The following is a 113,088-nucleotide window of genomic DNA, read 5'->3' as shown; positions in this document are numbered from 1 at the left end:
GACGGCGGCTCAGGGAGAGGGCGACGGGCGTCGGCCCCGGTGTTGTGCAGATGGGCCACGAGGTGCGGGGTGGGCACCTGCGCGCCGAGGAAGTCGACCCGCCAGCCCCGCAGCAGGCTCGTCTCCCCCTCTGTGCGAACGGCCGTTCCGGCCCGGTCGACGACGAGCACGGCGTACGGCGGCCGGCCCCAGTCGGCCGGACCGAACCGCTCCTTCGTGGACGTGCCGGTCTCTGTCTTGGGTGAACCCATGAGCGGGGACCCGCCTGTGGCGAGTCGCACCACCCTTCCGGTCGGAACGAACTGTTTCCCTCGGGGAGGGATCCCGAAGGGGGCCCGAAATATCAACCCGGTCCCGCACGCGTCCACCGTGCGGACCCCCTGGGACACAGGACGATCACGTCACTCTTTCGCTGCCTGCACATCGTCGGCTCAGGCGGCGGACCCGGCCTCCGGTGCGCACGGTTCACCGTCACCGTACTCTCCGGACCGGCTCCCGATGGCCGTCGAGGACCCGGGCGAGGTGGGGTCACCGCTCGGGCACCCCTGGTCGGTGGTTCCGGGGTCGGGGCTCGGGCCGGGGTCCGGGTCCGTCGGGCCGGGGTCGGTCGGGGTGGGGCCGGTCGGAGTGGGGCCGGGGTCGGTGGGACCCGGATCGGTCGGACCGGGGTCGGTGGGGTCAGGGCTGGGGCCGGGGTCCGTGGGGCCGGGGTCCGTGGGGCCGGGGTCCGTGGGGCCGGGGTCGGTCGGGGTCGGGCTCGGCGTGCCTGGTTCGGAGGGGCTCGGGCTCGGGGAGCCGGGCTTCGTGGGGCCGGGCGTGGGCTTGGGGCCGGGCGGGCGTGGGGGCCGCGGGCCGATGACGATGCCGCCGCCCTTTCCGGGCTTATCGGAGGGGCCGAAGCCGACGGGCGCCGTGGGCCGGTCGGTGCCGCCCGGTCCGGGGCTGGTGGGGAGGACCCCCCGGCCGTCGGCCACCGGGTGGGTCCCCTTGCGGTAGAACTCCAGCCACGACAACACCGTACGCAGATAGACGTCGGAGCGGTTGTAGCTGAGGATCGCCCGGTCCAGATCGGCTCGGACGCCCAGGTCACGGCCTCCGGCGCAGAGGTAGTGCCCGGCGGCGAGGGCGGCGTCGTAGATGTTGTCCGGGTCCTTGCGGCCGTCGCCGTTGCCGTCCATGGCCCAGTTCGCCCAGGTGGACGGGATGAACTGCATCGGCCCGACGGCCCGGTCGTACGTACGGTCGCCGTCGTGCACCCCGTTGTCGGTGTCCCGGATCAGCGCGAAGCCCACCCCGTCCAGGGCGGGCCCCAGGATCGGCGTGAGCGTCGTCCCCCGCGCGTCGACCCGGCCGCCCGCGGCCTGCCCTGACTCCACCTTGCCGATCGCCGCGAGCAGTTGCCACGGCAGCCGGCAGCCGGGGTCGCCGCGGCGTAAGGACCTCTCGGCGTTCCGGTACGCGGCGAGCACGGTCGCCGGGATGCCGGCCTCCGACCGGGCCCGGGCGAACAGCGGGAGGGACGGTTCCACCGCGGCCCGCGGCGGCTTCAGCGGCGCGGGCGGCTGCGGGCTCTCCAGCGGCGGCAGTTCGGTGTGGTACGCGTCGTCGCCCTCCACTTCGCTCCACACCACGTCGTCCGTGCCCGACGTGGCCCGCTCCTCGCGCGAGACCGCCACCGCGTCCCCGAAGCCGGGCGCCTGGGACGCGGTGAGCGCGGCCATCGCGGCGACCGCCGTGACCGTGCCGGTGAGCTGACGGCGTACCGTGCCGTTGAACTTCATAGCTGGTCCCCTCTCCCCGGCTGCCCGGGCCTGGCGGTTCAGCGGGTGAACGTGTCGATGGCGGCGATCCGCCAGGTGTCCCCGTGGCGGACGGCGTCCACGGCGAACATGGCCGCCGCGTAGGTGGTCTCCTCGTCCTTGCCGGTACGGGTGTTGCTCTGGTCGGCGAAGATCAACAGCCGGGCACGGTCGCCGTCCAGATACTCCACTCCGCTCGCCGTGACGGTCGTGGTGAGGACGAGCTTCTGCTGCGGCGCCTGTGCCCGTACCTCCGCGAGCATGTCCTTGTGCTGCTGCACGGCCCTGCCGGTCAGATGTGTCTTCGCGGCACGGTCGGAGCGGGTGGGCGAGGCGTAGTCGTACGAGAACACGGCACCGACCGCCTCGCCGATCCGGCCCTTCACCTCGCTGGTACGGGCGATGTCGGTGAGCGCGGTGTTCTGCCGCGCGGGCTCGTCGCGCAGGCTCGCGGCCGAGGTGAACGCCCAGGCGGCGAAGGCCCCGAGGAGAACGGTGAGAGCGCAGAGGAGGGCGGGGAGGCGGGGGCGGAGGCGTCCCCGTGGGGGCGTGGTTACGGCCTCCGATCCGGACCCGGGTTCGGGTTCGGGATCCCGGTCCTGCTCTCGCACCGGTTCCGTTTCCGGCTCCCGCAGGCCCGGTGGCGCGGTGGTCTCCTCCGTGGCCTCCTCATCCGATACCGGGGCCACCGCCGCGCGCGACGGAGAAGTGGCCAGTCTGCGGCGGCGATTGACCAGGTGGCGGGTCGTCGACATGGGGGTCCTCTCGGATACGGGGCGAGGGCGGCGGCAGCGGGTACGGAGCGCGGGTCAGCCGGCCGTGGAGCCGACGGGGGCCTGGCCGAGCGCGCTGAGCTTCCACCCCTCGGAGGTCCGGGTGAGGGTGCCGAGCATCCGGCTCTCCTTCACGGCCGGGTCGCCCTCGGGCGCGGTGACGGTGACCCGCAGCGCCACCATGACCCCGGCCCGGCCCGCCCGTTCGTCGAGTTCGGTCACCGCACCGGAGAGCACCTTCGCCGTGCTGACCGTCTTCGCCGCCACGATCTGCTCGGCGAACGCGTCACGGCCTTCGACGAGTTGGCGGTGCAGGTCGCCGGTGGTGGATTCCTCCCAGCTGTCGAGGCCCTTCTCCAGCGTGCGATGGTCCAGGGTGTTCATGTTCTGGACCGCCTGTTCCCCCGCCGCCAGCGCGTCGTCCCGCGCCTGCGCGTAGGAGGCCGCGTCGTCGTGGGCGGCGTCGTAGCGCTGCCAGCCGCCCCAGCCCGCCGCCCCGGCCGCGACGACTGCGAGCGCCGTCGCCGCGATCACCAGGGGGTTCCTCGTCGTCGCCCGTGCCATGTCGTGCCTCTCCCCTGCCGTCATATGGAGCTGATCTCGACGATCCGCCAGTGTTCGCCCCGCAGTTCGGCGGTGACGGACAGCTGGGCGGAGGCGGTCGTGGCGGGCCGGCCACGGCGTTCGTAGACCTGGTCGAGGAAGACCAGGAGGTGGGCGCCGGAACCGGTCAGCCGGGTCACCCCGGCCCGTACGACGTGGGTGGTCAGCGTCAGCTTCTGGTCGACGGCCTGCTTCTCGACCTGGCCGAACAGTGCGGCGTACTGCTGGAGGGCCTTGCCCGCGAGGACCTCTTGCGCCGCTTCCTTGGCGAGGGCGGTGGCGCCGGGGCCGTACGAGAAGATCCTGCCGAGCGCGTTGCTGACGTCGCCCGTGACCCGGGTGGTGGCCTCGGCGTCCGCGAGCGCGAGGTTGGCGGTGGCCGGGGTGTCGCGCAGTTCCCGCCCTTCGGCGAAGAGGAGCCCGCCGGCCGCGAGCAGGACGACGGCCAGGACGGCGCCGAGGACGCGGGGCAACCGGGAGCGGCGACCGGGCTCATCGGTGCCGTCCGGTTCGGCGTCGTCGATGTACTCCTCGTCCTCGACTGCCGTGCTCACCAACGCTGCTCGCCCGCTCATCCGCCGCCTCCCGCCGCCATCGCCGTGAGCGCCTTGACCTTCCAGCCGCCGCCCGTGCGGGCGAGCGTGGCCGTGAAGCGTTTGCGCTGGGTGCCGGGGGCACCCGTGCGCGGGGTGACCTCGACGTCCACGGTGGCGATCAGCTCCGCCGTGCCGGTGCGGTCGTCCAGGGCGGTGAGCGCCGCCGAGGTCACCTTGCCGTCGGCGGTGTCGCCCGCCGCCGTGAGCGTCTTCGCGTCGGCCGCCGAGGTCCGCTTCAGCTGGTCGTGGAGCGGCCCGGTGGAGGAGTCGCGCCACGCCCGCAGCCCGGCGGAGACGCTGGTGCCGTCCTTGCCGTCGAGGCTGTTCAGCGTGGCGAGGTGCCGCTTGCCCTGGGCCAGGGCCGCGTCGCGGGCCTTGGCGTAGGCGAGGGTGCGGTCGCCGCGCGCCTGGGCGTACGACCAGGTGCCGAGTCCGCAGACGAGGGCGGCGGCCAGCAGGACGGCCCAGCCGCCGAGATGTCGGGGGCGGAGCGTCATGAGCCACCGCCTCCCAGGCCCAGGAGTCCGGCCATGCCGGGGGCGGGAGGCGCGGCACGGGGTGGGGTGCCCAGCGCGCCGGGCAGCCGGTCCTTCGCGTCGGCGTCGGCTCCCTCCCCCAGAAGCATCGAGCCGGGTTTGGCGGGCGCCGGGACCGGGCCCCCCTTCGGGGCGTTGGCGCTGCCCCGGACGTTGGTACCCGTACCGGGAGAAGAGGCGCACCGGGCGGCGGAGTTGAGGGCAGGAGCGGGCGAGGTGTCGAGTCCGTTGCGGTACGTCGTGGCGCCGTACCCGGCGGTGCAGGGCAGCGGCTCGAAGAAGGTGACCGACATGCCGAACCGGGCCCCGTCCTCGTCGACCGCGCTCGCCCCTGCCGCCGCCACCGCGGGCAGCTTCACCAGCAGTTCCTCCAGGCCTCGTTGGCGGGTGACGGCGACCTGCGACGTGGTGAGCAGGTTGGCGACGACGACGCCGAAGGCGGGGTCGAGGTCGCGCAGCAGCCCGCTGATCTGTACGGCCGCGTCCGGGGTGGTCGCGATCAGCCGCCGCAGGTCGCCGTCGGCTCCCTTGAGTTCGGCGGCCAGCTCCTTGGCGCCGGAGGCGAACCCCCTGAGTGCCGCGCCCTGTTCGGCCTGGGTGCGCAGCACGGTCTCGCCGTCGGCCATCAGCCGGGTGGTCGTCGGCAGGGCCCGGTCGGCCGCGTCGATGAACTCGCCGCCGCTGTCCAGCAGCACCTGGAGGTCGTCGCCGCGCCCTTCGAAGGCGGTGCCGAACTCCTCGACGACCGTGCGCAGGTGCTCCAGGTCGACCGAGCTCGCGAAGTCGTTGACGCTGGTGAGGACTTCGGTGGGCGGAGCCGGGAGGGTGGTGTCGGCCGCGTCGATCACCGAACCGTCGCCCAGGTAGGGGCCGTGCGAGCGGGACGGGCGCAGGTCGACGTACTGCTCGCCGACCGCCGAGAGGTTGGCGACGACGGCCTGCAGGCTGTCCGGGATGGGCGGGGCGTCCTTCTCGATCCGCAGCTCGGCCTCCACCCCGTGGTCGGTCAGCTCGATGGGGCCGACCCGGCCGACCGAGACACCCCGGTAGGTGACGTTGGAGTGGGTGTAGAGGCCGCCCGTCTGCGGGAGTTGGACAGTGACCGTGTAGTAGCTGCGCAGCCCGACGTAGTGGCCGAGACCGGCGTACCGCACGCCGAGGTAGCCGAGGACCAGCACGGCGATCACGAGGAAGGCGATGTTCTTGAGCCGGATGGCGGGAGTGATCACGGGGTGCTCCCCTTCTCCGGTGCATCGGGAACCGACGTACGCGAAACCGCCGGCAGCGGGAGCGGCAGCGCGTTCCGGGCCGCCGCCGCGCCCTCCGCGCCCTCGCCGGGCGGCTCGTGCGGCGGCGGGGGCAGGGTCGGGTCGTCCGGGGTGAGCGCCGGGATGATCCGGGTGCCGGGCGCGGCAGTCACGTCCAGGTAGACGTTCAGGTAGTCGCCCTTCACCCCGCGCAGCACCTCGTCCGTGAACGGATAGGTCAGCGAGGCCTGGAGCGCGTCGGGAAGGTCCTTGCCGGAGTCGGCGAGCGCCTTCAGGGTCGGGGCGAGCGCCTTCAGGTCGGCGATCATGTCCGCCTTGCTCCTGTTGATCGTGTCGACGGCCACGGTGGAGAGGGTGTCCAGGGTGCGCAGCATGGTGAGCAGCGAGCCGCGTTGTTTCTCCAGGACCTTCAGTCCGGGGCTGAGCCCGGTGAGGACCGTTCCGACGTCCTGTTTACGGGTGGCAAGCGTGGCGGCGAGCCGGTTGACGCCGTCCAGGGCGCGGGTGATGTCGCCCTTGTTGCTGTCCAGGTTGGTGACGAGGGTGTCGACCCGGTTCAGCATCGAGCGGATCTGCGGTTCCTGGCCGGTGAGCGCCTTGTTCAGCTCGGTGGTGATGGTCTTGAGCTGGTTGATCCCGCCCCCGTTGAGCAGCATCGACAGGGCTCCGAAGACCTCTTCGACCTCCGGGTTGCGGTTCGTCCGGGTGAGCGGGATGCGGCCGCTCTCCGCCAGGGAGCCGCGCGCTGTGCCCTCGGCGGGCGGGGTGAGCTGGATGAACTTCTCGCCCAGGAGGCTGGACTGTTCGAGGCGGGCGTAGGCGTTGGCGGGGAGCTCGATGTCCCCGTTGACCCGCATGGTGACCCTGGCGCTCCAGCCGTCGGCGGCGAGGGCGATGCCGGTGACGCGCCCGACGGAGACGTCGTTGACCTTGACCGAGGACTGCGGTGCCAGGCTGAGGACGTCGCCGAACTCGGCGGTGATCTCGTACGGCTCGTCGCCGAGGTCGGCCCCGCCGGGCAGCGGGATCTGCTCGATGCCGGTAAAGACCGGACCGTCGGTACGGACCACGACCAGGGCGATCAGGGCGCCGGTGGCCAGTAGAGCCACCGCTCCGGTGGCCGCCCGGACGCCGGTGGTGCGCAGGGAACCGCTCATCGTCCCGCCCCCTTCTTGTCGTCCGGTTTCCGCTTCGCCGGCTGTTTCTCCGGGGTCCCGAAGACGGTCCCCACCTCCGGCAGCGGCAGGACGGGCAGCGCCTTCCGGCGGTTCGCGTCGACGGGTGCCAGCCCGGGCGGCGGGCCGGAGGCCGCGTCCGGCTCGACGAGGGGGCCGCCCATGGAGAGCTCGTTGAGATTGGCCCGGCCGTTGAGGGTCCGGTTGGCGGGGTCGTACGCGTTCAGGACGTTGCCCGCCGCCAGCGGCAGGGTGTCCATCGCCTCCGCCAGCGAGGCACGTTGGTCGACCAGGGCCTGGGTGATGGGGACCAGGGCATCCACGTTCTTCTTCAGCGCGCCCCGGTGCTTGGCGATGAACGTCTTCACCTGGCCGAGCGCGGCGCCCAGTTCCTTCAGTGCCGCGCTGAGGTTCTTCTTGTCGTCCGCGAGGAACGAGGTGACCGAGTTGAGCTGCTGCTCGGCGGTGCGGACCTCGCTGTCGTTCTCCTTGAGCATGGTGGTGAAGGACTGGAGGTAGGCGAGGGTGTCGAAGAGGTCGCCGCTGCTCCTGTCCAGGGTCTTGGCGGCCTTGCCGAACTGTTCGACGGAGTCCCCGATGGCCTTTCCGTTGCCGTCCAGGTTCTTCGCCCCGGTCTCCAGCAGCCGGGCCAGCGCCCCGTCGGCGTTGGCGCCGTTCGGGCCGAGGGCCGTGGTGATCTCGGTGATGGAGGCGTAGAGCTGGTCGACCTCCACGGGGGTGGCGTTGCGGGCGGCGGGGAGTTCGGCGCCGTCCGTAAGGAGCGGTCCGCCGTCGTAGGCGGGGGCGAGCTGGATGTACCGGTCGGCGACGAGGCTGGGGGCGACGACGACCGCGTGGGCGTCCTTGGGCACCTTGATGCCCGCGTCCAGGCGGAGGACGACCTCCACCTCCCTCCCCCGGGGGGTGACGGACTCGACCGTGCCGACCGGGACCCCGAGGATGCGCAGGTCGGACCCGGCGTAGACGCCCGTCGCCTGTTCGAAGTAGGCGGTGACGGTGGTCCGGGAGTCCTCCTCCAGGGCGCTGACCCCGGTGGTGGCGGCGACGGCGACGACCGCGAGTCCGGCGCCGATGCCGATGATGCGTGTGCGTCTCATGTCAGCGGCCGCCTTGCTTCGGTGGCATGCAGCCGGTCGCCGGGGGCGTGCCGGCGGGGAGGTAGTTCGGGGGCACGACTCCGCAGGCGTACGTGTCGAACCAGCGGCCGTTGCCCAGGGTGTTGCCGACGAGCCGGCTGTACGAGCCGGTCATGGCGAGCACCTTGTCCAGGCTCTTGCGGTTCTTCGCGAGGACGGCGGTGACCCGGCCGAGGGAGGCCAGGGTCGGCCCGAGCTGCCTGTCGTTGTCCTCGACGAGGCCGGTGAGCTGGGTGCCGAGGCTGCGGGTGCCGGTGAGCAGCAGGTGGATGGCGTCGCGGCGGGCCTGGATCTCGCCGAGCAGCAGGTTGCCGTCCTCCAGGAGGGTCTCGAAGCTGCTCGTCTTCCCCGCGAGGGTCTTCGTGAGGCGCTTGCTGCCCTGGAGCAGCGTTGCCAGCTGGGCGTCGCGCCGGGAGACCGTACGGGAGAGGGCGGAGAGCCCTTCCGCCGCGCTGCGGACGTGGGGCGGGGAGTCCTTGAAGGTGGCGGAGATCGTCTCGAAGCTCTTGGCGAGCTGCTCGGTGTCGATCTCCTCGATGGTCTCGCCGAGCCCGTCGAACGCCTGGGTGACGTCGTACGGGGAGGTCGTGCGGCTCGCGGTGATGCGGGAGCCGGGGTCCTGGGGCGCGTTGCCGAGGGGGTCGACGGCGAGGTACTTCTCGCCGAGGAGGGTCTTGAGGGCGATGCCCACGGTGGAGGCGTTGCCGATCCAGGCGTCCTTGACCTTGAAGTCGACCTTCACGCGGGGCCCGTCGAGGGAGACCCCCGTGACCTCACCGACCTTCACTCCGGCGATGCGCACCTCGTCGCCGTCGGAGAGCCCGGCGGATTCGGTGAAGTCGGCGCTGTACGTCGTACCGCCGCCGATGAAGGGCAGGGAGTCGGCGCGCCAGGCGGCGAGGGCCAGCAGCGTGAGGACGAGGAGTCCGACGAGGGAGACGGCGACCGGGTCGCGTTCCCGGATGGGGGTGAGGCTCATGCCAGGCACCTCGGCTGGGTGATGGCGATGCCGGTGGGGGGCGTGGAGCCGTCGTCGGTGGCCACCCCGCCGACCTTGGCCTCGCAGAGGTAGAGGTTGAGCCAGGAGCCGTAGGAGGTGAGGCGGCTGATCGCCTCCATCTTGGCCGGGGTCTTGTCCAGGAAGTTCTCGATCTGGGGCGTCCCCTTGTCCAACTGGTCGCTCAGTCGCCCCAGTTGGCGGATATTGTCCTTGAGCGGCTTCCGGCCGTCCTGGAAGAGGTCCGCGGTGACCGTGGTCAGGGCGCCCATCGCCGTCACGGCTTCACCGAGCGGTTTGCGGTCGCCGGAGAAGCCGGAGACGAGCTTCTCCAGGGTGACCACGAGGTCGTCGAATCCGGCCTCCCGGTCGTTGACCGTCGTGAGGACCGTGTTGAGATTCTTGATCACCTCGCCGATCACCTTGTCCTTCGCGGCGACGGTGCTGGTGAGGGAGCCCACGTGGCGCAGGATGGAGTCGACGGTGCCGCCCTCGCCCTGGAGGACCTGGACGATGGAGCCGGCGAGCTGGTTGACGTCGGGCGGGGACAACCCCTCGAAGAGTGGCTGGAAGCCGTTGAAGAGCTGGGTGAGGTCGAGGGCCGGGGTGGTGCGGGAGAGCGGGATGGTGGCCCCGGCCGCGAAGGTCCGGCCGACCGGCCCGGCGCCCCGGTCCAGGTCGACATAGCGCTGGCCGACCATGTTGAGGTACTTGATGGACGCCGTCACCGAGGCGGGGAGCGTGCGCCCCTTCCGTACGCCGAAGGTGACCTCGGCGACCCTGCGGTCCGCGACCCGTACGGACTCGACCTGGCCGACCTTCACCCCGGCGACGCGGACGCTGTCGCCGGGGATGAGCCCGGTGGCGTCGGTGAACCGCGCCTTGTACGTGGTGGTGTCGCCGACGCCCGTGTTGGCGATGGAGAGCCCGAGGACGGTGGTGGCGAGGACGGTCACCAGGACGAAGACGAGGGACTTGGTGAGCGATCCCGCGAGGGAGCGGCGTTTCACTTGAGCTTCACCTCCGCACCGCGGAAGGCCGGACCGATGAGCACGCTGCTCCAGTCGGGCAGGGTCTGCGGCTGGACTTTCAGTGAGGGAGCGACCAGCTCGTTGACGAGCTGGGACTCCTGCGGCGAGTTGGGCAGGCCGAGCGCGGTGTCCTGGGCGGCCTGGGGCGGGGCGGTGACGTCGGTGGCCCGGCGGTTGTCGGCGGTCGGAGCGCCGCCCTTGCCGACGTACGGCACCGAGTAGCAGCGCGGGCCGCCGGTGGCGCTGTAGACCGGGGTGTCCTTGCCGGGGACGTACTTCCCTCGCGAGGGAACGGACTTGACCGTCACGTGCAGGCCCGGCTCGTTCGTCCCCTTGCCGAGGGCCTTGTCCATGGCGGGCACGAAGCCGGCGACCGTACGCAGCGTGCAGGGGAACGAGTCGGCGTACTTCGCGAGGAGTTCGAGCGTGGGGCGGCCGGAGGAGGAGAGCCGGATGAGGTTCTCCTTGTTCTCCCGCAGGAAGGAGGCGACATCGCGCGCGGAGGCGGCGGTGGTGCCGTACAAGGCGGCGAGCCGCGCCTCCTGTTCGGCGAGGGTGCCGCTCGTGGTGGTGGCGTCGGTGAGGGCGTCGAGGACGTCCGGCGCCGCTTCGGCGTAGAGCGTGCTCACCTTGACGAGTTGCTTGATGTCCTCGTTGAGCGTGGGGAGTTGGGGGTTGAACTTCTTCAGGTGGGCGTCCAGCGTGGTCAGCGTCTCACCCAGCTTCTCGCCGCGTCCTTCGAGAGCCTGGGAGACGGCGCTCAGGGTGGCGGAGAGCTTCTCCGGCTTCACGGCGGTCAGCAGCGGCAGGACGTTGTCCAGCACCTCCTCCAGCTCGATGGCGTTGCTGGACCGGTCCTGCGGGATCACCGCACCGGCGCTCAGGGTGCGCGTGGAGGGGGTACGGGGCGGGACGAGGGCGACGAACCGCTGGCCGAAGAGGGTGGTGGGCAGCATCTGCGCGGTGACGTCGGCGGGGATCCGGCCCAGCTGGTCCGGGTCGATGGCCAGGGTGAGGCGGGCGCCCTCACCGTCGGTGGCGATGGACCTGACCTGCCCGATGACGACCCCGCGCAGCTTCACATCGGCGTTGTCGTGCATCTCGTTGCCGACCGGGCCGGTGCGGACGGTGACGGTGGCGTCGTCGGTGAAGTCCTTGTCGTACACCGAGACCGAGACCCAGATCAGGAGGGCGGGCACGAGCAGGAAGGCGACTCCCGCGACTCTGCGGCGGACGGTCTTCGCTCCGCGTGGACTCATCAGCCGGCCACCTTCACCGTCGTCGTGGCGCCCCAGATGGCGAGCGAGAGGAAGAAGTCGGTGACGCTGATGAGCACGATCGCGTTGCGCACCGACCGGCCGACGGCCACCCCCACTCCGGCGGGACCGCCGGTGGCGTGGAAGCCGTGGTAGCAGTGGGCGAGGATCACCAGCACGCTGAAGATCAGCACTTTGAGCACCGACAGCAGCACGTCGTCCGGGGAGAGGAAGAGATTGAAGTAGTGGTCGTAGGTGCCCGCCGACTGCCCGTTGAAGAAGATGGTGATGTAGCGGGAGGCGAGGTACGAGGAGAGCAGCCCGATCGCGTACAGCGGGATGATCGCCACGACCCCGGCGATGATCCGGGTGGTGACGAGGTACGGCATCGAGCGCACGCCCATCGCTTCGAGGGCGTCGACCTCCTCGTTGATCCGCATCGCGCCGAGCTGGGCGGTGAAGCCCGCGCCGACGGTGGCGGAGAGGGCGAGCCCGGCGACGAGGGGGGCGATCTCTCGGGTGTTGAAATAGGCGGAGATGAAGCCGGTGAACGCCGAGGTGCCGATCTGGTCGAGGGCCGCGTACCCCTGGAGGCCGACGACCGTGCCGGTGAAGAGGGTCATCGCGACCATCACGCCGATGGTGCCGCCGATGACGCCCAGGCCGCCGCTGCCGAAGGCGACCTCGGCCAGCAGCCGCTGCACCTCCTTGAGGTAGCGGCGCAGGGTGCGTGGGATCCAGATCAGTGCCCGTACGTAGAACGTGAGTTGGTCGCCCGATCGGTCGAGCCAGCTGAGCATCGCCATCGCTCAGCCCCCCTTCGCGGGGACGATCTGGAGATAGATCGCCGTGAGGACCATGTTCACGAAGAACAGGAGCATGAAGGTGATGACGACGGACTGGTTGACCGCGTCGCCGACACCTTTGGGGCCGCCGCGCGGGTTCAGGCCGCGGTGGGCGGCGACGATGCCCGCGATGAAGCCGAAGATCAGGGCCTTGAACTCGCTGACGTACAGGTCGGGCAGCTGGGCGAGGGCGGAGAAGCTCGCGAGGTAGGCACCCGGGGTACCGTCCTGCATGATCACGTTGAAGAAGTAGCCGCCGAGCGTGCCGACCACGGAGATCAGGCCGTTGAGCAGGACGGCGACGAGCATGGTGGCCAGGACGCGGGGGACGACGAGGCGCTGGATGGGCGAGACGCCCATGACCTCCATCGCGTCGAGCTCCTCGCGGATCTTGCGGGAGCCGAGGTCGGCGCAGATCGCGGAGCCCGCGGCGCCGGAGATGAGCAGCGCCACGATGATGGGGCTGGCCTGCTGGATCACGGCGAGGACGCTGGCGCCGCCGGTGAAGGACTGGGCGCCGAGCTGCTGGGTGAGCGAGCCGACCTGGAGGGCGATGACCGCACCGAACGGGATGGAGACGAGCGCGGCGGGCAGGATCGTGACGCTCGCGACGAACCAGAACTGCTCGATGAACTCGCGTAACTGGAAGGGCCTGCGGAAGATGGCGCGGCCCACGGCGATACCGAGCGCGAACAGCTTGCCGGTCTCCCGGAGCGGGGCGAGCAGCCGGCTGGGGCGCCGCCTTACGGGGGGCGGCATTGGGGTCCTGGCGAGGGCCGGCGGCGGGCTCTCGGGCGGCTCGGGCGGCCGCACCGGCATCGGGGCGGTCACGCTCTCGCACCCCCCGCGGCCGGGGCGTAGCTGTTGAGGATGGCCGTACGGGCGGCCTCCGGCAGCTGGCCCATCATCGCCATGACCCGTTCGCGGCGGCGCAGCGCCCCCTGGCGTACGGGCAGTCCGGGCGAGGGCTCCAGCTGCGGGACCACGGTCCGGGGCGCGGCGACCGTACGGGCTCCGCCGAGGGAGTCGCTGAGCTGCTGCTCGGCCGCGAGGGTGGCGGCGTCCTTCTCCTCGGACATCCCGATGGGGCCCTCGCGGCGTCCGGCGAGGAACTGCGAGACGACCGGGGTGTCGCTGGTGAGGAGCACCTCGCGCGGCCCGAAGGTGACGAGGTTGCGGCAGAACAGCATGCCCATGTTGTCGGGGACGGTCGCCGCGATGTCGAGGTTGTGGGTGACGATCAGCATCGTGGCGTCGATCTGCGCGTTGAGGTCGATCAGGAGCTGCGAGAGGTACGCGGTGCGCACCGGGTCGAGTCCGGAGTCCGGTTCGTCGCAGAGGATGATCTGCGGGTCCAGGACGAGGGCGCGGGCGAGGCCGGCGCGTTTGCGCATGCCGCCGGATATCTCGCCGGGGAGCTTCCCCTCGGCGCCGAGCAGTCCGACGATGTCGATCCGCTCCATGACGGTGCGGCGGATCTCGGATTCCTTCTTGCGGGTGTGCTCGCGCAGGGGGAAAGCGATGTTGTCGAAGAGGGACATCGAGCCGAAGAGCGCCCCGTCCTGGAACATGAGGCCGAATAGCTTACGCGTCTCCATGATGTCGCGCTCGGAGCTGTTCACCATGTCCACGCCGTTGATGAGGACGCGGCCCTGTTCCGGCTTCAGCAGTCCGATGATGGATTTCAGGAACACGGTCTTTCCGGTGCCGGAAGGGCCGAGCATGACACTCACTTCACCGGCGGGCAGGGTGAGGCTGACGTCCTGCCAGATGTTCTGCTTGCCGAAGGACTTCGTCAGGCCCTCGACGACTACTTCGATTCCCATCGGCCCTCCTTCGAAGTGGTGGTGACTTTGGTCATCTGTCAGCGCTCCGACTGTCGGAAAAACAAGCAGCTACGGAGGGGTTTCGGGCCGCTCACCCGGGACGCTACGGCTCGGTAACCTTAGTTCGCAATACTGGATACGCAACTTTCTGCGGCGTGATCGCGGCATCCGGATTACTTGTTTCCGAGTGAGTGGTCCGCGTGCCAAACCTGTTAATCGGTGATGAGTTCTCCGCGCGGCGGACGGCATCATTCCGTGCCGAACGGCCCTTTCGGCCGGGCGGCGCCGGAAGGGCTGCGCGGGTCGGTTCAGATCACCGGCGGTACGGTCACCGCTCGGGCTTCGGCACCTTCGGCGGGCAGTCGGGCCCGTCCGGGTTCGTCGCCACGCAGAGCGGGGCCTGCGTCATCTTGGTGTAGTTGTCGGCCTTCTTGCCGACGCTGGAGATGGCCGAGGTGAAGAGCGGGTCGAGGTCCTCGCCGACGCCGCACCCCTTGAACGGCGGGATGTGCGCGTATCCGGTCAGATTCCCGCCGGTCGCCACGAGGTAGCCGGCCGGTGGATAGCTCTGGCCGTACCCCTTGAGGACCTGCTCGAAGGGCCGTTCGGTGCGGCAGTTCGGGCCCACGTCCAGGGGGACGCCGTTCACCTTCACGTCGTACAGGCGCAGGGAGAGCTGCGCGGTGACCGTCGATTCCTCGGGGTAGGTCGGCGTGTTGGTGACCGTGTGTGTCTGGACGACGGCCGGTGGTCCCACCTGCTCCAGGACCATCGTGGCGGTCGTCGGCATGAACCCGTAGCTGAGGAAGGTCGCCTTCGTGGGCGGGAGCTGCCGCTTGCCCTCGTACTCGAACTCCACCTCGGAGGTGACGTCGACGGTCGAGGCGCAGGAGTCGTTGATGTACCGCTTGTTCAGGACGACCTTCATGAACGCGGGCCCGAGCGCAGCCGCCCCGTCCAGCTTCACGGCGTTGGCGTATCCGGCGGCGTACGTCTCCGCGGTGGTCATCACCCACTCGGGCGGGATCTCGATGGGGCAGCTTCCGGGGTCCTCGTCGTCGAGGGCTTCGAGCCGCGCCTCGGTGAGGTCGTCGATCCTGCGGTGGGCGTCCGGATCGAGTCCGGGGGCGGGACGGGCCGGCTTCCCGGGAGGTCCGGCCGCGTCATCCTCCCCGGGCACCGGGTCCTCCGGGCCGGGCGTGGGAGTAGCCGGGCCGGTGCTGTCGCGGACGCTGATCCGGGCGAGCGGGCGCTCCTCGTCGTCGGCGGGCTCGCAGACGACGGTGAGCTCGGAGGGCGTGGTCGGGGTGCCGTCCTCGGTGAAGGAGGCGAGGACGAGGCTGAGCGCGGCCGGCGCGATCGTCGCGCGTCCGGGGCTGCCGAACGCGACCGTGGGGACGTCGCCGGTGGCGGCGAGCACCACGCCGTCCTCGTCCTCACCTTCCGGCGGCAGGGGGACCGCGGGGGCTTCGAGCTGCTGCCAGGAGGCGTCGGCGGTGTGCTCGCCGACGGTGTTGCGTACGGTCAGCCCGGCGACGGCCGACAGGGTGGACGCCTCCAGTGCGGTGAACTGGGTCAGCGCCGATCGCGCCAGGCTCACGTCGACGGAGACGTCACCGGGACGGATCGTTTCCCCCGTCCGGGCCGAGACGGGGAGTACCGCCTTGACCGCGACGTCCGCCTCCTCCGGGCCGGAGGGGAACTGGCAGGTGTAGGGGATGGTGACTTCGGAGGTCTGATCGGCCGCCACCGATTCGACGCTCGGAATGAGCGCGGTGGCGACGACGAGCGCCCCGCCCACGGCGAGATGGAGGGGTCGTCTCGACGCGGCGCGTGCATCGACGGTCATGCGGATGGTGTCCTTCCGGCGCGCGTGGGCCCATCGGTTCGATGGCCGCCGCATGGGGTCCACTTCTCGGCAACGGCCTTTCGGGCGGACGCGGAACGATCCTCCTACCGATCGGTACGCTACGCACTCCTTCGGCCGCCTGGGAAGAGCCGGGAATTCCGAGTTTTCACCCGGCGCGATTCTTGGCAGGCGATGACAATTCCAGCCCGTGGAGTTGTCGGCGAGTGAGTGGAAAAGCGCGTAGGCGCCCGGCCGCCGAGGGCTCACGGCCGGGCACCACGCTCACGTACTGCGCATCAGGGGCGGCGGATCAGCCGCTGATGACCGGGGACTTTCCGGTGGCCGTGTTCTTGATGGTGTAGAGGCCCTGGAAGCTGGCGGTGGTGCCGACGATGCCGCAGCCGCCGCCGACCTTGTTGGCGATGGCCAGGGTGAGACCGCCGCCCGCCGTGTTCAGCGTGCCGTTGCTCCCGCCGGCGCTCGGGTTGTTGTACTTGGCCGCCACCTTGCCGGTGACGTCGAAGGTGCAGGGGCCCAGCAGGCTGCTCCCGGTGACCTTCGCCTTGATCGTCCGGATCTCACCGGTCACCTGGCCGGTGGAGTTGGTACCGGCGCCCGCCGTGTAGTCGAGACCCCAGATCTGCCACGGAGGCGTGGTGGTCACGGTCCACGTCGAGCTGAAGGGCCCGGTGCACGGCGAGTTGAACGAGATCGCCGAGATGGACGCGAGCTGCGCCGGGGAGCCGGCCACCGGGGACGTGGGGGCCGAGCCCGACGCCGCGGAGGTCGCACACTGGATCTTGTTGCCGTTGTTGTCGGTCAGGACGGTCACGCCGGCGCTGCCGGTGAAGGCGCCGGTCGGCGTGATGGTCCAGCTGGTCGGCGCGGCGACGGCCGACGGAACGGCCAGGGCGACGGATGCCACGGCGGCACCTATCGCGGTCAGTACACCGGATCGCTTGATCATGGAATGACTCCCTTTTCTTGTCCCGTTGGGGATACGAGTGGACGCGCTCCCGGGAAATCCGGGCGGCACGCTTCGAACTGGACTGGAGAAGGCGCGGCTCTTTTCTTCGGTCCGCCTTCTGTCAGGAGCGGTCGGGCGGCTGTCGCACCACCTCCTTCTGCCGGGTCCGCAATGCCCTCGGGGGAATGGAGGGCATCGGCCGCTACCGCACCGCGGAGTGCCAGAATTCCGAGAGCTTCTTGCCCTCGTCGGGCGCCAGGCCGGCCGGGTCGTAGGGGCTGCCGAAGTAGGTCGAGGTGTCGTTGAGCTTCACGCCGTTCTTCCCGGCGGCCGACGGCAGACCGGTCTTGAGGTTCACCGCCCAGTCCAGGAGTCCGGCCCCGCATCCGCTCGCCCCCGGGACGGCGAACGTGGCATCGCCCTGGTCGGCGCCGGCGAAGGTGTAACGGCCCATCTCGCCCTCGTCGTCCGGGGTTCCGTCGGCCGCGAACCGCTGGAGCGACAGGGTCGGCGCGTTCAGGTTCTGCGGCTTCAGGAGCACGGGATTCGCGGTGGTGCCGATGAAGCACTTGTCGCCGAGGAACGGGTTCTTGAGGTGGATGCGGACCGGAAGGGTGAGAATGGGCTCACCGGTGGAGAAGGCCGCCACCATGTTGAAGTCCCGCGGCGCACCCGCCGGTTCGATCGTGGCCGTGATCCGGTTGAGGTTGTTGTCCGTCAACTGGCGGCAGATCGCGGAGACGAAGGGGATGGCGCTGGGGCACATCAGCCCGAGCAGCCCGCCGGGGACCACGGCCGGGTCGGCGGTGAGCGCGCCCTCGGGGGGCGCCACCAGGGTGGTGGTGCCGTTGCTGTGCTGGATGACGCCGAGCTGCAGATCGCTGTTGCCGGTGGGGACCTGGCTCTTGCCGAGGGTGATGGAGCCGGTGACCGAGCTCGACGAGATACAGGTGGCGATATTCGTGATGCCGTCCGCCGCGAGCATGGCGGGCGCGTCCACCGGGCAGCGGTCGAACGGTGCCCAGTCGCCGTTGAGCTCGGTCGCCGCGGCGGCCGAGCCGGTGGAGAGCACGGCGCTGAAGGCGGTGAATGCCGCGAGCAGCCCTATGCGGGTGCGGTTGGAAACGGATCTCATGTCGTCCCCTCTTTCGGCCGCCGGTGTGCGGCCTCGTGCGCGAAGTTGACCGGTTCTCCGACGCATGCCCGCACCACGACGGATTCGTCGGCAGTGATGGAGCCGCGGGGTGGACCCGGGGGAGGAAGATCTGAGCGTCAAATTTCGGGCAGATTTCACGTCCGAATTGAACGAAGCGTGATGTTACTCGCGGGAAACACAGCGACACAATCCGTCCGTCCAAGAATTTTTTGGCGGCCCTGTTTTTGATCCGTAAATGAGTAACCGCGGGTCACCCCTTTATCAAGGAATGCGTATCCGGAGGCACCGGAATACCGGCCGGCCACCGGAACCCGGCCTCCCACGCCGGTCAGGAACGGCCCCGGCCGACGCCACGGCCCTGGTCGCGGACCTTGTCACCGAGCGAGCAGGCGGCCGAAATTCATTGTCCGAAAGCGCGCAGTACCGTCCGACCTGCGCGTAAGTCCCACCGCATGGACACGATGCGTGCCCCCTGCACCCCGATCTTGTCCAAGTGGTGTGCAGTGCCTCTTCCGTGGTCTATCTTTCGTCGCGGACTTGGTACACACCTGTCGGTTCGTGGGAGCGCTTTCCCCCACCGTCTCACCCCCACCACCGGGCGCCGAGAGCAGAGGGGACATGGCATGGCACACCTCATACAGCCGTTGGACACCGATGACCCCCTGGGGCCGCTCCCCCAGGAATTCGCCGCGATCATGCGGCCCGAACTCCCCAGCCTCATCAAGGAAATCGGCGTGGAGGTCACCCGCGCCTATCCGGAATACGCCCGTCTGCTGGACGGCCCGAACGGCCAGGCCATCCGGGTGGGCGTCGAGCAGAGCCTCGCCTCATTCGTCGACCTGGTGGCCGACCCCACCACCCCCACCACGCTGCGGGACGACATGTGCCGGCGGTTCGGGCGGTTCGAGGCGTACGAGGGGCGGACCATGGACACCCTCCAGGGCGCCTACCGACTCGGCGCCCGGGTGGCGCTGCGGCGGGCCAAGAAGGTGGGGCAGAGCTACCACCTCTCCCCCACGCTGATGCTCAGCTTCGCCGACGCGCTCTTCGCCTACGTCGACGAACTGGAATCACTGTCCCGCGAGGGTTTCCTGGAGGTCCAGTCGCAGTCCGGGGAGCAGAGCGAGGCGCTGCGCCGGCGCCTGCTCCACCTCATCCTGGCCGGGCGCCCCGCCCCCCGCGGCGCCATCGCCGACCTCTGCGAGCAGACCGGCTGGACGCTGCCCGACGAGGTCACCCTGGTCGCCGTCCGCGCCCCGGCCGCTCTCGACCGGCTCAGCGCCGACCGGGACCTCCTTCTCGATCTCAGCGACCCCCAGCCGCACTTACTCGTCCCCGGCCCGCTGAACGACGCGCGAAGATCCATGCTGGAACAGGCCCTCCCCGCCGGCCACGCGGCGATCGGGCTGACCGTCCCGACGGCCCTGGCCTGCGACTCGATCCGCTGGGCTCGCCGGGTGCTGGAGCTCGTCGACTCCGGCGTGATCGACGACGCCCCGCTGATCCGCTGCGAGGACCACCTCATCACCCTGTGGCTGCTCTCCGACCCCGCCCTGCTCGACCAGCTCGCCCAACGGGAACTGGCCGCCGTGGCGGGAATCAGCAACACCCGCCGTGAGCGGCTGATCGAGACGCTGCGGATCTGGCTCGACACCCGGGGCACGGCGGCCCAGATGGGCGAGCTGCTCGATGTGCACCCGCAGACCGTGCGCTACCGCATGCGCAGCCTGGAGACCATCTTCGGTGATCAACTCGTCGACCCGGAGAGCCGTTTCGCGACCGAGGCCGTGCTGCGTGCGCTGCGGCTGCGCGCCCGCTCGGCCGGCCTGTCCCCCTGATCCGGATCACGTCCGGCGCGACAGGTCAACTTACCCGTGCGTAAGGCGAAATAGACGGTCAGTCCCAAACGGTTGCGACACGGAGACGTATCCGACGAGAAACCCGGAACCGCGTCCCGTACACAAGGAGGAGTCTGCCGCTCATCCGGCGGCAGCACTCATGTACCGCCTCCTGGCCAACCATCCGAGAGGGAAAGCCCCATGACCGCCTCGCACCTCCTCGTCCCCGTGCCGATCCCGGACCGCGTCGCCGCACTGATCGGCTCGTGCATCCCGCCGCACATCCTGGAGGCGGAGTTCGAGGCCGACTGCGCGGCCCGTGAGGTCCGCAGGTTCCGGGGGCCCCGGCTGGGCATCGAGGACCAGGCCGACCGCGAGCAGGCCCTCGCCGAACTGGCCCGCGCCAACAAGGTCCTGGCCGCTCACCACCCCCGGCTGGCGGTGGGCCCCGGCTCGTTCTCGTAGCGCGGCTCCGGCTCTCCGGACCGCTTGCGGCACGCCGCCGATCCCGGCGCCCTACTCCAAAGTAGGTATCCTCTGGAGTAAGGCGCCGGGATCGCCAAGGACCTGTCCGCCCTCGTGGACGCGCGTCGGGGATAGTGAACGTCCGTCCCAGCGCTCACCCCGGAGAAGCCATGACCGCCCCCGCCGACTCCCGCCGTCCCGCCCTCCTCCTCGTCACCGACCTCGCCTACGAGGCGCGCGGGCGGCGCTACTGCGACGAGGACATCTTCCTGGCCGCCCGGCTGCGCGAGGAGTTCGACGTCGCGCTCTGCCACCCCCGGGACGCGGCCGCGCTGCTGGACCGCTTGGACCTCGCCCTCGTACGGAACAGCGGGCCCGTCCTGCACTACCAGGAGGCGTACGACGCGTTCCGCGCGCGGGCGCTGGAGCTGGGGGTGCCGGTCTACAACCCGCTGGACGGGCGGGGGGACATGGCGGGCAAGGGGTATCTGGTGGAGCTGAGCCGGGCCGGGTTCCCGGTGATCCCCACGGTGGACCGGACGGCGGATCTGGGGCTGCTGCCCGAGACCGGGGCGTACGCGGTCAAGCCGAAGCTGGGTGCGGACTCGGTGGGGCTGCGGTTCGTCGGCGGGGCGGAGGTCGCGGGCGAGCTGGAGCGGGAGGGCGAGGGGGTGCTGCTCGTGCAGCCCCGGGTCGACTTCCGCTACGAGGTGTCCTTCTACTTCGTCGACCACGACTTCCAGTACGCGCTGTACGCGCCGGACCCGGAGCGGCGGTGGGTGCTGGAGCCGTACGCGGCCGATGAGGCGGACCTGGCGTTCGCGCGGCGGTTCATCGAGTGGAACGCGCTCGACCACGGCATCCAGCGGGTCGACGCCTGCCGTACGGAGGAGGGCGAGCTGCTGCTCGTGGAGCTGGAGGACCTCAACCCGTACCTCTCGCTGGACCGGGTGGACGAGGACATCCGGGAGGCGTTCGTCGCGCGGCTGAAGAGGTCGCTGACCTCGCTGATCGGCTGACCCCCGTCCGGACTCTCCCCGCATGCGGGCGGTGGGGGCCGGTGTGAGGGTGCAGACGTGACCACTGCCAGCGAGCAAGCCCCCGCCGCGCAGAGTTCCGCCGCGCCGCCGCCCGTCATCGACCGGCGGCGGCGCAACATCATCTTCGCCACCATCGTGCTCGGCATGCTGCTGGCGGCGCTGGACCAGACGATCGTGGGCACGGCCCTGCCGACGATCGTCTCGGACCTGGGCGGTGCCGAGCACATGACGTGGGTGGTCACCGCGTATCTGCTCGCCGAGACGGTCGCCACCGTCCTGGTCGGCAAGTTCGGTGACCTGTTCGGACGGAAGCTGGTCTTCCAGATCTCCACGATCGTCTTCATCACCGGCTCGTTCCTCTGCGGTCTCGCATCGGACATGGTGATGCTGATCATCTGGCGCGGTATGCAGGGCGTCGGCGCGGGCGGCATCATGGTCACGTCTATGGCGCTGATCGCGGATGTGATCCCGCTGCGCGAGCGGGGCAAGTACCAGGGCGCGATCGGGGCGGTCTTCGGCATCTCGACGGTGATCGGACCGCTGCTCGGCGGACTCTTCACCGACCACCTGACCTGGCGCTGGGCGTTCTACGTCAACGTGCCCATCGCGATCGTGGTGGTGATCGCCGCCGCCCGCAACATCCCGTCGGTGAAGGCCGTGGGACGGCCGGTGATCGACTACGCCGGCATCGCGCTGGTCGCCGCCGGGGCGAGCGCGCTGATCCTCGCGACGAGCTGGGGCGGGAACGAGTACGCCTGGGGCTCGCCCGTGATCATCGGGCTGTTCCTCGCCGGGATCGCCGCGCTGGCGCTGTTCCGCCGGGTGGAGATGCGGGCCAAGGAGCCGATGCTGCCCATGCGGCTGTTCCAAAACCCGGTGTTCACCGTCTGCTCGATCCTCAGCTTCATCGTGGGCTTCGCGATGCTGGGCTCGATCATCTTCGTACCGACCTACCTCCAGTACGTGGACGGGGACTCGGCGACGCTCTCCGGCGTGCGGACCCTGCCCCTGGTGGCCGGTCTGCTGGTCGCCTCGATCTTCAGCGGCAACGTGGTCAGCAAGACGGGCCGCTACCGCGTCTTCCCCATCGTCGGGACGCTGGTGATGGCGGCCGGGCTGTTCCTCCTCTCCCGCATGGGGCCGGAGAGCGGGGTGTGGGTGGAGTCGCTCTACATGGTGGTGCTGGGGCTCGGGATCGGCCTCGCCATGCAGGTGCTGACGATCGCGGTGCAGAACACCGTCGACTACGCGGACCTGGGTACGGCGACCTCGGGCGTGACGTTCTTCCGTACGCTCGGCAGCGCCTTCGGCACAGCCGTGTTCGGGACGATCTACGCCAACGCACTGAAGCCGAACCTCACCGACGGGGTCGCCCGGGCGGTGGCGGCCGGCGGTGACCCGGCGGTCCTGGCCCGCGCCTCGGAGAGCCCGCAGGCCCTGCACGCGCTGCCCGCCGCCCAGGTGGCGCCGCTGGCCCAGGCGTACGCGCAGACGCTGCACACCGTGTTCCTCTGGACGGTACCGGTGGCGCTGATCGGCTTCGTCGTCGCGCTGTTCCTCAAGGAGGTGCAGCTGCGGGACTCGGCGCGGCTCGCGTCCACGGACATGGGTGAGGGCTTCGCCCAGCCCGGCAGCGGCGACTCCGAGAAGCTCCTGGAGTTCTCGGTGGCCGCGATCCTGCACGGCGCCGGTCCGGACACGGCCCGCCGGATCGTCACCGAGTCCGACACCCGGCTGGACATGGCGGGTGCCTGGGCGGTGATGCAGGTGGACCTCTTCACCCGGATGGTCGGCCACGCGGGGCTGCGGCTGATCGCGGCCCGGCACCGCCTGCCGCCGGAGGTGCTGGTCCCCGTCTTCGACCGGATGATCGAGGAGGGATACCTCACCGGGGACGGCCGCCTCTTCTCCCATACGGCGGCGGGCCGGCGCGAGGCGGCCGTGATCTCCGACGCCTGGGGCCGTTGGCTCAACGATCGGCTCGCGGAGGACGGGGCCCGGCCCGATGACGCCCAGCTCCGCATCGCCGTGGACATGATCGCGAAGCGGCTCCTGGCGGAGGATCTGGCCCAGGAGCTGTCCCCGGCACCCCATCCGGGCGGCTCCGCACGGGTGGGGGCACCGGCCTGAACCCTCGGGTCAGACGTGGTCCCAGGACCGGGGGCGGGTCTGCGCCTCCCACTCCGTACGGAGCAGGGCGAGGAGCGCGTTGTCGTGGCGGCGGCCCCGGTGCAGGCAGGAGGACCGGCGTACGCCCTCCTGCGTGAACCCCGCCCCCTTCAGGGTGGCGAGGGCCGCCGCGTTCTCGGTGTGGGTGACCGCTTCGAGGCGGTGCAGGGGCAGTTCGCCGAAGGCCAGGTCGGTCAGGGCGGCGAGAGCGGCGGCGGCGTGGCCCTTGCCGCGGTGCTCGGGGGCGAGCAGGAGGAAGGCCTCGGCGGTGCCGTCGGCGAAGTCCTGGCTGTGGAGGGCTGTGTGGCCGATGGGGGTGTCGTCCGCAAGCAGGATGAGGAAGTCGTCGCGGTCCCGGTCCTCGACGTAGGAGACGAGCCGTTCGTGGAGCTCGTGGAGCGGTCCGGGCCACACGCCGATCTCCCGGGCGGCGACCGGGTCGGCGCGCCAGTGCTGGATCAGCTCGGCGTCGCCGGGCTCCATGGAGGTGAAGGCCAGGCTCTCGCCGCGCCAGAATCGTTCCCGCGCGGCGTACGGCGCCGCCTCTTCGTCGTCGTTCATGCGCGGATCGTACGAGGCCTCCCGCCCTGGTGGGAAAGGGTTTACGGGGCCGTACCGCCGGCCCGGTCTCAGTCGACGAAGACCGCCGCCGCGTAGACCCAGGCGCCCTCGTGGCGCACGAAGCGGCTCTGCTCGTGGAGGGAGTCGGGGCGCCCGTCGTCGGCGTAGTGGGCGCGGAAGGTGACGGTTCCCGTGGTGTGGAAGGCGCTGCCCTCGGTGGTCTCCAGGATCTCCAGCGCTGTCCAGCGCATCGCGGGGTCGAAGTCGACGCCCGGCGGCCGGGTCTCGGGGTGCCAGGTGCGCAGCAGGTACGCCGCGTCCTGGACGACGAAGGCCGCGTACCGGGAGCGCATCAGGGTCTCGCAGGTCGGGGCGGCGGCGCTGCCGGAGTGGAAGCGGCCGCAGCACTCCCCGTACGTCGCGGTCAGCCCGCAGGGGCAGGGCGAGGCGGGGGTGATGCGCGGGGCCTGCGGGGCGGCGGGCTGCCGGGGGCGGGAGGTGCGTCGTGACATGGGTCCATTGTCACCCGGCCCGGCTCGGCGTCCCACCTCAGCGCCCCGCCGCGAACCGGCTGCGGTACTCCGTGGGCGTCAGCCCCGTACGGCGGCGCAGTTGCGTACGCAGGTTGGTCGCCGTGCCGAGGCCGCAGGTGCGGGCGATCACGTCGAGGCGGTCCTCGCCGCGCTCCATGAGGCGGCAGGCCAGGGTGGTCCGCTGCTCGGTCAGCCAGGCCAGCGGGGTGGTGCCGAGCTGGGCCCGGAATCGGCGGTGGAGAGTTGCGGGACTGACGGCCGCGCGGGCGGCGAGCGCGGACACGTCCAGGCCCTCGGTCAGGTGCTCGGTGGCCCAGTCCAGGAGCGGGGAGAGCGAGGCGTCGGCCACCTCGGGCAGCGGGTGCTCGATGAACTGGCGCTGGCCGCCGTCCCGGTGCGCCGGGTGGACCAGTCTCCTGCTGACGGCCGCCGCGATCTCGGCCCCGTGGTCGGCGCGGACGAGGTGAAGGGAGGTGTCCAGGGCGGCGGCGCTGCCCGCGGCGGTGATCACCTGCCCGTCGTCGACGAAGAGCACATCGGGCCGGAGGTCCACCTGCGGGTACCGGGCGGTGAACGCCTCCGCCCAGCGCCAGTGCGTGGTGGCGCGCCTGCCGTCCAGGACGCCCGCGGCGGCGAGCGTGAACGTCCCGGTGCAGAAGCTGACCAGCCGGGCGCCCCGCTCGGCGGCGCGCCGGATCGCCGCCAGGACCTCCGGGCCGGGATCCTCCAGCGGGTCGGGCCGGTTGGGGACGATGACGGTGTCGGCGCGGTCCACGGCGTCGAGCCCGCGGACGCCGGAGAGCTGGAAGAACCCCGCGTGCATCCGGACCGTGGGGGTGGGCGAGCAGAGCGCGAAGTCGTACCAGTCGACGGGCAGCTCGGGACGGCGCAGGCCGAAGAGCTCGGTCGCCACTCCCATTTCGAAGGGGTTCGAGCCGGCCGACACGATCATGACGACCCGGTGCGAGGATTCTTTCGCCATATGCGATTCGTAGCACTCACGGGCGCGGCGATCCAGTGTGGACCATGGGCACATGACCACGGACACGGCACGACCTGCCACCGAACCGATCCTGATCGACGATGCCCTCGGCTCCTTCGACGCGCTGTGGAGCCCGCGCGTCATGACCCGCGTCAACGACTACGACGTACGCGTCGCCAAGGTCCACGGCGAGCACGTCTGGCATGTGCACGAGAACACGGACGAGTTCTTCCTGGTGGTGGAGGGCGAGCTGGACATCGCCCTGCGCGAGGGGGACGGGCCGGACGAGCGGACCGTGACGCTCCCCCGGGGCGCGGTCTTCGTCGTGCCGCGCGGCACCTGGCACCGCCCGCACGCGGCGGACGGTGCCTCCCTGCTGCTCTTCGAGCCCTCCGGTACGTCGACGGTGGGCGATGCCCACGACCCCGTACCGGACCACGTGGACGCGACGACGGGCCACGCGCTCGGCCGGTGAGCCCGGTGAGACGGGGCCGGCTCAGGGCTTGCGGGCGACTCCCGCGTAGCCGGGGATCGGCTCGTCACCCGGTACGTCGATGACCTCGCCGAGCTCCGGCCGCCAGTCGGCGGAGAGCGAGACGCCCGGCTCGACGAGCTTCAGGCCGTCGAAGAAAGCGGTGAGCTCGGCGCGCGAGCGGGGGCGCAGGGTCATCCCGCGCTCCTTGTACATGGCCCGTGCCTGCGCGGCGCCCTCCGGGTTGAAGTCGCCGGTGGTGTGCGAGAGCACCAGGTAGCTGCCGGAGGGGAGCTGGTCGACGAGCTTGTCGACCAGCTCGGCCGCGCCGTCCTCGTCGTCGATGAAGTGCAGCAGGGCCAGCAGGGACAGCGCGATCGGCTTCTCGAAGTCCAGGACCTTGCCGGCCGCGGCCAGGATGGTCTCGGGCTTGCGGGCGTCGGCCTGGATGTACTCGGTGGCGCCCTCGGGGGTGGAGCGCAGCAGGGCCGCCGCGTGGGCGAGGACGATCGGGTCGTTGTCGCAGTAGACGATGCGCGCGTCGGGGGCGGCCCGCTGGGCGATCTGGTGGAGGTTCGGCTCGGTGGGTATGCCGGTGCCGATGTCCAGGAACTGGCGTACGCCGTTCTCGGCGAGCCAGCGGGTGGCCCGGTGCATGAAAGCCCGGTTGACCCGGGCCATGTCCCGGCCTCGGGCATCCAGTTGGAGCAGCTGGCGTGCCATCTGTTCGTCGACCGGGTAGTTGTCCTTGCCGCCGAGGAACCAGTCGTACATCCGGGCGGGATGCGGCTTGCTCGTGTCGATCTCGATGGCCTGAGGGTCTTGCCCGGTCATGGCGCACTCCATGGGTGGTGGTCGGCGATCAGGAAGAGGGACGGAACGGTGGTACTGGCTGGGACGAACCCAACTGCTCCGAGAGGCCGGGTCCTTCGGTGCGGGGACAGGATAAGCGGTGGCGCGTCAGGTAAGAAGGAAATCCGCCTGGCCCGCCTTGGCACCCTGGATGAACGCGGCGATCTCGCCGTTGGAGTAGATGAGCGCGGGGCCGTCCGGATCGGCGGACTGGCGCACCGCGACCCGGCCGTCCGCGAGCTTCATGGCCTCGATGCAGTTGCCGCCGTTGCCACCGCTCCAGGGCTTGTACCAGCCTTCGGAGCCGAGGTCGGCGGCCGGCATGCCGTTGTATATGTGGTTCATCACAGCTCCTTGCGGAAGTCCCGGAGGATTTCCTTCGTGCGTTGTGCACTTGCGGCCTGAGCCGCCATACGGTCCATGACTTCGAGGTAGGAGGCCACCTCGGGCCGGGCGTCGAAGTAGACCGCTCCGGTGAGGTACTCGCTGAAGACCATGTCCGGAAGTTCGGGGACGGCGAACCGGAAGAGGACGAACGGCCCGTAGGTGCCCGGGTGGTGGCCGCTCGCGAACTCCGCTATCTGAAGGGTGACATGGGGCAGCTCGGCGGATTCGAGCAGCTTGTCGATCTGGGCGCGCATCACCTGTGCGCCGCCCACCGGCCGCCGCAGGACGGTCTCGTCCATGATCACCCAGAGCCGGGGGGCGTCGTCCTTGGCGAGCAGCGACTGGCGCTCCATGCGCAGGGCCACATGGCGTTCGATGTCCTCGGGCCGGGTCTGACCGACGGCACCTGTGCGCATCACGGAGCGCGCGTAGTCCTCGGTCTGGAGCAGCCCGGGGACGAAGTGCGGCTCGTACATGCGCAGCAGGCTCGCGGCACCCTCCAGGCTGACGTACATGCTGAACCAGTCGGGCAGGACGTCGTGGAACCGCTGCCACCAGCCCGGCTTGTTCGCCTCCTCGGCCAGGTCGACGAAGGCCTCGACCTCGTCGTCGGCGATGCCGTAGGCCTTCAGCAGCAGCTGGACATAGGGGATCTTGAGGCCGACCTCGGCCGTCTCCATCCTGCGTATCGTCGCGGGAGCGACTCTGAGCACCTTCGCCGCCTGGTCACGGGTCAGGCCGACGCGCTCCCGCAGATCCTGCAGGCGCTTGCCGAGCACGACCTGGCCCACGGTCGGGGCGGACCGCGGTTCGCTCACTTCAGACCTCCCCATGCGCTGTTTTGCGAGCAGTGTGCCACGCGTGCGCCCCCAACGACACAGTCACTCTGAAATTTTCAGAGTGCCCCTTGCCAAGTGTTCGCGTCAGGGGGAGAGTTGGGTTTCGAACCAGTTCGCTCAGTCATGACCGCTCCTCTCACACCGGGGAACGAAGCGTGACGCAGCCCCCACTGTGAGGAATCGGTCGTGGCACCTGGCAGTGCGCTCATCCCCCGGCTCATGGACCTCAGCCCCGGGACGGAAGCGCTCCGTTACTGCTTCGCGCTGCCCGCGCACCCCGAGTCGGTGGCCGGTGCGCGGCAGCTGACCCGGGCCCGGCTGGAGAGCTGGAAGCTGAGCGGCGATGTGTACGACGCGGCCGTTCTCATCGTCTCCGAGCTGGTCACCAACGCGGTCGTGCACACCGCGAGCACCCGCGTGGTGTGCGAGCTGCGCTGTCTCGGCAGGCGGCTGCGGATAGCCGTGCAGGACCAGGGGCACCAGTCCGGCGGCCCACGCCTGCGCCGCTGTTCCGACGACGAGCACGGGCGGGGCCTGCTGCTGGTGGACACGATGAGCAGCTCGTGGGGGTCCCACGACGCCGGGGACGACTCGGGCCGCATCGTGTGGGCGGAGCTTGCGCACGGCGTGGAGCAGCCGTGCTGAGGAACGCGCTGTCCCGGCTGCGCGGCACACCGCGCCCGAGGGCCGCCGAGGAATCCCGGGGCGGCCGGGTCCAGTTGTCGCTGCCGCCCTCGATGTCGGCCAGCCTGGGCTGCGACGCGGTCGGCGTGCCCGCGCGGCACGGCTTCCGCCTGATGTCCCATCTCCCGCGCACCGGCTGCGTGTTCGCCGACGCGGACCGCTGGTGGTGGATCGTCCCGGCCGGCTCCGACCTGGATCTGGACTGGCCCGAGCAGGTGACGTACGCCCGGGACGCCGACGTCCCCGCCGTGCGCCCCCGCCTTATCCACTCGCCGGACAGCCTCACCCCGTACACCCCGCCGATCCCGCTCTTCCTCATGGTCTGCCAGGTGGCGGGCGTGGCCCCGAGCTGGGCCAGGAGCGTCGCCTCCGCCCCCTGAGGCTGACCCCTACGGCTTTTCGAGATAGGCGAGTTGCGGGTGGGCCTCGGTGTATCCGTCCACCAGGCGCCGCGCCACCGCGACGGAGTCGACCAGCGGATGCAGCGCGAAGGCCTGCACGGCCGCCGTCCTCGACCCGCTCTCCGCCGCCTCCAGCACCGCGCGCTCCACGGCCTTCACCGCGGTGACGAGACCGACGGCGTGGTACGGGAGCGGCGAAACGGCCACCGGGTGGGCCCCGTTGGCGTCGACGAGGCAGGGCACCTCCACCACGGCATCGGCGTCCAGCACCGAAAGGGCCGTGCGGTTGCGGACGTTGAGGATCAGCGAGGTGCGTTCGTTGCGGGCGACGGCCCGCATCAGCGCGAGAGCCACCTGTTCGTAGCCGCCGGACTCCAGGTCGCTCTCCTCCCGCTCCCCCGCCCCGGCGACGTCCCGGTTCTCCGCCATGTACGTGGCCTCGCGCTCGGCACGGGTGTGGTCCCAGGTGGACAGGGCCGGGGTGCCGGGGTGCCGCATCCGGGCGTAGAAGCGCTCCTGCTGGTCGCGGAGGAAGGCGCCCCGGGTCCGCTCGGCCTCCTGGTAGGAGCGGACGGACTCGCGGTTGAAGTAGTAGTAGTGCAGGTACTCGTTGGGGATCGCGCCCAGCGACCGGAGCAGTTCCGCGCCGAAGAGCCGGCCCTCCTCGAAGGAGCCCAGCAGCGCCGGGTCGGCCAGCAGCCGGGGCAGTTCGTCCCGCCCGTCGACGTACAGCCCCCGCACCCAGCCGAGGTGGTTGAGTCCGGCGTAGTCGATCCAGGCCCGGTCGGGGTCCGCCCCCAGGACCCGGGCGATACGGCGGCCGAGCCCGACCGGGGAGTCGCAGATGCCGATGACGCGGTCGCCGAGGTGGCGGGACATGGCCTCGGTGACCAGCCCGGCGGGGTTGGTGAAGTTGATGGTCCAGGCGTGCGGGGCGAGCCGGGCGATGCGCCGGGCCAGGTCGACGGCGACGGGGACGGTTCGCAGCCCGTACGCGATGCCTCCGGCGCCGACCGTCTCCTGCCCGAGCACGCCGAGGTCGAGGGCGACCCGCTCGTCGGCGGCCCGGCCGGCCAGACCGCCGACGCGGATCGCGGAGAAGACGAAGTCGGCGCCGCGCAAGGCCTGGTCGAGTTCGGTGGTGGCGACGACGGCGGGCGCGTCCGGAACGCCTCGCGCCTGCTCGTCGAGCACCCGGGCGACGGCGGTGAGCCGGTCGGCGTCGGTGTCGTACAGGGTGACCCGCAAGACGCGGCCCTCGGCCTGATCGCCGAGCAGGGCCCCGTACACGAGGGGCACCCGGAATCCGCCACCGCCAAGAATTGTCAGCTTCACGCTGCTCGATGGTACGGGGGTGGCTCGGCGCGGCCGTGGCGGCTCGCGTACGGCGAGGCCCCGGACCCGACGACGTACGGATCCGGGGCCACGGGACGCAGGGTCAGTAGCCGTTCCACCAGCGGGAGACCGCCTGCCAGAGCCGGGCGGGCGCGGCCGGGCGGCGCTGTCCCGGGAACACGGCCGCACCGGCGGCCGGCTCACCGGGCGCCGGGACGGGCGCGGGCACGTCCGAAGGGGCCGGGCGGGGCTGCGGTGCGGCGCCCGGGGCGTGGGCGGGCTGCATCCCCGCGAGGGAGTGCGCGGGCTCGGGGACGGGACGCGCGGGGGAGGAGATCTCCCAGTCACCCGTCGGACGGGCGGCGCGGGCCATCACCGACAGCGGGTCGGAGTCCAGCTTCTGCTGCGGGCTGGGGGCGAACTTCACCGGCAGCTCCACCAGGTGGCGGGACATGATGTTGCCCACCCAGCGCAGCTCGCCCTCCTCGACACCCAGCTCCAGGTCCGGCAGGCGCATCAGGAGGGCGTCGACACCCACGTCCGCGATCGCCCGGCCGATGTCCTGGCCGGGGCACTCGTGCGGGCCGCCACTGAACGCGAGGTGGGCGCGGTTGCCCTCCATGTTGGCGGTGAGGTCCGGGCGGACCGCGGGGTCGGTGTTGGCCGGGGCGATGCCGACGAGCAGGGCGTCGCCCGCCTTGATCTGCTGGCCGCCCAGCTCGGTGTCGCCGACCGCCCAGCGGCCGAAGACGGCGGTGAAGGGCGGCTCGTCCCAGAGGGTCTGCTCCACCGCTTCGGGCACGGTCATGTGGCCGCCGCTGAGCCGGGCGCGGAAGCGCGGGTCGGTGAGGACCATGCGCAGCACGTTGGCGATGAGGTTGGCGGTGGACTCGTACGCCGCGATGAGGATGAGGCGCAGGTGCTCCACGACCTCGATGTCGGTCATCGTGGCGGGGTGCTCGACGAGCCAGCTGGCGAAGTCGGGAGCCGGCTCCGCGCGGCGGCGCTCCACCAGCCGGGTCAGCACACCGACGATGTGGGCGTTGCTGGCCACGGCGGTCTCGGTGCCGCGGGTCATGTCACGGGCCGCCTGGACGAGCCGCTCGTCGTACTCCTCGGGCATCCCGAAGATCGCGCACATCACCATCATCGGCAGATGGTCCGCGAACTGGCTGACCAGGTCGGCGCTGCCCTTCTCGGAGAAGTCGTTGACCAGGCGGTTACTGAAGCGGTTGATGTGGCGGCGCACCCCGCGGGTGTCGATGCGCTCCATGCTGTCGGTGACCGCGCCGCGCTGCCGCTCGTGCTTGGCGCCGTCGGCGAAGACGCAGACGGGCTGCCAGGTGAAGATCGGGGCGAGCGGGTGGTCCGGGGCGACGGTGCCGTCCTGGAGGGCCCGCCAGCGCCGGGAGTCCCGGGAGAACTGGGAGGGGGTCCGGGTGAGGTGGAGGTTCTCGCTGTGGCCGAGGACGAGCCAGGCGGGTACGTCGCCGTGGAGCAGGACCGGGGCGACCGTGCCGTGTTCGGCGCGGAGCTTGGCGTAGAGGCCGGCAGGGTCGTTCTCCGCCTCGGGGCCGTACAGCCGGCGCAGGCCGCCGGGGCCGATGCCGAGGTTGTGGGCCGGGCACCGGGGCGGCGGGGCGGCGCCGGGCTCGTGGTGGAAGGGGGTTGTCACAGTGGCTCCAGGGATCAGGACGGCCAAGGGGCGGGCGCAGGTGGGCAGGGTGTACGAGGGTGGCGCGCGCCGGGGGAACGGCGCGCGCTCCCGGCCTCAAGACGGCCGGGAACCGTCCCGAGGCCGACGGGGCGTCAGGCGAGCGGGACGGCCAGGCTGTGCAGATAGCGCATGAGGGTCATCAGCACATCGCGGCTGGAGGCCCGCAGCCGGGCGTCGCAGTCGATCATCGGGACCTCGTCCGGCAGGTCGAGGGCTCTGCGCAGTGCCTCGACCGGGTGGTGCGGTGCGTCGGGGAAGGTGTTGACGGCCACCACGAACGGCACTCCGCGCTCCTCCAGTCGGCCGATCACGTCGAAGCTGACTTCGAGCCGCCGGGTGTCGATGAGGACGACGGCGCCGAGGGCTCCTTCGAAGAGGCCGTTCCACAGGAACCAGAAGCGTTCCTGGCCGGGGGTGCCGAAGAGGTAGAGGATCAGCTCCTCGCTGAGGCTGATCCGGCCGAAGTCCATGGCGACCGTGGTGGCGGTCTTCGTCTCCACCCCGGCGTTGTCGTCCACGCCGACGCCGGCCTGGGTCATGGTCTCTTCGGTCGTCAGGGGCCGGATCTCGCTGACCGAGCCGACCATGGTCGTCTTGCCGACGCCGAACCCGCCGACGATCACGACCTTCACCGCGGCGGTGGCCGTGGTGGGGAGGACGTCCTCGCTGCGGGGTCCGGTGATCGTGTCAGAGCTTCTGAAGTCCATGCATCACCGCTTCGAGAAGGGACCTGTCGGGGAGTGTGGCGCGGACGATCGGCGCACGCGACTCGATGAGTTCGGTCGCGAGGAGATCGCTCAGGAGCGAGGTGACCACGCTGAACGGCAGGCTGAGGTAGGCGGAGATCTCGGCGACCGATAACGGGGCCTGACAGAGCCGCAGGATCGCGGCCTGCTCCGGCTGGAACGTCGGCGAGGGCTCCGCCTGCGCGACGACCATCGTGACCAGGTCGAGCGCGGCGCGCTCGCTGTCATCGAGATCGCCGGTGATCACGTACAGCCGTTCCGGATCGCTGAGCGCCGGATCGGTCTTGCGGCGTTCTCGTCGGGGTCCGCTCATCCGGACTGCCCGCCGTGGCGGGGCGGACTGGTCAGGTGGGCGCCGATCCGCACGACCATGTCCCGCATCCGGGCGCCGACCAGACCGGCGTCGACGGTCTCGCCCGCCAGCACGGCGAGGTACGCGCCGGTCCCGGCCGCCATCAGGTAGAAGAACCCGCCGGTCACCTCGATGACGACGAGCTTCATCAAGCCGTCGCTGTAGGGGATCTCGGTGGCCACCGCGGCGGCCAGGCTCTGCAGCCCGGCGCAGGCCGCCGCCAGGCGGTCGGCGACATCGGGGTCGCCGCCGTGCATGGCGATGCGCAGCCCGTCCGAGGAGAGAACCACGATCTGGTGGATGCTCGGCACGTCGTCGGCCAGTTCCTTGAGCATCCAGTCCATGTTTCCCCGCTGCTGGATCACTTCAGGTCTCCCTTGTCCCACGCGTCATCGGAGTCTTCGCCGTGCTTCGGTTCCTGCGGTACGCCGTTGACGGCCTTGGTGAAGGCCTCCAGCCAGAGGCCGGGGGGCTTCTCGCCGCCGGACCCGCCCGGTCCGCCGGGTCCGCCGGGTCCGCCGTCCGGGTGTCCGCCCCGGCTGGGCAGGCCCCCGTTGACGAGGGCGGGCGGCGGGGGCTGCTGCGGCAGGTTGTGCGAGCCGAGCGGGGCGCGGCCCCGGCTGCGGCGCTGCGGCAGTCCGTTCTCGGTCCACTCGGTGACCACCGGGACGTCGTCCTCCATGGCCGCGGCGGGCGTGGCCGGACGGGCGGCCGCGGCGGGGGCCGGTGCGAGCACGGAGGGCACCGGTCCGGTGGCGGCGGGCTTGGGCTTGGACTTGCGCTTTCCGGGCGGCGGCACCACGTGCTGCAGCTGCGACATGTCCAGCGAGCTGGTGGGCCGCGAGGTGGCGCCGATGCCGTGGGCGATGCCCGGGGCGGGCCCTGTGGTGATCATGTCGCGCGGCACGATGAGGACCGCGCGGACACCGCCGTACGCCGACTGGCGCAGCGACACCTGGAGCTGGTACATCCGCGAGAGCCGTCCGACGACGGCCATGCCGAGCCGCGGGGTCTCCCCGAGGTCGTTCATGTTGATGCCCGCCTGAGCCTGGGCGAGCATGTTCTCGGCCCGGGCCCGGGCCTCCTCGCTGAGGCTGACGCCGCCGTCCTCGATCTCGATGGCGATGCCGGTCTGCACCTCGACCGCGGTGACGTGCACCCGGGTCTGGGGAGGTGAGTAGCGGGTCGCGTTGTCGAGGAGTTCGGCGCAGGCGTGGATGAGCGGCTCGACCGAGGTGCCGACGATGGCCACCTTGGCGATCGAGTGCAGATCGACGCGCTGGTACTCCAGGATGCGGGACATCGCGCCGCGCAGAACGCTGAACAGCGGCACGGGCTTGGGCCACTGGCGGCTGGGGCGGGCACCGCCGAGGACGGCGATGGAGTCGGCTAGCCGGCCGATCAGCGCGGTGCCGTGGTCGATGCGGAGCAGGTCGTCGAAGACCTCGGGGTTGCGCCCGTAGTGGTCCTCCATCTCCCGCAGCTCACTGGCCTGGCGGTGCACGATGGCCTGGACGCGGCGCGCGACGCTGACGAAGGCGCGCTGCGCGGAGTCACGCCGGGCCTCCTCGTTGTCGATGACTTCGAGGACCTGGTGGATCTGCTCACGCAGCGCCTTGGGCAGATGCCGGTTGGCGGCGTCCGCGTCGACGATGTCGCGCATGACCTCCTCGGGCGAATTGCCCACCCGCAGACGCCGGATGGCGGCGGGCATGACCTCCTTGGTGAGCCGCACGGTCTCGGAGTCGTGGCTGAGGATGCGGTGTTCCAGGTAGGCGATGCGCTGTTCGTACCCCGCGCGCTGGACGGCCATGGCGCGCCTGCGGCGGTGCAGCGCCACGGTGAGCACGGCGACCACGAGCGTGGCGATCGCGCCGCACACGGCGACTGGTATCCGCGCGGCCGGGACCACCAGGGCCGCGCCGACGGCGGTGGCGCCGGCCAGCAGGACCACGGGCGGCAGGACTACGCGGACGACGGGGACTTCTCTGTCGGTCGGCGGTGATTCAACACGGACCATCTAAAACCCTCTGGCGGTTGATTCCGGGATGTATACGCACGTGAGCGGAGACTCATGAACAAGTGCTCGAATTCGCATCAACTCGACTTCACTGCGCGTGAGCTTAGCCAGATCAGAACAGGGGATCGGCATATTCACCCAACCCCCTGCGGGAGCCCGTGAAGAGGAATACACTCGCCAGTTTCGCCACTCACCGCTGTGGAGCGTGCGCAAGGAGTTACGAAGGTTGAAAAGGGGCCGCGCCTCACCACTCATGTCCCGGCTGGCGGGACGAAGTTGAGCCAGGAGTAGGCGATACCCGGTCAATTCGCCTGGCCTATCGTTGATTTCGCCCCGCAGAACAAGACAGAGGCACAAATGACCGAACCGGATCGAAAGGAACAGATTCCTGACCACTCGGCGGGTGACCCGGAAAGTCGCTGTGCTGACGCGTATGCGGCCGCAGATTCCACGGACCCCCCGAGGGCGCCACGCGTGCGGTGCCGCAGCGAGGATCATGGCGGTCGGCACGGCCCCACGGTGGCGTCGGCGGGTACCCGGAGTGACGACAGGGAGCGGGCGGAAGCATGACGGCGACAGGTGACTACACGATCGCTTCGCTGGATACGGGGCTCCGCGCCATGCGGCTCTTCCTCACCCATGACACCCTCACCGTCACCGAGGCCGCCGAGCACCTCCGCGTCGGACGGTCCACCGCGCACCGGGTGCTGAGCACGCTGGAGAGCCGGGGGTTCGCGATCCGGGACACGTCGGGGCGCGGCTACGCGGCGGGCCCGGAGCTGGTGCGGCTGGGCCGGCCCGCCGGGTTCGGCCGCGCGGCCCGCGACCGGCTGGGGCCCGTGCTGGAGGACGCGGCCGGGCGGACCGGCGAGACGGTGTGGAGCGTGGCGCTCATGGGCGACCAGGTCATCGTCACCGACGGGCGTGAGTCGACCCATCCGGTGCGGGTGGCACTGGAGTTGGGGCGGACCGGCCCGGCCCACGCGGGCTCGGGCGGCCTGTTGCTGCTCTCCCGCATGACGGCGGACCAGGTGTGCGCGCTGTACCCGGACGAGGAGCTGGAAACGGTCACCCCGGCCACGCTCACCTCGCGGACGGCTCTGCTGGACGAGCTGGCGCTGATCCGCCGGAGGGGCCACGCGGTCAGCCGGGGGGCGTCCGTTCCGGGCATGACCACGGTCGCCGTCTCGCTGGCCGGGTCCAGCTGGCGGGACCGGCTCGCCCTGGTGGCCGCGGCTCCGGCCGACCGCTCGGGCGACGCCGCACTGGCCGAACGGGCCGAACGGCTGCGGGAGTCGGCCGCGCTGCTGGCACCCGCACCGCCGTCCTGACCCGGCTCGACCATGGACGTTCGAAGCCCTCAGCGTCGCGCTCCGCCGATCCGCCCCTCCAGCTGCACCAGCAACTCGCTTAGCCGGGAGCCGAGTTCACCACGGGCCCCGTCGTCGAGCCCCGAGAGCACCGCCCGCTCGTACGCGAGCTGCTGAGGCAGCAGCCGATCGACCAGGGCGCGGCCCTCGCCGGTGAGGCGGACGTGGGCGACCCGCCGGTCGCGCTCGTCGCCCCGGCGGTCCACCAGGCCGCGTTCCTGGAGGGCCCGCAGCCGCTTGGTGACGGCGGCACCCGAGGAGAAGGTCTCCCGGGCGAGCTCGCCCGGCGTGAGCTCCCGGGCGGTACGGCGTACGGCCCCGAGGAGGTCGAACTCGGGGCGGGTGAGTCCGGCGGAGCGCAGCGGGGCGTCCTCCGCCTGCTGGAGCAGCGCGGCGCAGCGGTTGATCCGGCCGATGATCTCCATCGGGCCGGTGTCGAGCTCGGGATCGACGGCCTGCCACTGCCGCACCACCAAGGCCACGATGTCGTCGGTCACGCCGCTCCGTTCGAAGGGGCAGGGGCCGCCGCACCGCGCCGCGTCTCCGGGGCGCGGTGCTGCGGGCCCTGCCGTTGTGCTGTCGCGGCGAGCGTACGGTGCCCGGCCCGCTCGGCCGCGAGAAGCCGCTGCTCGGGCAGGGCGCGCTGCCACCACTCCCCCGCCGCGATGTCGGCGGCCTCACGCAGTTCGACGAGGCGCGCGGTCAGGGCGCGGCGCGCCCGGTCGAGTCCGGCGGGGCCGGTCCGGGCCCGGTCGGCGTACGCCCTTTCGGCATCGGTCCGGGCCTGGGCGGCGGCTTCCAGGGCACGCTCGACGCGACCCGCCGCCCTCCGGTTGGTGACGAGCGCCGCCGCGAGGAACCCGGCGAGCGCGCCGAGGACGGTGTCCAGCACCCGGTCGCCGACCAGCTCCCCGGCCGGGTGGGTTCCGCCGAACTCCAGGACCAGGAGGGCCATCGGGGTGACAGCGACGGAGCCGAGCCAGTAGTTCCGGGTGATCAGGGCCTCGGCGGCGAAGCTGAAGAAGAGGCAGCACAGGACGAGCGCGAGCGGGCCGGTGCGGGAGAGCGGCAGGACCGCGGCGAAGACGAGGACGCCCAGGAGGTTGCCGAGGGTGCGCTGGAGGGTCCGGTTCCAGGTCAGGGTGGTGTTGGCCTGGTAGAGGGAGGCGGCGGTGACGATGGCCCAGTAGGGGCGGCCGACGCCGAGGGCGGCGCAGAGGTAGCCGGCGAGCGCGCACCCGATCAGCGTACGGGCGGCCACGGGCAGCAGGTGCGATCCGGGGCCGAGGCCGCGCAGCAGCGTGCGGCGGGCGTCACGGCGGCCGTCGGAGGCGCGCAGGGCGGCCCGCTCGGCGTCGATCCCGTACAGCTCGGCGGCCGTGCCGGGCGCGGGCGACGGTTCGGGGACGGGTCCCCGGGCGCGGGTCAGGGCGGCCCAGGCGCGCAGCCGGTCCGGGTCCGGATGCGAGGAGGCGCCGGCCGCCTCGGCTTGCACGACCAGCCGTTCCAGGGAGCGCCGTACGGGGGTGGGCCGGCCGCAGGCGAGCAGGCACTGCCAGGCGCCGTGCACGGCGGCGGCCGCGGTATGGCGCGTACGGGGCCCGGGTTCGGCCACGAGATCGGCGGCGGCTTCGAGGGCGCGGGCGACCGCGCGGCGCTCGGGCCCCTCACGGCGGAACAGCGCGGGCCCCACACAGACGAGCCAGGCCACCGCACCCGCGGCCAGGGTCAGGGCGAGGTGGGCCGGGACCTGGCCGAGGCGCTGCGGGGCGAACAGCGCGGCGGAGCTGACGAAGGCGAGGATCACATGGCCGGGCGGGCCGATCCGGACCGCGTCGCAGGCCACCTTCTGCGCGGCGGCGAGGAGTGCGCCGACCGCGACCAGCACGGCGGTGGAGTGCGTGAGCGAGGCGGTGACCAGCGCGACCGCGAGCCCGGCGGCCATGGAGAGCACGACGCCTGCCATGGTCCGGGCCCGCCGGGCGTACGGCAGGCCGTGGCCGTACAGCGCGCACAGCGAACCGGCCATCGTGTACATCACGAGGTCGAGCCGGCCGAGGGCCAGGAGCGCCAGATGCGGTACGGCGGAGGCGACGACGACGCTCAGCGCGGGTTTGAACCAGGTGTCCGAGGGTCGGCCGAGACGCAGCGGGGCGGCCAGGGCAAGGGGGCGGGCGAACGGCGGCCGGCTCCGGGTGGATGTATCGCTCACCCATATACGTTAACAGGTATTACACCTGTAAAAGATTCATCCTCTGTCGCGCCGCCCCGCCGTCCGGCACACTGTCCCGCGGAATCGGTGACCCATCTTCTTTGAATCTTCATGCACCTACTACGATGACGGGCCATGACCAGGGTGAGCGCTCGGACCGACCGGCAGCGGTGCCGCTCACGCGTGCCCGCCTCGCTGGGCTGGGTGTTCGCCCTGCTGTCCCTGCTCTTCTGCTGCTCGGTCACCACCCCGGCCGCCGCTGCCGTGCCGGTGGCGGTGGAGGCTCCGGGCCCGGCACCCGTACGGACGCTGACGCCGGTGCCCGGCCTGGCCGTCGAGCCGGTCGTCACGGCCGCCCCCGCCGACCGGGGGCTCGGGACCTCGTGCCACGGCGGCTCGACCCACTCGGCAGCCATCGTGCTCCCGGTGTCGTCCGCGCCCGTGGCGCTTCCCTCCCCCGTGGCCTTCGTGCCCGTCGCCCCGCTGAGCGGGGCGGCCGCCATCAGGGGGCCCTCCCACGACGGTGCCCACTCCGTCGATCAGCTGTGTCTTCAGGTCCAACGGATCTAGAGCCGGGTCCGCTCCCCCTCCGCGCCTCGTGCCGGGCCGGGAGCGGCTGCCCGTCCGCCCTGTTTCCCTTTGCTCTCCTGCACGACCGTCTGCATCCCCGCATCCGCTGAACGACGAGGACCTTCCATGGCTGCCGCCAAGAACCAGAACTCCCCCGCCAACGCCCGCCGCGCCAAGCTGGAGGAGGCCCGCCGCAAGGAGCGCGCCCGTGAGCGCCGGGGCCGCCTCATCACCATCGGCGCGTCGGTCGCCGTGGTCCTCGCGCTGGTCGCCGGAGGCGGCTACCTGGTGTACCAGGCGAACGAGAAGGAGAAGAAGGAGGAGCAGGCCAAGTCCTCCCCCGTCACCGGTGAGCGCAGCTGGGACGACCTGGGCCGGGAGCACGTGGCGACGAAGGTCGACTACCCGATGAACCCGCCCGTCGGCGGCGACCACAACCAGGTCTGGATGAACTGCAACGCGGACGTCTACACCGCCGAGATACCGAAGGAGAACGCCGTCCACTCCCTGGAGCACGGCGCCGTCTGGGTCACGTACAACGACGAGGCCCCGGAGGCGGACGTCAAGGCGCTCACGGAGAAGGTCAAGTCCACCCCCTACTCCTTCATCAGCCCGGTCAAGGACCAGAAGGAACCCCTCATGCTCAGCGCGTGGGGCAAGCAGGTGAAGGTCAAGAGCGCCTCCGACGCCCGCGTCGGGCAGTTCTTCACCAAGTACGTGCAGGGCCCGCAGACCCCTGAGCCGGGTGCCGCCTGCACCGGTGGGCTCGACAAGTGACCTCCGCGACGAACCCGCTCTCCTCCACCCGGCGGATGGTGCTCGCGGGCGCGGCCGTACTGCTGCTCGCGGTGGGTCTGGTGGCGATGATGGTGGTACGGCCGTCCGCGGCGTCCCCGTCCGCGAAGGCCGCGCTGTCCGCTCCGGCGGAGGAGTCGGCGGACGCGGGGTTCGCCCGGGACATGGCGATCCACCATCAGCAGGCGGTGGAGATGTCGTTCATCGTGCGGGACCGCACCGATGACGAGGACGTGCGGCGCCTGGCGTACGACATCATCAACACCCAGGCCAACCAGCGCGGCATGATGCTGGGCTGGCTGGAGATGTGGGGCCTGCCCAAGAGTTCGGCGAAGCCGCCGATGGCGTGGATGGGCCACACCGTCAAGCCGTCCGGTGACGGTTCGCTGATGCCGGGCATGGCCACCGACGCCGAGCTGGAGGCGCTGGAGGCCGCCGAGGGCAAGGGGGCCGAGGTGCTGTTCCTGCGGCTGATGACCGTGCACCACCGCGCCGGCGTGGACATGGCGCGGGCGGGGGCCGAAGCGGCGGGTACGGACGTCATCCGGAATCTGGCGCAGGGCATGGTCAGCGGCCAGCAGTCCGAGATCGGGCTGATGACGGACATGCTGAAGGCCCGCGGCGCCAAGCCGTGAGCACGGGCGGCCTCTTCAGGTTCCGGGGAGATCTCGGCACCTGAGGGGGCCGTCCGCCGCACTGCCCACCGTGTCCGGCATCGCATAGGCTCGGCGACGATATGAAGAGCATCCTCACTCCGCTGGGGCCCAAGGCCGACAAGGACACCGTGCGACGGCACAATCTGAGCCTGGTACTGCGAGCCGTGCGGGACGAGGGCGGGGAGGCGACCCGCGCCGGAGTCGCCGCGCGGGTCGGCCTGACCCGGGCCGCGGTCTCCTCGCTCGTCGAGCAGTTGATGGACAGCGGGTTCCTCACCGAGTCGGGCAAGACGTTCAGCGGGCAGGCCGGGCGCCCCGGCACCGCGCTCAAGGTGGCCCGCACCGGTCCCGCCGGGCTCGGTGTGGAGATCAACATCGATTACGTCTCGGTCTGCGTCGTCGACCTCGCGGGCACCGGCCGGGTCCGGCAGACCGAACACCTCGACAACCGGGGTGCGGCCGCCGAGGAGGTCCTCGCCCGCGCGGCCGCGATCGCCGCGCGGACCCTGGACTCGGCGCACGAGCAGGAGCTGCGGCCGGTGGGCGCCACGCTGGCGCTGCCCGGTCTGGTCTCCGGCGGAGCGGTACGCCAGGCCCCGAACCTCGGCTGGAACGAGGTTCCGGCGCAGGACCTGTTCGGCGACGCGCTCACCGCTCTGCGCCCCGGCCGTCCCGTGCTCCCGGTCGCCTCGGAGAACGAGGCCAATCTCGCGGCGCTGGCCGAGCTGTGGTTCGGCGGCCTCGGTGACGTACGCAGCTTCCTGTATCTGACCGGTGAGATCGGGGTCGGTGGCGCGCTGGTCCTGGGCGGCGAACTGCTGCGCGGGGCGCACGGGTTCGCCGGCGAGATCGGGCATGTGGTGGTGGACCCGGACGGGCCGGAGTGCCGGTGCGGGTCCCGCGGCTGCCTGGAGCAGTACGCCGGCCAGACGGCGTTGCTGCGGGCGGCGGGGGTCGAGGGGGCCGGGGGCGGTTCCGGTGTGCGGGAGCTGGAGCGGCGCGCGCGGGCCGGGGACGAGCGGGCGGTGGCGGCGGTCGCCGAGGCGGGGCGGATGCTGGGCCGGGTGGTGTCGGGTGCGGTGAACCTGGTCGACCCGGACGCGGTGGTGCTCGGCGGGATCTACCGGGGCCTGATGCCGTGGCTGTCGCCGCCCGCCGGCGAGGAGCTGACCGGCCGGGTGGTGTCGGGGCTCTGGTCCCCGGGCAGTGGTCGGCTCCGCGCGTCGTCGGTGGCGGGAGACGCGGCGCGGGGCGCGGCGGCGCTGGTGGTGCAGGACGTGCTGGACGACCCGGTGGCGTACGCGGAGCCGTCGGGGGGGTGAGGCGGGTGTGCGCGGGGCCCTCCAAGGGCCCCGCGCACACCCGTACCGTCAGCGCACCGCGAGCAGGTGGTCCATGGCCAGCTGGTCCAGGGCCTCGAAGGCCATGCCGCGTGTCGCGGCGGCGTCCACGTCGAACTCCTCGTACGCCGTGCGGTCGGCGAGCAGCTCCGCGAGGCCCTCGCCCGCGGTCGGGCGTGCCAGTTCGTCCAGGCGGGAGGCGCGCAGCGCCGCCCGTACCTCGGGGTCGGCGCGGAAGGCGGCCGCCCGCTCCTTGAGGATCAGGTAGTTGCGCATGCACCCGGCCGCCGAGGCCCAGACGCCGTCGTAGTCCTCGGTGCGCGGGGGCTTGAAGTCGAAGTGACGCGGGCCCTCGTAGCCGCTCTCCAGCAGGTCGACGAGCCAGAACGCCTGGCGCAGGTCGCCCGCGCCGAAGCGGAGGTCCTGGTCGTACTTGATCCCGGACTGGCCGTTGAGGTCGATGTGGAAGAGCTTGTCGGCCCACATGGCCTGGGCGATGCCGTGCGGGAAGTTGAGCCCGGCCATCTGCTCGTGCCCGGTCTCGGGGTTGACGCCGACCAGCTCGGGGCGCTCCAGGCGTTCGATGAAGGCGAGGGCGTGGCCGATGGTGGGCAGCAGGATGTCGCCGCGCGGCTCGTTCGGCTTGGGCTCGATGGCGAAGCGGAGGTCGTACCCCTGCTCGGTGACGTACTCGCCCAGCAGGTCGAAGGCCTCCTTCATCCGGTGCAGGGCGAGGCGTACGTCCTTGGCTCCGCCGGACTCCGCCCCCTCGCGGCCGCCCCAGGCGACGAAGGTGGTGGCGCCGAGCTCGACGGCGAGGTCGATGTTGCGCAGGGTCTTGCGGAGCGCGTAGCGGCGTACGTCGCGGTCGTTGGCGGTGAACCCGCCGTCCTTGAAGACCGGGTGGGTGAAAAGGTTCGTGGTGACCATGGGCACGACGAGCCCGCCGGCGTCGACGGCCTGCCGGAACCGTTTGACGATCGCCTCGCGCTCGGTGTCCGTGGAGCCGAAGGGGATCAGGTCGTCGTCGTGGAAGGTCACGCCCCAGGCGCCGAGCTCGGCGAGCCGCTGGACGGACTCGACGGGGTCGATGGCCGCGCGGGTGGCATCGCCGAAGGGGTCCCGGCCCTGCCAGCCCACGGTCCACAGGCCGAAGCTGAACTTGTCCTCGGGGGTGGGGGTGAAGCGTTCCGTCATCGTCGTCCGACCGCCTTCGCCTGCCGTCGGGAGCCGGGGTCAAAGACCCGGCGCCCCTATTTGTTCAGTGTCATGACTAATCATGCACGCGGCCTCCGCCCGGCGTAACCCCCTGGTCCATGGCACGTCCTCCGGAGGCCTGTTCGCCGGGCCGCCGATCACGTAATTTGTTCGCGGCAGAACCGAATAGGTGAATCCGCACTCCGAAAGAGGCCGCCCATGTCGTCACGTTCCGTCGTCATCGGCGTGGACAGCTCCACCCAGTCCACCAAGGCCGCCGTGATCGACGCCGTGACCGGCGAGCAGCTCGCGGTGGGACGCGCCCCGCACGTCGTCACCGGGGAGGCCGGCGCCCGGGAGAGCGACCCGGAGGTCTGGTGGCGGGCGCTGGGCGACGCGGTGGCGGCCGGGCTGAAGGAGTCGGGCCTGCCCGCCCGCTCGGTGACCGGGATCGCGGTGGCCGGACAGCAGCACGGGCTCGTCGTGATGGACCGCTCGGGCCGTCCGCTGCGGCCCGCGCTGCTGTGGAACGACACCCGATCCGCCCCGCAGGCCGCCGCCCTGACGGCCGAGCTCGGCGGACCGGACGCGTGGACCGCTCGGACCGGTTCGGTGCCGGTCGCCTCCATCACCGCCTCGAAGTGGCAGTGGCTGCGGGAGAACGACCCCGACGCGGCGAAGGCCGCCGCGGGCGTACGGCTGCCGCACGACTTCCTCACCGAGCGCCTCGCGGGCACCGCCGCGACCGACCCCGGGGACGCCTCCGGCACCGGCTGGTACGCCACCGCGACCGGCGCCTACGACCCGGAGCTGCTGGACCTCCTCGGCCTCGACCCGGCGCTCCTCCCCGAGGTCGCGCCCACCGGGGCCACCAGGATCGGGTCGCTCACCGACGCGGCGGCCGGGGCGCTCGGGCTGCCCGCCGGGATCGCGGTCGCGGCGGGGACCGGCGACAACATGAGCGCGGCCGTGGGCCTCGGGCTCGGTGGCGCCGGGCTGCTGGACCACCCGGCCCTCTCCCTCGGCACCTCGGGCGTCGTCTTCGCCGCCTCCCGCACCCGCTCCACCGCCCCGGCGCTCTCCGGTTTCGCCGCCGCCGACGGTACGTACCTCCCGCTGGCCTGCACCCTCAACTGCACGCTCGCCGTGGACAAGGTCGCCTCCCTGCTCGGCCTGCACCGCGAGGACACGGCCCCCGGTGGTGAAGCCGTACTGCTGCCCTACCTCGACGGCGAACGCACCCCCGACCTGCCCACCGCGTCCGGGCTCCTCACCGGCCTGCGCCACGACACCACCCCGCAGCAACTGCTGGGCGCCGCCTACGAGGGCGCGGCCGTCACCGTCCTGCGGGCCCTGGACACGCTGCTACGGGCCTGCGGCCTGGACCCCGACGCCCCCGAGGTCGCCGCCCGCCCGCTGCGGCTCATCGGCGGCGGCGCGCAGGGGCGGGGCTGGGTGGAGACGGTGCGCCGGCTCTCGGGGCGTCCGGTCGTCATCCCGGCGGGCGGCGAGCTGGTCGCCCTGGGCGCGGCCGCGCTCGCCGCGTCGGCCGCGGGCGGCGGGGACCCGGTGGCGCTGGCGACCTCCTGGGGCGCCGGCGGAACGGGCAGTCAACTCGACGCCGTCGAGCGGGATCTGGAGACCTGGCAGCGGGTCACCTCGGTGCTGGACCGCGCTTCGGAGCCGCTGCTGGGCGGCTGACAGGCAAGCAGGATCCGGTCGCCGACGACCCCGGTTGGGAATACGAACTGATTTTCCATAAGATCCGGCGATGATCACAAGAAATCGGCTGACGACCGGGGTGTGCATAGCGCTCGCCACCCTGGCCGCCGGGCTCGGCTCCGTGCTCCCCGCAGCCGCCGACGAACCACCGGCCACCCCCGCCCCCAAGGTCGAACTCGTCCTCGACGTCAGCGGCTCCATGCGTACCCGCGACATCGACGGCCAGTCCCGGATGAACGCCGCCAAGCAGGCGTTCAACGACGTCCTGGACGCGGTGCCCGAAGAGGTCCACCTCGGCATCCGCACCCTGGGCGCCGACTATCCGGGCGACGACCGCAAGGTCGGCTGCGAGGACACCAAGCAGCTCTACCCGGTCGGCCCGCTGGACCGCACCGAGGCCAAGACCGCCGTCGCCACCCTCGCCCCCACCGGCTGGACCCCGATCGGCCCGGCGCTGCTCGGCGCGGCCGACGACCTCGAAGGCGGCGAGGCCACCCGCCGGATCGTCCTCATCACGGACGGCGAGGACACCTGCGGCCCGCTCGACCCGTGCGAGGTGGCCCGCGAGATCGCCGCGCGGGGCACGCACCTGGTCATCGACACCCTCGGCCTGGTGCCCAACGCCAAGATCCGCCAGCAGCTCACCTGCATCGCCGAGGCCACCGGCGGCACGTACACCGCCGTCCAGCACAAGGACGAACTCTCGCGTCGAGTCAAGCAGTTGGTGGACCGGGCGGCCGAGCCGGTCGTCACCCCGGTGGCCACCGAGGGGGCGGGCAGCTGCTCCGCCGCGCCCAAGCTGGAGCCGGGCCTCTACACCGACCGCGAGAAGATCGGCGAGCACCGCTGGTACCGCGTCGATGTGCTGCCCGGTCAGGAGCTGCGCGCCTCGGTGAGCGTGGCGGCGGACCGCGCCGTCGACAACGACTACGGCCTCCTGCTGCGCGCGGTGACGGAGGCCGGACGCGAGATCGTCCGGGGCTCGGAATCCGGCACCGGACGTACGGACGTGATCTCGTCCGGTCTGCGCTACCCGAAGGCGGAGATCGAGGACGGCGGCGACGGCAGCGGCAAGCCCGCCGCCGAGACCGTCTGCCTCCAGCTCTCCAACGCCTTCTCCGCGCCCGCCTCGGTGAAGACCACGCCCGGTCTGCCGGTCGAGCTGACCGTGGACCTGGTGGCCGGACCCGACCAGGCGTCTGACGTCGCGGCCTTCGGCCTCGGCCGCGGCTGGTGGCTGCTCGGCGTCCTCGTCCTGACCGGACTGGTCGCGGGCCTGCTGACCGGCTGGCTCACGCGCTGGCGCATCGCCGTATGGAGGACCAACTGATGGTGACGACGACTTCCCGCCGCACCCGTGGCGCGCGGCGCGCGTTCGCCGGGTCGCTGCTCGCCGGGCTGACCTTGTTCACCTCGGCGGGCGCGGCCGTGGCCGACGACCCGTCGGCGAGCGCGAGCCCCGGTGACCAGGGCTCAGGCCCCACCGAGGCCGGCACCACCTTCCGCACGGCGACCGCGCTCCAGCAGGGGCAGACCGGCACCGCGCAGGCGTCGGCGGGCGACTATCTGTATTGGGTGTTCCCCGCCGACACCGGCCAGCGCGCCACCGTGAAGGCGACGGTGAAGCTCCCGGAGAGCGAGGCGGGGCGCTCGGGCTCCACCTGGCAGATCGACGTGTACGACGGGCTGCGCCGCCGCCAGGCGTGCCAGTACGGCCACCAGACCCGCAAGGCGGCGGCCGACGCGTCGGCGGTCGAGCTCTCCTGTGTGCTGCGCACCGTACGATCCTGGTCCGAGCCGTGGGCGAACGACCCGCTGCCCGGCAGCTACTACGTGCGGCTGACGGTCGTGAACCTCCCGGCCAACGACCTCGGGCTGCCGTTCGAGGCCGAGGTGCGGGCCGACACGGTGGACCAGGGCGGCGCCCATCACGTGGACGGCGCGCTCGCCGAGCCGCTGGTACCGGGCATCTCGGTGACCGGTGCGTCGGCCGCGCCCAAGACGTCGGCCGGTGAGCCGGAGGACGGCTGGGCCTCGGGCTGGTGGACGACCCGCTGGCTGTGGACGGTCGGCGGCGGCGTGCTCGCCGCGTTCGCGGCCGTGTTCGGCTTCTCGCTGACGCGGGGCCGGGGCCGCCCGGCGCACGTGCCGCACGGCGTCTGAGGGACATACGGCCGGGAGGCAGCCTCCCCGCCCCTCGAAGATCCTGAACGGGACCGCTTCGAGACGGGGAGGCACGGCCGGTGGGGCAGTGCTTCGCGGACAACCCGTGGGTGACCGTGTTCGCGGTGGTCACGCTCGGCGCGGCGATGGCCGGGGCCGTAGTGGCCCTGGCCGTCACGGCGGTCAGCGCTCGGGCGCGGCCCGCCGTTGCATCGACCGACATGACGGGATGGTCACATGAGAAGGAAGATCGACCGTCATCTCCTGTTCGAATCCGGCGGCCGCTGCGACTACGCTCGACAACTCGCGTACTCCACAAGGCTGATGACGGATCCCGTCCACGCCGGTCCGCCGCCCTGGCGGAGTGCCGGCCTCATCACGTTCGATGAGGTGCGAACGATCGCGCGCCGCCCGTGGCGCGCCCCAGGGAGCGGAGTCCTTTCGATGTCCACGCAGACCGGCCCGGCGCTCGGCACCCCGCCTCGCGGCCATGCTCTCGTACCGGGCCCCAAGGGGCTGCCGTTACTCGGGAACCTGCCGCAGTTCGCGAAGAACCCCCTCGCCTTCTTCGAACTCCTGCGGGGCCACGGGGACATGGTGCGGTGGAGGTTCGGGCGCAACCGGTGCGTGTTCATCTCCGACCCGGAGTGCATAGGCGAGCTGCTCACCGGGACCGAGCGCACCTTCGACCAGCCCTCGCTCGGCGTCGCGTTCCGGGCGGTGCTGGGCAACGGGCTCATCGTGGCGCGGGGCCGGGAATGGCGGCGTAAACGGTCGCTGGTGCAGCCCTCGGTACGGCCCAAACAGGTCAGGTCGTACGCGGCCACCATGGCGTCCTGTGCGGTGGAGCTGGCCGACGCCTGGTCGGACGGTGAACGCATCGACATCAAGCGGGAGATGGCGGCCCTGACACAGAAGATCGCGGTGCGCACCATCTTCGGCGTGGACACCCCGGCGGACTCGGAGGCGATGGGCCGGGCGATGGATGTGGCCCAGCTGGAGATCGGCAAGGAGTTCGCCGGGATCGGGGCGCTGCTGCCCGACTGGGTGCCGACGCCCGGCCGGGCGCGGATCAAGAAGGCGGCCGCGGTCATCGACTCCGAGGTGAGGCGGGTGGTGGCCCGGCACCGCGACGGGGGGACCGAACGCCCGGACCTGCTCAGCCGGTTGCTCACCGCGGTCGACGAGAGCGGCGAGCGGCTCAGCGACGAGGAGATCCGCGACGAGACGGTCACCCTGTACATCGGCGGCCATGAGACGACCAGTTCGACCCTGGTGTGGGCCTGGTACCTGCTCTCCCGCGATCCGCGGGTGCGGGCCGCGCTCACCGAGGAACTGGACCGGGTGCTCGGCGACCGGGAGCCGGGTTTCGAGGACTACGCCCAACTCACGTACACCCAGGCCGTGGTGAAGGAGACCCTGCGGCTGTATCCGACGATCTGGCTGATCACGGGCGTCGCGAGGGAGGGGGCCCGGCTCGGCGGTCTGCCGATAGAGGAGGGGACCCGGGTCTGGAGCAGCCAGTGGTCCACGCACCGCGACGCGCGGTGGTTCCCCGAGCCGGAGGAGTTCCGCCCGGAGCGCTGGGACGCGGAGAGCGGGGACGAGATCGCCGAATACGCCTGGTTCCCGTTCGGCGGCGGGCCCCGGGTATGCCTGGGGACCCGGTTCGCGATGGTCGAGTCGGTGCTCATCCTGGCCGTGCTGGCCCGGCGCTTCGAGCTGGACGTCGAGCCGGGCGTCATCGAGCCCGTACCGAGCCTGACGCTCCAGCCGGACCGGGATGTGTCGGCCACGGTGCGGGCACGGTAGGCATACAGCGAGCGGGACGGCTGCCGTGCGGTGCGCACGGCAGCCGTCCGTCCCGTCAGGCCTTCTCCAGCCACTTCTTCCAGACGTCCGGGTGGCGGTCGATCCAGCGCTTCGCCGCCTCCTCCGGGGTGAGCCGCTGCTGGGCGATCATCTCGGAGACCTCGTTCTGGTCCTTCTCCGACCACCGGAACTTCTTCAGGAACGAGGCCGCGTCGCCGCCGCGCTCCACGAAGTCCGCGTTGAGGAACTTCTGCAACGGCGTCGTCGGGTAGGCGCAGTCGATGTCCTCGGGGTCCTTGGCCGCGCACTCCTCGGTGTACTCGGGGAGCTTCACCTCGACCATCGGCACCTCGTTGAACAGCCACTGCGGCTGGTACCAGTAGCTCAAAAAGGGCTTCTGCTCCTTGGCGAACTGCTGGATCTGGGTGATCTGGGCCGCCTCGGAGCCGGCGAAGACCACCTTGTAGTCCAGGTTGAGGTTCTTCACCAGGGCCACGTCGTTGGTGACGTAGGAGGGTGAGCCGTCCATGAGCTGGCCCTTGCCGCCGCTCTCGGCGGTCTTCAGCTCGTCCGCGTACTTGTCGAGGTTCTTCCAGTCGGTGACGTCGGGGTGGTTGTCCGCCCAGTACTTCGGGACGTACCAGCCGATGTGTCCGGTGACCCCGAGGTCGCCGCCGCGGACGATGGTCTTCTTCTCGTCGACGTACAGCTTCTCCTGGTCCGGGTGGCCCCAGTCCTCCAGGATCGCGTCGACGCGGCCCTGGCTGAGGGCGTCCCAGGCGGGGACCTCGTCGGTCTGGACGAGGTCGACACGGTAGCCGAGCTTGTCCTTGAGCAGCTGCTCGGCCACGGCGACGTTCGCCTGGGCGCCGACCCAGGACTGGACGGAGAGGGTGACCGTCTTGACCCCGGCGGGGGCCGCGAACGGGGAGGACTGCTTGGTCATGTCGGCGGCGCCGCAGCCAGCCGTGGTGAGCAGGGCGGTGGCCGAGGCGAGCGCCACGAACAGGCGGGTGCGGGAGCGGTTCATCTCAGCTCTCCTGTCGCTGGCGGCGGGTGGTGGGCTGGGTGACCCGGTCGAGCATCAGGCCGAGGCAGACGATCGCGGCTCCGGCGACGAGCCCGGTGGCCAGGTCGCCCTGGGCGAGGCCGAGGACGACCTCGTAGCCGAGTGCGCCCGATCCGACGAGTCCGCCGATGATGACGACGGCGAGGACCAGGACCACGGCCTGGTTGACCGCGAGCAGCAAGGAGGGCCTGGCCAGGGGAAGCTGAACCTGGCGGAGCTGCTGGCCGGTCGTGGCGCCGAGCGAGCGGGCGCACTCCATCGCGGCCGGGTCGACGCCCCGCAGCCCCTGGGTGGTGATGCGGACCACGGCGGGCAGCGCGTAGACGATCGCCGCCGCTGCGGCGGGGGCGCGGCCGACGCCGAAGAGTGCGACGACGGGGATCAGGTAGACGAACTGCGGCATGGTCTGGAAGACGTCCAGGACCGGTCGCAGCAGCCGTTCCAGGCGTTCGCTGCGGGCCGCTCCGATCGCGATGCCGAAGCCCAGGACCAGGGTGACCGCCACGGCGGCGAGGACCTGGCTGAGGGTGTCCATCGACGGCTCCCACACGCCCAGGACACCGATCGCGGCCATGGCGAGGACGGCGGTGGCGGCGGTACGCCAGGTGCCTATGGTCCAGGCGAGGGCGGCGACGATGAGCAGCACCGACCACCAGGGCAGCCCGGTGAGCCCGCTGCGCAGCGGGTTGAGGACGCCGCTGGTGAAGTGGGAGGCCAGGTCGGCGGTGCCGCCGACGACGGGCACGCCGGTGTAGAGGTGGTCGACCATCCAGTCCTTGGCGGTGTTGACCGGTCCGGCGATCGCCACGGTGACGTCGTCGGGCCAGACCCGGCCGTCGGTGAGCCGTCCGACGAAGGCGACGGCGGCGATGACCACGGCGGCCAGGGTCCAGCCGCGCCGGCCGCGCAGGAGGGCCGGCCCGGCGGGCTCGGCGCCGATGCGGCGGCCCGCGGCCTCCGTCGTACGGTCCAGGACGACGGCCAGCAGCACGATCGGGATGCCGGCGGCGAGGGCGGCGCCCACGTCGACGGAGGACAGCGCCTGGTAGACCCGGTCGCCGAGGCCGCCGGCGCCGATCACCGAGGCGATGACGGCCATGGAGAGCGCCATCATGATGGTCTGGTTGAGCCCGAGGAGCAGCTCCCTGCGGGCCAGCGGCAGCCGGGCCGTGAGCAGCCGCTGCCGTCCGGTCGCACCGAGCGAGGCGACGGCCTCCATGACGCCGCCGTCCGCGCCGCGCAGGCCGAGCGCGGTGAGCCGCGCCATCGGCGGAGCCGCGTAGACGACGGTGGCGAGGACCGCTCCGGGCACGCCGATGCCGAAGACCAGCACCACGGGGAGCAGATACGCGAAGGCGGGCAGCACCTGCATGGTGTCCAGCACCGGGCGCAGCACGCGGAACGTTCGGTCGGAGAGCCCGGCGGCGAGGCCGAGGAGAAGTCCGAGGACGACGGAGGCGAGGACCGCGACGACCATCAGGGCGAGCGTCTGCATGGTCGGCACCCACATGCCGAGCAGCCCGCAGGCCAGGAACGACACGGCCGCGGTCAGCGCGAGTCTGATGCCCGCGGCCCGCCAGGCGACGGCGGCGGCCAGCACGGTGACTCCGGCCCAGCCGAGCGCCAGGAGCACCAGGTAGACGGCGCGTACGGAGAGCACGACGGCGTTGCTGATGTGGCCGAAGAAGTAGAGGAAGAGCGGGTGGTCGTCCCGGTTGGAGACGATCCAGTCGGTGACCTCGCCGAGCGGCGCCGAGAGGTCGGCGGTCAGCGCGTCCGGCCAGATGCCGCCGCCCCAGCGGCTGTGGACGAGGGGGACGAGGATGACGGCGGCGAGCGCGAGGAGCAGGAGCTTCCCGGCGGCCGGGCGTTCGCGGAGGGCGGCCAGCGGCCCCCGGCGCGCGCCCGCTTGGGCGGGGCGGCCGGGGGTGGCCTGGGCGGTGGCCATCAGACGGCCACCTCGCGGGGGCCGTCCGGAGCGTCGGGGGCGGTCGCCTTGTCGGGCCCGGTCGTGCCGGCCACGACATCCAGTAGGCACGCGTGGTCGACGACGCCCACGAGCCGGCCGCCGTCCATCACCCGGGCGATCGGGTCGCCGGAGCGGGAGACCGCCTCGATGGCCTCGTACACGGTGGCCTCGGGGCGCACGGCCGGGCCGCTCTCGCTCTCCCCGGCGAGCGCGGGGCGCATCGCGGTGGTGACGGTGAGGACCTGCTCGCGCGGCACGTCGCGGACGAACTCGGCGACGTAGTCGTCGGCGGGCGAGCCCACGATCTCCTCGGGCGTGCCGAGCTGGACGATCCCGCCGTCGCGCATGAGCGCGATCCGGGTGCCCAGGCGCAGCGCCTCGCTGAGGTCGTGGGTGATGAAGACCATGGTGCGGCCCTCCTCGCGGTGCAGCCGGACCACCTCGTCCTGCATCTCTCGGCGGATCAGCGGGTCCAGGGCGCTGAACGGCTCGTCGAAGAGGAGGACGGAGGGGTCGACGGCGAGCGCACGGGCGAGGCCGACGCGCTGCTGCTGGCCTCCGGAGAGCTGCGAGGGGCGGCGGTCCTCCAGCCCGGCGAGGCCGACCTTCTCCACCAACTCGGCTGCCTTGGCGCGGCGTTCGGCCTTTCCGAGGCCCTGGATCTCCAGGCCGTAGGCCACGTTGTCCAGCACCGTGCGGTGCGGCAGAAGGCCGAAGTGCTGGAAGACCATCGCGGCGCGGTGGCGGCGCAGTTCGCGTAGCCGGGAGCGGTCCATCGCGAGGACGTCCTCGCCGTCGATGGCGAGGGTGCCGCTGGTGGGCTCGATCAGCCGGGTCAGGCAGCGTACGAGGGTCGACTTACCGGAGCCCGACAGCCCCATGACGACGAAGACCTCCCCCTTGCGGACGTCGAAGGAGACATCGCGTACGGCGGCGGTGCAGCCGGTGGCCTCGCGCAGTTCGGCGGGCGGGAGGGAGGCGTGCTCGCTGCCGGGAATGCGGTCGGCCTTGGGGCCGAAGACCTTCCAGAGGTTGCGTACGGAGAACACGGCGTTCTCGTCGGCGACCTCAACTGTGGCCTCGGTGGCCTTGGTCGCGGTCATCGGGCATCACCTCCGGTGCTGGTACCGGTGACCGGGACGGCGTCACGCGCCTGGTCGGCAAGGAGTTCGGCGCACTTCTCGCCGACCATGAGGACTCCGATCATCGGGTTGACGGCGGGCATGGTCGGGAAGACGGACGCGTCGGCGATCCGGATGCCCTGGAGGCCACGGATGCGCAACTGCGGGTCCACGACGGCCTCCTGGTCGTCGGTGGCGCCCATCTTGCAGGTGCCCGCCGGGTGGTAGACGGTGTGGGCGACCTTGCGGGCGTACTCGCTGATCTCCTCGTCCGAGGTGACCTCGGGACCGGGGCAGACCTCGCGGGTGAGCCAGTGGGCCAGCGGTTCGGTGGCCGCGATCTCACGGGCGAGCTTGATGCCGTCGACGAGGGTGCGGCCGTCGTAGTCGTCCTCGTCGGTGAAGTACCGGAAGTCCAGGGCCGGCTTGACTTCGGGGTCGGCGCTCGTGAGGTAGAGGCGGCCCCGGCTGCGTGGCTTGGGGATGTTCGGCGTCATCGAGACCCCGTGCTCAGGCTTCTCGTAGCCGAGCCGCTCCGGGTTGTCGGTGAACGGGATCTGGTAGAAGTGGAACATCAGGTCCGGGCCCCGCGATCCGGGGTCGCGGCGGACGAAGAGTCCCGCGTCGGAGTCCATCGCGGAGTTCTCCGGGATGGGCCCGTCGGTCTCCCAGACGATGACGGACTCGGGGTGGTCGAGCAGGTTCTCGCCGACGCCCGGAAGGTCGTGGTGGACGTCGATGCCCAGCGCCTGGAGGTCCTCGCGCGGACCGATCCCGGAGTGCAGCAGCAGTCGCGGGGTGTCCACCGCGCCCGCGCAGACGATGACTTCGCGGGCGGCGCGCAGGAGGGTCTCCTCGCCGTCCTTCGTCCGGACGTGTACGCCGGTGGCGCGGGTGCCGTCGAACTCCAGCCGGTACGCCCAGGTCTCCAGCAGAATCCGGAGGTTGGGACGGTCACCGGCCTCGATGTGCGGGTGGAGGTAGGCGACCGAAGCCGAGGAGCGCTTGTTGTTCTCCGGGTGGTAGGCCAGGTCGAAGAAGCCGACGCCCTCGTGGAACGGCTTGCTGTTGAAGCTGTCCACGCGCGGGACCCCGGCCGCCGCCTGGGCGGCGTCGACGAAGTCGCGGGCGATGGCGTTGCGGTCCTTCTCGTCGACCGGGACGATGTTGTTGCGCAGCTTGGCGAAGTACGGGGCCATCGCGGCCGCGTCCCAGCCCTCGGCGCCCGCCTCGGCCCACTCGTCCCAGTCGCCGGGCAGCGGCTTGAAGCTGATGAGGGTGTTGTGCGAGGAGCAACCGCCGAGGACCCGGGCCCGGCTGTGCCGGATGTGGGAGTTGCCGCGCGGCTGCTCGGTGGTGGGGTAGTCGTAGTCGAGGTCGCCGCCGAGGAGGCCGAGCCAGCGGCGCAGGGTCAGCACGTCGTCGCGGTCGATGTCGGTGGGGCCGCCCTCGATGACCGTGACGGTGACGTCGGGGTTCTCGGTGAGCCGGGAGGCGATGACCGATCCGGCGGTGCCGCCGCCGACGATCACGTAGTCGGCCACGGGGCCTTCGGGGTCGGGGACTGCGGTGCTGCGGGGCGTGGGAGGCATCGGTCACTGCTCCTTCTGCAAGGTTCGTGCGTGTGCGTGGTGCTGCGAACAGCCGGGCGGGGCACCCGGGTTCAGTCGTTTCGGGACCCCCGCAGGGGTCAGCCGGCGAACCAGCGCTGGGGGCGCGGGTTGAGGTTCTGGTAGATGTGCTTGGACTCGCGGTACTCGGCGAGCCCCGTCGGGCCGAGCTCGCGGCCCGTACCGGACTTCCCGAAGCCGCCCCACTCGGCCTGCGGGAGGTAGGGGTGGTAGTCGTTGATCCAGACGGTGCCGTGGCGCAGCCGTCCGGCGACCCGGCGGGCCCGGCCCGCGTCCGTGGTCCACACGGCGCCGGCGAGGCCGTAGTCGGTGTCGTTGGCCAGCGTGATGGCTTCTTCCTCGGTACGGAAGGTCTCGACGGTGAGGATCGGGCCGAAGGTCTCCTCGCGCACCACCTTCATCTCCCGGTGGCAGCCGTCGAGGACGGTCGGCCGGTAGAAGTAGCCGCCTTCGGGGCGTACGTCGCTGGGCTCCGGGCGTTCGCCGCCGGCCCGGACGATCGCGCCCTCCTCGCGGGCGGAGGCGACGTACGCCTCGACCTTGGCGAGCTGCTGGGCGGAGACGAGGGGGCCGCACTCCACGCCGTCGAGGGTGCCCCGGCCGAGGCGGATGGCGTCGGCGCGGCGGGCCAGCTCGGTGACGAACCGCTCGCTGATCGTGTCCTGGATGATCAGGCGGGCCCCGGCGGAGCAGACCTGGCCGCTGTGGAAGAAGGCGGCGTTCAGGGCCTGGTCGACGGCGGTGTCGAAGCCGTCCTCGGTGGCGCAGGCGTCGGCGAAGACCACGTTGGGGTTCTTGCCGCCGAGCTCCAGGGCCACCTTCTTCACGGTGGGCGCGGCGGCCTGGGCCACCTTCGTACCGCTGGCGAGGCCGCCGGTGAAGGAGACCAGGTCCACGTCCGGGTGCTCGGAGAGCCGGGCGCCCACGGGGTCGCCCGCGCCGGTGACGAGGTTGGCGGCACCGTCGGGCAGGCCGGCCTCGGCGAGGAGCTTGATCAGGTGGACGGTGGAGAGGGGGGTGACCTCGCTGGGCTTGAGCACGAAGGTGTTGCCGGCGGCGAGGGCCGGGGCGATCTTCCAGCTGGCCTGGAGGAGGGGGTAGTTCCAGGGGGCGATCAGGGCGCAGACGCCGACGGGCTCGTGCACGACGATGCTGTGGACGTCGGGGTCGCCCGCGTCGACGACCCGGCCGCCGCTCTCGTTCATCACGAGGTCGGCGAAGTAGCGGAAGGCGTTCGTGACGTCGTCGACGTCGACCCGGCCCTCTTCGAGGGTCTTGCCGGTGTCGCGGCTCTCGGTGATCGCGATCTCCTCGCGGTCCCGCTGGAGCAGCTCGGCGACCCGGCGCAGCAGTCCGGCCCGCTCGGCGACGGGCTTGTGCGGCCAGGGGCCGTCGTCGAAGGCGCGCCGCGCCGCCGCGATCGCCGCATCGGTGTCCTCGGCGCCGCCCTCGGCGACGACGGCCAGGACGGTGGCGTCGGCGGGGTCGAGGATCTCGCGCGTCGCGCCTGATCCGGCGGCCCGCCAGATGCCGTCGATGTGGATGGTGCTGAGCGCCGACATGTCGTGTTCTGCCTTCCGTACCCGAAGTACCCTCGCCGGTTCGGCCGAGGGCGTTTTGTGCGGTGGACCGGGGTACGGCCACACCAGCGGTCGGGGCCCCTCCCCCGTCCGCCGGAATGTATGCCAAGAATTTCACTCTGGGTGACGCACCTCACTCGCGAGGCGCGTGCGGACACCTGTGGGCACCCCTCCAGGGGTGCGGCGTCGGGGTGCCTGTGGACGGCGCGCGGCGAACCGGTCCGGGGCTCCCCGGGTCTCAGCCCAGCAGCACCGGGAAGGCCGCCATGTCGTTCTGCGTCATCACCGGAAGCTTGGTGATCTCCGCGTCAGGGGCGGCGAGCCGCAGTCCGGGGAAGCGGGCGAACAGGGCGGGCAGGGCGACGGCCGCCTCCACGCGGGAGAGAGCGGCGCCGGGGCAGATGTGGGGGCCGTGGCCGAAGGTCATGTGGCGGTTGCGGGTGGCGCGGGTGATGTCGAAGGCGTCGGCGTCGTCGCCGTGCTGCTCGGTGTCGCGGCCGATGGCGCGGTAGGAGATGACGACGCCCTCACCCTGCTTGACCACGGTGTCGCCCACGGTGATGTCCTCGGTGGCGAACCGCATCAGGAGGTGGGTGGTGGGGGTGTCCCAGCGCAGAGTCTCCTCGATCACCGCGTCCCAGCCGACCTCGCCGGAGAGCACCTTCGCCAGTTGGTCCGGGTGGGAGAGCAGCGCGCGTACGGCGTTGAGGATGAGCCCGATGGTCGTCTCGTGCCCGGCGGCGACCATGGCCTTCAGGTTGCCCACCACCTCCTCCTCGGTGAGCGGCTCGCCGCCCTCCTCGGCCAGGATCAGCGCGCTGGTGAGGTCGTCCGTCGGGTGCGCGGTCTTCTCGCGTACGAGGTCGGTGTAGAAGACGTCGAGCTCGGCGAGGAGCGCGAGGCGCTCTTCCTGCGGGGTGAGCATGGAGAAGAACGCCTTGTACTGCCGGGTCAGCATCGCGTGCTGGGACTCGTCGACGCCCATCAGCAGGCCGACGACGCGCATCGGGAGCGGCTGGGCGAAGACGGCCTTCAGGTCGACGACCCCGTCCTCGCCCCGCGCCGCGTCGAGGTCGTCCAGTAGCTCGTCGGTGAACTTCTCGATGGTCGGGCGGATCGCTTCGAGCCGCCGGGGGGTGAGCGCCTGCGCGGTCTTGGTGCGCAGCCGACGATGCTCGGCCCCGTCCACGGTGAACATGGAGCGCCCGGCGTCGATCATGCCGATCAGCGGCCACGCGTGCGTGACCACCCCGCTCCGCCAGAGCCCCCAGACGTTGATGTCCTTCACCAACCGCGGGTCGACCAGGAGTTGACGCGCCTCGGCGTGCCGGGTGACGGTCCAGGCGGGGACCCCGAGCAGCTCGATCCGGGCGAGCACACCGGCGTCGCGCAGCCGCGCGGTCTCACCGTCCAGGTCCTGGACCATGGGGTCGATGGTGATGGTCCCGGCGTCCCGGTCGGCTTCCGCGGCTCCGGTGTGCGGGCATTTCACAACGCGTCTCCTGTCGTGCGAACGGGGGTGAAGCGGACGGGCAGCGCGGTCATCCCGCGCAGGAAGGCGGAGGGCCTGCGCACCAGCTCCGTCGCCGGGACGGCCAGTTCGAGGTCGGGCAGCCGGTCCAGCAGCACCTCGATGCCGGTACGGGCGATGATCTCGGCGATCTCCTGCGCGGGGAAGGGGCAGCGGTACTCGCCGTGGCTGAACGCCATGTGGGCGCTGTTGCCACCCCGCCCGGAGCGGACCGCCTGGTCCGTGACCTGCTGCCGGATGTGCGGATCGGCGTTGGCGGCGCCGAGGCCGAGGAGCAGCATGTCGCCGCGGGCGATGTTCTGCCCGCCGAGCCGGGCGTCGCGCGAGGCCCACCGGCCGGCCAGGATCTGGGTCGGGCCGTCCTCCCAGAGCACCTCGTTCATGGCTTCGGCGACGCTGTGCCGGCCGCCGGAGAGGGCGTCCGCGAACTGGTCCTCGGTGAGCATGAGCCGGGTGGAGTTGCTGATCCAGTCGGCGGTGGTCAGGTGCCCGGCGGCCGTGATGGCCATGAGGTCGAGCGCGTACTCCTCGTCGGTGAACGCTTCGGGGTGGGCGAGCATCCGTGAGGTGACGTCGTCCCCGGGGTGGGCCCGCTTGGCCGCGACGAGCCGGTGCATGTGCTCGCCGAAGCGCAGGTGGGCCTTCTGGGCGCCGGGCCCGCCGTCGGCCAGGTCCTTGAGCACCTGGGCGATGTCGGCGCCCTCGTCGTCGGGGAAGCCGACGAGCCGGGCGAGCACGAGGACGGGGAGCGGCTCGGCGAACTCGGCGACGAGGTCGGCGGTGCCCCGGCTGCACACGGCGTCGATGAGCCGGTCCGCCAGTTGCTCGCAGTGCTGCCGGATCTCGAAGGGGTCGGCCGCTTCGAGCGCCGGGACGACCATCTCCACATGGCGCCGGTGCTCGGCTCCGGCGGTGAAGTAGATGGACGGCATGGGAGTTCCCACCATGGGGAGCAGCGGCCAGTCCGCAGGGATGTTCTCCCACTGGTTCCACAGGGAGACGTCCCGGGGGTACAACTCCCCGTCGCTGGTGACCTGGTGGAGTTCCCGGTAGCCGATCACCAGCCAGGCGGGGAACCCGCCGGGCAGCTCGACCGGGACGACGGGGCCGTGGTCGCGCCGCATCGAGCGGTAGAGCACCTGGGGTTCGGTGTGGAAGGCGGGCCCGCTGAGCGGAACGGCTCCCTTGTCGTAGCCCATGGGGCAGCCATCACCTCCACCGGCCGGGGGCACGGGCGTGGCGGACGAGGGGTTCGTCATCGTACGGACTCCAGTAGCGACGGCTTCGCGCGTTGCGACCATACGATCAACGCGGCACCACTATAAGGAGGTTCCGTCAACCGGTGGGGCGGAATCACGCCCTTTCCCGCCCGCTCCCGCCCACTTCTCCATGCCGCTTCGATCACTCCCGTACGACATCTGCGCAGCTTTGATCACAAGTCCACACCGGACCCGTCGCCTCCGGATCAGCGCCGGTACGCCGTCCCCTCCCCGGTCCGGTACCCGCCCCCTCATCACCCGGTAGCCGACGTGCACGTCATGAACCTGCGCAAGAAGGTCGAGCCGGCTCCCCGGCGGCCGGTGCGCCTGCTCACCGTCTTCGGGGTCGGCTACAAGCTGACCGGCCCGGCGAAGGCCGCACGGCGTGCGTAGGGACCTGTCCTCCCGGGTGCCGTTGCGGCGGAGCCTGCTGGGGCGGCTGCTCGGCGTGTCGGCGCTGGTCGCCGCGTGTTCGGTGGCGGCCACCGCCTGGCTCGCCGTCCAGACGACCTCGGGCGCGATCAGACAGGAGCAGGGCCAGAACCTCACCGCCGACGCCCGGATCTGCGACACCCTGCTCGGCTACGCGGCCCGCCACCCGACCTGGGACGGGGTGGACGCGACCGTACGGGAGCTGGCCGAACAGTCGGGCCGGCGCGTGGCGCTGACCACGCGGAGCAGGCAGCCGCTGGCCGACTCCGCCACCGCGGCGACTTTGCCCGCGCTGCCGCCGGAGGCCTCGGCGGTGGTCGACCCGTTGTCCGTGGACACCGTGCTGGCCGCCCGGAGCACCGAGGGACAGGGCACGGCCGCGGACCGGGTCGACCCGCGTGCGGTGGGGCCGTTCCTGCTGCCGGCGGCCGAGCGCGCGGCGCTTCGGCGGACCGCCGACCGGCAGGCGGTGTGCCCGAACCGGGCGGGGATCGCCGCGGACGCGGTCGTCGGGCCGAGCGGCCGGCCCCGGGTGCAGATGGTGGGCAACGACCCCGAACGGGCGTTGGGTACCCGCTGCGATCCCTCGGACCTGGACAGCCCGACCCGTACGGAGAAGAAGGCGCTCACCGCGCTCAACGACCTGGCCGACGCCTGCCTGAAGCGCCAGGGCCGCGGCGAGGTGCGGCTGAACCAGGACCTCTCCTGGGGCGGGGCGGCCGCCGTGCCCGTGCCCGGCCCTGCTCCCCGGCCCGCTCCTGTGCCGAGCGACGCGCGCGAGGCGGGCCCCGCCCCGGCGGTCGAGCCGCCCCGGGAGTTCACCGGGGAGGACGACCGGGCCATCGCCTCGTGCGTGGGGACGGCACGCAGCGAACAGCTCAGCTCGTACGTGGCCTCCCCCGCGCTCCTGTTCATCGGGGACGAGGGCGGTGCCACGGTGCCCGGCTTCGACCTCTCCCCCGCCAACACCGCGAAGATCGCCGGTGCGGCGGCGCTGGTCCTGGCGCTGACCGTGGGCGCATCAGTGCTGGCGGGCGCCCGGCTGGTCCGCCCGCTGCACGCGCTGACCGGGGCCGCACAGCGGATGCGGGACGGTCAGGAGCACGCCTCCGTGCCGGTCTCGGGGGACGACGAGATCGGCCGGCTGACCGCCGCGTTCAACGACATGTCGGCGCACCGGGCGCGTCTGGAGGAGCAGCGCAAGGCCATGGTCAGCGATGTGGCCCATGAGCTGCGCACCCCGCACCCAGGTCACCATCCCCTCCCTCAAGATCAGCAGCTCGCTCATGCGCCTTGGGCTCAACGCGGACGGCACGGTCGAGGTCCCGCCCGCGGAGAAGGGCATGACGGCCGGCTGGTACACGGGCGGAGCCGTACCCGGCCGTCCTGATCGGCCGTCCTGATCGGCCACAACGACACCCGCTTCGGCCGGGCCGTCTTCCACGACCTCAGGGACATCCGCAAGGGCGCCGAGGTACGCGTCCGGAACGGCGACGGGAAGTCGCTGCGCTTCACCGTCACGGGCAAGGAGACCGTAGCCAAGAACGCGTTCCCCACCGAGCGGGTCTACGGTGCCACCAAGAGCAGCACGCTGCGGCTGGTGACCTGCGACGGCGCGTTCGACGCGGAGGGGCACCCCGTGGACAACCTCATCGTCTACGCCGCGCTGGGCTGATACGCCGAGCTGAACCGGGCGCGGTCGGGCGGGTCCATGGCCGAATCCTGATGGCATCCGACCGGACAGACTCACGGCATCCGATGTCTACCCGTGGGTAACTCCCGCTGCTTTGATGGGTGTCACCCGGTACGCCCCCACTCATTCAGCAGGAGACCTCGTGCCGCACTCCACGTTCCGCCGCCTTTCCGGCGTGGCCCTCTCCGCCGCGATCGCCGCCGTCCCGCTGGCCGTGAACACGCCCCAGGCCGCAGCGGCGACCACCGCCGACACCCCGTCGCTGCGGGTGCTCTCGTACAACGCGTTCATCTTCAGCAAGACCCTGTACCCCAACTGGGGCCAGGACCACCGGGCGGCAGAGATCCCGAAGACCTCGTTCTTCCGGGGCAACGACGTGGTCGTGATCCAGGAGGCCTTCGACAACGGGGCCTCCGACGCCCTGCTGCGGAACTCCGCCGCCCAGTACCCGTACCAGACCCCGGTGGTCGGCCGGAGCAAGAGCGGCTGGGACGCCACGAGCGGCTCGTACTCGGCGACGACCCCGGAGGACGGCGGCGTCACGATCCTGAGCAAGTGGCCGATCGTGCGCAAGGAGCAGTACGTCTTCAAGGACGCCTGCGGCGGCGACTGGTGGTCCAACAAGGGCTTCGCCTACACCGTGCTGAACGTCAACGGCACCCGTGTCCATGTCGTCGGCACCCACGCCCAGTCGACCGACCCCGGTTGTTCGGCGGGCGAGGCCGCCCGGATGCGCAGCCTCCAGTTCAAGGCGATGGACGCCTTCCTGGACGCCAAGAAGATCCCGGCCGCCGAACAGGTCATCGTGGCGGGCGACTTCAACGTGGACGGGCACTCCGCCGAGTACGCCTCCTTCCTCAAGGACGCGGACCTGACTGCGGCCGACACCAAGACGGGCCATCCGTACTCCTTCGACACCCGCGACAACTCGATCGCCGCCGAGCGCTACCCGAACGACCCCCGCGAGGACCTGGACCACGTCCTGCACCGCGCCGGCCACGCGAAGCCGTCGGGCTGGAAGAACGATGTGATCAAGGAGCAGAGCGCCCCCTGGACGGTCTCCAGCTGGGGCAAGAACTACACATACACGAACCTCTCCGACCACTACCCGGTGATCGGCTCCGCCAACTGACACCGCGGTCCGCCAACTGGCGCCCGCAGATGAAACGATCAGGACCCCAGCCCCGGCCGTGAAGGACCCGCTTCATGAGCACCGCCCCCCAGTCGTCGTTCCACCTCCTCCCCGGAAACCCCGACTCCCCGGTACTGCTGCACGTGCCGCACGGATCCCGGACGATTCCCGAGGAGGTACGCGGCGGAATCCTGCTGGACGACGGAGCTCTGGAGCGGGAACTCGACCACATCACCGACTCCCACACAGCCGAACTGGCCACCCGCGCGGCCGAGTCCTGCTCGGTTCGGCCCTGGCGTTACGTCAACGCCCTCTCCCGCCTGGTCGTCGACCCCGAACGCTTCCCGGACGACCGCGAGGAGATGCGCGCCGTGGGCATGGGCGCGGTCTACACACACACGACCCACCGCGAACGCCTGCGCGCCCCGGGCGCGGACCAACGCCCCCTGCTGGACCGCTACTTCCACCCGTACGCGCAGGCCATGACGGAGGCGGTCGACGCCCGGATCGCCGCCACGGGTCGCGCGGTGATCGTCGACGTCCACTCCTACCCGGCGGCGCCGCTCCCGTACGAACTCCACGGCACGGGCCCCCGCCCGCCCGTCTGCCTGGGCACCGACCCGTTCCACACCCCGCCGGAGCTAAGCGCCCTCGCGGAGGAGGCGTTCGCCGGTTTCGGCGGGACGGGCGTCGACAGCCCGTTCGCCGGAACGTACGTCCCGCTGAAGCACTACGGCACGGACCGCCGGGTCACGGCCCTGATGATCGAGATCCGCCGCGACACGTACATGACCGAGCCGGGCGGGCCCGCGGGACCTGGACTCGACGCGCTCGCGGGGGCGCTGGCGGAGCTGGTGGGGGCGGTCAGCCGGCCTTCTTCCAGTCCTGGCAGCCGGTGGACTTGAAAATCTCCCCGTTGTTGACGGTGACCCGCCCGCTGCCCCCCAGGTTGCCGTTGGCGATGACGGCGTCGAACTCTCCGCTGGAGTTCCTCGCGCGCTCCCAGTAGCAGCCGAAGGAGTCCCCCGGGCCGGCCGTCCTGTACGTACCGGCGCGCATCTCCTCCTCCACCAGGTATTCGCCGTCCCCTCCCACGGTGGTGGGCGGCCCCTTGGGCTTCGGCGGCTTCGGCGGTGACAGTGGCCGTCTTCGTGACGGTGACCTTCGGACCGGGCACCTCCACCTCCTGGTCACGGTCCTGGTCAGGGTGACCTTCGGGGTGCGACCGGCGTTCGAGGTCTCGGCCCGGGCCTCGTCGTCCGAGATGCAATGCCGACGCCCAGGAACAGGACGACGGCCCCGACGGGCCCGTGGGTCACCCAGGCCTTGCCTCGCGACGGCTTCCGCGGAGCAGGGGGCACGGGCGGAGTCCCTTGCGGAGGCGCTCCCCACGGCGTGGTGGGCCGGCCGTGCTGTTCGGGGTACTGGTGCTCGTCGGGCTGTTGCGGGTTCATGTGTGTGCTCCACCGCTCCACGCACGAGATCCCCAGCTGGTCGACGGCGCTCCTGGTGGGCCGCCCCTTCGAACAGCTCGCCGACGACACGCGTAACGAGACCCTGCTGGGCTACCGCTCGTCCTTGCACGGCACGAGGCCGGAGATGCTCGCGACCGACTCGGAGGCGGCGGAGCTGGACGGACTCGTGGAACGGGTGCGCGGCTGGCTCGACAACGGGATCGCCGCAGGTGAGATCGGATTGAGCGCCCGGTTCAACAAGAACGGCGACAAGACGGTGCAGCGACTCAGTCAGGCCGGGATCGCCGCGGCTCGGCTGCGGGGGGACACCGTCGCGGAGGCGGACGCCGTACAGGTCGGCACCATGCACGCGTTCAAGGGCCTGGAGTTCCGGTGCGTCGCGGTCATCGGCGTGGGTGCCGAGGCTCTGCCGTATCCGAAGGCGGTGACGCCGCTGGAGGTGGACCGCCTTCAGCACGCCGTCGATCTGCTGGCGGAACGCTGCCTGCTCTTCGTGGCCTGCACGCGGGCACGGGACGATCTATACGTGTCGTGGACCGGCGAACCGAGCGCTTTTCTGGTGGAGGCGGGGGTCGGGACGGAGAACATGCCGTCCCCGACGCCGTCAGAGGCCCCTTGAGCCCCTTGAGTAACAGTGCGTCTTCCGTTACGCACGATGCGTAGCTAAGCTCCCCCCCGTCCGGCTCGAACCGGGGGGAATATGTCAGAGGTGCTTTACGGCTGGCTGTTGGCCGCCGTGTCGGAATTCGGCCGTCAGACGAAGATCAAGTTATCCGGTGGCGGCAGCGCCGAGGCATCGATCCGTGGGCCGCTCGAAGTTCTGCTTCAGGCTGTGGGAAAGCGGCACGACCAACATGAGGTCACCTGGCATGACGAATACCGCCTGGCCGATCTCGGTGTTCGTCCCGACTATGCCGTACGCGCCGGCGGTGACCTGACGGGCTACATCGAGCTCAAGCGGCCCGGGCTGTCCGTCGACCCGGAAACGTTCGGCGGGAGGAACCGGGAACAGTGGGAGAAGCTCCGGAACCTGCCCAACCTGCTCTACTCCAACGGGACCGAGTGGCGCCTGTTCCGTGACGGTCGGCAACTGGGCGAAACCGTTCACTTCAAGGGCACTCTCGGGAGCGCGGGAGAGAAACTGGCGCCCGCTGATCCTGCCGCCTTCGACGCTCTGCTGAAGGTGTTTCTCCACTGGAAGCCGCCCCACATCTCCAACGTCTCCCGGTTGGTCCAGCATCTCGCCCCGCTCTGCCGACTCCTGCGATCAGCCGTCCTGGAACAACTCGCCGCTGAGGCCAAGTCGTCGGACCCCGACGACGACCTGCGCGCCAGGCCGTTCACCGGCCTCAAGAACGAGTGGCGGCGACTCCTCTTCCCCACCGCCGACGACGCGACCTTCGCCGACGGCTACGCGCAGGCGGTCACCTTCGCCCTGCTGCTCGCCCGGTCGGAGGACATCCTCCTCGAAGGGGTCGGCCTGCACGACGTCGGCCGGAGCCTCAATGCGGATCACGCGCTCATGGGCCGGGCGCTGCAGCTGCTCACCGACAACGTCAACGAACGCTTCAGCGTTACGCTCGACCTGCTGCAACGCACGATCGCCAAGGTGAACTGGCCGGCGATCAGAACCGGAAACCGGGATGCGTATCTGCATCTGTACGAACACTTCCTCACCGTGTACGACCCGGATCTGCGGCAGAAGAGCGGCTCGTACTACACCCCGTACCAGGTCGTGGAGGACATGGTGCGCCTCACCGAGGACGTGCTGTGCACGCGCCTGGACCAGCGGGCCGGATTCGGCGAGGAGGACGTACGCATCGTCGATCCGGCGATGGGCACGGGCACGTACCTGCACACCATCATCGACCGGGTGGCGGAGCAGGCCTCCGACCGTTCGGGCCCCGCCATGGCCTCCGACGCGATCTCCCGTCTCGCCTCACGCCTCTACGGCTTCGAGCTGCAGATGGGCCCCTTTGCCGTCGCCGAGCTGAGGACGTCGGACCTGCTGAAGCGTCACGGCTCGGCGCTGCCCGACGGTGGGCTCAGTCTCTTCGTCACGGACACCCTCGACAATCCGTTCGTCGAGGAGGAGCACCTGTCCTACGACGCACTGTCCGCCTCACGGCGCCGGGCGAACCGGATCAAGGCCAGCACCCCGGTGAACGTGGTCATCGGCAATCCCCCGTACGACGACAAGGCCGAGAACCGCGGAGGGTGGGTGGAGAAGCGCGGAGGGGGTCAGGAACCCCCGCTTCTGGACGGTTTCCGGCTGCCGGGCAACGGCCGCTATGAGCACGTACTCAAGAACATGTACGTCTACTTCTGGCGGTGGGCGACCTGGAAGGTCTTCGACGCCCACCAGAACGACCGGCATGGCGTCGTCTGCTTCATCAGCCCCTCCGGGTGGGCCACAGGACCGGGCGGCCGGGGAATGCGGAGCTACCTGCGGCGGACGTGTGACGAAGGCTGGATCATCAACCTTTCCCCCGAAGGGCACCGCGCCGAGGTCGCCACGCGCGTGTTCCCGGGCGTCGCCCAGCCGCTCGCGATCTGCATCTTCGTACGGAGGGCCGGGGAGGCGGTGGAGGGAGGCGACCGTCGGGCCCGCGTGCACTATCGCGCCGTCGCAGGTAGCCGCGACGAGAAGTTCCGGCAGTTGCGCGGCATCCGGCTGGACGACGAGGGGTGGAGGGAGACCCATTCAGAAGGAGTGGATCCGTTCACACCATCGACCCGCTCGGGCTGGCAGGACTTCCCCGCGCTGAGCGAACTTCTGCCCTGGAATACCCTGGGGATAACCGCGAACCGATCCTGGTCCAGCAATCCGTCGGCGGAGACTCTGCGACGGCGCTGGGCGAGGCTGGTGCGTGAGTCGGACCCGGCGACCAAGTCGGTGCTGTTCAAGGAGACCTGCGACCGCACCCTGACCAGCAGGACAGAACCGCTGCCCGGGGTGCCCACCCGCTCCGGCACGGTGAACGACGAGGCGGACACCCGTCCGGAGCTTGTACGCATCTCCCTCCGCAGCTTCGACCGGCAGTGGCTGATCTCGGACAACCGCGTACTCGACTACCCGCGGCCAAGTCTCTGGGCATCAGCGCAATCAGGCCACCAGCTCTTCCTCAACCAGCAGTCCTCGCACGAGATCGACTCCGGCCCGGCGGTCGTGGCCACCCACCTCCTGCCGGATACGCACCACTTCAACGGCCGAGGCGGCCGTGTCATGCCGCTCCTGCACCCCGACGGCTCACCCAACGTCGCCCCGGGCCTGTTGGCTCACCTCACGCGCGTCATGGGTGCGGGACCGGTGGGGGCGGCGGACCTGGCCGCGTACATTGCGGGCGTCACCGGACACAGCGGCTTCACCGAACGCTTCGCGGAGGAGCTGCTCACACCCGGCGTGCACCTGCCGCTGACCCGGGACCCTGATCTGTGGCACAGAGCGACGGCGCTGGGCACCGAAATCCTGTGGGCCTCGACCTACGGGCAACGATTCAGCGATCCGACGGCCGGGCGTCCCCTTGGCGAAGTCCGGTTCTCCTCGGGCGACGAGCGACAGGTCCGCTACCTGTCCAACATCGGCCGCGACGTCCCTGACCACGTGCGGTACGAGGCGGAGACTCAGACGTTACGTCTGGGCGAGGGCTCCTTCGCTCCCATACCGCCAGCCGTCTGGTCGTACCACGTCGGCGGGATGAAGGTCGTCAACAAGTGGTTCGGATACCGAAAGGCGAAACCGACCAGCAAGAGGACAAGCCCCTTGGACGATCTCCATGTGGAGAGTTGGCCGACCGAGTGGACGAAGGAGCTGGTGGAGCTGCTCTCCGTACTGCGCCGCATCACGGACCTGGCCCCGGCCCAGGGCGATCTCCTCACCGACATTCTGGCGGGGCCCGTTTCCACGCGTGAGGAACTGATCACGGCCGGTGTCATCTTCGCGAGGGAAGTCGACCGCAAGCCTCGCCATCGCCCGGTCGGCACGCTCTTCACCGACTCGGAGGAAACGTGACCCCGGCGCCGGCCCTCACGTTGTGCGCTGCGCCCCGCGAAGGGCCTCATCGAACGAGATCGAGCCCTGCGCGAGTCGACGTACTGCCCGTGTGAACTGCGGTGCTGACGCTTCGTTGGCTGCCGCGAACCGGGCCACCTCGCTCAGCCGGAGCTCAGACGACTCGTACAGACGCCGATAGTGAAGGGCCGCCCCCAGATCGGTCACCCCCCACTGATCGCCGCTCCGTTCCGTGAGTTTCAGCCAGGCGAGGAGGGCGGCATCAGCAGCGAACAGTTGCAGGTCGATGCCTCGTGCTGCTGCGGTTTCAGCGCTGTCGATGCTGTGGGACGGGTCGGTCAGACCGGCGGTGACCAATTCATCCAGGAGTTGCCACTGCGCATCGGTGAGGTCCACGTGGGGCAGAGGGACGGGAGAGTGCATGCCGTCATGCCTAGCACACCGGGGTGGAGTCCATCCGCGACGGTGCTGTCCGCCCGTCGCGTGGGCGGAGCCGCACCACCGCCGAGGCGCAGCCCCGCCCACGCCACCGCCGGTCAACCGCTCAGAAGAACACCCCGCACCGCAGCAGCACGTTCGCGTACGGCCGGGCCTCCCCCGTCCGTACGACCAGGCGGGCCGACTCCGTGCGGGCCTTCAGGTCGCCGTGCGGGATCAGTTCCAGGTCGGGGAAGCGGTCGTCCAGGAGGCGGGTGGCCTCCGGGTTGGCGTCGCGTACCTCCAGGGCCGCCGTCGCTCCCTCCACCACCAGCTCGTCGAGCAGGCCGTCCAGGACCTCGGCGAACGACGGGGTTCCGGCGCGGAAGGCGAGGTCGACCACGCGGGGGCCCGGCGGGATCGGCATGCCCGCGTCGCAGATCAACACGGTTTCGCCGTGGCCGAGTTCGGCGATGGCTCCGGCCAGGTGGCGGTTGAGGATGCCGGACTTCTTCACAGCGCGTCGACCTCCTCCAGCGTCGGGAAGGACGCCTGGGCGCCTCGCGACGTGACGGCCGCCGCCCCCACTCGTACCGCGAAGGCCGCCGCCTCCCGCAGGTCGTCGCCCCGGCCCAGGCGCCAGGCCAGGGCGGCGGTGAACGCGTCCCCGGCCCCCGTCGTGTCGACCGCCTCGACCCTTGGGCTGACCAGGTGGTTCAGGGAGTCCGTGCGGCTGTCGGCCACCAGCGCGCCCGCGGCGCCCAGGGTGATGACGACCGAGCGCGGGCCCAGCGCGAGCAGGGCCGGGGCCCAGTCGTCCGGGGACCCGCCCGCGGTCTCGCCGAGGATGTAGCGCGCCTCGTGCTCGTTGACCACCAGCGGATCGCAGGCGGCCAGCACCTCGTCGGGCAGCGGGGCGGGCGGGGACGGGTTGAGGACGAGGCGGGACCCGGGATCCAGGCGGCGCGCCGTCTCCGCGACCGTGTCCAGAGGGATCTCCAGCTGTACGGAGACCACCCGGGCGGCGGCCAGCAACGGGGCCGCCGCAGTCACGTCCTCGGGGGTCAGGCGGCCGTTGGCGCCCGGGGACACCACGATGCTGTTGTCGCCCGAGGGGTCGACGGTGATGAGCGCGACGCCGGTCGGGGCGCCGCCGACCAGGACGCCGTCGGTATCCACGCCCGCCACGCGCTGACTCTCCAGCAACAGCCGCCCGTGGTCGTCGTCGCCGACCCGGGCGAGCAGCGCCGTACGGGCTCCCAACCGGGCTGCGGCTACTGCCTGGTTGGCGCCCTTACCGCCCGGGTGAACGGCCAGGTCGGAGCCGAGCACCGTCTCACCGGGGGCGGGGCGGCGTTCGACGCCGATCACCAGGTCGGCGTTGGCCGAGCCGACGACCAGGAGGTCGTAACGGTCGTCGCCGGGGGCGTTGTCGGGCATGTCTCTGCTTCCTGCTTTCGTCGGTCGGTCGGGGCTACAGGGCGGGGTCAGGAGAAGTCGGCGACGTTCTCGCGGGTGACCACCTTGACCGGCACCTTCACCGTCTTCTCGACCTGCTCGCCCTTCGCCGCCTTGACGGCGTTCTGGACCGCGATCCTGCCCAGCTCGCTGGGCTGCTGGGCCACCGACGCGTACAGCGTCCCGGCCTCGACCGCCTTCAGGCCGTCCGGGGTGCCGTCGAAGCCGACGACCGACACGGACGTGCCGGCCCTGCTGCCGAGCGCCTTGACCGCGCCGAGCGCCATCTCGTCGTTCTCCGCGAAGACGCCGGTGATGCCCGGGTGGGACTGGACCAGGTTGGTCATGACGTCCAGGCCCTTGGTGCGGTCGAAGTCCGCGGGCTGCTTGGCGACCACCTTGATGTCCGGGTACGCCTTGAGCCCCTCGGTGAAGCCCGCTCCACGCTCGCGGCTGGCAGAAGTGCCGGCTGTGCCCTGGAGGATGACGATGCTGCCCTTGCCGCCGAGCTTGTCGGCGAGCGCGTCGGCGGCGAGTTTGCCGCCCGCCACGTTGTCGGAGGCGACGAGGGTGGCGGCGTCGGCCTTGTTCACGCCGCGGTCGGCGGCGATCACCGGGATGTCGGCCTTGTTGGCGCTGCGGACACCCGGGCCGACGGCGTCCGAGTCCACCGGGTTGACGATGATGGACGAGACTCCCGAACTAGTGAAGTTCTGGAGCTGGTTGGCCTGCTGGGAGGCGTCGTTCTGGGCGTCGGTGACGGTGAGGTCGATGCCCGCCTTCTCGGCCTCGGCCTGTGCGCCGTCCTTCATCTGCACGAAGAAGGGGTTGTTGAGCGTCGAGAGGGACATCCCGACCTTCGTCGCACCCCCGGACGAACCGGAGTTGAAGTAGGACACCCCGCCGACGACCACCGCCACGGCGAGGGCCGCTCCGGCGAACCTGAGCGCTCCCCTGCGCCCGGAGCCCGGTGCGCCAGGGGCCGTTCCGGCCGAGGAGACCGCGCCTGAACCGGCCTTGCGGCGCAGGGTGTCGAGCAGGACGGCGAGCGCGATGACGACGCCGATGACGACCTGCTGCCAGAACGCGGAGACCGAGAGGAGGTTGAGGCCGTTGCGGAGGACGGCGAGGATCAGCGCGCCGATCAGGGTGCCGGACGCCTTGCCGACGCCGCCGGCCAGGCTGGCGCCGCCGATGACGACCGCGGCGATGGCGTCGAGTTCGTACCCCTGGGCGGCCTGCGGCTGGGCGGAGACGAGGCGCGAGGCCAGGACGATGCCGGCGACGGCGGCGAAGAGGCCGGAGAGCGCGTAGATGACGATCTTCTGACGCTTGACGCGGAGACCCGAGAGCCGGGCCGCCTCCTCGTTGCCGCCGATCGCGTACATCGAGCGGCCGATGAAGGTACGGCCGAGGATGAGCGCGGTGATCAGGCCCATCGCGATCATCACGAGGACCGGTACGGGGAGCCAGCCGCCGAGCGTGTCGCCGAGCCGGGACACGGAGTCGGGGAAGGCGATCGGGCTGCCTTGCGAGATGACGAGCGATAGCCCGCGAGCGATCGACAGCATGGCCAGCGTCGCGATGAACGGCGGGAGTTTGCCGTACGAGATGAGGGCGCCGTTCACGAAGCCGCAGGCGATGCCCGTGACGATCGCGAGCACGACCGCGAGGACGACCGGGACGCCGGCGGACGTCGCCGACCAGGCCAGGACCGTCGCCGACAGGGCCGCCACCGAACCGACGGACAGGTCGATGCCCGCCGAGACGATGACGAAGGTGACGCCGAACGCGAGGATCGCGGTGACGGCCGCCTGCACGCCGACGTTCAGCAGGTTCTGGGTGGTCAGGAAGTCGCCGGAGAGCAGCGACATCGCCACCACCAGGACGACCAGGGCGCTGAGGGCGCCGTTGTCGAGCAGGACGCGGCGTATCACGGAGGTGCCACCCGCGCCCGTGTCACTCTTGAGTGTCTCAGTGGCCACGGGGGCCCTCCTCTTCTTCCTTCTTCGGTGCGGGGTGATTCTTCGATGCGTGGGGTTCGTGGGGTTCGTGCGTCACGACGGCGGAGACCGCGAGGGCCATGACGGCGTCCTGGGTGGCCTCGGCGGCGGGGAGTTCGCCGGCGATCCGGCCCTGGGCCATGACCAGCACCCGGTCGCTCATGCCGAGGACCTCGGGCAGGTCGCTGGAGATCATCAGGACGGCGTGGCCGGATGCGGTGAGCTCGTTGATGAGCTGATAGATCTCGACCTTGGCGCCGACGTCGATCCCCCGGGTGGGTTCATCGAGGATGAGCACCCGGGTGTCGGCCAGCAGCCACTTGCCGATGACGACCTTCTGCTGGTTGCCGCCGGAGAGGGTGCGAACGTGCTGGCCGAGGCCGGACATGCGGACGCCGAGCTGCTGAGCGATGCGGGCAGCCGCCGTACGCTGCCCCTTCAGGTCCACGAGCCCGGAGCGGGTCGCGGAACGCAGGGTGACCAGGCCGAGGTTCTCCTGCACGGAGGCGTCCAGGACGAGGCCCTGGCCCTTGCGGTCCTCCGGTACGAGGCCTATCCCGGCGCCCATCGCGGCCGGCACGTCGTGCCGGGTGAGACGTTCGCCGCGTACGTCGACGGTGCCCGCGTCGTACGGGTCCGCGCCGAAGACCGCGCGCGCCACCTCCGTACGACCGGCACCGACGAGTCCGGCGAGACCGACGACCTCACCGGCGTGCACGTCGAAACTGATGTCATGGAAGACCCCGCCCCGGGTGAGTCCCTGGACGGACAGCAACACCTCGCCCGTGTCGGGGCGTTCGCGCGGATACTGCTGCTCGATGCTGCGGCCGACCATGAGCCGGACGAGCTCGTCCTCGGGTGTCGAGGCGGGCACCTGGTCGACGCTGCGGCCGTCGCGGAGAACGGTGACGCGGTCACCGAGCGCGGCGATCTCCTCCAAGTGGTGGGTGATGAAGACGATCCCGACGCCGTCCGTGCGCAACTGCCGGACGATCGCGAAGAGTTTGTCGACCTCCTCGGAGGTCAGCACGGCGGTCGGCTCGTCCATGATCAGAACGCGTGCGTCGAGGCTGAGCGCTTTGGCGATCTCGACCATCTGGAGCCGGGCGATGCCCAGTTCGCGGACCTTGGCATCCGGGCGCACGTCGACGCCGACGCGGCGCAGCAGCTTCTCCGCGTCCGCCCGCATACGCCGGTGGTCGATGAGACCGAAGCGGCGCGGCTGACGGCCGAGGAAGATGTTCTCGGCCACCGTCAGATCGGGTACCAGGTTGAACTCCTGGTAGATGGTGGCGATGCCGAGCCCCTCGGCGTCCTGCGCGTCGTTGATGCGCACCTCACGGCCCTCGGCGAGGATCCGCCCGTGGTCGGGACGGTAGGCGCCGGAGAGCATCTTGATGAGGGTGCTCTTCCCGGCTCCGTTCTCGCCGAGCAGGACATGGACCTCGCCTCTGCGTAGGTCGAAGTCGACGTTGTCGAGAGCCACGACGCCGGGGAAGGTCTTGCGCAGACCCTCGATGCGCAGCAACTCGTCGGAGGATTGCACCAGTTGTTTCTCCGGTGCGGTCACCGGTCGCTCCTCTGGTCGGTCGCGTCCTGTCCGCACGAGCGGCGTACGACGAGACGGGCGGGCAGGGTGACGGACTGCGGGGTCCGTCCTTCGATCAGGTCGGCCAGCGCGCGTACGGCGGCGCGGGCCAGGTCCGCGGTCGGCTGGGCGATGGCGGTGATCGGCGGGGCCGTGTGGACGAACCACGGGATGTCGTCGAAGGCGGCGAGCGCGATGTCGTCGGGAACCCGCAGTCCCCGGGCCCGGATCGCGTCCAGCGCGCCGAGCGCCATCAGGTTGTCGGCGGCGAACACGACCTCGGGCGGCTCGTCCAGGGCGAGGAACCCCTCGGTGGCCCGCCGTCCGCTGGCGGCCTGGAAGTCACCCTGCCCGATGTAGGCGTCGGGGAGCGCGAGGCCGAGCTCACGCATCGCGTCCCGGAAGGCCTCGACGCGCTCGTTGCCGGTGGTGGTGGCCGCGGGCCCGGCGATGATCGCGAGCCTGCGGTGGCCGAGGCCGTACAGGTGCGCCACCAGGTCCTTGACCGCACCCGTACCGTCGGCCCGGACGACGGGCACGTCGATGCCGGGGATCCAGCGGTCCACGAAGACCATCGGCGTACCGCTCAGCGCGACCTCCCGCATCAGCGGGGAGCCGCCGTCGGCGGGCGAGACGAGCAGCCCGTCGATCCTTCGGTCGATGAGCGTGCGGATGTGGTGGTCCTGGAGGTCGGGCCGCTCGTCGGCGTTGCCGATGATGACGCTGTAGCCGAGCGCGCGGGCCTCCTCCTCGACGAAGCGGGCCAGCTCGGTGAAGTACGGATTGAGTACGTCACTGATGACCAGGCCGAGGGTGCGGGTCTGCGCGGTGCGCAGCGAGCGGGCCACGGCGTTGGGTCGGTAGCCGAGGACGTCGACGGCGGCGAGGACGCGGGTGCGCGCCTCTTCGCTGACGGACGGATGGCTGTTCAGCACCCGCGAGACCGTGGCGACGGAGACCCCCGCCTGGGCCGCGACATCTTTGATGCTCGCCATGTCCGGACCACCTCCTTGTGGTTTCCGTACACCTCGAAACCAGGGGGCGGACCGCTCGCACGACGCCGTGGAATCGATTACAGGGATGATTGGAATCGATTACATGGCTGAAAACAAGACCCCCCTCCGTGTCCGAGACCGGATCGTGACAGGAGGAGGGCGGGGGAGGGTTCAAACCGCCGGGCTACGCGCTCCGGGTCGGCAGCCAGGTGTCGACGACCTCGGCGACCAGGGCGGCGCCACGGCTGTTCTGGTGGATGTGGCGGTCGTGAGCAGAAGACCTCGGCGCCGCGAGATCGTGTCGAGGCTGTGGCGCAGCACGGCGGTCCGGAGGAGGACGCCGACTCCGGCCGCGGGCGTCGGCGCCCGGTACGGGATCGGCGGCGGGTCCGCCTGGCGTACCTCCTCGACCTGGCGTTCATGGAGCGGGAGGCAGGCCGCGTCGCCGGCGGTGGCGACCTCGGCGATCATCCGGCTTACGTCTGCGATGCCTGCGCGGGCGCTCCGTCGAGTTGTTGGCCGAGGACCGGGAGCGACAGCAGACTGATCGCCGCGTCGGTCTCCGTTCGCAGCCGTTCGACAACGGGTCCCAGGCACTGCTGGAACCAGCCGGCCGAGGGGCGCTCGGGGAGGTGTTTGCGCTTCGTGACCCGCTCGACGGGGTAGCCGGCGAGGCTCGCTCGGGCGTCGTTGGTCCCGATCAGCACGGTGATCACGTCGGGCGGGTCCGCGACGACGGGATCGAGGCGCCGCAACAGGTTGTAGGCGAAGTCGCCGTTGGCTCCGAAGCGGGCGATCGGCAGGTGGCCTGGAGGGTGGCGCCGTTCGAGGAGGTCCAGGTAGTCGACGCTGTGCTGCGCGCGGGTGAGGCAGTCGCCGAGGCACGCGACGCGTGTCGTCACGGCGCTGGCGGGCCGGGCGTACCGACGTGCTCGGTGGGGAGGGCGTCGGTCCGGGAACGGTGGTCGGTGCCGAGGCCGGCGGTGACGGCCAGGATGGACGCCGGCCCCGCCATGTCGACCGCGTGCCATGCCCCGGCCGGGTTGACGGTAGCCTCGCCCGGCCCGAGCACAACGCGCTCGGGCACCCCGTCCACGTCGCGGGTGACCGTCACGGACCCGGTGAGGCAGACGACCAGTTCGTCGCCGGCCGGGTGGCGCTCCCAGTGGTCGCCGGGGCCGTCGCCGTCGAAGATGGCCACCATCCGGCCCTCGCCACCGTCCGCCGCGACGGCGGCGCTGTATGCCTGGAGCACCTCAGGGTCCCAGGCGAAGCCCTCGACGGGTTTCGCTCGCGATCCCAGCCCGAGGTGCACGGGGGTTGTCCGCAGGTCGATGGCGTTGCGTTCGTGGTTGACGAGTCTCATGCGGACGATCGTCACAGGACGGCGTCCGGGCGGTCTTGAAGGAAAGGGAAGGAGACCGAAGGAAAGGAAGGGGGAACGGAAGTCCGCGCGGCAGGCAGCCGGTCGGTGACTAACCGGCCCCGAGGAGGACCTCACCGCGACGCCAGGCCGTCGGTGACCGGCCCGTGAACTCGCGCCAGTCCCGTACGAGATGGGCTTGGTCGGCGTAACCGGAGACGGTCGCCACATCGGCCCACGGGAGCGGGTCGTGTGCCGTCGCCAGGTCGTGCGCGTGCTCGAAGCGCAGAACGCGGGCGAAGGTCTTCGGTGACAGGCCCACCTCACCGCGGAACCGCTCGGTGAGGTACCGGCGGCTCCAGCCCAGCTCCGTGGCGACCGCCCCGACCTGGACGCGGCCCTGCGCCGCGACGAGGCGGCGCCACGCCTCGGCCACCTCGGGGCGCACCCGGGACAGGCGATCTCCGTCGCCACGGCCGACGGCTCGCAGGAGCAACTCGTCCAGCACGGCGAACCGCGCCGCCCATGTCGTCGCCGCTCTGAGCCGGTCGACCAGCTCGACGCCGAGCGCTCCGAGAAGCTCGTCGAGCGGGACCAGCCGGTGGGCGAGCGCGGCCGCGGGCAGGCCGTAGACGGCCCGGGCCCCGAGCGGTGTCAGCGACACCTGCACGCCGTGCTGGCGTCCGTCGTGGTGGATCGCGACGGACCGGCACATGAGACCGCCGGCCACGCTGCCGAACCGGGTGACCGGTGACCCGTCGTCGACGCCCGCCGCCATCTCCAGAGGGTCGGACAGGCTGATCACCGCGGTGAGCACACGGCCCGGCGGACCGCAGTGCACCCCGGCCGGGAATCCGCGCAGGTCGAAGCCGACATACGAGCGGACGTACCGCCGCAGGGCGGGCGCCGGGCGGGCATCGATTCGGGTTGCCGCATGGTCCCGCACGCTCGTCAGTGTACAAACCGGCGAGCCCGGCAAGATCAACTCCGCGGAACACCCAACAACAAAGCCGGTCAGAGCGACATTGTGTCGCTTTGACCGGCTCTATTTGGTCGGTTGACCATGGTGTCCGAGGGGGGACTTGAACCCCCACGCCCGATAAAGGGCACTAGCACCTCAAGCTAGCGCGTCTGCCATTCCGCCACCCGGACAGGGTGTCTGTCGTTCGCGGTGTGTTCCCCGCGGCGACATGGAAGACAATACCAGGGGTTCGACGCGCCCTTCACCTGCATATCCGGTGGTCAGTGCGGTGCGGCGGGCCGGTCGGCCGTGGCCTCCACGGTCCGTGGAGGCCACGGGGCTACCTTCGCGTCCATGAGTGATCGCGGCTACCGCCGGCCCCGTCCGCTGTCTCCCCTGCGCGAGCATCTGCGCGACACGTTCTGGTTCGCCCCGACCATGGGGTTCGTCTGTGTGTTCGTCCTGTGGCTGGCCGCGTCCGCCGTGGACGAGGAGATCGTCGCGGTTTTCCAGCGGGAGGAGGCCTACGACGAGCTCGGCAGCCTGATCTCCTTCGTCCAGGATGCGAAGACGATCGTCACCACGATCAGCTCGGCGATGATGACGTTCATCGGTGTGGTGTTCAGCATCTCGCTGGTCGCGGTGCAGATGGCCAGCGGGCAGCTCACGCCCCGGGTGGTGCGGATCTTCGTCCGGAGCCGGATCAGCAAGGTCACGCTGACGGTGTTCCTCGCGACGTTCCTGTTCTCGCTGCTGGTCCTGACCTCGTACGAGAGCGAGGCGGACCCGCGCCTGGTGGTCTCGGTTCCGCTGCTGCAGAGCATGCTCACGCTGGTGCTCGTCGGGCTGAGTCTGCTGCTGTTCGTCGTCTACGTCAGCTCCACGCTGCGGCTCATGCAGGTCGGGCCGGTCGTGGACAAGATCGCGCGCGATTCCTTCCGGGTGCTCGGCCGGATGCCCAGGGGGCCGGGCGGGCCCGAGGGGCTGGGGCCGGAGACCGGGCGGGTGGTGCACGAGGGGCGGGCCGGGGTGCTGCGGGACGTGAATACGGCGCGGCTCGTCCGGGCCGCGCGGCGGCAGGACGTGGTGCTGCGGCTGATCCCCCGGATCGGGGACTTCGTGGTGCCGGGGACTCCGGTGCTCGCCGTCCACGGCGGCGCCACCGTGCCGCCGCGTCGCCTGCTGCGGTACACGGTCTCCGTCGGGGTGGAGCGCACCCTGCACCAGGATCTGGCCTTCGGGTTGCGTCAGCTTGTCGACATCGCGCTGCGGGCCCTGTCGACGTCCGTGAACGATCCGACCACCGCCGTCCAGTGCCTGGACCGGATCGTGCAGTTCCTGGCGGCCGTGGTGCGCCTGCCGCTCGGGACCGTCCACCACCGGGACCGGTCGGGGCGGGTGCGGCTGGTGCAGGAGGGGCCGGCGTGGGAGGACCTGGTGGATCTCGGCTTCGAGGAGATCCGGTGGTGTGTGGCCGGAAGCCCTCAGGTGTCGCGTCGGCTGCTGGCGGGGCTGGACGATCTGTTGCTGCTCGCTCCGGAGGAGCGGAGGCCGCCGCTGGTACGGCATCGGGCCCTGCTCGTCCAGGCTGTGGAGCAGGCCGTTCCGGTGGCGGCCGACCGGGAGTTCGCCCTGCTGCCGGACCGGCAGGGCATCGGGTAGCCCCCGCCGGTCCCGCATGCGCGGCGCGTGTCAGTCGCCGCAGCGGCCCTCGCGCAGGGAGTGCAGGTGCTCGCTCGACTTCCGGGCGAAGGCGAGCGAGTCGACCGGGTTGTCGTGCTCGGCCTGCCAGTGGTGGTAGCTCCGGCCGTGGTGGGTCCGGTTGGTCACCTTGGAGAGGAACGTCTTGTAGTCGATGTCCCCGTCGCCCACGTCCGACATGCGGTAGCCGTCGCGCGTCGTGTCGTCGCGGACGCCGTCCTTGACGTGGAAGAGCGGGTAGCGGTTCGGGTGCTTCAGGACGTACTTCAGCGGGTCGAGCGGGGCCTTGGTGCCGTCCGCACGCTTGCTGAAGCGGAACTGGGCGCAGTACGCCCAGTAGATGTCCATCTCCAGGTAGACCAGGTCGGGATCGGTCTCGGCGAGCAGGACGTCGTAGAGGCGCACCTTCGGCTTGTCGGTGGCGAAGGAGAACTCCTCGGCATGGTTGTGCTGGTAGAACTTCATGCCGCGCTTACGGGCGGCGGCCCCGTACTTGTTGAAGTCGTCGGCCGCCCGCTTCCAGCCGTCGACCGTGGAGCCGTAGCGGAAGGGGCCCGAGGCCGTGCCGATGTGCTTGAGGCCGAGGGCCTGGGCATCGTCCAGGACCTTCTCCAGGTTCTGGGCGAAGGTGTAGGCGCCGGGGTTGTTGTCGTCGTAGTAGCCGACGTGGCTGCCGATCGGGTTGAGGCCGTGGTCCTTGGCCAGCCGCTTGAGCTGGGCCAGGGTGATGGGGCCGGCGGAGCCCTGGGTGTAGCCCGCGAGCTCGATCTCGTCGTAGCCGTACTTCTCCAGCTCGGCGAAGACGGGGGCGAAGCCGAGCGTCGAGATCTTGTCGCGGAGGCTGTAGAGCTGGATGCCGAGGCGGCCGGGGGGCAGGACGGGCCTGCCCCTACCGTGGCCGTGGCCCTTGCCGGGGCCCTGGGCCTGGTCCCGGCCGGCGGCCTGGGCGGTCGCCGTACCGATGATCGTGGCGGCGGTCGCTCCGGCGGCGACACCGAGGATGTTGCGGCGGCTCAGTCTGCGGGCGAGTTCGGCGTCCTTGGAGGTGCGGCTCATGTTCGGGTATCTCCCTTGCTGACCTGACGGGGTGAGTGGTGCGGTGCCGGGTACGTGACGGGGAATGTCAGTGCAGTCCGGCAAGCTGGAGGAGCAGGGACTTCACCTCGGTGGCCCTGACCCGGTCGGTGAACGCTTGGGGGGTGGAGCAGAGGATGAGCGGACCTTCGTCGTCGCTCTCGGGGAGGCGGCCGTGGCTGCCGCGAATAGGTGAGGGGTCCAGGGGGACGACCGCCATGCGGTAGCGCATCCCGAGCTTCTTGCGGGCGACCGCCGAGACGGCCTTGAGCCGTACGTAGGGGTCCTCGGGGTCCATGAAGAGCTCGACGGGGTCGTAGCCGGGCTTGCGGTGGATCTCGACGAGCTGGGCGAAGTCGGGGGCGCGGGCGTCGTCGAGCCAGTAGTAGTACGTGAACCAGGCGTCCTTCTCCGCCACGGCCACCAGCTCACCGGAGCGGGGGTGGTCCAGGTGGTGCGCCTTCTTGCCCTCGTCGTCCAGGAGCTGGTCGATGCCGGGCAGGTCCGCGAGTGCCGCCCAGGTCGCCTCCAGGTCCTCGGGGCGGCGTACGTAGATGTGGGCGAGCTGGTGGTCCGCGACGGCGAAGGCGCGCGAGGCCATCGTGTCCAGGTACTCCATGCCGTCCTGCGTGTGCACCTCCAGGAGGCCCGCCCGGCGCAGCGCCCGGTTGATGTCGACGGGGCGGCTGACGCGGGTGATGCCGTACTCGGAGAGCGCGACGACCGTACGGCCTTCGGCGCGGGCGTCGGCCAGCAGCGGGGCGATGGCCCGGTCCAGGTCGGCGGCGGCCCGGTGGGAGCGGGGGTCGTCGGGGCCGTAGCGCTGGAGGTCGTAGTCGAGGTGGGGCAGGTAGCAGAGGGCGAGGTCGGGGGTGCGGGTGGCGATGATGTGGCGGGTGGCGTCGATGATCCACCGGGAGGAGACCAGGTCGGCGCCGGGGCCCCAGAAGTGGAAGAGGGGGAACGTGCCGAGCTTGTCGGTCAGTTCGTCGTGCAGGGCGGGGGGCCGGGTGTAGCAGTCGGGTTCCTTGCGGCCGTCGGCGTAGTAGACCGGGCGCGGGGTGACGGTCCAGTCGGTGTCGGCGCCCATCGCGTACCACCAGCAGATGTTGGCGACGGTGTAGCCGGGGTGGGCGCGGCGGGCCGCGTCCCAGAGCTTGTCGCCCTCGACGAGCCCGTTGTGCTGGCGCCAGAGCAGGACGTCGCCGAGCTCGCGGAAGTACCAGCCGTTGGCGACGATGCCGTGTTCGGCGGGCATGGTGCCGGTGAGGAAGGTGGACTGGGCGGCGCAGGTGACTGCGGGCAGGACGGTCGAGAGGGGGGCCCGCGCGCCCTGCTTCCCGAGCGCCGTGAGGTTCGGCATGTGGGCGAGAAGCTGCGGGGTGAGGCCGACGACGTCGAGGACGAGGAGGGGGGTGGGGCCCGTTCCCGCCTGGTGTGAGCTGTCCGTGCTGTCCGTGGTCATGGCAGCTCCTTGAGGCCGAGGTCGACCAGGAGGTCGCGGGCGAGGGTGAGTTCGGCGGCGATGCCGTCGGCGAGTTGTGTGCGGGTGCGGGGCCGTAGTTCGGCGGGCAGCGCCTGCCAGGTGTACGTCTCCACCTCCAGGTGCCGGGTCAGCGGGACCGGTCCCCCGACGAGCCGGGCGAGCGTGGCGCGGAGCACGGGGAGCGTGGAGGTGAGCGGGGGTGCGGGCGGCGCGTGCAGCGGTACGTGGAAGTGGGCCCGCCAGGGGGTGGAGTCCGGGAGTGCCTCGCCGGCGACGGCCTCGTCCAGGTCGTCGGTGCCGCGCAGCCCGGCGGCCGTGCTCGTACGGGTCTGGTGCAGGAAGCGCGGCTCGGCGAAGGCGGCGAGCGCGGTGCGGACCTCGGGGAGGTGGGGGTGTTCGGCGTGCAGGGCGGCGGAGAGCTGGGACTTGACGACGGGGATGCCTGCCGCGGTCAGCGCGTCGAGCGCGGTGTCCGGGTCCTCGAAGGAGGTGGCGAGGTGGCAGGTGTCGACGCAGATGCCGATGCGCTCGTGGCCGACGTCGGTGAGCGGGGCGATGGCGTCGGCGGTGGTCTCCACCGTGCAGCCCGGCTCGGGTTCGAGGCCGATCCGGATCGACTTGCCGGTGAGTTCGGCGAGGGCGTCCAGGCGCTGGGCGAGCGTGGTGAGGGCGGCGCGTGCGGTGCGGGCCGCCCCGGGGTCGGTGGCGTACGGGGTGCGCCAGGCCAGCGGGAGCGTGGAGATGGTGCCCTCGGTGACGTCGTCGGGGAGCAGGGCGGCCAGGAGGCGGGCCAGGTCGGTGGTGTGGGCGAGGCGTTCGGGTTCGGTCCAGTCCGGCCGGTAGACCCGGTACTTGACCTCGTCGGCGCCGAATCCCTCGTACGGGAAGCCGTTGAGGGTGACCACTTCGAGGCCCCGGCTGTCGAGCTCGGCGCGGAGCGCGCGGAGTTCGGCGGGGTCGTTGATCAGGGCCCGGGCGGCGTCCCTGGCGAGCCAGAGGCCGATGCCGAGCCGGTCCCGGCCCAGGCGGCGACGGACCGGCTCGCAGTGGTCGCGGAGCTGGGCGCGGACCCCGTCCAGCGTCTCGGCCGGGTGGACGTTGGTGCAGTAGGAGAGGTGCATCGTCGAGCCGTCCGGGTGCCGGAAGCGCATGGCCTCACTCCCCGCCGCGCAGGATGGAGTTGCCCTCGTGCACGGCGTCGGGGGCGGGGACGTCCAGCTGGAGGCGGCCGCTCTGGCCGTAGAAGGCGACGGGGTTGCGCCACAGGACCTGGTCGACGTCGTCCTCGGTGAATCCGGCCTTCAGCATCGCGTCGGCGACCTTGCGGGTCTTGAGCGGGTCGCTCTTCCCCCAGTCGGCTGCGGAGTTGATGAGTACCTTCTCGGTGCCGTGGTTCTGGAGGATGGTGACCATGCGGTCCTCGTCCATCTTGGTGTCCGGGTAGATGGAGAACCCGGCCCAGCAGCCACTGTCAGTGGCGGCCTTTACGGTGGTCTCGTTGAGGTGGTCGAGCAGGACGTGCTCCGGGGGGAGGCGCGATTCGCGGATGACGTCGATGGTGCGGTGCAGACCGGCGAGCTTGTCGCGGTGCGGGGTGTGGACGAGGGCGGGGAGCCCGTGGTCGGCGGCGAGCTGGAGCTGGGCGGCGAGGGCGTGGTCCTCGGCCGGGGTCATGGAGTCGTAGCCGATCTCGCCGACGGCGACGACGGAGTCCTTCACCAGATAGCGGGGCAGCGCGTCCAGGACGGGGGCGCAGCGGGGGTCGTTCGCCTCCTTGGGGTTGAGGGCGAGGGTGCAGTGATGCGCGATGCCGTACTGGGAGGCGCGGAAGGGCTCCCAGCCGAGGAGCGCGTCGAAGTAGTCGAAGAAGCTGGCGGGCGAGGTGCGGGGCTGGCCGAGCCAGAAGGAGGGTTCGACGAGGGCGCGGACGCCCGCGTCGTACATCGCCTGGTAGTCGTCCGTGGTCCGGGACGTCATGTGGATGTGGGGGTCGAAGATGCGCATCAGGACTCCTCCGTGGGGGCGGCGGGGGCGATCTCGGTGAGGGCGAGTGCGGTGCGCAGGCCGACCGGGACGTCACGGCCGGCGGCGGTCCGCTCGGCGGCGAAGTCGCTGAGCATGCGGGCGAGTTCGGTGTCGCCCCGCGCCCGCTCGTCGAGCCGGGCGACGGCGTCCACCGGCACCCCGGTGAAGAGGCACTTCAGTACGGCGTGGCGCCAGGCGTGCGGATCGAGGTGGGCCGCGGCGTACGGGCCGACGGCGGCGGCCACCAGCCGGGTGTCGTTGGTGCGCAGGGCGTCCTCGACGAGCGGGAGAGCGGTGGAGCCGAGGTCGAGGCGGTGCAGGGTGAGCAGGACGGCGCGGCGTTCGGCGGCGGTGCCCCGTTCGTAGAGCCGGGTGACGGAGGGCAGCGGGGCGCGGGCCTCGATGAGCAGGAGGGAGCGTACGGAGTCGGCGTGGGCGGGTCCGCAGTGGCGGCCGGCGGTGGCGTAGCGGAGTTCCCAGGGAGGGGAGGCGTACGGGGAGGCCTCGGGGGCGCCGGCGCATGCGGGTTCGCGGGCCGCGGCGTCGTGGGCGGCCTCGGCCAGGGCCTCGTCGAGCCAGACACGGGCGGCGCCGTCGAGTTCGGCGTCGAGTTCCTTGCGGGACGTCAGCACGGTGCGCCTCCCTGCTTCGTCGTGGGCTGCTTCGTCATGGCCTTCTTCGCGGCGTCGCGCAGGAAGGCGATGGAGGTGCGGGCGAGTTCGGGGCCCGCGTGGGAGTGGCGGGGCAGTTCCACGACGGTGAGGCCCTGATAGTCAGCGGCGGCGAGGGCCGCGAGCACGGGCGGGAAGTCGATCTCGCCGTCACCGAACAGGAGGTGCTCGTGGACGCCGCGCCGCATGTCCTCGATCTGGACGTGCCGGAGCCAGGGGGCGGAGTCCTGGACGCACTGCACGGGGGACGCATCCTCCAGGCACTGGCAGTGGCCGATGTCGAGCGTGAGGCCGAGGGGGGCCGGGTCGCCGAGAAGGGCGCGGAGGTGGTGGAAGTCGGCGAGGGTGGCGAGGAGGTGACCGGGTTCGGGTTCGATCGCGAGGGGGATGCCCGACCGGTCGGCGGCGTCGAGTACGGGGGTGATCGCTTCGGTCAGGCGCTTCCAGACGGTGTCCGTGGAGGTGTCCGGCGGAGTGATGCCGCTGAAGCAGTGGACGGCGTGCGCGCCGAGTTCGGCAGCCACGTCCACGGCACGGACGAGCAGCGCGGTGCGCGCGGCCCGGGCGTCGGGGTCCGGGTCGAGGAGGGAGGGGCCGTGCTTGCGGCGCGGGTCCAGGACATAGCGGGCGCCGGTCTCGACGGTGACCCGGAGCCCGAGGGAGGTGAGCCGGCGGGCGGCCTTGCGGGTGCGTTCGGCGAGGTCCGGGGCCAGGGGGTCCAGGTGCATGTGGTCGAGCGTCAGGCCGACGCCCTCGTAGCCGAGGTCGGCGAGGAGTCCGAGGGCGTCGTCGAGGCGGAGGTCGGTGAGCCCGTTGGTGCCGTAGCCGAGGTGGAGGGTCATGTGGGGCTCACCTTCCGGGCGAGGGAGCGGGCCAGGGGGACGAGTGCCATGACGGCGAGGCCGGAGGCGGGTGCTCCGGCGCGGGTGGCGAGCGCCGCCTGGAGCGGGATCATGGCCCGGATCCCGCCGCCGACCGCCCGCTGGGTCAGGGGCGGAGACGGGTTGAGGGCGGCGTGCAGGAGGGGTGGCCCGGCGGTGCGGAGGTAGGCGCCGGTGAAGGCGGTGAGCAGGAGGGGGGTGAGGGCAGGGGCGGTGGGGTGGTCGGGGGCGGGGATGGTGAGGTGCTGGTGGCTCTCTCGGTACTCCCCCGGACCGGTCACTCCGAGGCCGCTGCCGCCGAGCCCGGGCGTGGTCGGCTCCCCCGGCCGCCTCCCCCGGTGGGCCGCGAGCACGATCGCGCCCAGCGTGGCCGTCGTGGCGAGGACCGCGAGCGGGACGGCGGTGGACCCGCCCTGTGCCTCGTGGCGGGACACGGCGGTGACGCCGTAGGTGTGCGCCCCGAGCACCAGGGCTGCGGGGAGCGCGGCGGCCAGGGCGCCGAGCGCCGGACGGGGCCGTGCGGCAACGTTGTCGGGCGCGGCGGTGAGCGGTACGGCCCCGCCGCGCGCCGGACGGGCGGTGCGCGGTCCGGGCCTCGGCCCCCTCCCGGCAGGCGCCGTCGCGGTCGCCGTCGCCCCCAGCAACAGATCCAGAGACCGCGCCGCCGCCATCGCCGCCGGTCCCGCCTTCGTGTGCTTGAGGTGGAGGTCGTAGGCCCAGACCGTGCCGGCCAGGCCCGTGGCGACCGCCAGGGCGGGGCGGCCGGCCCGCGCCGCGAGGACCAGGCCCGCCGCCGTCAGGACCCCGGCCGCCCCCAGGGCGGCCGGCGGGCTGATACGGCCCGAGGGGATCGGCCGGTGCGGGCGGTCGACGGCGTCCTCCTCCCGGTCCGCCCAGTCGTTGAGGGCCATCCCGGCCTCGTACAGGCAGAGGGAGGCGCCGATCGCGAGTGCAGTACCCCGGCCGGGGCTGCGGCCCACCGCCGCGGCCCCGGCCAGTCCGTCACCCGGCGCGGAGAACAGCGCGGAGACCCGGAACAGTTCGGTCCAGGCCCGCACCGTGTCCCCTCTCCCGCGACCGTGGGACGGCCCGTGCCTGTCCGGTACGGGTGCAGTCCCACCCGTACCGGACAGGCTGTCTTGGAGTACGTGGCCCCCGGCGTGGCCCCCAGTTCCCGAGGCCGCCCGCAGGCCCGCCGGAAGCGCCCCGAGCGCCGACAGGAGCCGCAGCCGCCACCTCACGCCTGGCCCCGCAGCCGCTCGGCGAAGCCCAGCAAGGTGGCGTACTGCTCGGCGAGCGCCGCCGAGGTGCCGCCGTCCGGGTCCTTGAAGTAGAACCCGAGCTCCGGCCGGGGGCCGCTGAGCCCCACTTCGTGGGACCGGGCGAGCAGCCGGGCCAGGTCCAGGACGAGCGGGGCCGCGAGGGCCGAGTCGCAGCCCTGCCAGATGGTCTGGAGAACCATGCGGGAGCCGAGGAAGCCGTCGAAGGCGATGTGGTCCCAGGCCGTCTTCCAGTCCCCCATCGCGGGCACGTCGTCGATGTGGACCTCGCCCTCGGGGGCGGTGCCGAACGTGTCGGTGAGGACACGTTCCTTGCCCGCGTTCTTGGCGGCGGCCGCGGCCGGGTCGGCCAGCGCCGCCCCGTCCCCGCCGCCCAGCAGATTCGACCCGGACCAGGCCCGTACGGGCAGGGCGCGCTGGAGGAACATCGGGGCGAGCACGGAACGGAGCAGCGTCTGGCCGGTCTTGCCGTCGCGTCCCGCGTGGGGAAGTCCGCAGTCGGCGACGGCCTCGGCGAGCGCGGGGGCCCGCAGCCCGGTGGAGGGGGTGAAGTTGGCGTAGGAGCAGCCGGCCCGGAGGGCGGCGGCCGCGTAGAGGGAGCTGGCGGGGAGCCGGGGGTCGTCGGGGCCGGGGGCCGGTTCCGTGGAGGAGACGTTGATGACGACCGTACGGGCCAGCTCGTGGCGGTGGGCGAAGTCGGTGAGGTCCGCGGCGAACGCGGCGATGAGTACCTGGTCGGTGCGGGTGTCGCCGGGGAGCGGGCCACCGGGGCGTATCTCGGCGTCGGCCGCGTCGAGTTCGGCGCGGACGGCGGTGGGGAGGCGGTAGGGCAGCACGCCGCCTTCGGCCAGCGCCTCGGCCCGTTTGGCGAGCGGGCAGTCCAGGGTGTCGTGGCCGCCGAAGACCAGCGAGGTCAGGGGCGGCAGGCCGCTGTCGGCGAAGGGGGGCGTCTCGGTGACCATGCCGGTGGGCGGGTGGAGGCCGGCCGCGATGGCCGCGCACCCCGCGGTCGCGGTGGTGGCGACGGAGCCGCGTGCTCCGATGAACCAGACGCCGGTACGGCGGCCTGGGCTGTCGGCGGTACGGCATGGACGCTCGTCACGGCCTTCACGATCGGCATGTGCGGTCACGGGCTGCCTCCCTGGGGGGATGAAGAGGTGGAGGACGACGGGCGGGGAAGGGGTCGGTGCCTCCCCCGCCCGTCGTCGGCAGAGGTGGCCGCCCTACGTCGAGGGCAGCTCCTTCAGCTGGATGTTGCGGAAGGACACCTGGTCTCCGGCTCCATGGTTCTGGAGGCCGATGTAGCCGTCCTTCAGGCTGCGGGCCGGGTCGGTGTTGGTGAAGTCGTTGATCTTCGCTCCGTTGAGGAAGATCTGCAGACGTTCGCCCTGGACCTTGATCTCGTAGCTGTTCCACTGGCCCGGCGGCCGCAGGACGCGGTCACGGGCCTTGATGTCGGCCGACTTGAATCCGTAGACGGCGCCCGTGGTGCGGTCGGCGGCGTCGGTGGCGTCGATCTGGATCTCGTAGCCGTTGTTCACGGCCGACCAGGGGTCGTCGGACTCCGGGAAGCCCACGAAGACACCGGAGTTGTCGTCGCCGGCCATCTTCCAGTCGAGCTTGAGCGAGTACGCCTTCAGCTCCTTGGCCTGGTAGGTGAGCAGGCCCATGCCGCCCTCGGAGTGCAGAGCGCCGTCACTGACGGAGAACCTGCCGGGTCCGGCCTGCTTCCAGCCTTCCAGCGTCTTGCCGTTGAAGATGGAGCGGTGATCCTTGTTCGGCTTGCAGTCGGCCTTGACCTGACCGGTGGCGTAGCGCAGGCCGCCCGACAGGTGTCGGCGGAAGGCCGGCTCCGCGTAGGACTCCTTGGTGTGGCCCAGTCCGGTGTAGAAGGAGCGGCCGCCCTGGTAGGTCTGGCACCAGGAGATCGGGTGGTCACCCTTCATGTTGCCGCCGGTGTAGGTGGTCTCGTCCAGGGTGGCCAACACCTTGGCCTTGTCCCGGGGGTTGGTGCGGTAGTTGTACCATTCGTCGGTGCGCTCCCACTCCCCGTCCAGATGCGCGGTGGCCGGATGGTCGTGGTCCTCGACGCGGATGATGGCGGGCTGGATCCGCGGGTGCGAGTCGAAGTAGGCGCCGACGAGGCCGCCGTAGAACTCCCAGTCGTACTCGGTGTCGGCGGCCGCGTGGATGCCGACGTAACCGCCGCCGGTGGCCACGTAGTTCTCGAACGCCTTCTGCTGTTCGGCGTTGAGGACGTCGCCGGTGGTGGAGAGGAAGGCGACGGCGTCGTAGCGGGCGAGGTTGCTGGTGGTGAACTGGGCCGCGGACTCGGTGGAGTCGACCGTGATGTTGGTGTCCTTGCCGATCTCCTTCAGCGCGGCGATGCCGGCGGGGATGGAGTCGTGGCGGAAGCCGGCGGTCCTGGAGAAGACCAGGACGCGTTTGGCGGTCTTGTCGACCGGGCTGCTGGAGAGTTCGAAGTCGTCGATGTCGTAGAGCGCGCCGTCGCCGCCCTTGAAGACGAGGAAGAGTTCGGCCTGCTTCCTGGGCGCTCCGCGCAGCGGGATGTCGATGTCCTGGAAGGTGTCCCAGCTGCCGGTCACCGGGACCGGGCCCGAGCCGAGGATCCTGCCGGTGGGCGATCCGGTGCGCACTTCGAGGAAGCCGCCCGAACCGGCCGACGAGATACGGGCGGTGAGCTTGGTGGTGCCGCCCAGGACGTAGGTCTTGAAGGAGATCCAGTCGTCGTTGTGGATGTCCCCGACGGTCTTTCCGCCGTGCGCGCTCGACTTGCTCGGGGTGGTGACGCCGGAGGAGTCGTCGAAGTGCTCGGCCTGGCGGTGCCTGGGCTGGAGCCGGGAGGTGTCCTTGCCGGTCAGCTTGGCCTGGCCGCCACCGCCGTTGTCGGTGTAGGAGGCCGAAATACCGCCGTAGATATTGGCGTTCGGGTCGTGTCCGCCCTCCATGGCGGTCTTGATGGTGCCTTCGCAGCCGTGCTCGGTGGTGATGTCGTGGCCGTGGCTGTCGTGGCCCAGGGTGAACTTGACCTCGACCCTGGTGCAGTCGATGTGCCCGTCCTCCGGGTCGCTGACGTTCACCTTGAACGGCACGGAGTCACCGAACTCGAAGAGCTGCCCGTCCTCGGGGAGCACCAGCTCCACGGTCGGGGCGGTGTTGCCGACGGTCACGTGGACGCTGGCGGAGCCGGTGCGACCGGTCGGGTCCTCGGCGGTGAGCGTCGCGACGTACGTACCGTTCTTCTTGTACGTGTATGTCGGGTTGGCGGCCGTCGAAGTGCCGCCGTCACCGAAGTCCCAGGCGTACGTGAGCGGGTCGCCGTCGCCGTCCGCGGTGCCGGCCGAGGAGAACTTCACCTTCAAGGGTGCGGTGCCGGACACCTTGTTGGCGGAGGCCTCCGCGATGGGTGAGCGGCCTCCGGTGGCGTTCTCGACGCGGTAGAGCGCGGAGTTCTCGTCGCCGCCGAACCAGGCGAGGCCGTAGTCCAGGACGTAGAGCGCCCCGTCCGGGCCGAAGGCCATGTCCATGATCTGCGTACCGGACCACGGCACGTCGTTGATGGACTGGACGGCGCCGTCCGCGTCCTGCTCGACGCGCTTGATCCAGCGGCGGCCGAACTCACCGGCGAAGAAGTCGCCGTCGTAGGCCTCGGGGAACTTGACCGGGGAGTCGAGGTCCGCGTCGTAGCGGTAGACCGGTCCGCCCATCGGGGACTCGGAGCCCGTACCGAACTCGGGCAGCGAGCCGCCGTCGTACGGGATCCAGGCGGCCTCGGCCGGCGGCAGGTCGACGAGGCCGGTGTTGTGCGGCGACTCGTTCTTCAGGTTCGCGCAGTCGAAGGCGGCGCCGGAGGTCTTGGTGGCGAAGTCGTAGTCGATGTACGGCTCGTTCTCGCCGACGCAGTAGGGCCAGCCGAAGTTGCCGGCCTTCGTCACCCGGGCGAACTCCACCTTCCCGGACGGCCCGCGCTTCGGGTCGGCCGAACCGGCGTCGGGGCCGTAGTCACCGACGTACACGATGCCGGTGGCCTGGTCGACGGAGAAGCGGAACGGGTTGCGGAAGCCCATCGCGTAGATCTCGGGGCGCGTCCTGTCCGTCCCGGGCTCGAACAGGTTGCCATCGGGGACGGTGTACGAGCCGTCCTCGGCGACCTTGATACGCAGGATCTTGCCGCGCAGGTCGTTGGTGTTGCCGGAGGTCCGCTGGGCGTCGAACGCCGGGTTGCGGTCGGTGCGTTCGTCGATCGGCGTGTAGCCGTCGGAGGCGAAGGGGTTGGTGTCGTCGCCGGTGGAGAGGTAGAGGTTCCCGTCCTTGTCGAAGTCGATGTCACCGCCGACGTGGCAGCAGATGCCGCGCGAGGTGGGGACGTCCAGGACCTTCTTCTCACTGGCCGTGTCGAGCGTGCCGTCCTCGTTGAGGACGAAGCGGGAGAGCCGGTTGACGCCGTCGAACTTCGCGAAGTCGGCGGTGGTCCCGGTCTCGGGGGCATCGCCCGCCGGGGTGTTCAACGGCGGTGCGTAGAACAGGTAGATGGCCCGGTTCTCGGCGAAGCCCGGGTCGACGCCGACGCCTTGGAGGCCTTCCTCGTCGTGCGTGTACACGGGGAGGGTGCCGGAGATCTGGGTGTTGCCGGCGCTGTCGGTGATCCGCAGCTCACCGCCGCGCGAGGTGTGCAGCACGCTGCGATCGGGAAGGACGGCGAGCGACATGGGCTCACCGGTCTCTTCCACCCCCTTGGCGAGGGTGACTTGCTGGAAGTCCTCCGCCACGGACTCCTCGTGGCCCGGGTAGCCTGGGTGGGCGGTGGCGCCGGGGGCGGAGCCGAGGGTCAGGGTCACGGCGGCGAGGAGGCCGCCGGTGAACAGCGCGAGCGATTTTCGGACGCGGGTCCGGGCCAGGAGCCGCTTTCTGGTTCGGTGCACGTAGGTCCTCCGGAGGGTGCCGGTTGTACGGGCGGGTGTAGCCGTGCCGTGCCGCGCGGGGACTGCCGCGCGTGCGCCACCGGAGACGGGAGCGACCCCGGTGACGCGAGTCATGTCGTGTACACGTGGTGGACGGTAGACCTCTTCGTCCGGGACGGAAAGCCCTTGTGCGGCAGCTGGGTTGAACTTCTGCTTCCGCCAGGACAAAGGAGATTTTGGGCAGGGCGAGGCAGCCCCGGGCGCCCTCACGAAGACGTCGCCCCGGGGCCTGCCCGCCCGGTGGCGCTATTCGCCGCCGCCGAAGGCCGCGTCGAAGGAGGCCGACGGCGGGTCGAAGTCGAACCGCTTGAGGCTGGCAAGCGCTTCCGGAGCGCCCGTCAGCCGGTCCATGCCCGCGTCCTCCCACTCCACGGAGATCGGGCCCTCGTAGCCGATGGACCGGAGCATCCGGAAGACGTCCTCCCAGGGCACGTCACCGTGGCCGGCGGAGACGAAGTCCCAGCCGCGCCGGGGGTCGCCCCACGGCAGGTGCGAGCCGAGGCGGCCGTTGCGGCCGTCCAGGCGCTTGCGGGCCTCCTTGCAGTCCACGTGGTAGATCCGGTCCCGGAAGTCGTAGAGGAAGTTGACCGGGTCGAGGTCCTGCCAGACGAAGTGGCTCGGGTCGAAGTTCAGCCCGAACGCGGGCCGGTGGTCGACCGCTTGGAGAGCGCGCTTGGTGGTCCAGTAGTCGTACGCGATCTCGCTCGGGTGCACCTCGTGGGCGAAGCGCACCCCCTCGGCGTCGAAGACGTCCAGGATCGGGTTCCAGCGCTCGGCGAAGTCGTCGTAGCCCCGCTCGATCATGTGCGGCGGGACCGGCGGGAACATGGCGACCAGGTGCCAGATCGAGGAGCCGGTGAAACCGATGACCGTGTCGACGCCGAAGGCGGCGGCCGCCCGGGCGGTGTCCGCGATCTCGGCGGCGGCCCGCTGCCGTACGCCTTCGGGCTCGCCGTCGCCCCAGATGCGGGCGGGCAGGATGCCCTGGTGGCGTTCGTCGATCGGGCTGTCGCAGACGGCCTGGCCGACGAGGTGGTTGGAGATGGCGAAGCACTTCAGCCCGTACTTGTCGAGCAGTTGGTGCCTGCTGTCCAGATAGCCGGAGTCGGCCAGCGCCTTGTCGACCTCGAAGTGGTCTCCCCAGCAGGCGAGTTCGAGGCCGTCGTAGCCGAAGTCCCGGGCGTGTTTGCAGACCTCCTCCAGCGGGAGGTCGGCCCACTGGCCGGTGAACAGGGTGAAGGGGCGGGGCATGGGTGACGACCTCCTAGGACGGGATGAGGGTGTGTACGGAGTTCTTGGCGGCGCTCTCCTCGACGGCGGCGAGCACCCGCTGGACCTGGAGGCCGTCCGCGAACGAGGGCCGGGGCGGGAGGCCTTCGGCGATCGTGCGGACCACGTCACGGGCCTGGTGGACGAAGGTGTGCTCGTACCCGAGGGCGTGGCCCGGCGGCCACCAGGCCTCCAGGTAGGGGTGTTCGGGTTCGGTGACCAGGACGCGGCGGAAGCCGGCGGTGGCGGCTGGTTCGGTGTGGTCGTGGAAGGACAGCTCGTTGAGCCGTTCCAGGTCGAACGCGAGCGAGCCCAGCTCGCCGTTGATCTCCAGCCGCAGCGCGTTCTTGCGTCCGGCCGCCATCCGGGTCGCCTCGAAGGAGGCCAGCGCCCCCGAGGCGAGGAGGCCGGTGAAGATCGCCGCGTCGTCCACCGTCACCTCGCCCCGAGCCACCGCGTCCGCACCGCCGAAGAGCCCGGCCGACGCACCGGAGAGCAGGGGCCGCTCCCGTACGAAGGTCTCGGCTACCGCCGACACCCCGGTCAGCAGCTCCCCCGCCAGGTACTGGGCGAGGTCCACGATGTGCGCCCCCAGGTCGCCCAGCGCACCCGACCCGGCGTGCTCGCGCTTGAGGCGCCAGGTGAGCGGGGAGGCCGGGTCGACCAGCCAGTCCTGGAGGTAGCTGGCGCGTATGTGGCGCAGGGTGCCGAGGCGGCCGTCCGCGATCAGCTGCTGGGCGAAGGTGATGGCGGGCACCTTGCGGTAGTTGAAGCCCACGATCGCCACCTGGCCCCGTGCCTGCGCCGCTTCGGCGGCGCGGACCATCGCCTCCGCCTCGGCGACCGTGTTGGCGAGCGGCTTCTCGCACAGCACGTGCTTGCCCGCCTCCAGGGCGGCGATGGCGATCTCCGCGTGGCTGTCGCCGGGCGTGCAGATGTCGATCAGCTGCACGTCGTCCCGGGCGATCAGCGCCCGCCAGTCGGTCTCCGCCGCCGCCCAGCCGTGCCGGGCGGCGGCGGCGTCGACCGCCGCACGGTCGCGTCCGCAGATCGCGGCGAGAGCCGGCCGCACCGGCAGGTCGAAGACGTGTCCCGCGGTGCGCCACCCCTGGGAGTGGGCGGCGCCCATGAACGCGTACCCGACCATGCCGACCCCGAGCGTCCCTCGCGCCTGTCGCGGCGGCGGTGTCGTGGCCACGGTCTGCGGTTCCGTCTCCTGCTCTTGACTACGGGCCATGCGGTCCTCCTCCTCGTCGGTGTGCGGTAGCGGGCCGGGGGACGCGCTCGCCGCGTCCCCCGGAGGCCCGGTCAGTTGAAGCCCGTAGGCAGGTACTGGTCGATGTTGTCCTTGGTCACGACGGCGGAGTACAGGGTCAGGGAGCTCGGGATCTCCATCTCGGAGAGGCCGCTGATGCCCTTGCTCTGGCCGAGCGCGCGCGCCAGGTCGATCGCGGACGCGGCCATCGTCGGCGGGTAGAGGACGGTCGCCTTGATGACCGAGTTGTCGGCCTTGATGGCGTCCATCGCGGACTTGGCGCCGGCGCCTCCGACCATGATGAACTCGTCGCGGCCCGCCTGCTGGATGGCGCGGAGCGCGCCCACGCCCTGGTCGTCGTCGTGGTTCCACAGGGCGTCGAACTGCTTCTGCGCCTGAAGGAGCTGGGCCATCTTCGCCTGGCCCGACTCGACGGTGAACTCGGCGGCCTGACGGGCCACCAGCTTGATGTTGGAGTAGTTCTTGAGCGCGTCGGCGAAGCCCTGGCTTCGCTGCTTGGTCAGCTCCAGGTTGTCGATGCCGGCGAGCTCGACGACCTTGGCGTTCGCCTTGCCCTTGAGCTGTTCGCCGATGTAGTGACCGGCGTTGAGGCCCATGCCGTAGTTGTCGCCGCCGACCCAACAGCGGTACGCCTGTGGGGAGGCGAAGATACGGTCCAGGTTGACGACGGGGATGCCCGCCCGCATCGCCTCCAGGCCGACCTGGGTGAGGGCCTTGCCGTCGGCGGGGAGGATGACGAGGACGTCGACCTTCTTGTTGATGAGGGTCTTGACCTGCCCGATCTGGGCGGCGGTGTCGTTGGAGCCCTCGGTGATCTCCAGCGTCACCTCGCTGTACTTCTCGGCCCGCGACTTGGCGTTCACGTTGATGGCGTTGAGCCAGCCGTGGTCGGCCTGCGGTCCGGCGAAGCCGATGGTGACGGGCTTGCCGGGTTTGTCGTCGGCGGCGGGCTGGCTGTTGCCGGCCGGCTGCGCGCTCTTCGGCTCGTTGCTGGTGCAGGCGGTGAGGAGGGCGCCCGTGGAGACGGCTGCGGCTCCGAACAGCAGCCCTCTGCGGCTGGTTTCTGGCATGGCGGTCTGACCCTTCATCCGGTGGGTGACGTGCGACGTGCGGCTCTTGAGGAAGGAGTTGCTCAGGTTTCGCCGCCGCGCAGGGTGCGGCGCTGGACGAGGACGGCGGCGACGATGATGGCGCCCTTGGCGATCTGCTGGACGTCGCTCTGGAGGTTGTTGAGCGCGAAGATGTTGGTGATCGTGGTGAAGATCAGGACGCCGAGGACGGAGCCGACGATGGTGCCGCGGCCGCCGCTGAGCAGGGTGCCGCCGATGATCGCGGCGGCGATGGCGTCGAGTTCGTACAGGTTGCCGTTGGTGTTCTGGCCGGAGCCGGAGAGCACGATCAGCATGAAGGCGGCGATGCCGCAACAGAGCCCGGAGAGCAGGTAGAGGTAGAGGCGCTGGCGGCGGACGTCGATCCCGGCGAGCCGGGCCGCCTCCGCGTTGCCGCCGACGGCGACCGTGCGGCGGCCGAAGGTGGTCCGGTTGAGGATCAGCCAGCCGATGACCGTGACCGCGGCGAACATGATGACCAGCGGCGGGATACCGAGGAAGTAGGAGTCCGGCAGGCCGAGGCTGAGGACCGGGTCGACGGTGACGATCTGGGTCCTGCCGTCGGTGATCATGAGGGCGAGTCCGCGCGCCGAGGCGAGCATGGCGAGCGTCGCGATGAACGGGACCATCCCGCCGTACGCGATGAGCACGCCGTTCACCAGTCCGGCGGCGAGGCCGACGACCACGGCGGTGAAGGCGATGCCCGCGAAGCCGTACTCCTGGGTGGCCAGGGTGGTCGCCCAGACCGAGGCGAGGGCGACCATCGCCCCGACGGAGAGGTCGATGCCGCCGCTGGTGATGACGAAGGTCATGCCGACGGTGACGACCCCGATGACGGAGGCCTGCGTCAGGATCAGCTGGAGGTTCCCGGTGTCCAGGAACGCGTCCGGTTCGGTGATGCCGCCGACCAGGACGAGGGCGGCGAGGACACCGAGCAGGGACAGGATCCGGACGTCGAGCCGCAGACCGAGTCCGGGCCGGCCGCCACCGCCCGTCTTCGAGGGGGGCGGGTCGGCGGGACCGGTGAGGGCCCCCTTGTCCGGCCCGTTGTGCTGCGCCGACGGGGCGGGCTGTGTCATGGCGTCGGGCTCCCTTCCATCACGAGGTCGAGTACGCGGTGCTCGTCGAGCTCCTGGGCGGGGGCCGTGTGGACGACCTGTCCCTCCCGGAGCACCAGCACCCGGTCGGCGAGGCCCAGGACTTCGGGCACTTCGCTGGAGACGAGCAGGACGGCGAGGCCTTCGTCGGCCAGCCGGCGGATCACGGCGTAGAGCTCGGCGCGGGCGCCGACGTCGACGCCGCGGGTGGGTTCGTCGAGCAGCAGGACCCGGCAGCCGCGCAGCAACCAGCGGGCGAGGACGGCCTTCTGCTGGTTGCCGCCGGAGAGGGTGCGGATCGGCGTGTCCGGGTTGTCCGGCCGCAGGGACAGCTCGCGGGTGGCCTGCTGCGCGGACCGACGTTCGCCGCCCCGGTCGATCCAGCCCACCCGGGCGAACCGGGAGAGCGAGGAGACGGAGACGTTACGGGTCACGGACTCGGTCATCAGCAGGGCCTGGGCCTTGCGCTCCTCGGGGGCGAGGCCGATTCCGGCGGCGACGGCGGCGCGGACGCTGCCCGGCCTGAGCTGCTTTCCGCCGACGGAGACGGTCCCGGTGCTCGCCTTGCGGGCGCCGTAGATCGTCTCCAGCATCTCCGAGCGGCCGGAGCCGACGAGACCGGCGAGGCCGACGATCTCACCGGGCCGCAGTTCGAGGTCGACGGGCGCGAACTCGCCCTTGCGGGACAGGCCTTGGACCCTAAGGACGGGTTCGGTGGTGTTCACGGCCGCCTCGTCCGGGCGCGGCGGGAAGACGTACTCGACATCACGGCCGGTCATCATGGCAACGATGTCGCGTGTCGGGGTGTCGGCGGCGGGGAGCCCGACCGCGACCGCCCGGCCGTCCTTCAGCACGGTGACCCGGTCGCCGATGCGGCGGATCTCCTCCAGCCGGTGCGAGATGTAGACGACGGCGACCCCGTCGGCGGTCAGGCTGTCGACGATCCGGAAGAGGTTGTCGACCTCGTCGGGGTCGAGCGCGGCCGAGGGCTCGTCCATCACGATGAGCCGTACGTCGTGGGAGAGCGCCCGCGCCATGGAGACGATCTGCTGCTGGGCGGCCGAGAGGGAGCCGACCGGCCGGGCGGGGTCGATCTCCGGGTGGCCGAGGCGGGCCAGCAGCGCCTTCGCGGCCGAACGCCCTTCCCCCGTACGGACGATGAAGCCCGCGCTGGTCGGCTCGTGGCCGAGGAAGACGTTCTCGGCGACGGACATCCCCTCCACCAGGTCGAGTTCCTGGTAGATCGTGGCAATTCCCAGGCGCATGGCGGCGATCGGGGACTTGAGGCGCGCGGGCTCGCCGCGCCAGGTGATCTCGCCGTCGTCGGGCTGGTGGGCCCCGGCGAGCACCTTGATGAGGGTGGACTTGCCCGCACCGTTCTGGCCGAGGAGGCAGTGGACCTCGCCGGCCTGGACCTCCAGGTCGACGCCGTCCAGGGCGCGTACGCCGGGGAAGGACTTGGTGATGCCGGACATGGTGAGCAGGGGTGGTTCTGGTGCCATGACGAAATCCCCTCGGCGAATGGAGTCCCCTGGCCTCGGCGGGTGCCGGGCGTTCGGGGAGGGCCGGTGAGCGGGCAGGGCGCAGGGCTGGAGGTGCCGTGGAGCCGGCGGCATCGCGAGCGGCTGCTGACAGGGGGTACGTGAGGCGTACCTGACCAGTGCGGTGGTGCGTACGGAACAGGAGAGGTCGTGCGTACGAAACGGGAAGCGGTGGTACGTACGGTGTCGGCTGCGGCGCGGGCGCCGCTCGCCGGCCCCGCGGTCAGGCCGGTGAGAAGAGGTGGTCGCTGATCAGGCGGGCCGCGCCGATCACTCCGGCGGTGGGGCCCAGCTCGCCCAGCACGATGGGGAGGTTGCCGGTGGCCAGGGGCAGGGACTGCCGGTAGACCTGGGTGCGGACACTGGCGAGGAGGTTGTGACCGAGGCCGGTGACCCCGCCGCCGATCACCACCAGACCGGGATTGAAGAAGCTGACCAGGCTCGCGATGACCTGGCCGAGCCGGTTGCCGCCTTCGCGGATGAGGTCGAGCGCTGCCGCGTCCCCGGCCGCCGCGGCGGCGGCCACATCGGCGGCGGTGAGGCGCCCGGCCGCCTCCAGCCGGACCGCGAGCTCGGGTGAGCGGCCCTCACGGGCGGCGTCCTCGGCGTCACGGGCCAGGGCGGCCCCGCTGAAGTGTGCTTCCAGGCAGCCCTTGTTGCCGCAGGCGCAGGCCCGGCCGTCCGGCTCCACCTGGATGTGTCCGATGTCCCCGGCGCTGCCCGTCGTACCCCGGTAGACCTCACCGCCGACGACGATCCCGCAGCCGATACCCGTACCGATCTTGACGCAAAGGAAGTCGCCCACGGAGCGGGCGACGCCCGCGTGCTGCTCCCCCATCGCCATGAGGTTCACGTCGTTGTCGACCATGACGGGGCAGCCCAGATCCTGACTGAGCGCCTCGCGGACCGGAAACCCGTCCCAGCCGGGCATGATCGGCGGCGCGACCGGCACGCCCTCGGGGAAGCGGACGGGGCCGGGGACCCCGATGCCCGCGCCGTCGAAGCCCTCGGCGAGGCCGGAGGCCCGGAGCTTGGCCGCCATGGCCAGGGCCTGCTCGAAGACCGCGACAGGGCCCTCGCGCACGTCCATCGGCTGGTTGAGGTGGCCCAGGACCTCCAACTCCGCGTTGGTGACGGCAACATCGATGGAGGTGGCGCCGATGTCGACCCCGAGGAAGCGCAGTTCGGGGGCGAGCCTGATGTTGTGCGAGCGGCGCCCGCCACGGGATGCGGCGAGCCCGTCGGCCACCACCAGGCCGGTCTCCAGCAGCCGGTCCACCTCGACGGCGAGCTTGGAGCGCGAGAGGTCGACCTGGTCACCCAGCTGGGCACGGGAGTTGGGGCCCCCGTCGCGCAGCAGCCGGAGCAGCCGCGCCTGATGCGCGTTCGCGGGTCGTGCCGTCATACGTCTCACGCGTCGCTCCCCGCCACATCCGGCCAGTCCGTCGGGCTTTCGAGGGGAACGTAGCAGCGCTTCCCCGGAGTGGGAAGAAGTTGCGCAGGAATCGGCCCCAACTTTCTCCACACTCAGGACAAAGCCTTGGCGGCAAGGCTCCGGAAGCACTCAGGGGCAGCGGATGACCTGTCCGGCGTACGAGAGGTTCCCGCCGAAACCGAAGAGCAGCACGGGTGCGCCGGAGGCGACCTCACCGCGCTCCACGAGCTTGGAGAGCGCCATCGGGATGGAGGCGGCGGAGGTGTTGCCGGAGTCGACCACGTCCCGCGCGATGACCGCGTTGACCGCGCCGATCTTCCGGGCCACCGGCTCGATGATCCGCAGGTTGGCCTGGTGCAGGACGACGGCGGCCAGGTCCTCCGGGGTGATGCCCGCCTTCTCGCAGACCTTGCGGGCGATCGGGGGCAGCTGGGTGGTGGCCCAGCGGTAGACGGACTGGCCCTCCTGCGCGAAGCGCGGCGGCGTGCCCTCGATCCGTACGGCGTTGCCCATCTGCGGCACCGATCCCCACAGCACCGGACCGATCCCGGGACCGCCCGGGGTGTCGGGGGCGGACGGGTCGGCGGTGACGACGGCGGCGCCCGCGCCGTCGCCGAGCAGGACGCAGGTGGTGCGGTCGGTCCAGTCGGCGATGTCGCCCATCTTGTCGGCGCCGATGACCAGCGCCCGGGTCGCCGCACCGGCCCTGATCGTGTGGTCGGCGACGGCCAGGGCGTGGGTGAAGCCCGAGCAGACCACGTTGATGTCCATCACGGCGGGTGACCCCATGCCGAGCCGAGCCGCGACCCGCGCCGACATGCTCGGGGAGCGGTCGATCGCGGTGGAGGTGGCCACCAGGACCAGATCGATGTCGGAGGGCTGGAGGCCGGCAGCGGCCAGCGCCTTGGCGCCGGCGTGCGCGGCCAATTCGTCGACCGGCTCGTCGGGGCCGCCCACGTGCCGGGTCTTGATGCCGACCCGGCTCGTGATCCACTCGTCGCTCGTGTCGACCATGGCCGCCAGATCGTCGTTGGTGAGCACCTTGGCGGGCTGATAGTGGCCGAGCGCCACGACACGTGAGCCGGTCATACGGGTTCCCATCGTTACGTAGGGCAGGAAACACCCAGTCTTGGTGGCTACCGTCCGGTACGGGGGCACGTGATCCCACAGGAATCCGGCCCACACGTTGGAGCATTGACAACAGCCTCACCTGCATGCTCCCCCGACCATCCGTTCGGGTGGACGACGCAGGGCGGTCGGAGACGGCGGTGACGACGTACCGCGTGTGCAGGACAATGACGGGGCCAGGCTCCGGCCCGACCCACGGCCGAAGCTCCGCAGACCGACAGAATCAGGTTCAGCCTCATGGGACGGGTCACCGAGCGCCGCCGCACCCTCCGTATCCGGGACGGGGCCGTCTCCTCCCGCGCCGACACGCTCGTCGCGGAGGAGCCCCTGGAGATCCGGCTGAACGGAAAGCCGCTGGCCATCACGATGCGCACGCCCGGTGACGACTTCGCGCTCGCCGCCGGGTTCCTGGTGAGCGAGGGTGTGATCGCCGAGGGCGATGAGGTCCAGTCGATCGTCTACTGCGCCGGGGCGACCGCCGAGGGCGTGAACACGTACAACGTGGTGGACGTGAAGCTCGCGCCCGGCGTCGTGGTCCCCGACATCACGCTGGAGCGGAACGTCTACACCACCTCCTCGTGCGGCCTGTGCGGCAAAGCCAGCCTGGACGCCGTACGCACCACCACCCGCCACCCCGTCGGTGACACTCCCCCGCTCCGCGTCACGCCCCAGCTGCTCGCCGTCCTCCCCGACCGGCTGCGGGCCGCGCAGAAGGTGTTCGACCGGACCGGAGGGCTGCACGCGGCGGCCCTCTTCTCGGAGGAGGGCGAGCTTTGGGACGTACGGGAGGACGTGGGGCGGCACAACGCGGTGGACAAGCTGGTGGGCCGGGCGCTGACGGACGGGCGGCTGCCGTTGTCGCGGGCGGTGCTGCTGGTCTCGGGGCGGGCCTCGTTCGAGCTGGCGCAGAAGGCGGTGATGGCCGGGATCCCGGTGCTCGCGGCGGTCTCGGCGCCGTCCTCGCTGGCGGTGGACCTGGCGGTGGAGAGCGGGCTGACCCTGGTGGGGTTCCTGCGGGGGCCGTCGATGAACGTGTACGCGGGTGAGCACCGGATCGCGCTGGAGGCGGGGGTCCGGCAGGGCTGAGGACCCGCCCCCGGACCCGTGACGCCTCTCAGCGGGCGGCGGTCGGCACGGGTTCCCGGTGCTGAGGCCGCTCCTCCGGTGCCTCCGGGTCCCGCGAGCGCCGCTTGGCGATGACCGCGCAGACCATCAGCTGCATCTGGTGGAAGAGCATCAGCGGCAGCACGGCGAGGCTCGCCTGCGCCCCGAACAGCACGCTCGCCATCGGCAGCCCCGCCGCCAGGCTCTTCTTCGACCCGGCGAACTGGATGGCGATCCGGTCCTCCCGGCCGAAGCCGAGCCGCCGTGCCCCGTGCCAGGTCAGCGCGAGCATCACGGCCAGCAGGACCGCCTCGGCCGCGAGCAGGGCGCCGAGCCGGGCCGGGGTGACCTGACTCCAGATGCCGGCGACCATGCCCTCGCTGAACGCGGTGTGGACGACCAGCAGGATCGAGCCGCGGTCCACCAGAGCGAGCACCTTCCTGTGACGGGTCAGGAAACCGCCGACCCAGCGGCGAAGGAGCTGTCCGGCGAGGAACGGTACGAGCAGCTGGAGCACGATCTCCAGCAGCGAGTCCGCCGAGAACCCGCCACCGGCCGAGCCGAGCAGGAGAGCGGCCAGCAGCGGCGTGAGGAAGATCCCGGTGAGGCTGGAGAAGGAGCCGGCGCAGATCGCGGCGGGGACGTTGCCCCGGGCGATCGAGGTGAAGGTGATCGAGGACTGGATCGTCGAGGGCACCAGGCACAGGAAGAGGAAGCCCGCCTGGAGCTCGGGCGTCAGCACGTACGGGACCAGCCCCCCGCTCGCCAGCCCCAGCAGTGGGAAGACGAGGAACGTGCAGGCCAGGACGGTGAGGTGGAGCCGCCAGTGCTTCAGCCCGTCGAGCACCTCGGCGGTGGAGAGCCGGGCCCCGTAGAGGAGGAAGAGCAGGGCGACCGCCCCGGTGGAGGCCCCGCCCGCCACGTCGGCGACCGTGCCGCGGGCGGGCAGCAGCGCGGCGAGGACGACCGTTCCGACCAGCGCCAGGATGTACGCGTCGACCGGCAGCCAGGACGGCAGGGTGAGGGTGCGGCGGCGGCTGCTCATGGGCTCCACGTGACTCTTCGTGACTCTTCGGGGTGCGTCGACGCGCTGGTGGGCCCGCCGGCGCCGGGTTCCTTGTACGTCCCACCATCCTGCCCCGCGCTCGGCGATCGGGAATCCCTCACACCGCTCTGACTGTCATCACGGAACACGATAGGAGCGGTTAGCGTGGTGGGCGTGGACCCCTCCTACGACCCCGCCCAGCTCCGTACCTTCCTCGCCGTCGCCCAGACCCTGAGCTTCACCCAGGCCGCCCGCCGCCTGGCAATCCGGCAGTCCACCGTCAGCCAGCACGTCCGGCGGCTGGAGGAGGCGACCGGGCGGCAGCTGTTCGCCCGGGACACCCACCGGGTCGACCTGACCGAGGACGGCGAGGCGATGCTCGGCTTCGCCCGGACCATCCTCGCGGCGCACGAGCGGGCTGCGGCGTTCTTCGCGGGCACCCGGCTGCGCGGCCGGCTCCGCTTCGGGGCCTCCGAGGACTTCGTGCTGACCCGGCTGCCGGAGATCCTGGAGTCGTTCCGCCGCGACCATCCGGAGGTCGAACTGGAACTCACCGTGGAGCTTTCCGGGACCCTGCACCGGCAGCTGGAGGCGGGCCGGCTGGACCTGGTGCTGGCCAAGCGGAGGACGGGCGACGCGCACGGCGAGCTGGTGTGGCAGGACGCGCTGGACTGGATCGGCGCCCCGCAGCTGCGGATCGACCCGGATCGCCCGGTGCCGCTCATCGTCTTCCCGCCGCCGGGGATCACCCGGGCCCGCGCCTTGGAGGTGCTGGAGGAGCACGGGCGGGCGTGGCGGATCGCCTGTACGAGTACGAGCCTGAGCGCCCTGGTCGCGGCGGCGCGGGCGGGTCTGGGCGTGATGGTGCACTCGCGGGGGCTTATCCCGCCCGGGCTCGTGCCGGTTCCGGCGCGGGCGGGGCTGCCGGAGCCGGGCGGCGTCGACTTCGTCCTGCTGCACGGGGACCCCCGGGGCGCGGCGCAGGAGGCGGCGGACGCGCTGGCGGCGGCGATCCTGGCGGGCGGGGACCGGCTGCACCGGGGTGGGGGATTATGACACGTGCCGGCCGGTAGCGGGGCACAACCCCTCGTACCGCCAGAGACCGGGAGTGATCACCTCGGTCGGATTCGGTGGAGATGTGACCGCGAGCCGCTTACGCCTCCGTCAGAAGTGCGCCCGAGCCTTGCCCATCTGGCCGGATTTCGACAGTTGACCTCTGCGAACGCCATGTTTCAAGCGGGGTTCGGCCCCTCCCGCCGGGCCACCGGTTGGGGTAGCGTCGCGGCGCTGTGCGGAGCGCCACGAGGAGCAGGTCATTGCGTGAATTCACTGTCCCACCCATGGCTGCGCCGCCTCAAGTCGGCGGTCTGGCCGATGCGGTCTTCGACTACGCGGAGGACGATCCGCGGCGGGTCGCGCTCAGCCGTAAGGACGCGGGCGGACAGTGGCGGGATGTGACCTCGGAGGCGTTCCGCGACGAGGTGCTGGCCCTGGCGAAAGGGCTGATCGCGCACGGGATCCGGTTCGGGGACCGGGTCGCCCTGATGTCCCGTACGCGGTACGAGTGGACGCTCTTCGACTTCGCGATCTGGTCGGTGGGTGCCCAGTCGGTGCCCATCTACCCGACCTCCTCCGCCGAGCAGGTCCACTGGATGCTGCACGACGCCGAAGTGGTGGCGGTGATGGTCGAGCACGAGGACCACGCGATGACCGTCGGCTCGGTGATCGACCGGCTGCCGCACCTCAAGCGGCTGTGGCAGCTGGACGCCGGTGCGGTGGACGAGCTGGTCGGCGCGGGCGGGATGGTCGACGACGAGGTGGTGCACCGGCACCGGCGCGCGGTGACGCCCGAGTCCGTGGCGACGGTGATCTACACCTCGGGCACGACGGGCCGCCCCAAGGGATGTGTGATCACGCACGCGAGCTTCATGTTCGAGAGCGACACGATGGTCGCCCGCTGGGAGCCGGTGTTCCACTCCAAGCCCGGAGACGAGGCGGCCACCCTGCTCTTCCTCCCGCTGGCGCACGTCTTCGGCCGGATGGTGGAGATCGCGGCGGTACGGGGACGGGTCAGACTCGGCCACCAGCCGGAGCTGTCGGCGAACGCCCTGATGCCGGACCTGATGACGTTGCGGCCCACCTTCATCCTGGCGGTGCCGTACATCTTCGAGAAGGTCTTCAACGGCGCCCGGCGCAAGGCCGAGGCGGAGGGCAGGGCCGGGCCGTTCGACAAGGCCGTGGACATCGCGGTCAACTACGCCGAGGCGCTGGAGCAGAAGGCCTTCGGCCTCGGCCCCGGGCCCTCGGCCGGACTGCGGATGCAGCACCAGTTCTTCGACAAGGTCGTCTACAAGAAGGTCCGTGACGCGATGGGCGGCCGGGTGCGGCACGCCATGTCGGGCGGCTCCGGGATGAACCGTCGGCTCGGACTGTTCTTCGCGGGCGCCGGGGTGACCGTCTTCGAGGGGTACGGGCTGACCGAGTCCACCGCGGCGGCCACCGCCAACCCGCCCGAGCGCACCCGGTACGGCACGGTCGGGCTGCCCATCCCCGGCACGTCGGTGCGCATCGCGGACGACGGCGAGGTGTGGGTGCACGGCCCCAACGTCTTCTCCGGCTACCTGAACAATCCGGCGGCGACCCGGGCCACGCTCCAGGACGGTTGGCTGGCCACCGGGGACCTCGGTTCGCTGGACGAGGACGGCTATCTCACGATCACCGGGCGCAAGAAGGAGATCCTGGTGACCTCCGGCGGCAAGAGCGTCTCGCCGGCGGGCCTCGAGGAGCGGGTGCGGGCCCATCCGCTGGTCGCCCAGTGCATCGTCGTCGGCAACGACCGCCCGCACATCGCGGCCCTGGTCACCGTCGACCAGGAGTCCGTCGACCACTGGCTCACCATGCAGGGCCGTACGCCGCTCGCACCCGCCGACCTGGTGCGCGATCCGGACCTGGAGATGGAGGTCCGGCGGGCGGTGGTGGCCGCCAACACGGCGGTGTCGCAGGCGGAGTCGATCCGTACGTTCCGGATACTGGCCCACCCCTTCACCGAGGAGCACGGGCTGTTGACGCCCTCGCTGAAGCTGAAGCGCAAGGCGATCGAGACGGCGTACGGGGCCGAGGTCGACGCGCTCTACCACTGATCGGCCCGCTCGTTCGGGGATACCGGGCCGGCCTGTTCGGCGACACCGGGCCCGCCGATTCTGGATCATGGGGCGGGAATGGCTGGGCGCGCCCGTTCGTTGTCCTCGGGAGTACCAACCGACAACGTTAGGATCGACCGCTCGTGAGCCAGGTCCCCTCCATCACCCTAAACAACGGCCTCGAAATGCCGCAGCTCGGTTTCGGTGTCTGGCAGGTGCCGGACGACGAGGCGGCGAAGGCGGTCGCGAAGGCCATCGAGTCCGGGTACCGGTCCATCGACACCGCCGCGATCTATCAGAACGAGAAGGGCACCGGCCGGGCCATCGCCGCCTCCGGTGTCGCCCGTGACGAGCTCTTCGTCACCACGAAGCTGTGGAACAGCGAGCAGGGCCACGACAGCACGCTGCGCGCCTTCGACGCCTCGCTGGACAAGCTCGGCCTGGACTACGTCGACCTGTATCTGATCCACTGGCCGGTGCCGGCAAAGGACGCGTACACCGACACCTACCGGGCGTTCGAGAAGATCTACGCCGACGGCCGCGCCAAGGCGATCGGTGTGTCGAACTTCCACCCCGAGCACCTGAAGCGGCTGCTGGACGAGACCTCCGTGGTCCCCGTCCTCAACCAGGTCGAGCTGCACCCCCAGCTCCAGCAGGCCGAGGCCCGCGCCTTCCACGCCGAGCACGGTATCGCCACCGAGGCCTGGTCGCCGCTGGGCCAGGGCAAGGGACTCCTGGAGGTGCCGACGGTCGTGGCCATCGCCCAGAAGCACGGCCGCACCCCCGCCCAGGCCGTCCTGCGCTGGCACCTGCAGACCGGCAACATCGTGATCCCGAAGTCCGTGACCCCGTCGCGGATCGAGGAGAATCTCGACGTCTTCGGTTTCGAGCTGGACGCCGATGACCTCGCCGCCTTCGCGGCCCTGGACGAGGGCAAGCGGCTCGGCCCGGACCCGGCGGAGTTCAACCTCGGCGCCTGAGCGTCAGGTTGGCCCGGCGCCCCCATCACGACCGCGGTCGGGGTGCCGCCGTCGGTCCGGTTCCGGCCGTCCGGCGTCCCGTCAGCAGTCCGTCCCACTCCGACTCCCCGGGGGAGACAAGATGAGCAGCGTTCCGGCGCCCGTAGTCGAGGCGGGCACGTACCGTCTGCGTAATGTCGGCAGCGGCCTGGTGCTGGAGGTGTACGGCGCGGCCAAGGGCAGTGGCGCCCGGGTGCAGCAGGGCAAGGACGACGGGACGGCCGCCCAGTGGTGGCAGCTGTCTCCCGTGCACGAGGGCGCGGCCCTCTACCACCTGGTCAACGCGCACAGCGGGAAGCGGCTGGACGTGGCCAACGCCCACACGGAGAACGGTGTCCGCATCCAGCAGTGGAAGGCCAACAACTTCGGCGCCCAGGAGTGGCTGATCGAGCAGCACCCGGAGGCGCCGGGGACGGTGACGCTGGTGAGCTTCATCAGCGGGCTCGTCATGGAGGTCGCCGACCGTTCGACCGAGGAGGGCGGAACGGTCCAGCAGTGGGAGGACACCGACTCCCCCTTCCAGTGGTGGCAGTTGGAGCCGGTGTCGTCCTGACGGAGACCGGGGGCGTGTCAGGCGCGGCGGCCGAGGTGGACCGTGCGGGCGGTGAGCAGGTAGACGTCGGACCGGTGATGGACCCCTTCCGGGTCCTCGGGGTCGAGCAGCCGTTCCAGTACGGCGCGGTCCTCGGCGTCGAGCAGTTCGCCGAAGACCTCGTACTCCCGGGTCAGCTTGGTGATCACATGGTCGCGGGCAGGCGCGGAGAGCGGGGCCGGCAGGTCCAGCAGGAAGCTGCGCGTGCCCTGCGGGGTCAGCCCGACCGCCGCGATCAGGGCGCTCCAGTCCTCGGTCTCCCGCCGGGCGTCCGGGAGTTCGGTCCGCATCCGGTCGAACCGGGCGGCGGCGGCCGCGTCCAGCCGGGCCTCCAGCCCGGGCCGCCCGACGCCGAGGTCCCGGGGCAGCCGCCGGGTGGGGAGCCCGCCCTCCAGGAGCGCCACGGTCCCACCGGGACGGAGGAGAGCGGCGAAGCCGGCGAGGGCGGCGCGCTGGTCGCCCATGTGGTGCAGGGAGTTACCGGCCCAGATGAGGTCGGCCTCACCCAACCGGGCTGCATCCTGCGGGAGTTCGGCTTCCAGGGTCCGTACGCGGTCGCTCAGGCCGAGTCGCCGGGCGCGGCCCCTCGTCCGCGCCAGGAGGGCGGGCGTGGGGTCGACGGCGACGACTTCCGCCTCGGGAAAGATCTCGGCCAGCAGACAGGTGACGACCCCGGGGCCGCTGCCGATGTCCAGTACCCGGCGCACCTTCGGCGCCGTCGGCAGGGCGGCGATCCAGCGGGCCGCCTCCCCGTACGGGCCGCTGTTGAGTTCTGCCTCCTGCTCCAGCATCGGGCCCATCACGTCCCAGTCGAACTCCGTGCCCGCACCCGCGGCGGGTGATCCGTGGAGGTGCGTGCGGGAGTGGGCGTGCGCGTCGTGGTGGCCGTGTCCGGCGTTGCTGTTCATGGTGCCACCCTCACCGGAGGCCGACGTCCGGGCAAGTCCTGTTGCCACTCCGGCAAGTTCCGCGCCTCTCCCGCCCCGCTGAACCGGAGCGGAACGCTCCGCCTCTTCCGGGCCGGATGGACAGCCCGGAGGCATCACCTGAACCGAGAATGACCGACGTATTGCCCGGGCGGCCCGGGGGCCATAACTTGCTTTTATGGAGCTGGAGTTGCGCCATCTGAGAACCGTCCGTGCCATAGCCGACACCGGCAGCCTCACCAAGGCCGCCGCCACGCTGGGCCTTGCCCAGCCCGCTCTCAGCGCCCAGTTGCGGCGGATCGAGAAGGCCCTGGGCGGCACACTCTTCGAGCGTGATCACACGGGTGCCCGCGCCACTCCGCTCGGCGAGCTGGTGCTGGAGCGGGCCCGGGTCGTGCTGCCCGCGGTGAGTGAACTCCAGGCGGAGGCGGTACGGTTCGCCAACGCCACCGGGCCGCTGGAGCGGTTCCGGCTCGGCGGTACGCACGGGCCGCTGCTCGGCGGTCTGGTCGACCGGATCGCCACGGCGCACCCGGCGGCCCCGGTCTCCACGTACACCGCGTGGTCCGTGGACGAGATCGCCGCCCTGACGATCGACGGGCGCCTGGACTTCGCGCTGATCGGCACGTGCGGCGAGAGCCCGCCGCCGCTGGCCGAGCGGCTCGTCTGGGAGGTGGTGGGGGTGGACCCGGTGTTCGTGATGCTGCCGGAGAACCATCCGCTGGCCGCCGAGGAGGAGCTGGACCTCGCCTCGCTGGCAGACCAGTGCTGGGCCGACGTTCCGGGGGACGGCTGTTTCGCCGACTGTTTCGCCACGGCCTGCGCGCGCGCCGGTTTCACCCCGGTGTCGGTCTACGAGACGGACACCTCCTCCGTCGTCCATCTGGTGCAGGTCGGGCGGGCGATCGGGCTGTGCCGGGCGACGTTCCCGCCGGTCCCCGGCGTGGTGGTCCGGCCGCTCTCCGGCGCACCGCTCAGCTGGCGGCACCTGCTGGGCTGGCACCCGCGCTCCCCCGCGGCGGACACCGCGGCGGTGGCGGTGGCCGGGCAGACCCGCGCGGCGTACGCGGAGGCCGTGTCACGCAGCCCCGTCTACGCACGGTGGCTCGCCAAGAATCCGCGGTTCGGGCTGGTGAGCTGAGCTCCGTGGCCAGGTGAGCCGACCCCGCCGTACCCGCTACCGCGCGCCGTGGGCCGGTGCGGCGGCCGCGACCCGGGTGGCCAGCTCCAGATCCTTCTCGGTGACCTTGCCGCCCGCGTCGTGCGTATGGACGGACAGGGCCACGGTGTTGTACCCGAGCGTCAGATCGGAGTGGTGGTCGAGCTCCTCCTGGATCTGCGCGATGTGCACGGTCAGCGCGGCGGCGGCGAAGTGCGACGGCAGCCGGTAGGTCCGGGTGATCCGATCCCCTTCGAGCGCCCAGCCGGGCAGCGCCTCCAGCCGGTGTTCGGTCTCGGTCTTCGACAGCGGTTCGGCGGACATGGAACGGCTCCCGTGGGTCTCGGAGGTCGGCGTGCGAACCGGTCGTTGCGGCCTCGGGGTCGTCGGTGGACCGGCCCGCCCGTGACGTTACGGTCTTCCCATGACGACTGTCTCCCCCGACACGGGGGTGGGGCCACTGCTGCGCGGCTGGCGGGAGCTGCGACGGATCAGCCAGCTGGATCTGGCGCTGCGCGCGGAGTCCTCGGCCCGCCACATCTCCTTCATCGAGACCGGCCGCTCGCGCCCCAGCGAGGACATGGTCCTGCGCCTGGCCGAGCAGCTGGACATCCCCGTCCGGGAACGCAACGCCCTTCTGGTGGTCGCCGGTTACGCGCCCCGCTACGCGCAGACCCCGCTCGACGACCCCGCGATGACCTCGGTGCGCGAGGGCCTGGACCGGCTGCTCGCGGGGTACGAGCCGTATCCCGCGCTCGTGGTCGACGGCACGTACGACGTGGTGGCGGTCAACCGGGGCATCGCCCTGCTCATGGAGGGGATCGCCGAGGAGCTCCTCACCCCGCCGCTGAACGCCATGCGGATCACGCTCCACCCGGCGGGGCTCGCGCCGCGCATCCTGAACCTGCCGGAGTGGCGGGCCGATCTGCTGGCGCAGATGGAGCGCCAGATCGCGCTCGTACGGTCGCCGGAGCTGCGGACGCTGTACGAGGAGGTGGCCGCCTACCCGGTGCCGGACCTCGCGGACCGGGGTGCCGACGGCAGGGGCGCGGACCGGGGCCGGGAGCGTACGCCCTCGTTCGCGCTGCCCCTGGTGATCGAGCACGGGGGCCAGGTGCTGTCGTTCATCGCCTCGATCGCGACGTTCAACACGCCGATGGACGTGACCGTGGCGGAGCTGGCCATCGAGACGTTCCTGCCCGCCGACCGCGAGACCGCGGCCTATCTGCACGAGCGCCTTCCGTGACCGTCCCCCCCTGCCCGGAGACCGGGGCCAGGGGGGCGGACGGGTGTCTCCTCGCGTACGGGGTCAGACGCGGGCCCCGTTGTCGAGCGGGTCGCGCCGGGGTGCGCGGGCGCGCCGGGAGCTCTTCCCCGGTACGGGCGGGGGTGCGCCGGTGGTGCGTTCCAGGACCAGGGCGCCCGGTACGGCGGTGAACACCGAGGACCAGGTGCCCACGACGATGCCGATGAGCAGGGCGAGCGCGAAGTCGGCCAGCGAGTCGCCGCCCAGTACCGCGAGGGCGACCAGGATGAACAGGGCGCCCATCCCGGTGTTCACCGTGCGGGGGACGGTCTGGAGCACCGCCCGGCGCGCGACGGTGGCCAGGGGTGTCTTCCGGTTCCCGGCCCACAGCTCCCGTACCCGGTCGAAGACCACCACCGAGTCGTTGACCGAGTAGCCGATGACGGTGAGCAGGGCGGCCAGGAAGATGCCGTCCACGGGCCGCCCCAGCCAGGCGAAGGCGCCCACGACGATGATCACGTCGTGCGCCATCGAGACCACCGCCCCCACGGCGAACGTCCAGCGGAACCGGACCGCCAGATAGGCGAGCTGCACGAGGACGGCGACCCCCAGGGCGATCAGCGCGTTGCGCCGCAGCTCGTCGCCGAGGCTCGGGCCGATCAGCTCGTCCCGCACCTTCGTGGTCTCACCGCCCTCGGTGGCCAGGGCGGTCCGCAGGGCGTACTCCCCGTCGTTGTCGAGTTTTCCGGTGCGTACGGAGATGTCGCCGTCGCCCGCCGTGGTGATCTCGGCGTCACCGAAGCCGGCCTCGGCGAGCGTGGAGCGGGCGGTCTCGACATCGACGGGCCGACTGGTGGAGTACTCCACGAGCCGGCCCCCGGTGAACTCCACCCCCAGGTCGACCCCGCGCACCACGATCCCCGCGACGGCGACGGCGACCAGCGCGGTGGAGACGACGAGCCACCGGACCGGCTTCCGGAAGAGCTGAGGGTCCTTGCGGGTCAGCCAGGTCCGTACGCCGCCCGGGCGCGCGATGCCGTTGACGCCCCGGTAGTCGCTGACGAAGCGCGAGCCCGCCGCGATCTCGGTGAGCGCGCGGGCGATGACCAGCGCGGAGAACATCGAGGCGATGACCCCGATGGCGAGGGTGACGCCGAAGCCCTTGACCGGGCCCGAGCCCAGGAAGAACAGCAGCCCGGCCGCGAGCAGCGTGGTGATGTTCGAGTCGGCGACGGCGCTGAACGCCTTCTGGAACCCGGTGGTCAGCGCCGAGCGGAGGGAGCGCGTCGGCCGGTCCTGGCACTCCTCCCTCGCCCGTTCGAAGACCAGGACGTTCGCGTCGACCGCCATCCCGATCGCCAGGACGAACCCGGCGAGGCCGGGAAGCGTGAGGGTGACGCCGAGGCCGACGAGTGCGGCGTACGAGATCACGCCGTACGCGGCGAGGGCGACGGCGGCCAGGGCACCGAAGAGGCGGTAGACGAAGGTGATGAAGAGCGCGGTGAGCGCGGCGCCGATCAGGGCCGCCCGGGCGCTGGCATCGATGGCGGCGGCACCGAGCGTCGGGCCGACGGTCCGCTGCTCGACGATCTCGACGGGGACGGGCAGGGCGCCGCCCTTGATGAGGAGGGCCAGGTCGCGGGCCTCCTTCGCGGTGAAGGAGCCGGTGATCTGGGTGCCGCCGGAGGGCAGTCCGGCCTGGCAGCCGACCGAGGGGTCCACCTGGGGCGAGGAGATGACCTTCTCGTCCAGGACGATGGCGACGCGCCGCCGCTCGTCCCCGGCGGGGTGGCAGGCGGCCTCTCCGGTCAGCTTGGTCCAGCCCTTGCCTGCGTCCTTGTGGAAGTCCAGCTTCACGGTCCAGCCGGCCGCCTGCTGGGCCTCGAAGAAGGCGGTGGCGTCCTTGACGCCCGCGCCGGAGAGGCGGGCGGGGCCGAGGTCGAGCCGCGTCCCCTGCTCGTCGGGGAGGATCAGCCGTTCGGTCTTCTTCTCGGACTCGGGCCTGGACTCGGGGTCGGTGCCGGGGGGCGCGGCGCCCTGGACGGCGTGGAAGCTGAGCTGGGCCGTGCGGCCGATGACGGCGGCGGCCTGGCGCGGGTCCTGGACGTCGGGCAGTTCGACGATGATGCGGTCCTCACCGGAGCGGGTGAGGACGGGTTCGGCGACCCCGAGGGAGTCGACGCGCTGGCGCAGGACCTCCAGGGTGCGGTCGGTGGTCTCCCGGTTCGCCTCGACGGTGGCGGAGTCCTCGGCCTGGAGCACCATACGGGTGCCGCCCTGGAGGTCGAGGCCGAGTCTGGGTGACATGGTCAGCGTGATGAAGACGGAGACGAGCAGCACGGCGGCAGCCAGAACCGCTCGCACCGTGGTGGCGCGAGTCATGGGAATCCTCCGGTGGGGCGTCGCGCCCTCACCTCAGTGAGGACGCGACGCCGGATCGGCAGAGCAGGGCCGGTGGCCGGTCGGGGGACCGGTACGCGTACCCGGAGGACCACGGACGCCGGGCAGCGCGCCCCGGCGTCCGGAGGACGTGGCGAAGGAGGCCGCGGTGACCCGCTCGACGTGGTCGCGCGGCACGACCGGGCCGGGCGGGCAGGGCAGCAGCCCCTCGTAGGAGGGCGGGGGCGCGTGGCCGGTGAGGTGGGCGCGGCTGATGGCTGCCCGGGGGGCCCGGGTGCTCGGGTCGGCGGCCGGCGACCGCTCGTGGAGGGTGTGGGGAGTGTGGGTGTACGGCCCGGTGGGGCTGGTCCGGGCGGTGGGCCGGTGGGGGCCGGGCTGCTGGTCCCGGGCGTGACGACCGCCCGCCCCGGGGCCGGTGGCGCTCGGGGCCGTGCGGGTGCGCCGCAGGTCGTGGTGGGGGCCACCGGGGTGGGCGGTGCGGTCGGTCCGCGGGGCGGGCGCCGGGGCGTTCGGCGTGTACGCGACGGTGGTCGCGAGGCTGTTGCGGGCGCCGGCGGGCAGCGCGGCCCCGGCGGGGGCGCCGCCGACCAGGGTGAGGACCGCGAGCACCAGCGCGGCCAGGACGCTCCGTGTCCGGTGCGCCTGTCCCTGCCGCACCGGGCACACGTTCCCCCGGGGCTCCCCCGGGTGCGGGGTCACCGTGCTCGGCCGGGCAGTGCGGAGGCGGACACCCCGTGGCGGAGCACGGA

Annotated in this window: 98 protein-coding genes, 1 tRNA gene and 5 pseudogenes (2 of these 104 running past the window's edge); 31 read left to right on the top strand and 73 right to left on the bottom strand. The window is 71.5% G+C overall.

Features of this window, described 5'->3' with window-relative positions; genetic code table 11:
* From AMK21_RS08915 to AMK21_RS08830, 18 genes are all read right to left on the bottom strand, one after another.
* On the bottom strand, positions 1 to 251 hold the 5' portion of the coding sequence (locus AMK21_RS08915; protein WP_073875962.1) for a hypothetical protein. 28 nt of this gene lie to the left of the window's left edge; 251 of the gene's 279 nt are visible here — the first part of the coding sequence; it begins with the start codon at positions 249 to 251; its stop codon lies beyond the left edge, outside the window.
* A gap of 180 nt (positions 252 to 431) precedes the next feature.
* On the bottom strand, positions 432 to 1,781 hold the full coding sequence (locus tag AMK21_RS08910) for a lytic transglycosylase domain-containing protein (protein ID WP_073875960.1): 1,350 nt from the start codon (positions 1,779 to 1,781) through the stop codon (positions 432 to 434).
* A gap of 38 nt (positions 1,782 to 1,819) precedes the next feature.
* Complete coding sequence (locus tag AMK21_RS08905) at positions 1,820 to 2,554, bottom strand: hypothetical protein (RefSeq protein WP_073875958.1); 735 nt, start codon at positions 2,552 to 2,554, stop codon at positions 1,820 to 1,822.
* 54 nt (positions 2,555 to 2,608) lie between these two features.
* A complete protein-coding gene (locus AMK21_RS08900; RefSeq protein WP_073875956.1) occupies positions 2,609 to 3,136 on the bottom strand; it encodes a hypothetical protein in 528 nt (175 codons plus the stop codon).
* Between the two features lie 20 nt (positions 3,137 to 3,156).
* A complete protein-coding gene (locus tag AMK21_RS08895) occupies positions 3,157 to 3,750 on the bottom strand; it encodes a hypothetical protein (RefSeq protein WP_073875954.1) in 594 nt (197 codons plus the stop codon).
* Complete coding sequence (locus AMK21_RS08890; protein WP_073875952.1) at positions 3,747 to 4,268, bottom strand: hypothetical protein; 522 nt, start codon at positions 4,266 to 4,268, stop codon at positions 3,747 to 3,749. The genes AMK21_RS08895 and AMK21_RS08890 overlap by 4 nt, the downstream gene beginning before the upstream one ends.
* Positions 4,265 to 5,536 (bottom strand): MCE family protein, encoded by a 1,272-nt coding sequence (locus tag AMK21_RS08885; RefSeq protein WP_073875949.1) that lies wholly within the window; start codon positions 5,534 to 5,536, stop codon positions 4,265 to 4,267. The genes AMK21_RS08890 and AMK21_RS08885 overlap by 4 nt, the downstream gene beginning before the upstream one ends.
* Positions 5,533 to 6,732, bottom strand: a complete 1,200-nt coding sequence (locus AMK21_RS08880; protein WP_073875947.1) for an MCE family protein — start codon at positions 6,730 to 6,732, stop codon at positions 5,533 to 5,535. Before AMK21_RS08880 ends, AMK21_RS08885 begins: the two co-directional genes overlap by 4 nt.
* The gene (locus tag AMK21_RS08875) at positions 6,729 to 7,868 is read right to left on the bottom strand and encodes an MCE family protein (RefSeq protein ID WP_073875946.1); all 1,140 of its coding nucleotides are present in this window, start codon (positions 7,866 to 7,868) and stop codon (positions 6,729 to 6,731) included. The genes AMK21_RS08880 and AMK21_RS08875 overlap by 4 nt, the downstream gene beginning before the upstream one ends.
* A gap of 1 nt (position 7,869) precedes the next feature.
* Complete coding sequence (locus tag AMK21_RS08870; protein ID WP_073875943.1) at positions 7,870 to 8,886, bottom strand: MCE family protein; 1,017 nt, start codon at positions 8,884 to 8,886, stop codon at positions 7,870 to 7,872.
* Positions 8,883 to 9,914, bottom strand: coding sequence for an MCE family protein (locus AMK21_RS08865; protein WP_073875941.1), 1,032 nt, complete (start codon positions 9,912 to 9,914; stop codon positions 8,883 to 8,885). The genes AMK21_RS08870 and AMK21_RS08865 overlap by 4 nt, the downstream gene beginning before the upstream one ends.
* The gene (locus tag AMK21_RS08860; RefSeq protein WP_073875939.1) at positions 9,911 to 11,194 is read right to left on the bottom strand and encodes an MCE family protein; all 1,284 of its coding nucleotides are present in this window, start codon (positions 11,192 to 11,194) and stop codon (positions 9,911 to 9,913) included. Before AMK21_RS08860 ends, AMK21_RS08865 begins: the two co-directional genes overlap by 4 nt.
* Entirely contained in the window at positions 11,194 to 11,997 is an 804-nt protein-coding gene (locus AMK21_RS08855; protein ID WP_073875937.1) for an MlaE family ABC transporter permease, read from the bottom strand. The genes AMK21_RS08860 and AMK21_RS08855 overlap by 1 nt, the downstream gene beginning before the upstream one ends.
* A 3-nt stretch (positions 11,998 to 12,000) precedes the next feature.
* The gene (locus AMK21_RS08850; RefSeq protein WP_073875935.1) at positions 12,001 to 12,867 is read right to left on the bottom strand and encodes an MlaE family ABC transporter permease; all 867 of its coding nucleotides are present in this window, start codon (positions 12,865 to 12,867) and stop codon (positions 12,001 to 12,003) included.
* On the bottom strand, positions 12,864 to 13,862 hold the full coding sequence (locus AMK21_RS08845; RefSeq protein ID WP_073875933.1) for an ABC transporter ATP-binding protein: 999 nt from the start codon (positions 13,860 to 13,862) through the stop codon (positions 12,864 to 12,866). Before AMK21_RS08845 ends, AMK21_RS08850 begins: the two co-directional genes overlap by 4 nt.
* Before the next feature lie 328 nt (positions 13,863 to 14,190).
* Positions 14,191 to 15,711 carry a DUF6801 domain-containing protein gene (locus AMK21_RS08840; RefSeq protein ID WP_073875931.1) on the bottom strand — a complete coding sequence of 507 codons (1,521 nt, stop codon included), beginning with the start codon at positions 15,709 to 15,711 and terminating at the stop codon, positions 14,191 to 14,193.
* Positions 15,712 to 16,021: 310 nt separating this feature from the next.
* Positions 16,022 to 16,678 (bottom strand): hypothetical protein, encoded by a 657-nt coding sequence (locus AMK21_RS08835; protein ID WP_073875929.1) that lies wholly within the window; start codon positions 16,676 to 16,678, stop codon positions 16,022 to 16,024.
* 202 nt (positions 16,679 to 16,880) lie between these two features.
* Positions 16,881 to 17,813, bottom strand: coding sequence for a hypothetical protein (locus tag AMK21_RS08830; protein WP_073875927.1), 933 nt, complete (start codon positions 17,811 to 17,813; stop codon positions 16,881 to 16,883).
* 644 nt (positions 17,814 to 18,457) lie between these two features.
* Between AMK21_RS08830 and AMK21_RS08825 the strand changes: the two genes are divergently transcribed.
* From AMK21_RS08825 to AMK21_RS08810, 4 genes are all read left to right on the top strand, one after another.
* Positions 18,458 to 19,672 carry a helix-turn-helix domain-containing protein gene (locus tag AMK21_RS08825; protein ID WP_073875925.1) on the top strand — a complete coding sequence of 405 codons (1,215 nt, stop codon included), beginning with the start codon at positions 18,458 to 18,460 and terminating at the stop codon, positions 19,670 to 19,672.
* Between the two features lie 201 nt (positions 19,673 to 19,873).
* A complete protein-coding gene (locus AMK21_RS08820; RefSeq protein ID WP_030574021.1) occupies positions 19,874 to 20,137 on the top strand; it encodes a hypothetical protein in 264 nt (87 codons plus the stop codon).
* 170 nt (positions 20,138 to 20,307) lie between these two features.
* On the top strand, positions 20,308 to 21,156 hold the full coding sequence (locus AMK21_RS08815) for a hypothetical protein (protein WP_073875923.1): 849 nt from the start codon (positions 20,308 to 20,310) through the stop codon (positions 21,154 to 21,156).
* Positions 21,157 to 21,213: 57 nt separating this feature from the next.
* Positions 21,214 to 23,307, top strand: a complete 2,094-nt coding sequence (locus AMK21_RS08810; protein ID WP_073875921.1) for an MDR family MFS transporter — start codon at positions 21,214 to 21,216, stop codon at positions 23,305 to 23,307.
* A 9-nt stretch (positions 23,308 to 23,316) separates the two neighbouring features.
* Here the strand turns inward: AMK21_RS08810 and AMK21_RS08805 are convergent, their stop codons facing one another.
* The 3 genes from AMK21_RS08805 to AMK21_RS08795 form a co-directional block, all read right to left on the bottom strand.
* On the bottom strand, positions 23,317 to 23,907 hold the full coding sequence (locus tag AMK21_RS08805) for a GNAT family N-acetyltransferase (protein WP_073875919.1): 591 nt from the start codon (positions 23,905 to 23,907) through the stop codon (positions 23,317 to 23,319).
* Positions 23,908 to 23,975: 68 nt separating this feature from the next.
* The gene (locus tag AMK21_RS08800) at positions 23,976 to 24,419 is read right to left on the bottom strand and encodes a YchJ family protein (RefSeq protein WP_073875917.1); all 444 of its coding nucleotides are present in this window, start codon (positions 24,417 to 24,419) and stop codon (positions 23,976 to 23,978) included.
* A gap of 37 nt (positions 24,420 to 24,456) precedes the next feature.
* On the bottom strand, positions 24,457 to 25,422 hold the full coding sequence (locus AMK21_RS08795) for a helix-turn-helix domain-containing protein (RefSeq protein ID WP_073875915.1): 966 nt from the start codon (positions 25,420 to 25,422) through the stop codon (positions 24,457 to 24,459).
* Positions 25,423 to 25,474: 52 nt separating this feature from the next.
* On the opposite strand from AMK21_RS08795, the gene AMK21_RS08790 reads away from it, so the two are divergent.
* On the top strand, positions 25,475 to 25,897 hold the full coding sequence (locus AMK21_RS08790; protein WP_073875913.1) for a cupin domain-containing protein: 423 nt from the start codon (positions 25,475 to 25,477) through the stop codon (positions 25,895 to 25,897).
* 21 nt (positions 25,898 to 25,918) lie between these two features.
* Here the strand turns inward: AMK21_RS08790 and AMK21_RS08785 are convergent, their stop codons facing one another.
* From AMK21_RS08785 to AMK21_RS08775, 3 genes are all read right to left on the bottom strand, one after another.
* Positions 25,919 to 26,728: an SAM-dependent methyltransferase gene (locus AMK21_RS08785; RefSeq protein WP_073875911.1), complete on the bottom strand. Its 810-nt coding sequence runs from the start codon at positions 26,726 to 26,728 to the stop codon at positions 25,919 to 25,921.
* 126 nt (positions 26,729 to 26,854) lie between these two features.
* Positions 26,855 to 27,091, bottom strand: coding sequence for a DUF397 domain-containing protein (locus tag AMK21_RS08780; protein WP_030573999.1), 237 nt, complete (start codon positions 27,089 to 27,091; stop codon positions 26,855 to 26,857).
* Positions 27,091 to 27,951, bottom strand: coding sequence for a helix-turn-helix domain-containing protein (locus tag AMK21_RS08775; protein ID WP_073875909.1), 861 nt, complete (start codon positions 27,949 to 27,951; stop codon positions 27,091 to 27,093). The genes AMK21_RS08780 and AMK21_RS08775 overlap by 1 nt, the downstream gene beginning before the upstream one ends.
* Positions 27,952 to 28,158: 207 nt before the next feature.
* On the opposite strand from AMK21_RS08775, the gene AMK21_RS08770 reads away from it, so the two are divergent.
* Positions 28,159 to 28,617, top strand: a complete 459-nt coding sequence (locus AMK21_RS08770) for an ATP-binding protein (protein WP_073875907.1) — start codon at positions 28,159 to 28,161, stop codon at positions 28,615 to 28,617.
* The gene (locus AMK21_RS08765; protein ID WP_073875905.1) at positions 28,611 to 29,036 is read left to right on the top strand and encodes a hypothetical protein; all 426 of its coding nucleotides are present in this window, start codon (positions 28,611 to 28,613) and stop codon (positions 29,034 to 29,036) included. The genes AMK21_RS08770 and AMK21_RS08765 overlap by 7 nt, the downstream gene beginning before the upstream one ends.
* Positions 29,037 to 29,045: 9 nt before the next feature.
* Here the strand turns inward: AMK21_RS08765 and AMK21_RS08760 are convergent, their stop codons facing one another.
* The 6 genes from AMK21_RS08760 to AMK21_RS08735 form a co-directional block, all read right to left on the bottom strand.
* Positions 29,046 to 30,392 (bottom strand): 6-phospho-beta-glucosidase, encoded by a 1,347-nt coding sequence (locus tag AMK21_RS08760; RefSeq protein ID WP_073875903.1) that lies wholly within the window; start codon positions 30,390 to 30,392, stop codon positions 29,046 to 29,048.
* Positions 30,393 to 30,495: 103 nt separating this feature from the next.
* Positions 30,496 to 32,067: a cytochrome P450 gene (locus AMK21_RS08755; RefSeq protein ID WP_073875901.1), complete on the bottom strand. Its 1,572-nt coding sequence runs from the start codon at positions 32,065 to 32,067 to the stop codon at positions 30,496 to 30,498.
* Positions 32,068 to 32,201: 134 nt separating this feature from the next.
* Positions 32,202 to 32,816 (bottom strand): GTP-binding protein, encoded by a 615-nt coding sequence (locus AMK21_RS08750; protein ID WP_003964952.1) that lies wholly within the window; start codon positions 32,814 to 32,816, stop codon positions 32,202 to 32,204.
* Positions 32,797 to 33,168: a DUF742 domain-containing protein gene (locus tag AMK21_RS08745; RefSeq protein WP_026241710.1), complete on the bottom strand. Its 372-nt coding sequence runs from the start codon at positions 33,166 to 33,168 to the stop codon at positions 32,797 to 32,799. Before AMK21_RS08745 ends, AMK21_RS08750 begins: the two co-directional genes overlap by 20 nt.
* On the bottom strand, positions 33,165 to 33,572 hold the full coding sequence (locus AMK21_RS08740) for a roadblock/LC7 domain-containing protein (RefSeq protein WP_006128841.1): 408 nt from the start codon (positions 33,570 to 33,572) through the stop codon (positions 33,165 to 33,167). The genes AMK21_RS08745 and AMK21_RS08740 overlap by 4 nt, the downstream gene beginning before the upstream one ends.
* Entirely contained in the window at positions 33,569 to 35,227 is a 1,659-nt protein-coding gene (locus tag AMK21_RS08735) for a sensor histidine kinase (protein ID WP_073875899.1), read from the bottom strand. The genes AMK21_RS08740 and AMK21_RS08735 overlap by 4 nt, the downstream gene beginning before the upstream one ends.
* Before the next feature lie 566 nt (positions 35,228 to 35,793).
* On the opposite strand from AMK21_RS08735, the gene AMK21_RS08730 reads away from it, so the two are divergent.
* Entirely contained in the window at positions 35,794 to 36,558 is a 765-nt protein-coding gene (locus tag AMK21_RS08730) for an IclR family transcriptional regulator (protein WP_073875897.1), read from the top strand.
* A gap of 29 nt (positions 36,559 to 36,587) precedes the next feature.
* Here AMK21_RS08730 and AMK21_RS08725 read toward each other — a convergent pair whose 3' ends face one another.
* On the bottom strand, positions 36,588 to 37,094 hold the full coding sequence (locus AMK21_RS08725) for a MarR family winged helix-turn-helix transcriptional regulator (RefSeq protein WP_073875895.1): 507 nt from the start codon (positions 37,092 to 37,094) through the stop codon (positions 36,588 to 36,590).
* Positions 37,091 to 38,809: an FUSC family protein gene (locus AMK21_RS08720; protein WP_073875893.1), complete on the bottom strand. Its 1,719-nt coding sequence runs from the start codon at positions 38,807 to 38,809 to the stop codon at positions 37,091 to 37,093. The genes AMK21_RS08725 and AMK21_RS08720 overlap by 4 nt, the downstream gene beginning before the upstream one ends.
* Before the next feature lie 135 nt (positions 38,810 to 38,944).
* On the opposite strand from AMK21_RS08720, the gene AMK21_RS08715 reads away from it, so the two are divergent.
* The 4 genes from AMK21_RS08715 to AMK21_RS08700 all read left to right on the top strand — a co-directional run bounded on the left by AMK21_RS08715 (position 38,945) and on the right by AMK21_RS08700 (position 42,152).
* On the top strand, positions 38,945 to 39,379 hold the full coding sequence (locus tag AMK21_RS08715; RefSeq protein ID WP_073875891.1) for a hypothetical protein: 435 nt from the start codon (positions 38,945 to 38,947) through the stop codon (positions 39,377 to 39,379).
* Between the two features lie 126 nt (positions 39,380 to 39,505).
* A complete protein-coding gene (locus AMK21_RS08710; RefSeq protein WP_073875889.1) occupies positions 39,506 to 40,156 on the top strand; it encodes a DUF3105 domain-containing protein in 651 nt (216 codons plus the stop codon).
* 35 nt (positions 40,157 to 40,191) lie between these two features.
* Entirely contained in the window at positions 40,192 to 40,809 is a 618-nt protein-coding gene (locus AMK21_RS08705) for a DUF305 domain-containing protein (RefSeq protein WP_073876744.1), read from the top strand.
* Between the two features lie 101 nt (positions 40,810 to 40,910).
* Complete coding sequence (locus AMK21_RS08700; protein ID WP_073875887.1) at positions 40,911 to 42,152, top strand: ROK family protein; 1,242 nt, start codon at positions 40,911 to 40,913, stop codon at positions 42,150 to 42,152.
* Between the two features lie 48 nt (positions 42,153 to 42,200).
* Here AMK21_RS08700 and xylA read toward each other — a convergent pair whose 3' ends face one another.
* Entirely contained in the window at positions 42,201 to 43,367 is a 1,167-nt protein-coding gene (gene xylA, locus AMK21_RS08695; protein WP_073875885.1) for a xylose isomerase, read from the bottom strand.
* A gap of 219 nt (positions 43,368 to 43,586) precedes the next feature.
* Between xylA and xylB the strand changes: the two genes are divergently transcribed.
* From xylB to AMK21_RS08675, 4 genes are all read left to right on the top strand, one after another.
* Complete coding sequence (gene xylB, locus AMK21_RS08690; RefSeq protein WP_073875883.1) at positions 43,587 to 45,068, top strand: xylulokinase; 1,482 nt, start codon at positions 43,587 to 43,589, stop codon at positions 45,066 to 45,068.
* A gap of 70 nt (positions 45,069 to 45,138) precedes the next feature.
* On the top strand, positions 45,139 to 46,419 hold the full coding sequence (locus tag AMK21_RS08685; RefSeq protein ID WP_073875881.1) for a VWA domain-containing protein: 1,281 nt from the start codon (positions 45,139 to 45,141) through the stop codon (positions 46,417 to 46,419).
* Positions 46,419 to 47,252 (top strand): hypothetical protein, encoded by an 834-nt coding sequence (locus AMK21_RS08680; RefSeq protein WP_073875879.1) that lies wholly within the window; start codon positions 46,419 to 46,421, stop codon positions 47,250 to 47,252. Before AMK21_RS08685 ends, AMK21_RS08680 begins: the two co-directional genes overlap by 1 nt.
* 444 nt (positions 47,253 to 47,696) lie before the next feature.
* Positions 47,697 to 49,064, top strand: coding sequence for a cytochrome P450 (locus tag AMK21_RS08675; RefSeq protein ID WP_073875877.1), 1,368 nt, complete (start codon positions 47,697 to 47,699; stop codon positions 49,062 to 49,064).
* Positions 49,065 to 49,119: 55 nt separating this feature from the next.
* Here AMK21_RS08675 and AMK21_RS08670 read toward each other — a convergent pair whose 3' ends face one another.
* The 7 genes from AMK21_RS08670 to AMK21_RS08640 form a co-directional block, all read right to left on the bottom strand.
* Positions 49,120 to 50,094 (bottom strand): ABC transporter substrate-binding protein, encoded by a 975-nt coding sequence (locus AMK21_RS08670; protein WP_073875875.1) that lies wholly within the window; start codon positions 50,092 to 50,094, stop codon positions 49,120 to 49,122.
* A 1-nt stretch (position 50,095) separates the two neighbouring features.
* The gene (locus tag AMK21_RS08665; RefSeq protein ID WP_073875873.1) at positions 50,096 to 52,081 is read right to left on the bottom strand and encodes an ABC transporter permease; all 1,986 of its coding nucleotides are present in this window, start codon (positions 52,079 to 52,081) and stop codon (positions 50,096 to 50,098) included.
* Positions 52,081 to 53,205: a quaternary amine ABC transporter ATP-binding protein gene (locus AMK21_RS08660; protein ID WP_073875871.1), complete on the bottom strand. Its 1,125-nt coding sequence runs from the start codon at positions 53,203 to 53,205 to the stop codon at positions 52,081 to 52,083. Before AMK21_RS08660 ends, AMK21_RS08665 begins: the two co-directional genes overlap by 1 nt.
* The gene (locus AMK21_RS08655) at positions 53,202 to 54,815 is read right to left on the bottom strand and encodes a GMC family oxidoreductase (protein ID WP_073875869.1); all 1,614 of its coding nucleotides are present in this window, start codon (positions 54,813 to 54,815) and stop codon (positions 53,202 to 53,204) included. The genes AMK21_RS08660 and AMK21_RS08655 overlap by 4 nt, the downstream gene beginning before the upstream one ends.
* Before the next feature lie 98 nt (positions 54,816 to 54,913).
* Positions 54,914 to 56,416 carry an aldehyde dehydrogenase family protein gene (locus tag AMK21_RS08650; protein WP_073875867.1) on the bottom strand — a complete coding sequence of 501 codons (1,503 nt, stop codon included), beginning with the start codon at positions 56,414 to 56,416 and terminating at the stop codon, positions 54,914 to 54,916.
* Between the two features lie 256 nt (positions 56,417 to 56,672).
* Complete coding sequence (locus AMK21_RS08645; protein WP_073875865.1) at positions 56,673 to 57,926, bottom strand: cytochrome P450 family protein; 1,254 nt, start codon at positions 57,924 to 57,926, stop codon at positions 56,673 to 56,675.
* Complete coding sequence (locus AMK21_RS08640) at positions 57,923 to 59,224, bottom strand: cytochrome P450 (protein WP_073875863.1); 1,302 nt, start codon at positions 59,222 to 59,224, stop codon at positions 57,923 to 57,925. The genes AMK21_RS08645 and AMK21_RS08640 overlap by 4 nt, the downstream gene beginning before the upstream one ends.
* A 267-nt stretch (positions 59,225 to 59,491) precedes the next feature.
* Between AMK21_RS08640 and AMK21_RS37050 the strand changes: the two are divergent.
* From AMK21_RS37050 to AMK21_RS08615, 5 genes and pseudogenes are all read left to right on the top strand, one after another.
* A pseudogene (locus tag AMK21_RS37050) lies at positions 59,492 to 59,617 on the top strand (winged helix-turn-helix domain-containing protein); the annotation flags it as partial.
* A gap of 22 nt (positions 59,618 to 59,639) precedes the next feature.
* Positions 59,640 to 60,899: pseudogene (locus tag AMK21_RS08630) on the top strand (HAMP domain-containing protein); the annotation flags it as partial.
* A 1-nt stretch (position 60,900) separates the two neighbouring features.
* Positions 60,901 to 61,331: pseudogene (locus AMK21_RS08625) on the top strand (class F sortase); the annotation flags it as partial.
* A 160-nt stretch (positions 61,332 to 61,491) separates the two neighbouring features.
* The gene (gene sph, locus AMK21_RS08620; protein WP_073875861.1) at positions 61,492 to 62,481 is read left to right on the top strand and encodes a sphingomyelin phosphodiesterase; all 990 of its coding nucleotides are present in this window, start codon (positions 61,492 to 61,494) and stop codon (positions 62,479 to 62,481) included.
* 74 nt (positions 62,482 to 62,555) lie between these two features.
* A complete protein-coding gene (locus AMK21_RS08615; protein WP_073875859.1) occupies positions 62,556 to 63,386 on the top strand; it encodes an N-formylglutamate amidohydrolase in 831 nt (276 codons plus the stop codon).
* Here the strand turns inward: AMK21_RS08615 and AMK21_RS35860 are convergent.
* Entirely contained in the window at positions 63,346 to 63,576 is a 231-nt protein-coding gene (locus tag AMK21_RS35860; RefSeq protein ID WP_234421876.1) for a hypothetical protein, read from the bottom strand. The two genes, AMK21_RS08615 and AMK21_RS35860, sit on opposite strands and share 41 nt — an antisense overlap.
* 369 nt (positions 63,577 to 63,945) lie before the next feature.
* Between AMK21_RS35860 and AMK21_RS08605 the strand changes: the two are divergent.
* Both AMK21_RS08605 and AMK21_RS08600 read left to right on the top strand, forming a co-directional pair.
* A pseudogene (locus AMK21_RS08605) lies at positions 63,946 to 64,575 on the top strand (3'-5' exonuclease); the annotation flags it as partial.
* Positions 64,576 to 64,788: 213 nt separating this feature from the next.
* Positions 64,789 to 67,968 (top strand): type ISP restriction/modification enzyme, encoded by a 3,180-nt coding sequence (locus AMK21_RS08600; RefSeq protein ID WP_234421874.1) that lies wholly within the window; start codon positions 64,789 to 64,791, stop codon positions 67,966 to 67,968.
* Positions 67,969 to 67,983: 15 nt separating this feature from the next.
* Here AMK21_RS08600 and AMK21_RS08595 read toward each other — a convergent pair whose 3' ends face one another.
* The 10 genes and pseudogenes from AMK21_RS08595 to AMK21_RS08550 all read right to left on the bottom strand — a co-directional run bounded on the left by AMK21_RS08595 (position 67,984) and on the right by AMK21_RS08550 (position 76,944).
* Entirely contained in the window at positions 67,984 to 68,364 is a 381-nt protein-coding gene (locus AMK21_RS08595; RefSeq protein WP_073876742.1) for a hypothetical protein, read from the bottom strand.
* Between the two features lie 148 nt (positions 68,365 to 68,512).
* Entirely contained in the window at positions 68,513 to 68,902 is a 390-nt protein-coding gene (gene rbsD / locus AMK21_RS08590) for a D-ribose pyranase (RefSeq protein ID WP_073875855.1), read from the bottom strand.
* On the bottom strand, positions 68,899 to 69,825 hold the full coding sequence (locus tag AMK21_RS08585; RefSeq protein WP_073875853.1) for a ribokinase: 927 nt from the start codon (positions 69,823 to 69,825) through the stop codon (positions 68,899 to 68,901). The genes rbsD and AMK21_RS08585 overlap by 4 nt, the downstream gene beginning before the upstream one ends.
* Positions 69,826 to 69,872: 47 nt before the next feature.
* Positions 69,873 to 71,828 (bottom strand): substrate-binding domain-containing protein, encoded by a 1,956-nt coding sequence (locus AMK21_RS08580; protein WP_073875851.1) that lies wholly within the window; start codon positions 71,826 to 71,828, stop codon positions 69,873 to 69,875.
* Positions 71,818 to 73,416, bottom strand: coding sequence for a sugar ABC transporter ATP-binding protein (locus AMK21_RS08575; RefSeq protein WP_073875849.1), 1,599 nt, complete (start codon positions 73,414 to 73,416; stop codon positions 71,818 to 71,820). The genes AMK21_RS08580 and AMK21_RS08575 overlap by 11 nt, the downstream gene beginning before the upstream one ends.
* Complete coding sequence (locus AMK21_RS08570) at positions 73,413 to 74,429, bottom strand: LacI family DNA-binding transcriptional regulator (protein WP_073875847.1); 1,017 nt, start codon at positions 74,427 to 74,429, stop codon at positions 73,413 to 73,415. The genes AMK21_RS08575 and AMK21_RS08570 overlap by 4 nt, the downstream gene beginning before the upstream one ends.
* 184 nt (positions 74,430 to 74,613) lie before the next feature.
* Positions 74,614 to 75,331, bottom strand: a pseudogene (locus AMK21_RS08565) (SGNH/GDSL hydrolase family protein).
* Complete coding sequence (locus tag AMK21_RS08560; RefSeq protein WP_073876740.1) at positions 75,328 to 75,795, bottom strand: cupin domain-containing protein; 468 nt, start codon at positions 75,793 to 75,795, stop codon at positions 75,328 to 75,330. The pseudogene AMK21_RS08565 and the gene AMK21_RS08560 overlap by 4 nt, the downstream one beginning before the upstream one ends.
* A 109-nt stretch (positions 75,796 to 75,904) precedes the next feature.
* Positions 75,905 to 76,738, bottom strand: coding sequence for an AraC family transcriptional regulator (locus tag AMK21_RS08555; RefSeq protein ID WP_073875845.1), 834 nt, complete (start codon positions 76,736 to 76,738; stop codon positions 75,905 to 75,907).
* Positions 76,739 to 76,856: 118 nt separating this feature from the next.
* Positions 76,857 to 76,944: transfer RNA gene (locus tag AMK21_RS08550), tRNA-Leu, on the bottom strand.
* A 163-nt stretch (positions 76,945 to 77,107) separates the two neighbouring features.
* Here AMK21_RS08550 and AMK21_RS08545 point away from each other — a divergent pair.
* On the top strand, positions 77,108 to 78,415 hold the full coding sequence (locus tag AMK21_RS08545) for a DUF2254 domain-containing protein (RefSeq protein WP_073875843.1): 1,308 nt from the start codon (positions 77,108 to 77,110) through the stop codon (positions 78,413 to 78,415).
* 30 nt (positions 78,416 to 78,445) lie between these two features.
* On the opposite strand, the gene AMK21_RS08540 is transcribed toward AMK21_RS08545, so the two are convergent.
* The 16 genes from AMK21_RS08540 to AMK21_RS08465 all read right to left on the bottom strand — a co-directional run bounded on the left by AMK21_RS08540 (position 78,446) and on the right by AMK21_RS08465 (position 99,669).
* Positions 78,446 to 79,510: a sugar phosphate isomerase/epimerase family protein gene (locus AMK21_RS08540; RefSeq protein WP_073875841.1), complete on the bottom strand. Its 1,065-nt coding sequence runs from the start codon at positions 79,508 to 79,510 to the stop codon at positions 78,446 to 78,448.
* A 67-nt stretch (positions 79,511 to 79,577) separates the two neighbouring features.
* Positions 79,578 to 80,993, bottom strand: a complete 1,416-nt coding sequence (locus tag AMK21_RS08535; RefSeq protein ID WP_073875839.1) for an alkaline phosphatase family protein — start codon at positions 80,991 to 80,993, stop codon at positions 79,578 to 79,580.
* On the bottom strand, positions 80,990 to 82,165 hold the full coding sequence (eboE, locus tag AMK21_RS08530; protein ID WP_073875837.1) for a metabolite traffic protein EboE: 1,176 nt from the start codon (positions 82,163 to 82,165) through the stop codon (positions 80,990 to 80,992). The genes AMK21_RS08535 and eboE overlap by 4 nt, the downstream gene beginning before the upstream one ends.
* A gap of 4 nt (positions 82,166 to 82,169) precedes the next feature.
* Positions 82,170 to 83,018 (bottom strand): TatD family hydrolase, encoded by an 849-nt coding sequence (locus AMK21_RS08525; protein ID WP_073875835.1) that lies wholly within the window; start codon positions 83,016 to 83,018, stop codon positions 82,170 to 82,172.
* Complete coding sequence (locus tag AMK21_RS08520) at positions 83,018 to 83,671, bottom strand: EboA domain-containing protein (RefSeq protein ID WP_073875833.1); 654 nt, start codon at positions 83,669 to 83,671, stop codon at positions 83,018 to 83,020. The genes AMK21_RS08525 and AMK21_RS08520 overlap by 1 nt, the downstream gene beginning before the upstream one ends.
* Positions 83,665 to 84,552, bottom strand: coding sequence for a sugar phosphate isomerase/epimerase family protein (locus tag AMK21_RS08515; protein ID WP_073875831.1), 888 nt, complete (start codon positions 84,550 to 84,552; stop codon positions 83,665 to 83,667). Before AMK21_RS08515 ends, AMK21_RS08520 begins: the two co-directional genes overlap by 7 nt.
* Positions 84,549 to 85,832, bottom strand: coding sequence for an SCO3242 family prenyltransferase (locus AMK21_RS08510; RefSeq protein ID WP_073875829.1), 1,284 nt, complete (start codon positions 85,830 to 85,832; stop codon positions 84,549 to 84,551). The genes AMK21_RS08515 and AMK21_RS08510 overlap by 4 nt, the downstream gene beginning before the upstream one ends.
* A complete protein-coding gene (locus AMK21_RS08505) occupies positions 85,829 to 87,001 on the bottom strand; it encodes an inositol-3-phosphate synthase (protein WP_199863144.1) in 1,173 nt (390 codons plus the stop codon). The genes AMK21_RS08510 and AMK21_RS08505 overlap by 4 nt, the downstream gene beginning before the upstream one ends.
* Before the next feature lie 93 nt (positions 87,002 to 87,094).
* On the bottom strand, positions 87,095 to 90,814 hold the full coding sequence (locus tag AMK21_RS08500) for a ThuA domain-containing protein (RefSeq protein ID WP_073875828.1): 3,720 nt from the start codon (positions 90,812 to 90,814) through the stop codon (positions 87,095 to 87,097).
* A 285-nt stretch (positions 90,815 to 91,099) separates the two neighbouring features.
* Positions 91,100 to 92,104: a sugar phosphate isomerase/epimerase family protein gene (locus AMK21_RS08495; protein WP_073875826.1), complete on the bottom strand. Its 1,005-nt coding sequence runs from the start codon at positions 92,102 to 92,104 to the stop codon at positions 91,100 to 91,102.
* 13 nt (positions 92,105 to 92,117) lie between these two features.
* Positions 92,118 to 93,359, bottom strand: a complete 1,242-nt coding sequence (locus AMK21_RS08490) for a Gfo/Idh/MocA family protein (protein WP_073875824.1) — start codon at positions 93,357 to 93,359, stop codon at positions 92,118 to 92,120.
* A gap of 71 nt (positions 93,360 to 93,430) precedes the next feature.
* Positions 93,431 to 94,468, bottom strand: coding sequence for a substrate-binding domain-containing protein (locus tag AMK21_RS08485; protein WP_073876736.1), 1,038 nt, complete (start codon positions 94,466 to 94,468; stop codon positions 93,431 to 93,433).
* 62 nt (positions 94,469 to 94,530) lie between these two features.
* The gene (locus AMK21_RS08480; protein WP_073875822.1) at positions 94,531 to 95,586 is read right to left on the bottom strand and encodes an ABC transporter permease; all 1,056 of its coding nucleotides are present in this window, start codon (positions 95,584 to 95,586) and stop codon (positions 94,531 to 94,533) included.
* Positions 95,583 to 97,106, bottom strand: a complete 1,524-nt coding sequence (locus tag AMK21_RS08475; protein WP_073875820.1) for a sugar ABC transporter ATP-binding protein — start codon at positions 97,104 to 97,106, stop codon at positions 95,583 to 95,585. Before AMK21_RS08475 ends, AMK21_RS08480 begins: the two co-directional genes overlap by 4 nt.
* A 262-nt stretch (positions 97,107 to 97,368) precedes the next feature.
* Positions 97,369 to 98,550 carry an ROK family transcriptional regulator gene (locus AMK21_RS08470; protein WP_073875818.1) on the bottom strand — a complete coding sequence of 394 codons (1,182 nt, stop codon included), beginning with the start codon at positions 98,548 to 98,550 and terminating at the stop codon, positions 97,369 to 97,371.
* 159 nt (positions 98,551 to 98,709) lie between these two features.
* Positions 98,710 to 99,669 (bottom strand): beta-ketoacyl-ACP synthase III, encoded by a 960-nt coding sequence (locus tag AMK21_RS08465; protein ID WP_073875815.1) that lies wholly within the window; start codon positions 99,667 to 99,669, stop codon positions 98,710 to 98,712.
* 276 nt (positions 99,670 to 99,945) lie between these two features.
* Here AMK21_RS08465 and fdhD point away from each other — a divergent pair, with 276 nt between their 5' ends.
* The gene (gene fdhD, locus AMK21_RS08460) at positions 99,946 to 100,794 is read left to right on the top strand and encodes a formate dehydrogenase accessory sulfurtransferase FdhD (protein WP_073875813.1); all 849 of its coding nucleotides are present in this window, start codon (positions 99,946 to 99,948) and stop codon (positions 100,792 to 100,794) included.
* A gap of 28 nt (positions 100,795 to 100,822) precedes the next feature.
* Here fdhD and AMK21_RS08455 read toward each other — a convergent pair whose 3' ends face one another.
* Positions 100,823 to 101,857 carry a bile acid:sodium symporter family protein gene (locus AMK21_RS08455; protein ID WP_073875811.1) on the bottom strand — a complete coding sequence of 345 codons (1,035 nt, stop codon included), beginning with the start codon at positions 101,855 to 101,857 and terminating at the stop codon, positions 100,823 to 100,825.
* Positions 101,858 to 102,031: 174 nt separating this feature from the next.
* Between AMK21_RS08455 and AMK21_RS08450 the strand changes: the two genes are divergently transcribed.
* The 4 genes from AMK21_RS08450 to AMK21_RS08435 all read left to right on the top strand — a co-directional run bounded on the left by AMK21_RS08450 (position 102,032) and on the right by AMK21_RS08435 (position 106,569).
* Positions 102,032 to 102,913: a LysR substrate-binding domain-containing protein gene (locus tag AMK21_RS08450; protein ID WP_073876734.1), complete on the top strand. Its 882-nt coding sequence runs from the start codon at positions 102,032 to 102,034 to the stop codon at positions 102,911 to 102,913.
* A 284-nt stretch (positions 102,914 to 103,197) separates the two neighbouring features.
* Positions 103,198 to 104,997: an AMP-dependent synthetase/ligase gene (locus AMK21_RS08445; protein ID WP_073875809.1), complete on the top strand. Its 1,800-nt coding sequence runs from the start codon at positions 103,198 to 103,200 to the stop codon at positions 104,995 to 104,997.
* Positions 104,998 to 105,140: 143 nt separating this feature from the next.
* Positions 105,141 to 105,977: an aldo/keto reductase gene (locus AMK21_RS08440; RefSeq protein WP_073875807.1), complete on the top strand. Its 837-nt coding sequence runs from the start codon at positions 105,141 to 105,143 to the stop codon at positions 105,975 to 105,977.
* A gap of 121 nt (positions 105,978 to 106,098) precedes the next feature.
* A complete protein-coding gene (locus AMK21_RS08435) occupies positions 106,099 to 106,569 on the top strand; it encodes an RICIN domain-containing protein (protein WP_073875805.1) in 471 nt (156 codons plus the stop codon).
* A gap of 17 nt (positions 106,570 to 106,586) precedes the next feature.
* On the opposite strand, the gene AMK21_RS08430 is transcribed toward AMK21_RS08435, so the two are convergent.
* A complete protein-coding gene (locus AMK21_RS08430) occupies positions 106,587 to 107,516 on the bottom strand; it encodes a class I SAM-dependent methyltransferase (RefSeq protein WP_073875803.1) in 930 nt (309 codons plus the stop codon).
* Between the two features lie 196 nt (positions 107,517 to 107,712).
* Here AMK21_RS08430 and AMK21_RS08425 point away from each other — a divergent pair, with 196 nt between their 5' ends.
* Positions 107,713 to 108,675: a LysR family transcriptional regulator gene (locus AMK21_RS08425; protein ID WP_073875801.1), complete on the top strand. Its 963-nt coding sequence runs from the start codon at positions 107,713 to 107,715 to the stop codon at positions 108,673 to 108,675.
* A 36-nt stretch (positions 108,676 to 108,711) separates the two neighbouring features.
* On the opposite strand, the gene AMK21_RS08420 is transcribed toward AMK21_RS08425, so the two are convergent.
* On the bottom strand, positions 108,712 to 109,017 hold the full coding sequence (locus tag AMK21_RS08420) for a 4a-hydroxytetrahydrobiopterin dehydratase (RefSeq protein ID WP_073875799.1): 306 nt from the start codon (positions 109,015 to 109,017) through the stop codon (positions 108,712 to 108,714).
* A 100-nt stretch (positions 109,018 to 109,117) separates the two neighbouring features.
* Here AMK21_RS08420 and AMK21_RS08415 point away from each other — a divergent pair, with 100 nt between their 5' ends.
* Positions 109,118 to 109,939 (top strand): helix-turn-helix domain-containing protein, encoded by an 822-nt coding sequence (locus tag AMK21_RS08415; protein WP_073875797.1) that lies wholly within the window; start codon positions 109,118 to 109,120, stop codon positions 109,937 to 109,939.
* 63 nt (positions 109,940 to 110,002) lie between these two features.
* On the opposite strand, the gene secD is transcribed toward AMK21_RS08415, so the two are convergent.
* The 3 genes in view from secD to AMK21_RS08400 are tightly spaced (at most 38 nt apart) and all read right to left on the bottom strand, a layout consistent with a single transcriptional unit that may run on beyond the window.
* On the bottom strand, positions 110,003 to 112,321 hold the full coding sequence (secD, locus tag AMK21_RS08410; protein ID WP_073875795.1) for a protein translocase subunit SecD: 2,319 nt from the start codon (positions 112,319 to 112,321) through the stop codon (positions 110,003 to 110,005).
* A 33-nt stretch (positions 112,322 to 112,354) separates the two neighbouring features.
* Entirely contained in the window at positions 112,355 to 112,996 is a 642-nt protein-coding gene (locus tag AMK21_RS08405; protein WP_143194848.1) for a hypothetical protein, read from the bottom strand.
* 38 nt (positions 112,997 to 113,034) lie between these two features.
* Positions 113,035 to 113,088 carry the final stretch of a rod shape-determining protein gene (locus tag AMK21_RS08400; RefSeq protein ID WP_079181133.1) on the bottom strand. The gene runs 654 nt beyond the window's last position, so the window shows 54 of its 708 coding nt (coding positions 655-708); the start codon falls outside the window, past its right edge; it ends in the stop codon at positions 113,035 to 113,037.

It is taken from the genome of Streptomyces sp. CB00316 (assembly GCF_001905595.1).
GTDB lineage: Bacteria > Actinomycetota > Actinomycetes > Streptomycetales > Streptomycetaceae > Streptomyces.
Note: the sequence above shows the minus strand (reverse complement) of the source record. Positions and strands in the feature narration are given on the sequence as shown.

Coding starts and splice junctions, on each gene's coding strand:
- AMK21_RS08910 (WP_073875960.1), bottom strand. CDS start 1,781: ATGAAGTTCAACGGCACGGTACGCCGTCAGCTCACCGGCACGGTCACG.
- AMK21_RS08905 (WP_073875958.1), bottom strand. CDS start 2,554: ATGTCGACGACCCGCCACCTGGTCAATCGCCGCCGCAGACTGGCCACT.
- AMK21_RS08900 (WP_073875956.1), bottom strand. CDS start 3,136: ATGGCACGGGCGACGACGAGGAACCCCCTGGTGATCGCGGCGACGGCG.
- AMK21_RS08895 (WP_073875954.1), bottom strand. CDS start 3,750: ATGAGCGGGCGAGCAGCGTTGGTGAGCACGGCAGTCGAGGACGAGGAG.
- AMK21_RS08890 (WP_073875952.1), bottom strand. CDS start 4,268: ATGACGCTCCGCCCCCGACATCTCGGCGGCTGGGCCGTCCTGCTGGCC.
- AMK21_RS08880 (WP_073875947.1), bottom strand. CDS start 6,732: ATGAGCGGTTCCCTGCGCACCACCGGCGTCCGGGCGGCCACCGGAGCG.
- AMK21_RS08875 (WP_073875946.1), bottom strand. CDS start 7,868: ATGAGACGCACACGCATCATCGGCATCGGCGCCGGACTCGCGGTCGTC.
- AMK21_RS08870 (WP_073875943.1), bottom strand. CDS start 8,886: ATGAGCCTCACCCCCATCCGGGAACGCGACCCGGTCGCCGTCTCCCTC.
- AMK21_RS08860 (WP_073875939.1), bottom strand. CDS start 11,194: ATGAGTCCACGCGGAGCGAAGACCGTCCGCCGCAGAGTCGCGGGAGTC.
- AMK21_RS08855 (WP_073875937.1), bottom strand. CDS start 11,997: ATGGCGATGCTCAGCTGGCTCGACCGATCGGGCGACCAACTCACGTTC.
- AMK21_RS08845 (WP_073875933.1), bottom strand. CDS start 13,862: ATGGGAATCGAAGTAGTCGTCGAGGGCCTGACGAAGTCCTTCGGCAAG.
- AMK21_RS08840 (WP_073875931.1), bottom strand. CDS start 15,711: ATGACCGTCGATGCACGCGCCGCGTCGAGACGACCCCTCCATCTCGCC.
- AMK21_RS08835 (WP_073875929.1), bottom strand. CDS start 16,678: ATGATCAAGCGATCCGGTGTACTGACCGCGATAGGTGCCGCCGTGGCA.
- AMK21_RS08830 (WP_073875927.1), bottom strand. CDS start 17,813: ATGAGATCCGTTTCCAACCGCACCCGCATAGGGCTGCTCGCGGCATTC.
- AMK21_RS08825 (WP_073875925.1), top strand. CDS start 18,458: ATGGCACACCTCATACAGCCGTTGGACACCGATGACCCCCTGGGGCCG.
- AMK21_RS08820 (WP_030574021.1), top strand. CDS start 19,874: ATGACCGCCTCGCACCTCCTCGTCCCCGTGCCGATCCCGGACCGCGTC.
- AMK21_RS08815 (WP_073875923.1), top strand. CDS start 20,308: ATGACCGCCCCCGCCGACTCCCGCCGTCCCGCCCTCCTCCTCGTCACC.
- AMK21_RS08805 (WP_073875919.1), bottom strand. CDS start 23,907: ATGAACGACGACGAAGAGGCGGCGCCGTACGCCGCGCGGGAACGATTC.
- AMK21_RS08800 (WP_073875917.1), bottom strand. CDS start 24,419: ATGTCACGACGCACCTCCCGCCCCCGGCAGCCCGCCGCCCCGCAGGCC.
- AMK21_RS08795 (WP_073875915.1), bottom strand. CDS start 25,422: ATGGCGAAAGAATCCTCGCACCGGGTCGTCATGATCGTGTCGGCCGGC.
- AMK21_RS08790 (WP_073875913.1), top strand. CDS start 25,475: ATGACCACGGACACGGCACGACCTGCCACCGAACCGATCCTGATCGAC.
- AMK21_RS08785 (WP_073875911.1), bottom strand. CDS start 26,728: ATGACCGGGCAAGACCCTCAGGCCATCGAGATCGACACGAGCAAGCCG.
- AMK21_RS08780 (WP_030573999.1), bottom strand. CDS start 27,091: ATGAACCACATATACAACGGCATGCCGGCCGCCGACCTCGGCTCCGAA.
- AMK21_RS08750 (WP_003964952.1), bottom strand. CDS start 32,816: ATGGACTTCAGAAGCTCTGACACGATCACCGGACCCCGCAGCGAGGAC.
- AMK21_RS08745 (WP_026241710.1), bottom strand. CDS start 33,168: ATGAGCGGACCCCGACGAGAACGCCGCAAGACCGATCCGGCGCTCAGC.
- AMK21_RS08735 (WP_073875899.1), bottom strand. CDS start 35,227: ATGGTCCGTGTTGAATCACCGCCGACCGACAGAGAAGTCCCCGTCGTC.
- AMK21_RS08730 (WP_073875897.1), top strand. CDS start 35,794: ATGACGGCGACAGGTGACTACACGATCGCTTCGCTGGATACGGGGCTC.
- AMK21_RS08715 (WP_073875891.1), top strand. CDS start 38,945: ATGACCAGGGTGAGCGCTCGGACCGACCGGCAGCGGTGCCGCTCACGC.
- AMK21_RS08710 (WP_073875889.1), top strand. CDS start 39,506: ATGGCTGCCGCCAAGAACCAGAACTCCCCCGCCAACGCCCGCCGCGCC.
- AMK21_RS08705 (WP_073876744.1), top strand. CDS start 40,192: ATGGTGCTCGCGGGCGCGGCCGTACTGCTGCTCGCGGTGGGTCTGGTG.
- AMK21_RS08700 (WP_073875887.1), top strand. CDS start 40,911: ATGAAGAGCATCCTCACTCCGCTGGGGCCCAAGGCCGACAAGGACACC.
- xylA (WP_073875885.1), bottom strand. CDS start 43,367: ATGACGGAACGCTTCACCCCCACCCCCGAGGACAAGTTCAGCTTCGGC.
- xylB (WP_073875883.1), top strand. CDS start 43,587: ATGTCGTCACGTTCCGTCGTCATCGGCGTGGACAGCTCCACCCAGTCC.
- AMK21_RS08685 (WP_073875881.1), top strand. CDS start 45,139: ATGATCACAAGAAATCGGCTGACGACCGGGGTGTGCATAGCGCTCGCC.
- AMK21_RS08680 (WP_073875879.1), top strand. CDS start 46,419: ATGGTGACGACGACTTCCCGCCGCACCCGTGGCGCGCGGCGCGCGTTC.
- AMK21_RS08675 (WP_073875877.1), top strand. CDS start 47,697: ATGTCCACGCAGACCGGCCCGGCGCTCGGCACCCCGCCTCGCGGCCAT.
- AMK21_RS08670 (WP_073875875.1), bottom strand. CDS start 50,094: ATGAACCGCTCCCGCACCCGCCTGTTCGTGGCGCTCGCCTCGGCCACC.
- AMK21_RS08665 (WP_073875873.1), bottom strand. CDS start 52,081: ATGGCCACCGCCCAGGCCACCCCCGGCCGCCCCGCCCAAGCGGGCGCG.
- AMK21_RS08660 (WP_073875871.1), bottom strand. CDS start 53,205: ATGACCGCGACCAAGGCCACCGAGGCCACAGTTGAGGTCGCCGACGAG.
- AMK21_RS08655 (WP_073875869.1), bottom strand. CDS start 54,815: ATGCCTCCCACGCCCCGCAGCACCGCAGTCCCCGACCCCGAAGGCCCC.
- AMK21_RS08650 (WP_073875867.1), bottom strand. CDS start 56,416: ATGTCGGCGCTCAGCACCATCCACATCGACGGCATCTGGCGGGCCGCC.
- AMK21_RS08640 (WP_073875863.1), bottom strand. CDS start 59,224: ATGACGAACCCCTCGTCCGCCACGCCCGTGCCCCCGGCCGGTGGAGGT.
- AMK21_RS08615 (WP_073875859.1), top strand. CDS start 62,556: ATGAGCACCGCCCCCCAGTCGTCGTTCCACCTCCTCCCCGGAAACCCC.
- AMK21_RS08585 (WP_073875853.1), bottom strand. CDS start 69,825: ATGCCCGACAACGCCCCCGGCGACGACCGTTACGACCTCCTGGTCGTC.
- AMK21_RS08570 (WP_073875847.1), bottom strand. CDS start 74,429: ATGGCGAGCATCAAAGATGTCGCGGCCCAGGCGGGGGTCTCCGTCGCC.
- AMK21_RS08560 (WP_073876740.1), bottom strand. CDS start 75,795: ATGAGACTCGTCAACCACGAACGCAACGCCATCGACCTGCGGACAACC.
- AMK21_RS08545 (WP_073875843.1), top strand. CDS start 77,108: ATGAGTGATCGCGGCTACCGCCGGCCCCGTCCGCTGTCTCCCCTGCGC.
- AMK21_RS08540 (WP_073875841.1), bottom strand. CDS start 79,510: ATGAGCCGCACCTCCAAGGACGCCGAACTCGCCCGCAGACTGAGCCGC.
- AMK21_RS08535 (WP_073875839.1), bottom strand. CDS start 80,993: ATGACCACGGACAGCACGGACAGCTCACACCAGGCGGGAACGGGCCCC.
- eboE (WP_073875837.1), bottom strand. CDS start 82,165: ATGCGCTTCCGGCACCCGGACGGCTCGACGATGCACCTCTCCTACTGC.
- AMK21_RS08525 (WP_073875835.1), bottom strand. CDS start 83,018: ATGCGCATCTTCGACCCCCACATCCACATGACGTCCCGGACCACGGAC.
- AMK21_RS08515 (WP_073875831.1), bottom strand. CDS start 84,552: ATGACCCTCCACCTCGGCTACGGCACCAACGGGCTCACCGACCTCCGC.
- AMK21_RS08495 (WP_073875826.1), bottom strand. CDS start 92,104: ATGCCCCGCCCCTTCACCCTGTTCACCGGCCAGTGGGCCGACCTCCCG.
- AMK21_RS08490 (WP_073875824.1), bottom strand. CDS start 93,359: ATGGCCCGTAGTCAAGAGCAGGAGACGGAACCGCAGACCGTGGCCACG.
- AMK21_RS08485 (WP_073876736.1), bottom strand. CDS start 94,468: ATGCCAGAAACCAGCCGCAGAGGGCTGCTGTTCGGAGCCGCAGCCGTC.
- AMK21_RS08480 (WP_073875822.1), bottom strand. CDS start 95,586: ATGACACAGCCCGCCCCGTCGGCGCAGCACAACGGGCCGGACAAGGGG.
- AMK21_RS08475 (WP_073875820.1), bottom strand. CDS start 97,106: ATGGCACCAGAACCACCCCTGCTCACCATGTCCGGCATCACCAAGTCC.
- AMK21_RS08470 (WP_073875818.1), bottom strand. CDS start 98,550: ATGACGGCACGACCCGCGAACGCGCATCAGGCGCGGCTGCTCCGGCTG.
- AMK21_RS08465 (WP_073875815.1), bottom strand. CDS start 99,669: ATGACCGGCTCACGTGTCGTGGCGCTCGGCCACTATCAGCCCGCCAAG.
- fdhD (WP_073875813.1), top strand. CDS start 99,946: ATGGGACGGGTCACCGAGCGCCGCCGCACCCTCCGTATCCGGGACGGG.
- AMK21_RS08455 (WP_073875811.1), bottom strand. CDS start 101,857: ATGAGCAGCCGCCGCCGCACCCTCACCCTGCCGTCCTGGCTGCCGGTC.
- AMK21_RS08445 (WP_073875809.1), top strand. CDS start 103,198: ATGGCTGCGCCGCCTCAAGTCGGCGGTCTGGCCGATGCGGTCTTCGAC.
- AMK21_RS08435 (WP_073875805.1), top strand. CDS start 106,099: ATGAGCAGCGTTCCGGCGCCCGTAGTCGAGGCGGGCACGTACCGTCTG.
- AMK21_RS08430 (WP_073875803.1), bottom strand. CDS start 107,516: ATGAACAGCAACGCCGGACACGGCCACCACGACGCGCACGCCCACTCC.
- AMK21_RS08425 (WP_073875801.1), top strand. CDS start 107,713: ATGGAGCTGGAGTTGCGCCATCTGAGAACCGTCCGTGCCATAGCCGAC.
- AMK21_RS08420 (WP_073875799.1), bottom strand. CDS start 109,017: ATGTCCGCCGAACCGCTGTCGAAGACCGAGACCGAACACCGGCTGGAG.
- AMK21_RS08415 (WP_073875797.1), top strand. CDS start 109,118: ATGACGACTGTCTCCCCCGACACGGGGGTGGGGCCACTGCTGCGCGGC.
- secD (WP_073875795.1), bottom strand. CDS start 112,321: ATGACTCGCGCCACCACGGTGCGAGCGGTTCTGGCTGCCGCCGTGCTG.